The organism is Paraburkholderia sp. BR10872 (assembly GCF_040965835.1).
GTDB classification, from domain to species: Bacteria; Pseudomonadota; Gammaproteobacteria; order Burkholderiales; family Burkholderiaceae; genus Paraburkholderia; species Paraburkholderia nodosa_A.
Map to the genome: position 1 here is coordinate 55874 of NZ_JBFRCN010000008.1, position 110552 is coordinate 166425.

The 110552-nt window shown below is 64.0% G+C and carries 115 protein-coding genes and 7 pseudogenes (2 of these 122 running past the window's edge); 55 read left to right on the forward strand and 67 right to left on the reverse strand.

Annotated features, from left to right (window positions below; translation table 11 throughout):
* The 7 genes from potE to AB4Y43_RS08965 all read left to right on the forward strand — a co-directional run.
* Window positions 1-1256: the 3' portion of a putrescine-ornithine antiporter gene (potE, locus tag AB4Y43_RS08935; RefSeq protein ID WP_368727565.1), read on the forward strand. 790 nt of this gene lie to the left of the window's left edge; only the last 1256 of its 2046 coding nucleotides appear in the window; its start codon lies beyond the left edge, outside the window; it ends in the stop codon at window positions 1254-1256.
* Window positions 1257-1288: 32 nt separating this feature from the next.
* Window positions 1289-1456: a hypothetical protein gene (locus AB4Y43_RS08940; RefSeq protein ID WP_368727566.1), complete on the forward strand. Its 168-nt coding sequence runs from the start codon at window positions 1289-1291 to the stop codon at window positions 1454-1456.
* Window positions 1457-1478: 22 nt separating this feature from the next.
* Window positions 1479-2318 carry a universal stress protein gene (locus tag AB4Y43_RS08945; protein ID WP_368727567.1) on the forward strand — a complete coding sequence of 280 codons (840 nt, stop codon included), beginning with the start codon at window positions 1479-1481 and terminating at the stop codon, window positions 2316-2318.
* Window positions 2319-3056: 738 nt separating this feature from the next.
* Window positions 3057-3425 carry a Bax inhibitor-1 family protein gene (locus AB4Y43_RS08950; protein ID WP_368727568.1) on the forward strand — a complete coding sequence of 123 codons (369 nt, stop codon included), beginning with the start codon at window positions 3057-3059 and terminating at the stop codon, window positions 3423-3425.
* Window positions 3416-3775 carry a Bax inhibitor-1/YccA family protein gene (locus tag AB4Y43_RS08955; RefSeq protein ID WP_368727569.1) on the forward strand — a complete coding sequence of 120 codons (360 nt, stop codon included), beginning with the start codon at window positions 3416-3418 and terminating at the stop codon, window positions 3773-3775. The genes AB4Y43_RS08950 and AB4Y43_RS08955 overlap by 10 nt, the downstream gene beginning before the upstream one ends.
* 92 nt (window positions 3776-3867) lie before the next feature.
* Window positions 3868-5028, forward strand: coding sequence for an alkene reductase (locus AB4Y43_RS08960; RefSeq protein WP_368727570.1), 1161 nt, complete (start codon window positions 3868-3870; stop codon window positions 5026-5028).
* Window positions 5029-5398: 370 nt separating this feature from the next.
* A complete protein-coding gene (locus AB4Y43_RS08965) occupies window positions 5399-6073 on the forward strand; it encodes a lipocalin family protein (RefSeq protein ID WP_368727571.1) in 675 nt (224 codons plus the stop codon).
* 136 nt (window positions 6074-6209) lie between these two features.
* Here AB4Y43_RS08965 and AB4Y43_RS08970 read toward each other — a convergent pair whose 3' ends face one another.
* The gene (locus AB4Y43_RS08970; RefSeq protein WP_368727572.1) at window positions 6210-6452 is read right to left on the reverse strand and encodes a hypothetical protein; all 243 of its coding nucleotides are present in this window, start codon (window positions 6450-6452) and stop codon (window positions 6210-6212) included.
* A gap of 253 nt (window positions 6453-6705) precedes the next feature.
* Between AB4Y43_RS08970 and AB4Y43_RS08975 the strand changes: the two genes are divergently transcribed.
* The 4 genes and pseudogenes from AB4Y43_RS08975 (at window position 6706) to AB4Y43_RS08990 (ending at window position 10597) form a co-directional block, all read left to right on the forward strand.
* Window positions 6706-7308, forward strand: a complete 603-nt coding sequence (locus AB4Y43_RS08975) for a hypothetical protein (protein WP_368727573.1) — start codon at window positions 6706-6708, stop codon at window positions 7306-7308.
* A 39-nt stretch (window positions 7309-7347) separates the two neighbouring features.
* Complete coding sequence (gene groL / locus AB4Y43_RS08980) at window positions 7348-8943, forward strand: chaperonin GroEL (protein WP_368727574.1); 1596 nt, start codon at window positions 7348-7350, stop codon at window positions 8941-8943.
* 103 nt (window positions 8944-9046) lie between these two features.
* Window positions 9047-9987 (forward strand): annotated as a pseudogene (locus AB4Y43_RS08985) (erythromycin esterase family protein); the annotation flags it as partial.
* A 16-nt stretch (window positions 9988-10003) separates the two neighbouring features.
* On the forward strand, window positions 10004-10597 hold the full coding sequence (locus AB4Y43_RS08990) for a dienelactone hydrolase family protein (RefSeq protein WP_368727575.1): 594 nt from the start codon (window positions 10004-10006) through the stop codon (window positions 10595-10597).
* Window positions 10598-11270: 673 nt separating this feature from the next.
* On the opposite strand, the pseudogene AB4Y43_RS08995 reads toward AB4Y43_RS08990, so the two are convergent.
* The 3 genes and pseudogenes from AB4Y43_RS08995 to AB4Y43_RS09005 form a co-directional block, all read right to left on the reverse strand.
* Window positions 11271-11636 (reverse strand): annotated as a pseudogene (locus tag AB4Y43_RS08995) (erythromycin esterase family protein); the annotation flags it as partial.
* A 98-nt stretch (window positions 11637-11734) separates the two neighbouring features.
* A complete protein-coding gene (locus AB4Y43_RS09000; protein ID WP_368727576.1) occupies window positions 11735-12448 on the reverse strand; it encodes a phosphoribosyltransferase in 714 nt (237 codons plus the stop codon).
* Window positions 12449-12496: 48 nt separating this feature from the next.
* Window positions 12497-12727 (reverse strand): annotated as a pseudogene (locus tag AB4Y43_RS09005) (alpha/beta hydrolase); the annotation flags it as partial.
* A gap of 186 nt (window positions 12728-12913) precedes the next feature.
* Here AB4Y43_RS09005 and polX point away from each other — a divergent pair.
* The 4 genes and pseudogenes from polX (at window position 12914) to AB4Y43_RS09025 (ending at window position 17817) form a co-directional block, all read left to right on the forward strand.
* Window positions 12914-14671, forward strand: coding sequence for a DNA polymerase/3'-5' exonuclease PolX (polX, locus tag AB4Y43_RS09010; RefSeq protein WP_368727577.1), 1758 nt, complete (start codon window positions 12914-12916; stop codon window positions 14669-14671).
* A 144-nt stretch (window positions 14672-14815) separates the two neighbouring features.
* Window positions 14816-16117, forward strand: coding sequence for a polyhydroxyalkanoate depolymerase (gene phaZ / locus AB4Y43_RS09015; RefSeq protein ID WP_368727578.1), 1302 nt, complete (start codon window positions 14816-14818; stop codon window positions 16115-16117).
* A gap of 82 nt (window positions 16118-16199) precedes the next feature.
* Window positions 16200-17000, forward strand: a pseudogene (locus AB4Y43_RS09020) (ATP-binding cassette domain-containing protein).
* Window positions 16957-17817: an ABC transporter permease gene (locus AB4Y43_RS09025; protein ID WP_321924638.1), complete on the forward strand. Its 861-nt coding sequence runs from the start codon at window positions 16957-16959 to the stop codon at window positions 17815-17817. The pseudogene AB4Y43_RS09020 and the gene AB4Y43_RS09025 overlap by 44 nt, the downstream one beginning before the upstream one ends.
* A gap of 24 nt (window positions 17818-17841) precedes the next feature.
* Here AB4Y43_RS09025 and AB4Y43_RS09030 read toward each other — a convergent pair whose 3' ends face one another.
* The 19 genes from AB4Y43_RS09030 to AB4Y43_RS09120 all read right to left on the reverse strand — a co-directional run bounded on the left by AB4Y43_RS09030 (window position 17842) and on the right by AB4Y43_RS09120 (window position 32413).
* Window positions 17842-18804, reverse strand: coding sequence for an acetyltransferase (locus AB4Y43_RS09030; protein ID WP_368727579.1), 963 nt, complete (start codon window positions 18802-18804; stop codon window positions 17842-17844).
* A gap of 34 nt (window positions 18805-18838) precedes the next feature.
* Window positions 18839-21178 (reverse strand): FAD-dependent oxidoreductase, encoded by a 2340-nt coding sequence (locus AB4Y43_RS09035; RefSeq protein ID WP_368727580.1) that lies wholly within the window; start codon window positions 21176-21178, stop codon window positions 18839-18841.
* Complete coding sequence (locus AB4Y43_RS09040; RefSeq protein ID WP_368727581.1) at window positions 21175-21699, reverse strand: flavodoxin family protein; 525 nt, start codon at window positions 21697-21699, stop codon at window positions 21175-21177. Before AB4Y43_RS09040 ends, AB4Y43_RS09035 begins: the two co-directional genes overlap by 4 nt.
* Before the next feature lie 41 nt (window positions 21700-21740).
* Window positions 21741-22112 carry a CBS domain-containing protein gene (locus AB4Y43_RS09045; protein ID WP_368727582.1) on the reverse strand — a complete coding sequence of 124 codons (372 nt, stop codon included), beginning with the start codon at window positions 22110-22112 and terminating at the stop codon, window positions 21741-21743.
* 73 nt (window positions 22113-22185) lie between these two features.
* Window positions 22186-22437: a hypothetical protein gene (locus AB4Y43_RS09050; RefSeq protein ID WP_368727583.1), complete on the reverse strand. Its 252-nt coding sequence runs from the start codon at window positions 22435-22437 to the stop codon at window positions 22186-22188.
* Entirely contained in the window at window positions 22434-23084 is a 651-nt protein-coding gene (locus AB4Y43_RS09055) for a BON domain-containing protein (protein WP_368727584.1), read from the reverse strand. Before AB4Y43_RS09055 ends, AB4Y43_RS09050 begins: the two co-directional genes overlap by 4 nt.
* Window positions 23085-23134: 50 nt before the next feature.
* Complete coding sequence (locus AB4Y43_RS09060) at window positions 23135-23725, reverse strand: NAD(P)H-dependent oxidoreductase (RefSeq protein WP_368727585.1); 591 nt, start codon at window positions 23723-23725, stop codon at window positions 23135-23137.
* Window positions 23726-23860: 135 nt separating this feature from the next.
* Window positions 23861-24511, reverse strand: coding sequence for a BON domain-containing protein (locus AB4Y43_RS09065; protein ID WP_368727586.1), 651 nt, complete (start codon window positions 24509-24511; stop codon window positions 23861-23863).
* Window positions 24512-24590: 79 nt separating this feature from the next.
* The gene (locus AB4Y43_RS09070) at window positions 24591-25457 is read right to left on the reverse strand and encodes a F0F1 ATP synthase subunit gamma (RefSeq protein ID WP_368727587.1); all 867 of its coding nucleotides are present in this window, start codon (window positions 25455-25457) and stop codon (window positions 24591-24593) included.
* Complete coding sequence (locus AB4Y43_RS09075) at window positions 25454-27031, reverse strand: F0F1 ATP synthase subunit alpha (protein ID WP_368727588.1); 1578 nt, start codon at window positions 27029-27031, stop codon at window positions 25454-25456. The genes AB4Y43_RS09070 and AB4Y43_RS09075 overlap by 4 nt, the downstream gene beginning before the upstream one ends.
* The gene (locus AB4Y43_RS09080; protein ID WP_368727589.1) at window positions 26985-27734 is read right to left on the reverse strand and encodes a F0F1 ATP synthase subunit B; all 750 of its coding nucleotides are present in this window, start codon (window positions 27732-27734) and stop codon (window positions 26985-26987) included. The genes AB4Y43_RS09075 and AB4Y43_RS09080 overlap by 47 nt, the downstream gene beginning before the upstream one ends.
* A 12-nt stretch (window positions 27735-27746) precedes the next feature.
* Window positions 27747-27992 carry a F0F1 ATP synthase subunit C gene (locus AB4Y43_RS09085; RefSeq protein WP_321924618.1) on the reverse strand — a complete coding sequence of 82 codons (246 nt, stop codon included), beginning with the start codon at window positions 27990-27992 and terminating at the stop codon, window positions 27747-27749.
* On the reverse strand, window positions 27989-28687 hold the full coding sequence (locus tag AB4Y43_RS09090) for a F0F1 ATP synthase subunit A (RefSeq protein ID WP_368727590.1): 699 nt from the start codon (window positions 28685-28687) through the stop codon (window positions 27989-27991). Before AB4Y43_RS09090 ends, AB4Y43_RS09085 begins: the two co-directional genes overlap by 4 nt.
* Window positions 28684-28959, reverse strand: coding sequence for an ATP synthase subunit I (locus AB4Y43_RS09095; protein WP_368727591.1), 276 nt, complete (start codon window positions 28957-28959; stop codon window positions 28684-28686). Before AB4Y43_RS09095 ends, AB4Y43_RS09090 begins: the two co-directional genes overlap by 4 nt.
* Window positions 28952-29257 carry an AtpZ/AtpI family protein gene (locus tag AB4Y43_RS09100; protein ID WP_368727592.1) on the reverse strand — a complete coding sequence of 102 codons (306 nt, stop codon included), beginning with the start codon at window positions 29255-29257 and terminating at the stop codon, window positions 28952-28954. The genes AB4Y43_RS09095 and AB4Y43_RS09100 overlap by 8 nt, the downstream gene beginning before the upstream one ends.
* On the reverse strand, window positions 29254-29712 hold the full coding sequence (locus tag AB4Y43_RS09105) for a F0F1 ATP synthase subunit epsilon (protein WP_321924613.1): 459 nt from the start codon (window positions 29710-29712) through the stop codon (window positions 29254-29256). The genes AB4Y43_RS09100 and AB4Y43_RS09105 overlap by 4 nt, the downstream gene beginning before the upstream one ends.
* A complete protein-coding gene (atpD, locus tag AB4Y43_RS09110; RefSeq protein ID WP_368727593.1) occupies window positions 29709-31208 on the reverse strand; it encodes a F0F1 ATP synthase subunit beta in 1500 nt (499 codons plus the stop codon). The genes AB4Y43_RS09105 and atpD overlap by 4 nt, the downstream gene beginning before the upstream one ends.
* A 17-nt stretch (window positions 31209-31225) precedes the next feature.
* Complete coding sequence (locus AB4Y43_RS09115) at window positions 31226-31876, reverse strand: BON domain-containing protein (protein ID WP_368727594.1); 651 nt, start codon at window positions 31874-31876, stop codon at window positions 31226-31228.
* A gap of 51 nt (window positions 31877-31927) precedes the next feature.
* Window positions 31928-32413 carry a hypothetical protein gene (locus AB4Y43_RS09120; protein WP_368727595.1) on the reverse strand — a complete coding sequence of 162 codons (486 nt, stop codon included), beginning with the start codon at window positions 32411-32413 and terminating at the stop codon, window positions 31928-31930.
* 298 nt (window positions 32414-32711) lie between these two features.
* On the opposite strand from AB4Y43_RS09120, the gene AB4Y43_RS09125 reads away from it, so the two are divergent.
* The gene (locus AB4Y43_RS09125; RefSeq protein WP_368727596.1) at window positions 32712-32894 is read left to right on the forward strand and encodes a ChaB family protein; all 183 of its coding nucleotides are present in this window, start codon (window positions 32712-32714) and stop codon (window positions 32892-32894) included.
* Window positions 32895-32931: 37 nt separating this feature from the next.
* A complete protein-coding gene (locus tag AB4Y43_RS09130) occupies window positions 32932-35823 on the forward strand; it encodes an AMP-binding protein (RefSeq protein WP_368727597.1) in 2892 nt (963 codons plus the stop codon).
* A 109-nt stretch (window positions 35824-35932) separates the two neighbouring features.
* Here AB4Y43_RS09130 and ppsA read toward each other — a convergent pair whose 3' ends face one another.
* Window positions 35933-38368 (reverse strand): phosphoenolpyruvate synthase, encoded by a 2436-nt coding sequence (gene ppsA, locus AB4Y43_RS09135; RefSeq protein WP_368727598.1) that lies wholly within the window; start codon window positions 38366-38368, stop codon window positions 35933-35935.
* A 73-nt stretch (window positions 38369-38441) separates the two neighbouring features.
* Window positions 38442-38894, reverse strand: a complete 453-nt coding sequence (locus tag AB4Y43_RS09140) for a universal stress protein (RefSeq protein WP_368727599.1) — start codon at window positions 38892-38894, stop codon at window positions 38442-38444.
* Window positions 38895-39106: 212 nt separating this feature from the next.
* Here AB4Y43_RS09140 and AB4Y43_RS09145 point away from each other — a divergent pair, with 212 nt between their 5' ends.
* Together AB4Y43_RS09145 and AB4Y43_RS09150 are read left to right on the forward strand one after the other, a co-directional pair.
* Window positions 39107-39598, forward strand: a complete 492-nt coding sequence (locus tag AB4Y43_RS09145; RefSeq protein WP_368727600.1) for a carboxypeptidase regulatory-like domain-containing protein — start codon at window positions 39107-39109, stop codon at window positions 39596-39598.
* 106 nt (window positions 39599-39704) lie between these two features.
* Window positions 39705-39872, forward strand: coding sequence for a hypothetical protein (locus AB4Y43_RS09150; RefSeq protein ID WP_368727601.1), 168 nt, complete (start codon window positions 39705-39707; stop codon window positions 39870-39872).
* A gap of 77 nt (window positions 39873-39949) precedes the next feature.
* Here the strand turns inward: AB4Y43_RS09150 and AB4Y43_RS09155 are convergent, their stop codons facing one another.
* Window positions 39950-40600: a BON domain-containing protein gene (locus AB4Y43_RS09155; RefSeq protein WP_368727602.1), complete on the reverse strand. Its 651-nt coding sequence runs from the start codon at window positions 40598-40600 to the stop codon at window positions 39950-39952.
* A gap of 387 nt (window positions 40601-40987) precedes the next feature.
* On the opposite strand from AB4Y43_RS09155, the gene AB4Y43_RS09160 reads away from it, so the two are divergent.
* Window positions 40988-41122 carry a lecithin retinol acyltransferase family protein gene (locus AB4Y43_RS09160; protein ID WP_368727690.1) on the forward strand — a complete coding sequence of 45 codons (135 nt, stop codon included), beginning with the start codon at window positions 40988-40990 and terminating at the stop codon, window positions 41120-41122.
* 61 nt (window positions 41123-41183) lie between these two features.
* On the opposite strand, the gene AB4Y43_RS09165 is transcribed toward AB4Y43_RS09160, so the two are convergent.
* Both AB4Y43_RS09165 and AB4Y43_RS09170 read right to left on the reverse strand, forming a co-directional pair.
* Window positions 41184-41888, reverse strand: a complete 705-nt coding sequence (locus tag AB4Y43_RS09165) for a lysylphosphatidylglycerol synthase domain-containing protein (RefSeq protein ID WP_368727603.1) — start codon at window positions 41886-41888, stop codon at window positions 41184-41186.
* A 195-nt stretch (window positions 41889-42083) separates the two neighbouring features.
* Window positions 42084-42524: a lecithin retinol acyltransferase family protein gene (locus AB4Y43_RS09170; RefSeq protein WP_368727604.1), complete on the reverse strand. Its 441-nt coding sequence runs from the start codon at window positions 42522-42524 to the stop codon at window positions 42084-42086.
* On the opposite strand from AB4Y43_RS09170, the gene AB4Y43_RS09175 reads away from it, so the two are divergent.
* Window positions 42505-43188 (forward strand): CBS domain-containing protein, encoded by a 684-nt coding sequence (locus AB4Y43_RS09175; RefSeq protein WP_368727605.1) that lies wholly within the window; start codon window positions 42505-42507, stop codon window positions 43186-43188. The two genes, AB4Y43_RS09170 and AB4Y43_RS09175, sit on opposite strands and share 20 nt — an antisense overlap.
* A 929-nt stretch (window positions 43189-44117) precedes the next feature.
* Here the strand turns inward: AB4Y43_RS09175 and AB4Y43_RS09180 are convergent.
* Window positions 44118-44477 (reverse strand): response regulator, encoded by a 360-nt coding sequence (locus AB4Y43_RS09180; RefSeq protein WP_368727606.1) that lies wholly within the window; start codon window positions 44475-44477, stop codon window positions 44118-44120.
* 67 nt (window positions 44478-44544) lie between these two features.
* Entirely contained in the window at window positions 44545-44832 is a 288-nt protein-coding gene (locus AB4Y43_RS09185) for a transcriptional repressor (RefSeq protein ID WP_368727607.1), read from the reverse strand.
* A gap of 397 nt (window positions 44833-45229) precedes the next feature.
* Here AB4Y43_RS09185 and AB4Y43_RS09190 point away from each other — a divergent pair.
* From AB4Y43_RS09190 to AB4Y43_RS09200, 3 genes and pseudogenes are all read left to right on the forward strand, one after another.
* Window positions 45230-45527: pseudogene (locus tag AB4Y43_RS09190) on the forward strand (cupredoxin domain-containing protein).
* Between the two features lie 14 nt (window positions 45528-45541).
* Window positions 45542-46023 (forward strand): annotated as a pseudogene (locus AB4Y43_RS09195) (FTR1 family protein).
* 73 nt (window positions 46024-46096) lie between these two features.
* Window positions 46097-46444: a hypothetical protein gene (locus tag AB4Y43_RS09200; RefSeq protein WP_368727608.1), complete on the forward strand. Its 348-nt coding sequence runs from the start codon at window positions 46097-46099 to the stop codon at window positions 46442-46444.
* A 296-nt stretch (window positions 46445-46740) separates the two neighbouring features.
* Here AB4Y43_RS09200 and AB4Y43_RS09205 read toward each other — a convergent pair whose 3' ends face one another.
* The gene (locus AB4Y43_RS09205) at window positions 46741-47223 is read right to left on the reverse strand and encodes a DUF5676 family membrane protein (RefSeq protein WP_368727609.1); all 483 of its coding nucleotides are present in this window, start codon (window positions 47221-47223) and stop codon (window positions 46741-46743) included.
* Between the two features lie 181 nt (window positions 47224-47404).
* On the opposite strand from AB4Y43_RS09205, the pseudogene AB4Y43_RS09210 reads away from it, so the two are divergent.
* The 10 genes and pseudogenes from AB4Y43_RS09210 to AB4Y43_RS09255 form a co-directional block, all read left to right on the forward strand.
* Window positions 47405-47566: pseudogene (locus AB4Y43_RS09210) on the forward strand (LemA family protein); the annotation flags it as partial.
* Window positions 47563-48423, forward strand: coding sequence for a YgcG family protein (locus AB4Y43_RS09215; RefSeq protein WP_368727610.1), 861 nt, complete (start codon window positions 47563-47565; stop codon window positions 48421-48423). The pseudogene AB4Y43_RS09210 and the gene AB4Y43_RS09215, both read left to right, overlap by 4 nt.
* 2 nt (window positions 48424-48425) lie before the next feature.
* Entirely contained in the window at window positions 48426-48923 is a 498-nt protein-coding gene (locus tag AB4Y43_RS09220) for a TPM domain-containing protein (RefSeq protein ID WP_368727611.1), read from the forward strand.
* A gap of 66 nt (window positions 48924-48989) precedes the next feature.
* Complete coding sequence (locus AB4Y43_RS09225) at window positions 48990-49517, forward strand: hypothetical protein (RefSeq protein WP_368727612.1); 528 nt, start codon at window positions 48990-48992, stop codon at window positions 49515-49517.
* A gap of 86 nt (window positions 49518-49603) precedes the next feature.
* A complete protein-coding gene (locus tag AB4Y43_RS09230) occupies window positions 49604-49873 on the forward strand; it encodes a DUF2933 domain-containing protein (RefSeq protein WP_368727613.1) in 270 nt (89 codons plus the stop codon).
* A gap of 24 nt (window positions 49874-49897) precedes the next feature.
* Complete coding sequence (locus AB4Y43_RS09235) at window positions 49898-50572, forward strand: isoprenylcysteine carboxylmethyltransferase family protein (protein WP_368727614.1); 675 nt, start codon at window positions 49898-49900, stop codon at window positions 50570-50572.
* A gap of 409 nt (window positions 50573-50981) precedes the next feature.
* Window positions 50982-51383: a Cu(I)-responsive transcriptional regulator gene (cueR, locus tag AB4Y43_RS09240; RefSeq protein ID WP_368727615.1), complete on the forward strand. Its 402-nt coding sequence runs from the start codon at window positions 50982-50984 to the stop codon at window positions 51381-51383.
* A gap of 66 nt (window positions 51384-51449) precedes the next feature.
* On the forward strand, window positions 51450-51647 hold the full coding sequence (locus AB4Y43_RS09245) for a heavy-metal-associated domain-containing protein (RefSeq protein WP_368727616.1): 198 nt from the start codon (window positions 51450-51452) through the stop codon (window positions 51645-51647).
* Window positions 51648-51770: 123 nt separating this feature from the next.
* On the forward strand, window positions 51771-54218 hold the full coding sequence (locus AB4Y43_RS09250; RefSeq protein ID WP_368727617.1) for a heavy metal translocating P-type ATPase: 2448 nt from the start codon (window positions 51771-51773) through the stop codon (window positions 54216-54218).
* A gap of 852 nt (window positions 54219-55070) precedes the next feature.
* Complete coding sequence (locus AB4Y43_RS09255; protein WP_368727691.1) at window positions 55071-55205, forward strand: NAD(P)-binding protein; 135 nt, start codon at window positions 55071-55073, stop codon at window positions 55203-55205.
* Between the two features lie 799 nt (window positions 55206-56004).
* On the opposite strand, the gene AB4Y43_RS09260 is transcribed toward AB4Y43_RS09255, so the two are convergent.
* Together AB4Y43_RS09260 and AB4Y43_RS09265 are read right to left on the reverse strand one after the other, a co-directional pair.
* Window positions 56005-56325 carry a hypothetical protein gene (locus AB4Y43_RS09260; protein WP_368727618.1) on the reverse strand — a complete coding sequence of 107 codons (321 nt, stop codon included), beginning with the start codon at window positions 56323-56325 and terminating at the stop codon, window positions 56005-56007.
* Between the two features lie 569 nt (window positions 56326-56894).
* Complete coding sequence (locus AB4Y43_RS09265) at window positions 56895-57302, reverse strand: hypothetical protein (RefSeq protein WP_368727619.1); 408 nt, start codon at window positions 57300-57302, stop codon at window positions 56895-56897.
* Between the two features lie 429 nt (window positions 57303-57731).
* Here AB4Y43_RS09265 and AB4Y43_RS09270 point away from each other — a divergent pair, with 429 nt between their 5' ends.
* The gene (locus AB4Y43_RS09270) at window positions 57732-58160 is read left to right on the forward strand and encodes a hypothetical protein (RefSeq protein WP_368727620.1); all 429 of its coding nucleotides are present in this window, start codon (window positions 57732-57734) and stop codon (window positions 58158-58160) included.
* Between the two features lie 193 nt (window positions 58161-58353).
* Here AB4Y43_RS09270 and AB4Y43_RS09275 read toward each other — a convergent pair whose 3' ends face one another.
* The 28 genes from AB4Y43_RS09275 to urtB all read right to left on the reverse strand — a co-directional run bounded on the left by AB4Y43_RS09275 (window position 58354) and on the right by urtB (window position 86200).
* The gene (locus AB4Y43_RS09275) at window positions 58354-59403 is read right to left on the reverse strand and encodes a relaxase/mobilization nuclease domain-containing protein (RefSeq protein ID WP_368727621.1); all 1050 of its coding nucleotides are present in this window, start codon (window positions 59401-59403) and stop codon (window positions 58354-58356) included.
* A gap of 1 nt (window position 59404) precedes the next feature.
* Complete coding sequence (locus AB4Y43_RS09280; protein WP_368727622.1) at window positions 59405-59926, reverse strand: plasmid stabilization protein; 522 nt, start codon at window positions 59924-59926, stop codon at window positions 59405-59407.
* Between the two features lie 10 nt (window positions 59927-59936).
* Window positions 59937-61514 carry an LPD7 domain-containing protein gene (locus AB4Y43_RS09285; RefSeq protein WP_368727623.1) on the reverse strand — a complete coding sequence of 526 codons (1578 nt, stop codon included), beginning with the start codon at window positions 61512-61514 and terminating at the stop codon, window positions 59937-59939.
* 41 nt (window positions 61515-61555) lie between these two features.
* Window positions 61556-63430 carry a PriCT-2 domain-containing protein gene (locus AB4Y43_RS09290; RefSeq protein WP_368727624.1) on the reverse strand — a complete coding sequence of 625 codons (1875 nt, stop codon included), beginning with the start codon at window positions 63428-63430 and terminating at the stop codon, window positions 61556-61558.
* The gene (locus AB4Y43_RS09295) at window positions 63427-65208 is read right to left on the reverse strand and encodes a type IV secretory system conjugative DNA transfer family protein (RefSeq protein WP_368727625.1); all 1782 of its coding nucleotides are present in this window, start codon (window positions 65206-65208) and stop codon (window positions 63427-63429) included. The genes AB4Y43_RS09290 and AB4Y43_RS09295 overlap by 4 nt, the downstream gene beginning before the upstream one ends.
* Window positions 65205-65597, reverse strand: a complete 393-nt coding sequence (locus AB4Y43_RS09300) for a hypothetical protein (protein WP_368727626.1) — start codon at window positions 65595-65597, stop codon at window positions 65205-65207. The genes AB4Y43_RS09295 and AB4Y43_RS09300 overlap by 4 nt, the downstream gene beginning before the upstream one ends.
* Window positions 65598-65611: 14 nt before the next feature.
* Complete coding sequence (gene virB11, locus AB4Y43_RS09305) at window positions 65612-66736, reverse strand: P-type DNA transfer ATPase VirB11 (protein WP_368727627.1); 1125 nt, start codon at window positions 66734-66736, stop codon at window positions 65612-65614.
* Window positions 66733-67959: a type IV secretion system protein VirB10 gene (gene virB10, locus AB4Y43_RS09310; protein WP_368727628.1), complete on the reverse strand. Its 1227-nt coding sequence runs from the start codon at window positions 67957-67959 to the stop codon at window positions 66733-66735. The genes virB11 and virB10 overlap by 4 nt, the downstream gene beginning before the upstream one ends.
* A complete protein-coding gene (locus AB4Y43_RS09315) occupies window positions 67952-68770 on the reverse strand; it encodes a TrbG/VirB9 family P-type conjugative transfer protein (protein WP_368727629.1) in 819 nt (272 codons plus the stop codon). Before AB4Y43_RS09315 ends, virB10 begins: the two co-directional genes overlap by 8 nt.
* Before the next feature lie 14 nt (window positions 68771-68784).
* A complete protein-coding gene (locus AB4Y43_RS09320) occupies window positions 68785-69501 on the reverse strand; it encodes a virB8 family protein (protein WP_368727630.1) in 717 nt (238 codons plus the stop codon).
* A gap of 177 nt (window positions 69502-69678) precedes the next feature.
* Window positions 69679-70386 (reverse strand): P-type DNA transfer protein VirB5, encoded by a 708-nt coding sequence (gene virB5, locus AB4Y43_RS09325; protein ID WP_368727631.1) that lies wholly within the window; start codon window positions 70384-70386, stop codon window positions 69679-69681.
* Window positions 70383-71564, reverse strand: a complete 1182-nt coding sequence (locus tag AB4Y43_RS09330; RefSeq protein WP_368727632.1) for a type IV secretion system protein — start codon at window positions 71562-71564, stop codon at window positions 70383-70385. The genes virB5 and AB4Y43_RS09330 overlap by 4 nt, the downstream gene beginning before the upstream one ends.
* Complete coding sequence (locus AB4Y43_RS09335) at window positions 71561-74032, reverse strand: VirB4 family type IV secretion/conjugal transfer ATPase (RefSeq protein WP_368727633.1); 2472 nt, start codon at window positions 74030-74032, stop codon at window positions 71561-71563. Before AB4Y43_RS09335 ends, AB4Y43_RS09330 begins: the two co-directional genes overlap by 4 nt.
* 1 nt (window position 74033) lies before the next feature.
* On the reverse strand, window positions 74034-74354 hold the full coding sequence (locus tag AB4Y43_RS09340; protein WP_368727634.1) for a type IV secretion system protein VirB3: 321 nt from the start codon (window positions 74352-74354) through the stop codon (window positions 74034-74036).
* Between the two features lie 13 nt (window positions 74355-74367).
* The gene (locus tag AB4Y43_RS09345) at window positions 74368-74709 is read right to left on the reverse strand and encodes a TrbC/VirB2 family protein (RefSeq protein WP_368727635.1); all 342 of its coding nucleotides are present in this window, start codon (window positions 74707-74709) and stop codon (window positions 74368-74370) included.
* Window positions 74710-74745: 36 nt separating this feature from the next.
* Complete coding sequence (locus tag AB4Y43_RS09350) at window positions 74746-75393, reverse strand: lytic transglycosylase domain-containing protein (protein ID WP_368727636.1); 648 nt, start codon at window positions 75391-75393, stop codon at window positions 74746-74748.
* Window positions 75390-75968 (reverse strand): hypothetical protein, encoded by a 579-nt coding sequence (locus tag AB4Y43_RS09355; RefSeq protein ID WP_368727637.1) that lies wholly within the window; start codon window positions 75966-75968, stop codon window positions 75390-75392. The genes AB4Y43_RS09350 and AB4Y43_RS09355 overlap by 4 nt, the downstream gene beginning before the upstream one ends.
* Window positions 75961-76809: a ParA family protein gene (locus AB4Y43_RS09360; protein WP_368727638.1), complete on the reverse strand. Its 849-nt coding sequence runs from the start codon at window positions 76807-76809 to the stop codon at window positions 75961-75963. Before AB4Y43_RS09360 ends, AB4Y43_RS09355 begins: the two co-directional genes overlap by 8 nt.
* A gap of 474 nt (window positions 76810-77283) precedes the next feature.
* A complete protein-coding gene (locus tag AB4Y43_RS09365; protein ID WP_368727639.1) occupies window positions 77284-77598 on the reverse strand; it encodes a hypothetical protein in 315 nt (104 codons plus the stop codon).
* Window positions 77595-77843: a helix-turn-helix transcriptional regulator gene (locus AB4Y43_RS09370; protein ID WP_368727640.1), complete on the reverse strand. Its 249-nt coding sequence runs from the start codon at window positions 77841-77843 to the stop codon at window positions 77595-77597. Before AB4Y43_RS09370 ends, AB4Y43_RS09365 begins: the two co-directional genes overlap by 4 nt.
* A gap of 618 nt (window positions 77844-78461) precedes the next feature.
* Complete coding sequence (locus tag AB4Y43_RS09375; protein WP_368727641.1) at window positions 78462-79496, reverse strand: porin; 1035 nt, start codon at window positions 79494-79496, stop codon at window positions 78462-78464.
* Window positions 79497-79568: 72 nt separating this feature from the next.
* Complete coding sequence (locus AB4Y43_RS09380) at window positions 79569-80114, reverse strand: amino acid synthesis family protein (RefSeq protein WP_368727642.1); 546 nt, start codon at window positions 80112-80114, stop codon at window positions 79569-79571.
* On the reverse strand, window positions 80111-81526 hold the full coding sequence (locus AB4Y43_RS09385) for an amidase family protein (protein WP_368727643.1): 1416 nt from the start codon (window positions 81524-81526) through the stop codon (window positions 80111-80113). The genes AB4Y43_RS09380 and AB4Y43_RS09385 overlap by 4 nt, the downstream gene beginning before the upstream one ends.
* A 53-nt stretch (window positions 81527-81579) precedes the next feature.
* Window positions 81580-82758, reverse strand: coding sequence for an ABC transporter substrate-binding protein (locus tag AB4Y43_RS09390; protein WP_368727644.1), 1179 nt, complete (start codon window positions 82756-82758; stop codon window positions 81580-81582).
* 26 nt (window positions 82759-82784) lie between these two features.
* The gene (locus AB4Y43_RS09395; protein ID WP_368727645.1) at window positions 82785-83525 is read right to left on the reverse strand and encodes an ABC transporter ATP-binding protein; all 741 of its coding nucleotides are present in this window, start codon (window positions 83523-83525) and stop codon (window positions 82785-82787) included.
* On the reverse strand, window positions 83512-84246 hold the full coding sequence (locus tag AB4Y43_RS09400) for an ABC transporter ATP-binding protein (protein ID WP_368727646.1): 735 nt from the start codon (window positions 84244-84246) through the stop codon (window positions 83512-83514). Before AB4Y43_RS09400 ends, AB4Y43_RS09395 begins: the two co-directional genes overlap by 14 nt.
* Window positions 84246-85319 carry a branched-chain amino acid ABC transporter permease gene (locus AB4Y43_RS09405; protein WP_368727647.1) on the reverse strand — a complete coding sequence of 358 codons (1074 nt, stop codon included), beginning with the start codon at window positions 85317-85319 and terminating at the stop codon, window positions 84246-84248. Before AB4Y43_RS09405 ends, AB4Y43_RS09400 begins: the two co-directional genes overlap by 1 nt.
* A gap of 5 nt (window positions 85320-85324) precedes the next feature.
* On the reverse strand, window positions 85325-86200 hold the full coding sequence (urtB, locus tag AB4Y43_RS09410; RefSeq protein ID WP_368727648.1) for an urea ABC transporter permease subunit UrtB: 876 nt from the start codon (window positions 86198-86200) through the stop codon (window positions 85325-85327).
* Between the two features lie 166 nt (window positions 86201-86366).
* Between urtB and AB4Y43_RS09415 the strand changes: the two genes are divergently transcribed.
* The 3 genes from AB4Y43_RS09415 to AB4Y43_RS09425 all read left to right on the forward strand — a co-directional run bounded on the left by AB4Y43_RS09415 (window position 86367) and on the right by AB4Y43_RS09425 (window position 88883).
* Window positions 86367-86726 carry a helix-turn-helix transcriptional regulator gene (locus AB4Y43_RS09415; protein WP_368727649.1) on the forward strand — a complete coding sequence of 120 codons (360 nt, stop codon included), beginning with the start codon at window positions 86367-86369 and terminating at the stop codon, window positions 86724-86726.
* 57 nt (window positions 86727-86783) lie between these two features.
* Window positions 86784-87113: a helix-turn-helix domain-containing protein gene (locus tag AB4Y43_RS09420; protein WP_368727650.1), complete on the forward strand. Its 330-nt coding sequence runs from the start codon at window positions 86784-86786 to the stop codon at window positions 87111-87113.
* A 345-nt stretch (window positions 87114-87458) separates the two neighbouring features.
* Window positions 87459-88883 carry an amidase family protein gene (locus AB4Y43_RS09425; protein ID WP_368727651.1) on the forward strand — a complete coding sequence of 475 codons (1425 nt, stop codon included), beginning with the start codon at window positions 87459-87461 and terminating at the stop codon, window positions 88881-88883.
* Between the two features lie 55 nt (window positions 88884-88938).
* Here the strand turns inward: AB4Y43_RS09425 and AB4Y43_RS09430 are convergent, their stop codons facing one another.
* Complete coding sequence (locus AB4Y43_RS09430) at window positions 88939-89775, reverse strand: FadR/GntR family transcriptional regulator (protein WP_368727652.1); 837 nt, start codon at window positions 89773-89775, stop codon at window positions 88939-88941.
* A 242-nt stretch (window positions 89776-90017) separates the two neighbouring features.
* Between AB4Y43_RS09430 and AB4Y43_RS09435 the strand changes: the two genes are divergently transcribed.
* The 12 genes from AB4Y43_RS09435 (at window position 90018) to AB4Y43_RS09490 (ending at window position 102303) form a co-directional block, all read left to right on the forward strand.
* Window positions 90018-91355 (forward strand): acyl-CoA dehydrogenase family protein, encoded by a 1338-nt coding sequence (locus tag AB4Y43_RS09435; RefSeq protein WP_368727653.1) that lies wholly within the window; start codon window positions 90018-90020, stop codon window positions 91353-91355.
* Window positions 91342-91623, forward strand: a complete 282-nt coding sequence (locus tag AB4Y43_RS09440; RefSeq protein ID WP_368727654.1) for an acyl carrier protein — start codon at window positions 91342-91344, stop codon at window positions 91621-91623. The genes AB4Y43_RS09435 and AB4Y43_RS09440 overlap by 14 nt, the downstream gene beginning before the upstream one ends.
* A 118-nt stretch (window positions 91624-91741) precedes the next feature.
* Complete coding sequence (locus AB4Y43_RS09445) at window positions 91742-92638, forward strand: 3-oxoacyl-[acyl-carrier-protein] synthase III C-terminal domain-containing protein (RefSeq protein ID WP_368727655.1); 897 nt, start codon at window positions 91742-91744, stop codon at window positions 92636-92638.
* Window positions 92635-93582 carry a 3-oxoacyl-[acyl-carrier-protein] synthase III C-terminal domain-containing protein gene (locus AB4Y43_RS09450; protein ID WP_368727656.1) on the forward strand — a complete coding sequence of 316 codons (948 nt, stop codon included), beginning with the start codon at window positions 92635-92637 and terminating at the stop codon, window positions 93580-93582. The genes AB4Y43_RS09445 and AB4Y43_RS09450 overlap by 4 nt, the downstream gene beginning before the upstream one ends.
* 25 nt (window positions 93583-93607) lie before the next feature.
* Window positions 93608-95221, forward strand: coding sequence for an acyl-CoA ligase (AMP-forming), exosortase A system-associated (locus AB4Y43_RS09455; protein WP_368727657.1), 1614 nt, complete (start codon window positions 93608-93610; stop codon window positions 95219-95221).
* Window positions 95218-96435: a pyridoxal-dependent decarboxylase, exosortase A system-associated gene (locus AB4Y43_RS09460; protein ID WP_368727658.1), complete on the forward strand. Its 1218-nt coding sequence runs from the start codon at window positions 95218-95220 to the stop codon at window positions 96433-96435. Before AB4Y43_RS09455 ends, AB4Y43_RS09460 begins: the two co-directional genes overlap by 4 nt.
* A gap of 24 nt (window positions 96436-96459) precedes the next feature.
* Window positions 96460-97572, forward strand: coding sequence for an acyl-CoA dehydrogenase family protein (locus AB4Y43_RS09465; protein ID WP_368727659.1), 1113 nt, complete (start codon window positions 96460-96462; stop codon window positions 97570-97572).
* Complete coding sequence (locus tag AB4Y43_RS09470) at window positions 97569-98177, forward strand: GNAT family N-acetyltransferase (RefSeq protein WP_368727660.1); 609 nt, start codon at window positions 97569-97571, stop codon at window positions 98175-98177. The genes AB4Y43_RS09465 and AB4Y43_RS09470 overlap by 4 nt, the downstream gene beginning before the upstream one ends.
* Window positions 98174-99235, forward strand: coding sequence for a 3-oxoacyl-ACP synthase (locus AB4Y43_RS09475; RefSeq protein WP_368727661.1), 1062 nt, complete (start codon window positions 98174-98176; stop codon window positions 99233-99235). Before AB4Y43_RS09470 ends, AB4Y43_RS09475 begins: the two co-directional genes overlap by 4 nt.
* The gene (locus tag AB4Y43_RS09480) at window positions 99232-100158 is read left to right on the forward strand and encodes a 3-oxoacyl-ACP synthase (RefSeq protein WP_368727662.1); all 927 of its coding nucleotides are present in this window, start codon (window positions 99232-99234) and stop codon (window positions 100156-100158) included. The genes AB4Y43_RS09475 and AB4Y43_RS09480 overlap by 4 nt, the downstream gene beginning before the upstream one ends.
* A 357-nt stretch (window positions 100159-100515) precedes the next feature.
* Window positions 100516-101304: a LuxR family transcriptional regulator gene (locus tag AB4Y43_RS09485; RefSeq protein WP_368727663.1), complete on the forward strand. Its 789-nt coding sequence runs from the start codon at window positions 100516-100518 to the stop codon at window positions 101302-101304.
* Window positions 101305-101505: 201 nt separating this feature from the next.
* Window positions 101506-102303: an acyl-homoserine-lactone synthase gene (locus AB4Y43_RS09490; RefSeq protein WP_368727664.1), complete on the forward strand. Its 798-nt coding sequence runs from the start codon at window positions 101506-101508 to the stop codon at window positions 102301-102303.
* Here the strand turns inward: AB4Y43_RS09490 and AB4Y43_RS09495 are convergent.
* A complete protein-coding gene (locus tag AB4Y43_RS09495; RefSeq protein WP_368727665.1) occupies window positions 102276-102845 on the reverse strand; it encodes a hypothetical protein in 570 nt (189 codons plus the stop codon). The genes AB4Y43_RS09490 and AB4Y43_RS09495 overlap by 28 nt on opposite strands.
* 773 nt (window positions 102846-103618) lie before the next feature.
* Here AB4Y43_RS09495 and AB4Y43_RS09500 point away from each other — a divergent pair.
* The gene (locus AB4Y43_RS09500; RefSeq protein ID WP_368727666.1) at window positions 103619-103786 is read left to right on the forward strand and encodes a hypothetical protein; all 168 of its coding nucleotides are present in this window, start codon (window positions 103619-103621) and stop codon (window positions 103784-103786) included.
* Between the two features lie 129 nt (window positions 103787-103915).
* On the opposite strand, the gene AB4Y43_RS09505 is transcribed toward AB4Y43_RS09500, so the two are convergent.
* The gene (locus AB4Y43_RS09505; protein WP_368727667.1) at window positions 103916-104251 is read right to left on the reverse strand and encodes a DUF4148 domain-containing protein; all 336 of its coding nucleotides are present in this window, start codon (window positions 104249-104251) and stop codon (window positions 103916-103918) included.
* 250 nt (window positions 104252-104501) lie between these two features.
* On the opposite strand from AB4Y43_RS09505, the gene AB4Y43_RS09510 reads away from it, so the two are divergent.
* Both AB4Y43_RS09510 and AB4Y43_RS09515 read left to right on the forward strand, forming a co-directional pair.
* Window positions 104502-105896 carry a selenium-binding family protein gene (locus tag AB4Y43_RS09510; protein WP_368727668.1) on the forward strand — a complete coding sequence of 465 codons (1395 nt, stop codon included), beginning with the start codon at window positions 104502-104504 and terminating at the stop codon, window positions 105894-105896.
* A 14-nt stretch (window positions 105897-105910) separates the two neighbouring features.
* Complete coding sequence (locus tag AB4Y43_RS09515; RefSeq protein WP_368727669.1) at window positions 105911-106552, forward strand: hypothetical protein; 642 nt, start codon at window positions 105911-105913, stop codon at window positions 106550-106552.
* Window positions 106553-106561: 9 nt separating this feature from the next.
* Here the strand turns inward: AB4Y43_RS09515 and AB4Y43_RS09520 are convergent, their stop codons facing one another.
* The gene (locus tag AB4Y43_RS09520) at window positions 106562-107422 is read right to left on the reverse strand and encodes an oxidoreductase (RefSeq protein WP_368727670.1); all 861 of its coding nucleotides are present in this window, start codon (window positions 107420-107422) and stop codon (window positions 106562-106564) included.
* A 271-nt stretch (window positions 107423-107693) separates the two neighbouring features.
* Here AB4Y43_RS09520 and AB4Y43_RS09525 point away from each other — a divergent pair, with 271 nt between their 5' ends.
* Together AB4Y43_RS09525 and AB4Y43_RS09530 are read left to right on the forward strand one after the other, a co-directional pair.
* Window positions 107694-108551, forward strand: a complete 858-nt coding sequence (locus AB4Y43_RS09525; RefSeq protein WP_368727671.1) for an NADPH-dependent oxidoreductase — start codon at window positions 107694-107696, stop codon at window positions 108549-108551.
* 61 nt (window positions 108552-108612) lie between these two features.
* A complete protein-coding gene (locus AB4Y43_RS09530; protein ID WP_368727672.1) occupies window positions 108613-109524 on the forward strand; it encodes a ketopantoate reductase family protein in 912 nt (303 codons plus the stop codon).
* Window positions 109525-109544: 20 nt separating this feature from the next.
* Here AB4Y43_RS09530 and AB4Y43_RS09535 read toward each other — a convergent pair whose 3' ends face one another.
* Window positions 109545-109994, reverse strand: a complete 450-nt coding sequence (locus AB4Y43_RS09535) for a PaaI family thioesterase (protein ID WP_368727673.1) — start codon at window positions 109992-109994, stop codon at window positions 109545-109547.
* 151 nt (window positions 109995-110145) lie between these two features.
* Window positions 110146-110552 carry the 3' end of a benzoyl-CoA 2,3-epoxidase subunit BoxA gene (gene boxA, locus AB4Y43_RS09540; RefSeq protein WP_368727674.1) on the reverse strand. It continues 853 nt past the right edge of the window, so only the last 407 of its 1260 coding nucleotides appear in the window; its start codon lies beyond the right edge, outside the window — the gene reads right to left on this strand; it ends in the stop codon at window positions 110146-110148.

A 110552-nucleotide genomic window follows, 5' to 3' on the forward strand; every position in this document is an offset into this window, starting at 1 on the left:
CCTTTGCGCAGATGTTCAGCCCCGCCGTTGGTTCCATCGTCATGGGCCTCGCCGCAATGGCGTGCGTCGGTTCCTTGCTGGGATGGCAGTTCACCCTGGCGCAAACGGCCAGCGACGCCTCCGCGAGCCAGATGTTCCCCGCTGTATTCGGCAAGACGAACCGCCTGGGTGCGCCAATTGCCGGCATGGTGATCATGGGCATCGTCCAGTCGCTGATGGCCTTGTCCACGATCTCTCCGAATCTGAGCGCGCAGTTCGCAGCCCTCGTCAATCTTGCAGTCGTCACCAACGTGATTCCGTACGTCATTTCGCTCTCGGCGCTCTTTGTGATGATGCGCAACGGGGGCACGCAGGAAGCAAAGTACCGGGTCAATGCTGCGGTTGCCATCGTGGCGCTCGCGCACTCCGTCTATGCGATCTACGCCTCGGGCAAGGATGCGGTAATGGGCGGCATGCTGGTCATGGCGATCGGTTACGCGATTTATGGCTTTGCGCTCAATCGCACCGGCTCGCCGGCTTCCGCGCGGCGCGCCGCTGCGGACTCGGCGGCCACGGCAATGATGATCGGCATACTCGCGCTTTCGACGCTGATGCCGCACCCGGTGCGCGCGCAGGAACAGACGACGAGCGAGACGCTCCAGCGAATCAATCGGTCCGGCAACATTCGCATGGGCTATCTCAGCGAGGCGCGTCCTTATGCGTATAAGGACGCTGCCGGGCAAGTGACCGGTTACACAGTGGCGTTGTGCCAGAAGATCGCGGAACAGATCAAAAGCGACTCGGGACTGGCCGCGCTAAATATCCAGTGGGTTCCGCTCTCAGCCGGCGACGACGCCCGCGCGCTGCGCGAACGGCGGGTCGATCTCGTATGCGGAGCGCTCGATACGCTCGCGAACAGGCAGGGCATGGCGCTCTCCATCCCCGTGTATCCGGCGGGCATCGGAGCGCTGCTCCGCACGGATGCAGCCCCCGGACTCCGCGAGATATTGTCTGGCGAGCGTGCGTCTCACCCGATCTGGCGCGCGTCGCCTGCGGAACTGCTGTCCCGGCAGACGGTTTCGGTCATCGCCGATTCGCCTGCGCAGCGTTGGCTTGCCGGCAAGCTCGACGAATTCGCGATCTCGGCGACGGTGGTACCCGTCACGTCGATACAGGCCGGTGTGCAGAAAGTCGTTGGCCGCCAGTCGAACGTCTTCTTCGCCGACCGCGCGCTGCTCGTGCCATGGCGCGCGAGAGTCCCGCCGCGAGCGATCTGATCGTTCTTGACCGCCGTTTCACGAGAGTTTCGGTGGCGATTGGCATGGCGCGCGGCGACGATGACCTGCGCCTGCTGGTAGACCGCGCGCTCAGCCGTTTGTACAGATCGCCGGAGTTCGCCGCCGTCTACGGAAAATGGTTTGGGAACCTCGATGCGGATTCCAGTGCGTTCTTCCGCTGGGCAGCGTTACCGGAATGAATCTTCCGCATGGAGATCCACAATGACCTACAAGACCGTCATGGTCCATCTCGACACGAGCACAGGCGCGCATGCACGCCTGTCGCTCGCGCTGAAGCTCGCCAGTAAATTCGACGCGCACCTGGACGGCGTGTTCGCAATGAGTGACCCGCATCCGGTCGGGTTCTATGCGATGACAGGCGCCCCGGACATTTACGACGCCCATCGCAGATTCCTTGCGGAAAAGCGTGAGGCAGTCGAACGGCTGTTCCGTGCGGAACTGTCCCGCACACAGGTGCCTGGCGCGTGGGCAGCGCCGGATGGATATCCCGTCGCTACGGTCATGCAATGCGGCCGGTCCGCCGACCTCGTGATCCTCGGGCAATCGAGGCCGAAGGACCCGCAGTCGTACGTGGCTGACGATTTTCTGGAGACCGTTGTACTGGGCGCCGGTAGCCCCGTGTTGCTGGTGCCGGAAACAGGCGATTCAGGAACCGTTGGCGAACGCGTACTGGTCGCATGGAACGGCAGCCGCGAGGCCGCTCGTGCCATTCATGACGCGCTTCCCTTTATCGCACGCGCGGCGCATGTCACCATCGCGGCCGTTTCTACAGCGCTTGCGCCTCGCCCGGCAGACGCATCGTGCGCCGACGTCGTGGCGATGCTCAAGCGTCACGTGACAATCCCGGTGGACATTTCCCGCCTCGACCATCCGGCGAGCGTGTCGACGGGCGACACGCTTCTCAAACATGCGGCCGACGGCAACTATGACCTGCTCGTCGCGGGTGCTTACGGCCACGCCAGGTTCCACGAGTTCGTGCTGGGCGGAGTTACGCGCAAGATTCTCTCTTCGATGACACTGCCCGTCTTGATGTCGCATTGAGCGGCGGGGCGCGACGCCACAGAAGAAACAGCTGCAAAGCCTTTGATGCAGGTCAAGCGCGCCAACACTGCCGGGAGGTCGAATGAGACCAGCCGATGCAAAGAACCGACGCCTCGGCAAGCCTGCACTCACCGGAGCCACCATCGTGCGAGAGCGTTCCACCATGCCGAAGACCGTCGCAGCCAACCGCCGTGACGAGCCCGCAAAGTTCTGCTTTCGCTACCGCGGCGTCCGAGGCCATCGGCGGCTCTATGACGTGCTCATGACGCTGAACGAACCAGGCGGCGGCTGCCATATAGAGGTTTGGCACGCAATGCCGAAGGGCGCCGATCTCCCGCTCTTCGCGTCTGGACGTCTCAATGCCGCACACCTGACTCGCGCGAGTGAACTGATCGGACTCTTGAAGCAGGTCACTTCGCGCGACCACACGAGGTTGAGCCCGGGTCATCTCGTGTTCGACGCCCACATGCAGTTGCCCTGGCGGCCCGTAACCATCCCGGCAACCACGCGAACGCAGCGAACCGCACGCTCAAGCGCTGGACGTCATGCACTCTCGGCTTTCGGCGGCCTGCAAGTGCCCGTACCGTCTACGGTAGGGCCTCCTGCGCAGCCGCTTGCGCATCTTCGGATTCGCTACCCGCTGCATGGGTTGGGGCGCGGCGGCCGATTGAAGCGACTTGCCAGGGCCGGCTGACGCCAACTGAATTCGTCTTGCGATCACGATCGAGAGGATTGAACATGGGAATCGATTTCACCGGGCACGGCCGCTCTGGAGACTTGCAGCGCGGATGGGAAGAAGGCGACTCCGGCCTCAGGCGCCATATGCTGCGCGTCTATAACTATATGGCCGGGGGCCTCTTGCTGACCGGCGTCATTAGCTATGGCGGGGCAGCGAGCGGCATCTATGCGTCGATAGCCACGACGCCCCTCTTCTGGGTCGTCCTGCTGGCTCCATTCGCGTTGGTCGTATTGCTGACCTGGCACATCGAGCGCATGAGCCCAGCCGCGGCGCAGTTGTGTTTCTGGGCCTATGCCGCTCTGGTTGGGCTTTCGCTTTCCGGCATCTTTCTCGTCTACACCGGCGAGAGCATCGCGCCGTGTTCGTGATCAGCGCCGGCACCTACGGGGCAACGAGCGTCTACGGTTACACAACGCGGGCCGACCTCTCGCGCTTGGGCTCCTTTCTGTTCATGGGGCTCGCCGGCATCGTGATAGCGGGGCTCGTGAATCTCTTCGTGGATTCCAGTACCTTGCAGCTCGCCGTTTCTGTGATTGGCGCATTGGTATTCACGGGTCTCACCGCATACGACACGCAGCGAATCAGGAACCTCTATATCGCGGATGAAGACGATGTCGTTGCCGGCAAGAAAGCCATCGTCGGCGCACTCGCGCTCTATCTCGACTTTCTCAACATCTTCGTGATGCTGCTGCGTCTATTGGGACATCGGCGCCGCTGAACTGACCGGGTACCGCTTCGCTCCACTGCCGGCACATCGCGCGCCAATGATCATCAAATTACGGATTGCCAAACAATCAGGAGAGCAGTTCAATGTCAACCGCAACCCCAACTCCCTCCTCGCCAGCCACCCGTGAGCGTGGCAGCCTCTTCGAACCCATACAGTTGGGCCCCGTCGTCCTCGCGAACCGCATTGTGATGGCGCCCCTCACACGTTGCCGCGCGCTTGCCGATGGCGTCCCTGGTCCGCTGACGGTCGAACACTATGCGCAACGCGCGAGCGCCGGGCTCATCATCACCGAGGGCGTGAACATCTCGCCGTCCGCGCGCGGTTACGACCTCACGCCGGGCCTCTACACGGACGAGCAAGTCGAAGGCTGGCGCCGCGTCACACAGGCCGTGCATGCGCGCGGAGGCCGCATCTTCCCGCAACTCTGGCATGTTGGCCGCATCTCGCACCAGGAGTTGCAGCCCGGCGGCGCGCTGCCGGTTGCGCCATCGGCCGTCCGCGCCGAAGGCACGACGTCCTATACGCCCTCCGGCTTCAAGCCGTGCCCGACGCCGCGCGCGCTGGACACAGACGAGATTCGCGCCATCGTCACGGACTACGCGCGTGCCGCGCAGTGCGCGCTCGACGCCGGATTCGACGGGGTCGAGATTCACGCGGCCAACGGCTATCTGCTCGAACAATTCCTGCGCGAGCAAACCAACCGGCGCACGGACTGCTACGGCGGCAGCCTCGAAGACCGCGCGCGGCTCGTGCTCGAAGTGGCCGTGGCGGTGGCGTCGGTGTGCGGCCCTGGTCGCACCGGCATTCGGCTTTCGCCGGTCAGTACGGTCAATGACTCCGTGCCCGATCGCAACCCGATGAGAACGTATCGCCATGTCGTCGAGCGGCTCGATGCGGTCGGCCTCGCGTATATCCATATCATCGAAGGCATCACGCAAGGTCCGCGCGAGGTGCCGGGTGGCTTCGATTACGCTACACTGCGCAAGGCGTTCCGCGGCCGCTATATCGCGAACAATGGCTATGACCGGCGCCTCGCCATCGAAGCCTGTGGAGAGGGCCGCGCCGACCTGGTCGCCTTTGGGCGGCTCTACATCGCGAACCCCGATCTGGTCGAACGGCTGCGGATCGACGCGCCGTTGAACGAACCCGATCCCGCCACGTATTTCGGCGGCGAAGCGGCGGGCTACAACGACTATCCCCTTCTGGCCGTGCACCACGCGCTCGAACGAGTCTGGGCGAAATGATTGACATAGGTCAGCCAGCGCGGCGCGCCGTGATCCATCCTGTTATCAAGCGCCACGTTTCTGCGCTTCAAGCGGTCCCGGCAGCGGCACGTTACGGGAGCGCACGTTGGCTGGCCGCACGAGGCCGGTTACGCCTGGGCATCAGAGGATGCACCCGTCACACCCGTGCTCGAAGCGCGGTTGTGAGGTGGCCCTCCCGTCCCGGCGGGCGGCCCGGCCATGCGACGCGCGTACCGATCGGGCCTGCAACCGTGTCGCGGAGACCTACCTGACGGTAGTCCGATCGTGAAACGTGGCGCCCCCCCTTCTTTCCGGAGCAAGCCGAGTGTGTGTCCGGCGCAGCCGCTCGTGACGAAAAAACCTGAATACGATGCAACCGCACAGCGAATCGCTTATCCACCGGGAACTGGAACGCGCCGCAACTGGGGCCAAGCCAGCCGCCACAAAGCGCCTGCGCCCTGCGGTCGTGGCCGTCATCTTTTTCCTCCTCGTGGCTTGCGCAACCCGCACATCGAACACCCCCTCCGATGCGGTCTCCAGTGAAGCGTCTCTGCCCGCATTGCAGCCGGTGCCAGTCGATCTGACGCGCTACATGGGCCGTTGGTACACGATCGCCACCGTGCCCTACCTGAACGAACGCGAATACGTTGGCAGCTACGCGGACTGGGAGCTGCGCGAGGACGGCAGGATCGATGACAACTACTTCGGAAGACGCTACGGTTTCGATCAGCCGGTAACGGGAGGTACGCTGGTTGCGGCCATCGTGCCTGGCAGCGGCGGTGGAAGATGGCGAGTCACGATTTTGTGGCCGTTCAACGTGGTGGTCCTCACAGTCTACGTGGACCCCGATTACCGCTACACCGTGCGCTGCGAGGAGGACGGCAGCCCCATCTGGATTTTGTCCCGTACGCCGGCCATTGATGACAACGTGTACGCCGGCTTGGTACGCCGGCTCGCGGCAATGGGTATCCACACCGAAGGGCTCCGGCGGGTTCCTCAACACCCCGAACAGATCGGCCAGCCGGGTTACATGGCACCCCGTTGAGGGCGCGCCTTAAAGCGCCCGTCCCCTCCACTGGTTGACCAAAGTCCATTGACGAGCCGATGAGCCACCCTCCGCATCGAGAGTGGCCATCGAAGCACGAGCGAATAACGAGCGGTTTCCTGCCTTTGCTTTCATCTCATGCGAGATCATATTCGCGCATCATTTCGGCAATCACTGCCTTCAAAGGCGCCTTGCACTCCTGCGCAACCCCTCGAAAGTCGTCGACTGCCCAATTGCAGCCGCCGTTGTCCGCGGGATCAACCTTGCGCGGAATCGTGATGTCGCAATCGCGATATCTGTCGCCAAGGTCAGCGCTCTCTTGCACCCGGCGCAGAATTTCCGCCCTGATCTTCTCAGCACTCCCAACGTTCTTGATCATGTCTGTCTCCATCTCTTTGCCTGGATATTTTCCTGGCTCATTGCTTCCCTGACCAGGACAACGCTGCAGGCCCCGGGTCCATCGGGACGGTCGAAGTTCAGCGCCCTTAGAAACAATCATTTGGCGAAGGGGCGGTGCAGCAGTTGATGCAGGTCAAGCGTTTCGAGGCTTACTGACGGTCGAATGAGATCAATCGCCGAAGCGCCGGAAACCCCGACGACTTCGCGCTTGCCGTACAAACGGAGAATTCACCATGAGAAGCAGATGGCGATGCGGCGTCCTTCTCGCCGCGGCGGCCCTCGCAGTTGGCGCTGCGCCGACACGTGCGACACCCTCCGACGAATCCGTTGAGAGCGCTGTGCCCGCGGGCCAGTTTTCTGGCACCAGCATCAAGCATGCGAATGCGGTCGTTATCGCCATCGATACAGGCCGCAACAGCATCACGCTGCTCGGAGACAATGGCGAACCGTTCGACGTGCTGGTCGACCGAAATGTCGGCGATGTCAGCAAACTGCAGCTCGGCGACACCGTCGCCGCAACGTTCAGCCGGGCGCTCCTGCTGCGCGCCGACAAGTCCGCTTCGAGCGGCATTCGCGAACGCGTCGAAAAAGGCTTCGCGACGGGGCCGTCCTTGCGTTCGTCACTGTCGATGTACCGCGTCGAAGCGGTGACGACGGTCGTCGAGATCGACCGCGACAAGCGCCTGATCACCTTGCGCGGCCCAACGCGCACGGTGGTATTGCAGGCGTCATCGGACAGTCAGCTCGACGGACTCCAGGCAGGCGACAGCGTGCGTGTCGACTACGTCGAGGCAACCGCCGTGCAGATCCTGCGCGACGGCGAGCCGTTGCACTGATTCCGTACTTACAGCAACTCCCGACCAGCGAGATCCATCGTGACCGGTAAAACTCTCGTATTCCACCATGCGGCGCGACAGCGCCTTCTCGACGGTGTCAACGCGCTTGCCGAGGCTGTGAAGGTGACGCTCGGCCCAGGCGGGCGCAACGTGATCGTCGAACGCAGCGGCGACACGCCGCTCATCGCGAACTCGGGCGTCGTCGTGGCCGGCTCGGTGGCCGTGCCCGATTCTTTCGAGGAGATGGGTGTACGTCTTCCGCGTGAAGTCGCCACGCGCACGAGCGAACTCGCGGGCGACGGCACGACCACCGCGACCACGCTCGCGCAGGCCATCATGGTGGAGGGCAACAAGTATGTCGCGGCGGGCTTCGACCCGATGGCGCTGCGCCGCGCGATCGAGTCCGCCGGCCAGCGTGTCGTCGCGCGCTTGCGCGAGCTGGCGCGCCCCTGCGCCGGCACAGACGAGGTGCGCCACATCGCCACGATTTCGGCAAGCGGCGACGCGAGTATCGGCGGCATCGTCGCGCAGGCCGTCGAGCGCGTAGGCCGGGATGGCGCGATCAGCATCGAGGACGGCTCGAAGCTCGAAGACGAGCTGGAGACCGTGGAAGGTTCATTGATCGAGCACGGTTACGCTTCGCCCCTTTTTGTCGGCGACGACGCACGCGAAGTCGTGCTCGAAGAGCCGCGCATCCTGCTGTGCGACGCGGCCATCAGCTCGATCGCGCAGATGCTGCCTTTGCTCGAAGCGCTCAGCGCCACGGGCAAGCCGCTGCTCGTCGTAGCGAACGAGATCGAGGGCGAAGCGCTGGCGACGCTCGTCGTCAACCATCTGCGCGGTGCGCTCAAGTCGTGCGCGGTTCGCTCCCCCGAATTCGGCGAACGGCGCAGCGAAACGCTGACCGATCTCGCCACGCTGACTGGCGCCACCGTCATCTCGCCACAAACCGGCCGCACGTTGGAGCATGCAACGCTGGACGACCTGGGAAGCGCGCGGCGCGTCGAGATCGCCCGCGACACCACGACGATCGTCGAAGCGCGCGGCGACCGGCACCGCATCGAGGAGCGCGTTGGCGCGCTGCGCGCGCGCATCGAACAGGTCGGCCCCGGCAACGAACGCGACGCGCTCACGCGCCGCCTCACACGCCTCGCGGGCGGCGTGGCTGTCATTCCCGTCGGCGCCGCCACGGAAACGGCGCTGCACGAGCGCAAGAACCGCTTCGAAGATGCACTCCATGCCACACGCGCGGCGGTCGAGGAAGGCATCGTGCCGGGCGGCGGGGTCGCGCTGCTACGCGCGAGGTCGGCTCTAGAAGGCGTGGGCGCCGACCAAACCGAGCGGGCCGGTGCGAAGATTGTCTACGACGCGCTGGCCGCGCCGCTCGGTCAAATTGCCGAGAACGCGGGCGCCGACGCCCAGGTGGTCGTGCATGCCGTGAGTGCCGCGCAGGACGCATGGGGTTATGACGCCGCGCGCGGCACGTATGGCGACATGATGACGGCTGGCATCGTGGACCCGCTGAAGGTCACCCGCACGGCGCTGCAGAACGCCGTGTCCATTGCTTCCCTGCTGCTCACCACGGACTGCATGATCGCCCGTCAACCCGCTTCGAGCTACGAACAAACTGAGTGAGCCGGGGTATCCGAGATCCGGTCTGCGCAACGCAACTCATGGACACAACCCGCCCTGACCGGGCGGATCACGAGATACCGACATGAAAGACGCCAATACGGCCCGGCCGCGGCGCCAGCGGGTAGGCGTTTATGGTCTCGACCTCTACAGCCTCCACCGGTCCGCCGACGCGGTGATCCGCTATCTCGAGGGCGTGGACCCGGCCGAAGCCGCCATGGCGCGCGAGCGCTACGCGGCGCTGGACCATGTGCGCGAACCACAGGTGTATGGCTATGCGGTAGCGCTTGGTGCGCGGCCCGGGGCCCAGGCCGGTGCGGTGCGACAGCTTTTGCAGCTGCGCGCCGACGAGTTCGACTACCTTTCGCGCGACGGCACCGAGGCGCTCGACGCGCAGTTCTTCGCCGAGCAGAACGCGCAGGTTGTGGTCAACGCCGAAGCGTACTACCGTGGCATGTTCACGAGCCGGCTGAACACGTGGGATCTGCGCGATGCGCACATGGCCAACACGCTGTTTGCCCTCGCTCGCTACCGCGTGCGCCGCGGCAGCAGCGGCAAGGTGGTCGTCTGGGCGCACAACTCGCATCTTGGCGACGCCCACGCAACGGAGTCGCGGCGGCGCGGCGAGTGGAACCTCGGCCAGATCGTGCGCGAGAGCGCGCAACACAGGGCGTTGCTGGTCGGATTCACGACGTACACCGGACACGTGTCCGCAGCATCGCAATGGGATGGCGAGGTCGAGCAAAATGGGTGCGACCCGCGCTTCACGGAAGCTGGGAGCACTTGTTCCACACCACGGGCTACGACCGATTCTTCTTGCCGATGCGGGACGAGACCGCTCGCACACTAGATGAACCCCTGCTCGAGCGTGCGATCGGGGTGTTGTATCTTCCCCAGACGGAACGGCAGAGTCATTATTTCGAAGCCAAGCCGGCCTTGCAGTTCGACGCGCTTTTTCACCTCGACGAAACCACCGCGATCGAGCCGATAGAACCGGCGGCCGGCTGGCACAGGCGCGAGGGGAGTGCCGAGGAGCCTCTGGTATAGGCGGGGCGGGACAGGAGTGCGACCATCCCAGAAAATCCGGATTCCTGTTGATGGGCAACTGCTCGACGGTGAGCTGACGTCGTCGGGCGGTGCGACAGGACTTGTCGTGTGTGCGTATGGCAGTGGGACCGGCCGCCTGCACCTTCGCGACGCGCACGTCACGGATCGACTTCAGGCGGTAGGGTTAGACATCCTGACGATCGATCTCCTTGGCGAAGCGGAGCGCTGGCATGACCTGGGCACGGCGGCATACCGGTTCGATGTTCCGCTGCTCACGCGGCGTCTGTTGCAGGTCCTCGGTTGGCTCGCGGCGCGTCGAGAGACGCGGGCGCTGCCCGTTGGCCTCATCGGCGCGGGCACTTGCGACGCGGCCGCGCTGGTTGCTGCGTCCCGGTCGCCATACGTGCGCGCGGTCGTGTCGCTTGGAGGCAGACCCGATCTAGCCGGTGAAGCACTCCTGCGCGTGAGCGCGCCAACCCTGTTCATCGCCGGAGAGCATGACGAGGACCTGATCGAACTAAGCCAGCGTGCGAGCGCGGAGCTCAGCTGCGAGCGACGGCTTGTGATTCTGCCTGGCGATACGCATTTGTCCGAGAACCAGGCCAACTGAAATTTGAGGCACGGCTAGCAGCTGACTGGTTCGCATCACACCTGTCCGTTGTCCGCTGCCAGCCTTGTTGAACTGATCCCGGTCCTTACTCGAATTCGGGAAGGGACTGCTCGTTTGTGCGCTCGGCACCGTTGGATGGCGAGAGTCCCTCGACACTCTCCGAAGTCCGTTCCGTCTTGTCTTTGTCACGCTCGATGTCCCGAGGCGCTGTAGCGTCGGCTTGCGGGCCGGATACATCGGTGCGGCGTCGCGTGGGCGTTGTTGTCCGCGCGGCTTCGCGACGCCGCACGCCTCGCCGCCCGGCCGGTTCCAGGCCAAAGCAGGCGACCTCAGCGCGCAGGCCGGTGGTACAGCTATGCCAGCCGGGCAGGTTCATACCGAACAAGGCGTCGCGTACCGATACGGCCAATGCGTCGTGGTCGAGCTTCTCGTCGAGCAATGCCTGCGGCCATGCGCAGAAAGCCCGCAGTGTGCGTGCGATGAAGTCTTCGACGTTCAGGAAAGCCGAAACATGTCCGAGCAGGACGCCATCCTCGAGTATCGGATTCAGCTCGATAAGCTCCCCGATGGTGGTGGCGCTCGTGGTATCCGGGCGCACTTCGAGAATGCGGGCCAGCAATTGCAGCGTACGCCCAAGATGAAGCAGCAGGGCGCGCCGTTCGAGGGTGATTTCTCGCAGCGCCGCGATGAAATCGCGCACTTCCCGATTGCGCCACATCCATTCGGGAAAGCGCTCGAAGTCATCGAGAGCGGATGTCGCATTGTCGGTCCCCTCGCCCTGCACGAAACGGTTGATGCGCCACGCGCCGGGCCAGTCGCCTTCAATGGCGACGGTGTCGAAGCCGCATTCGGCGATGAGGCGCAGCGTGATTTCCGCGCGCATACGGTAGAACTCGGCGGTGCCATGGGTCGCTTCGCCAAGCAGGACCAGATCGCGGCCGTGCACCATTTCCAGAAGTTCGTCGTAATCCGTAGTATCGCCGTCCAGACGCTGACCAAGCGCGCGAACGGCAAGGAATGGGGTCATCGATGGCTGCATGACGAATTCTCCTCCATGCGAGATCCAAAATTAGTGCTGCCAGGAAGTTTCCGTGCGCACGGGCTCAGTCTGGCGCAACGCGTTGGCAGGTTTACCTGTCAAGCCGGCCCGCCCTCGGCCGGAGCCGAGCGCAAGGTGTCGCCAACGTCACGTGTGGCGTGCGGTTGCCAGCCCTGCGCGGCGTTGAGACAGGTTCGTACTTCTTCGTCGCTCGTCTGCGTGAAGTCGGCGTAGAACTGCCCGATGCCCATGAACCAGTCAGGCTGCATCACGTAGACAAAATCGTCCGCTACTGGGTCGAAGCGGGCTTCGACGCCTTCCGGGCACACTGGCAGGGCGACGACGATCTGCTTCGGGCGCCGCGTGCGCAGCGCATTGATGGCAGCGTGCATCGTCGAACCCGTCGCCATGCCGTCGTCCACGACGATGACGGTTTTGCCCTCTATGCCGAGAGGTGGCTGCTGACCCCGGTAGGCCAGCTCGCGACGCCGAAGCTCGACGCGCTCTCGCCCAATGGCATCCATGACATCCTCCTCGCTCACGCGGAGCGCGCGCAGCACCGACTCGTTGAGGTAGATCGCGTCGCCGGTTGCGATGGCTCCCATCGCAAGCTCAGGGTTGTGCGGCGCGCCGAGCTTGCGCACAAGCAGCACGTCCAGGGGGCAATGCAACGCCTTCGCGACCTCGTACCCAACGGGCACGCCGCCGCGAGGCAGCGCCAGCACGACGACGTCGGTGCGCCCGGCGTAACGATCCAGGGCCGCCGCGAGCTGTTGGCCGGCGTCAACGCGATTGCGAAAAACGTTACTCATGGTCGATGTCCTGTATGCGATGTGTCGCCTGTGACGAAGCTGCCGGGGTCAGGATGTCACGGTGACCAGCCAGCGCTCGAACCAGTCGGCGGCGAGGCGCGTGACTTCGTCGAGCGCGCCGTTCTCCTCGAAGAGATGGGTCGCGCCGGGCACGATCTCGATGTGATGCTCGCAAACGAGTTGCCCGGCAGCCTTGCGGTTCAGGCGAATGACTTCCGTGTCGAGTTCGCCGACGATCAGCAGCGTCGGAGCGCGGACCGCGGCGAGCGCTGTCCCTGCATGGATCATCGTGTTCGTCGCGCGCCGCCCATTGACCTCGATCAATTGCCTGCTCTCCTTCTCGAAAACAAAGACGCTGACCTGGATCAACGCTCAAGCCACGCTGCCGTCCATGCTTTGACCAAACAGGGGCTGTGCGCTCACGCACTCAGCCACACCATGCTTCGCGCGCAGCGAGTTGAACCCATGCCCATTCACAACGCCGACGTCGCCGAGGTTTTTGGCGAAATCGCCGATCTGCTCGAAATTCAGGGTGGCAATCCATTTCGGGTACGCGCGTACCGCAACGCGGCGCGGTCGGTTGGCGAGTATGCGCAAAACCTGCGGACGATGGTGGCCCAAGGCGCCGACCTGAAGGCGATCCCGGCGATCGGCAACGACCTTGCGCTCAAGATCCGGGAGATCGTCAGTACCGGCTCATGCTCGCTGCTTGAGAGTTTGCACGGCCAGGTGCCTTCGGCGGTCACGGCGCTGCTGCACGTGCCCGGTCTCGGGCCAAAGCGTGTGCGCAAGCTATACGAGCAATTGCACGTGCAGTCGCTGGAAGATCTGACACAGGCAGCCACCGAGGGCCGGATCCACGAATTGCCCGGCTTCGGCACGCTGACTGAGGCGCATATTCTCGCGAACATCCAGACGCGTCTCGACAAGTCGCGGCGCTTTCTGTTTGCGCAGGCCAGCCAGCGCGCGGAACCGCTGCTGGCCTGGCTCGCCGCATCGCCCGACGTGGAGCGCACCGAAGCGGCGGGCAGCCTGCGGCGCCTGCGCGACACTGCCGGCGACATCGACATCCTCGCCACCGCGCGCGACCCGGCCGCGGTGACGCGCCTGTTCGTCGGTTACGAAGATGTCACCGAGGTGCTGTCGCACGGCCCGACCCGCGCAAGTGTCGTGCTTCGCGGCGGCCTGCAGGTCGACCTCCGCGTGGTCGAACCCGATAGCTTCGGCGCTGCGCTCATCTACTTGACCGGCTCGAAAGCGCACAACGTGGCATTGCGCCGCCTTGGCCAGGAGCGCGGTCTCAAGATCAACGAGTACGGCGTTTTTTGCGGACAGACGCGCATTGCGGGCGAGACCGAAGAATCCGTGTATGCGAGTGTCGGCCTTCCATGGATTCCACCGGAATTGCGCGAAGACCGGGGCGAGATAGAAGCCGCACGTGACGCCGCGCTGCCTGCGCTTATCGCACGCAACGACCTGCGCGGAGATTTGCACGCCCACTCCAGCGCGAGCGACGGTCATGCAACGCTTCGCGAAATGGCGCTCGCCGCCCGAGAGCGTGGCCTGTCGTACCTCGCCATCACGGACCATTCGAAGCACGTCGCAATGGCGCATGGACTGGACGCGGCCAGGCTCGCCGCGCAGATCGAAGAGATCGAGCGGCTAAACGCGAAGTTGACGGGCATCACGCTGCTCAAAGGCATCGAGGTCGACATACTCGAAGACGGCCGGCTCGATCTCGACGATTGCATTCTTGCGCGTCTCGATCTCGTGGTCGGTGCGATTCACAGCCATTTCGACCTGCCACGAGAGCGCCAGACCGAACGCCTCCTGCGCGCGATGGAACACCCCTGCTTCACCGTGCTCGCGCATCCGACCGGCCGACTGATTGGCAATCGGGAACCTTGCGATATCGATATGCTGCGCGTAATGCGCAAGGCAAAAGAGCGCGGCTGCTTTCTCGAGCTCAATGCCCAACCCGAGCGTCTCGATCTGATCGATACGGCCTGCCGCATGGCAAAAGATCATGGCGTACTCGTTTCGATCAATTCCGACGCGCACAGGACGGCCGAATTCGACAATTTGCATTACGGCGTTAATCAGGCTCGCCGCGGGTGGCTCGAAAAAGCGGACGTACTGAACACTCGCACGCTCGCGAAGTTGCGCACGCTGCTTGCACGCACGATGCGTGCGCCCGCTCGCGAAACGTCGGAAAGCCAATAGAGCGGTACCGCGGCGTTCGGCGCACCTCGGTCCAATTGATATGCGTCAAACCCATGCCGCCGTTCGCATCCACGATGGGAGTCGACGCGTATGCATGGGTGTCGCGCGAGGCCCGAACGTTCGCGCGAACCATCGAGGTCAACGATGTGGTATTCCATTGTCGAACAACAGCGTGAATGGCTACGCGCGTGGCGCGCGGCGACACAGTACGCGCGCCGCACATACGATACATGGCCCACCACCTTCGCGCTGGCCCGTGTCGCCTCGTCCTGCTATGCGGATCTGTTTGAGCCCCTTCTCGGCCTTGCGGCTGGTCCGCCGCCATTTGCAATCCGCTCCGTCCCGCTCGATGGCGGCCCTTGCGAAGTTGACGAGCGTATCGTCGCGCGCACGCCGTTCTGCGAGCTACGCCGCTTTACGCGCGCCGGGGCGGCGCGAGCCGTGCTGCTGTGCGCGCCACTGGCCGGACACGCGGCCGTCATGATGCGGGAGACCGTCGAGACGCTGCTCGGCGACGGCGACGTCTTCATCACCAACTGGGTCAATGCACGCGATGTGGCGCTCGCCGCGGGTCGCTTCGGACTCTGCGAATACGTGGCGATGCTCGACGGTTTCATCGACAGCCTCGCGCGGGACAAGCGGCCATTGCACGTCGTCGCCGTCTGCCAGTCCACATTTCCCCTGCTAGGTGCGCTGGCGCTGCGCGCGCAGCGCGGCTGCGCACCGCCCGCGAGTATTACGCTGATCGGCGGCCCACTCGACGCGCGCGTCAATCCGAGCACGCTCGGCCTCGCGGCGGCATCGCATTCGCTGGACTGGTGCCGGCGCCACCTGATCGATGTCGTGCCAGCCGGGTTCGCCGGTCACGGCCGGCATGTGTTCCCGACTTACCTCCAGCAGGCCGAGATCGCGATTGTCTACCCGCATCGGTACATGTCGCTGATCGACCACTATGCGCAAGCCACCTCGCGCGGCGAGCCCGGCGCGCTCGCCGATGCACGCCGCGCGTTGATCGAGTACACCGCGTTGCTCGACATGCCGGCAGAATATTTTCTCGATACCGTGGATATCGTGTTCCAGCGCGCCATGTTGGCAAACCGTGCATGGCGTGTGAACGGCACGCTCGTCGAGCCCGCTGCACTGCGAGACGTCGAAGTGCTGACCGTTGAGGGTACGCGCGATGCCGTGACCGGCGCCGGACAGACGCACGCGGCACTGAACATGTGCAGCGGCATCGCGATGGCCGCCCGGCGGCGCCTCGATGTCGAGGGCTGCGACCACTACGGGCTATTTACAGGCGATCGTTGGCGTGACGACGTGCACCCGGCGCTACAGGCGGTGTTTGCTCGAGCGGATTCGGCCTGGCTGCGGCAGCGCACCGTGCCGCAAGACGCGCGTTGTCCCGGGGTGAAACCATGCGCATGCGTCCTGCCAAGCGGCTCGTAGTTGAGCCAGATCAACCGACACTGGCTGACGGCTGCCACCATGCGAGCACCGTACCCATCACCGCCCGGCGCGCCAACCAGCCATGTCCACTCCCGTCATCGAAACGCATGCGCTTTGCCGACGCTTCGGCGAGGTGACGGCGGTCGATGCGCTGACGCTTTCAGTCGACGCCGGCGAAACGTTCGGGCTGCTCGGCCGCAATGGCGCCGGCAAATCGACCGTCATCAAGATGCTCACAACCTTGCTGCCGCCAACCTCTGGTTCGGCCACGGTGTGCGGTTTTGACGTCGTGCGCGAGTCCGCCCGGGTGCGGCAGATGATTGGATACGTTCCGCAAGCCCTTTCGGCGGACGGCGACCTCACCGGCTATTAAAACCTGCTTGTGTTCGCCCAACTCTACGACATTCCGCGCGCCGAACGTGCCGAGCGCATTGGCCGCGCGCTCGCGTTCATGGGATTGAAGGAAGCCACGCACCGGCTCGTCAAGACCTACTCGGGCGGCATGATCCGCCGGCTTGAAATCGCGCAGTCCACACTGCACCGCCCGCGCGTGCTCTTTCTCGACGAACCCACGGTCGGGCTCGACCCTGTTGCGCGGCAGTCGGTCTGGGAACAGGTCGAGCGGCTGCAATCGCGCTTTGGCGCCGCGATCCTCCTCACCACGCATTACCTGGAGGAAGCCGAGCACTTGTGCCGGCGCGTCGCCATCATGAGCCGCGGGCGTGTGGCGGCCATCGGCACCCCTGCCGCGCTGCGCGCAGCACTCGGTCCGGACGCGAGTTTCGAGGACGTGTTCGAGCACTACACAAGCGACGAGACGGCACTCGCCGGAGCCTACGATGAAGTCTCCCAGACCCGCAGAACCAGTCAACGCCTCGGCTAACGCCGCGCCGGTCAACGCGTCCGGTTCGCGCCGCTCACCGCTTGTCTCGTTCGTGGCCAAAACCCTGGCGATCGGCGCGATGGAAGTGCGCAAGCTGCGTCACGATCCGACCGAACTCGCGACGCGCGCCGTGCAGCCCGTCCTGTGGCTTCTCGTGTTCGGGCAGGTCATGAGCCGGGGCCGCGTGATCGACACGGGCGGCGCGCCTTATCTCGACTTCCTCACACCCGGCATCCTCGCGCAAAGCGTACTGTTCATCGCGATCTTCAACGGCATATCGGTGATCTGGGAGCGTGATCTCGGCATCGTTCACAAGCTGCTCGCCAGCCCCACACCGCGCTCGGCACTCGTGCTCGGCAAGTCGCTCGGCGGCGGCGTTCGCGCGCTCGTGCAGGCCGCGGTCGTCATGCTGCTCGCGCTCGCGATCGGCGTGCATCTGCGCATCGACCCGCTTTCGATCGCAGGAGTGGGGTTCTTCGTCGTGCTGGGGGCTGCCGTCTTTTCGAGCTTCTCGCTCATCATTGCCTGCATCGTGAAGACGCGCGAGCGCTTCATGGGCGTCGGGCAGGTCCTCACGATGCCGCTCTTTTTCGCGAGCAACGCGATCTATCCCACTTCGCTGATGCCGCGTGCGCTGCAGGTCGTCTCCGAGGCCAATCCGTTGACCTATCAGGTCGACGCGTTGCGGCGGCTACTGTTGCCGGGCTTCGCGAGCGTTGCCGGCCCGGGCCTCGTGCTGGATGCCGGTGTGCTCGCGGCGACGCTCGTCGTGCTCGTCACCGTGTGCGCGCGGCTCTATCCCGATCTCGCGCGCTGAACGCGCAGGCCGTCGCCGCCTGATTCATGCGGAAATTTCGTATGCCTCACGAAACGCAGCAACGAATGCATCGAAAGCCTCGCACGGCAAGCGGCCGATGCCTGCGGCCCCGGCCCGCCCCGCTCCGCTGAAACGGCGGCAAACACTGTCCGCGCCAAATGGTGACGCAAGCGGCGCACGCACGCTCACGGTCCAGAAGCCATCGGCTGCAGGTGTCAGCACCGCATGCGCGCGGTCGGGCGCCGTCAGCGCAAGGCGGTTAGCGAAAGCGCCACGCACCCGCCGCGCCCAGCGTTCGCCCGGCAGCGTGTAGACCTCGGTACCTGCCGAAGCCGCCGCTGGGTGCTGCGCACACGCGAGTTCAAGGTCCTCGTGACGCGCCCGCCCGATTATCGCGAGCACCGGGCAAGCGCCGGCAAAGTCGAGCGGGTCCGTACAGGGTTCGAGCAGCGCGTAGATCGCCGCAGGATCGATCAGCAGATCGGCGGCCGAGTCTCCATAGGCCGCGTAGTTCACGTTTTCGCCGAGTTCGCGCAGCGTCGCCTCGTCGTCGGAATCGATACCTTCGAGTTGGGCGAGCCGGTGAGCCGCGCCTGGCAGGTTGTCGCCGAACGCCGCAGCGACCGCCCACGCGCGATAGCAGCCGCCTAGCCGCCGGTCGACCAGAATGCTCGTGCAAACGTCGGGCGCCGTATCGATATCCGCATGCAGCAGCGGGTGCCGCGGCAACGCGCCGGCTACGTGATGGTCGATATAGTCGATCGTCACGCCATGCTCGAGCAATGCGAGTACGGCGGCGCGATTCACGTCGAAGGAGAGGTCGAGCGCAGTCACGTGGTCGCCGCGGCTCGCGGCGACACGCGCAAGCAGCGCGTTGTCGCGCTTCGCTCCTGTGATCAGCGTTGCGTCGCGCGGCGTCGCGAGGCGCAGTTGGTGCAGCGCGAACAGGCCGTCCGCGTCGCCGTTGCACACGTCGAAGTATTGCATCGAGGCGTCCCGTAGCGTCGCGCGCGTAAGCGCGCTATTTGCACACCTCGTCCTCGTAGTCCGAGGCCGTCTCGGCGCCGCGCAGTTTCGCTTCGCCCGGTTCGAGCACCGCCAGCGCGGCCGCCCGGCCTAGCTCCTGCATCGCCGCGATCGACTCTGCCGAAAAATCGAAGTCGCGCGCAAACGGCACCCTGCTCAGGCTTGCGCCATCGAGCGCAATGCGGTGAATCTGCACGGGCGCATGGTTGCCCATCAGGCGGATGTACTCCGGCGACTGCCGTACGCGCGCAGCCGCATCGGCGTCGAGCTGAGAGGTGATGCGCTCGACGAGATCGCGGAAATCATTGGCGTTCTCCTCGAAGCGCAGATCGTTGCGCACCCGGTCCGCGTAGACGATCTCGTCCCGCCGCAGCATGACCTCGATCAGATTCGACGGCAACGGCCGAAGCCCGGAAAAGAGGTCGACGACGAATACGCGTCCTGCCACCTGGCCGCAGCGCTCGATCACGAGGTCGAGCGGCGAGTTACTGACGATACCGCCGTCCCAGTATGCGCGGCCCTCCACCGTCGTCCACGGCATCGCGGGCGGCAGGCTGCCGCTTGCGAGCAGATGCTCGGGCGTCAGACGGTCGACGTAACTGTCGAAAATGCGCCGTTCGCCGCTTGCCACATCCACCGCGCCGAGCAGCAGGCGCGTCGGGCTTGCAGTCAGCGCGTCGAAATCGACGTAGCGGCGCAAGAGCGCGAGCATGGCCTGCGTGTCGTAGTAGCTCGTCCACCATGGCGCAAAGCTGCCGGTTCCCGGTGCGCCCATCCACCAGCGCGGGCGCATGAAATTCGGCACGCCAAAGAGCGCGAGATGCCAGGCCAGCTCGGTCTGCCGCATATGCGCATATGCCTGCGGCGCAGCAAGCCCCTCGATCGACAGTTCGCGCCAGAAAGCACGAAGCGCCTCAATCGCGTGACCGGGATGGCTCGCAGCGATCGCTCCGTTGAACGCGCCGATCGACACGGCCGAGACGATGTCGGGACGCACGCCATGCGACTCCAGCGCGGCGATCGCTCCGCTCTCGAACGCCCCGAGCGCGCCGCCCCCTTGCAGGATGAGCACAGTCTGCGAAGGCAGCGCGCCCAGGCGAGAACCCGCTAGCGCAAGCGCCGCGCAACTGTTCGCGAGATTGCGCCGGTGGCGTATCATTTCTTCCGCTGCCACCGCTTCGTCGGCAGGTGCGCCGATCGAGAACATCGCCCGTAGCACATCGTGCTTCAGGAAGAGCAGCGAGTACGGTCGCTGCGGAAACTCGCCGCGCTCGACGACGTCCTGCGCATCCGATGGATCGCCCTGGAAGTTGTAGGGCACGTCGAAGACGTCCCCATAGAAGATCGAGACGTCGCGGTACGGCATGCGTGCGCCACGCATGTTGCGAGCGGCGAGGCGTCCCTGGCGCACCGCGTTGTCCCAGTGCTCGACACGCCGCCTCGCGCCCAGCACAGGGTCATGGAAATTCGCCACGTCACCTGCCGCGTAGATGTCCGGGTCCGACGATTGCAAGCACTCGTCTACAAGCACGCCATCAGCCAACGTCACGCCGCTGCCGGCAAGCCATGTGCAGTTCGGCTCCACGCCGGCCGCGACGACGGCAAGCTCGCACGCGAGCGCGCGGCCATCGCTGAGCACCGCGCCTGCGAGCGCGTCGTGCCCCGTGAAACGTTCAACCGTGGCTCCGGTCAACACCTCGACGCCGCGCGCCGCTACAAGGCGCCTGAAATGCTCCGAGAGCAACGCGGAATGCAACTGCGGCAGCAATTTCGCACTGCGTTCGACGAGCGTGACTTCGAGGCCCAGTTCGCGCAACGCCGCTGCGGTCTCGACACCGACGAAGCCTGCACCGATCACCAGCGCCCGTTGCTTGCTCGCCGTATCCGCTCGCAACGTGACCGCATCGCCGATATCGTGGAGAAGGTGCACGCCCGCAAGCGCGGCGCCGGGAATATCGAGCATGCGCGGGGCCGCACCCGTTGCGATCAGCAGCTTGCCGTAGTGAACCGCGCTACCGTCGTCGAGCCGCACGAAATGCGCGGCGCGATCGAGCGCTACGGCTCTCGCATGCAGGAGCAACGCAATGTTCTGCTTCGCGTAGAAGTCCGCCGGATGGATCGTGACTCGCGCCGCGCCGACCTTACCCGTGAGGAATCCCTTCGTGAGCGGTGGCCGCCGGTATGGCAGAACGGGTTCGCCGCAGAGAATCGCGATGCTCGCACACGGCTCTTCGTGGCGCAGCGAGCGCGCAGCCGACACGCTCGCAATCCCGCCGCCTGCCAGTACATAGTCGAAGCGCCGCTCGCATATGCCCCGCTCCGGCGCCGGTTTCATCTCGTTGCCGCCTCGTGCTCGCGCACGGCAAGCGCGTCCTTGATCGTCAGCACGAAGCGCGAAACCTTTTCGACGGCCGCATCTGCCCGCATGTCTTGCGCGGAGATCGCGCAGGTGGCGATCGGCACACGCTGGGCGAGCCGCTGCATCTGCTCGAACGCGTCTTCGCTACCGCGGACGCCCATCGTGCAGAAAAACGCCACCGTGCTCATCTGGTGCCAGTGCAGCGAAAGCCAGGTCGAAACCGGCGTCGAGGCGCGCGCCGCCCACACCGGCGTACCGATCAGGACGACGTCGTAATCGGCAAGTCTGTGCGTCATGGGCTGCAAGTGCGCGGGGCGCTTGCGGACCACGTCGAGAATCGACAGCAGGAATCCCAAGGGGCCCCTGCGCCGCCGGGGTTCGACCTCTTGCAGCCGTTCGTAATCGCCTTCGAGTTCGGCGGCGAGTCGCCCGGCAAACTCCGCCGTCGTCTCGCTGCGTGAATAAAAGACCACGAGAATTCGTAATGGTGCGTTCAAGGCCACCTCCATCATGTTCGGCCGAAGCAAACCTCGCGACGCTACGCTCGGCGCTTGCCCTCTGTATGCGCCTGGCGTGCCGCGATGAGGCGCAACTCGTCGAGCAGGTTCGCGGCCGCATGCAGCAGATCGTCGAGCGATACGATGCCGATCAGTCCGCCGTCTTCCCCGACCACCGGCATGCGGCGCACACCGTGCAGACGCATTCGCTTTGCGAGCAGCCAGATATCGTCGGCCCCGTTTGCGATCACCGCTGGCGTCGACATCACGTCGCCGGCGTACAGCTTGTTTGCCGCCGCGTCCGGGCTCACCACGGCCAGCACGATGTCCCGATCGGTCAGCACGCCAAGTGGCACGCGTACACCGCCATCGTCACGCACCACCACCAGATCTCCGGCATGCAGCGCGCGCATCCTCTTCGCGGCTTCCACGATGGACGTTTGCGCGTCGCAGGTGGCTCCTCGCGTGTACAAAGCGCAGCAGCGTTCATATCGCCCCCTTCCAGCCGGCGAGCAACGCTTCGCACGAGCCAGTCTCACTCGCTTCCTTGCAAATCTGTGCGAACGGCACGCCGGCATCGACGGCATGCCCGGAGACAAAATCGGGCACCAGCGCGTCACCGAACCGGTGGACGACGAGAACGCCCGTGCACAGGATGGCCGACGCCGTCACGATTCCGAACGCCAGGCGTTCGAATCGGCGAAAGAAGCGATACATGGCTGTGCCCTCCTGTTTCATTCGACGTTCAGCAGATTCACGATCGTGTGCACGCCCGGCGTCGCTTTGGCCGCTCCGTAGACGAGTTGCCGCTCGGCGTGCGAAGCCACCTTGCCGGTCAATGTGACCGTGCCGCCTTCGATCTTGATCTCGACGTGTTTCGCTTCCCGCTCGCCGTGCCGCCCAATCGCGGCGCGAATGCCGCGTGCGATGTCTTCTGCCGAGGTCGTGCCGCGTATGCGGATCTTGTTGTCCACGCCCGTCACGCCGCGCAGATGCGCGATCGCGTTCTGCGCGGCATGGCTCTGGTAGCCCCAGTCGCACTCGCCGAGCAGCCTGACGCAGCCTTTCTCGACTTCTACCTGGACATCCTCATGATTGATTCCCACGGTCCATTCGAGGATCGAGCGCGCCGTATTTGCGATCTCTTCGTCGCTGCGCTCATCGTGCCGCGGCACGCGCACCTCCATCTGCACGACGATGCCGCGCACGCCGGCAACCCGTGCCGTCGCCCTCTGCGCGGCGAGCTTGGCCGCGTAGCTCGCCGGATGGCCTGACAGCGTCACCACGCCGCTCGACACCTCGACGCCGACACTCGCAGGCTGGATCGACCGGTCGCACGCCAATTCAGCCTCTACGTCATGCTTCAATTCCAGATCCGATTTCATTGCGGTCCACTCCTGATTTCGCCAGGCCGAAGGTTGGTTTCAGCCAGGATTCACGCCGCCGGCACAGAGGCGAAATGCCCGCGCACAAATTCACGCACTTGAGCGAGGTCGTCGGAAGCCGTGGCGGGAGACATTCCCGGGCCGACTTCGTCGAAATGCAGGTGCCCGATCAGGTCGAAACCGGACGCGCGAAAAACGTGGGTGTCCTGCAAAAGCTGCATCGCCTGCCACCGGCCGTCTTTCATGAACGAGGCGCGCGGTGCGGCCGAGATGGTCACCACGACGGCGCGGCGACCCGCCAGCAAGCCGTGCACGCCGTCCGGTTGCGTCGCGTACGCGAAGCCGCGACTGAACACGCGGTCGATATAGCCTTTCATCATCGCGGGCATCGCCATCCACCAGAGCGGATAGATGACTGTCACGACGTCGGCCGCAAGCACATCCTTTTGCGCGATCACGACGTCGGCCATGCGAACGTGCACGTCGCTTCCCTCGGTCAATTCCTCTGCGGACAGCACGGGATCGAACCCCATGCGGTAGAGGTCATGAACACGCACGTCATGGCCCATGCGGACCAACTCGCCGAGGTAGGCACGCGTCACGCTCATGGTGAAGCTGTCTTCCACCGGATGCGCGACCACGATCAGGTGTTTCTGCATGGCGGTGGCTCCTTTCAAAAATAGCGCTGCACACGGACAAATCCATCGTGCGCGTCCTCGCGGCCATTCAATTGACACACGTCAATCATGCGAAGACTTCGACGTCTTGACTCCGGGTCACTCCACGACCAGTTCGTCCACCACGCGCCGCACGCCGCGCGTCGCCCACGCGGCGCCACATGCAGCGCGCCGGTCGCGCAGCGACGACACCTTGCCGCTCAGCGTCGCCACGCCATCCTCGACCTTGATCTGGATGCCCGCGAACTCACGCTGGGCGCGGCGCGCAAGCGCCGCCGAAATATGCTCGGCGACATGAGTGACGGCGTCGCTGTTGCGCACGGCGATCCGGTTGGCCACGCCCATCACGCCACGCATGCGGCTCACCACCTTCTCGGCCAGATTGCGCTGATAGCCCCAGTCCACCTCGCCGCTGAGCGTCACACAGCCGCGCTCCACTTCGACGTGAACCTGGTTCCCGGCAAGACCCGCCTGCCAGCGCAACGCGAGCACGATGGCTTCGGCGAGATCGAAATCCGGATGCTGGAGCACCGGCGGCGCGTCGATCTTGAGCTCGATGACGATTGCCCGGCAGCCGGCCACACGCTCGACCGCTCGCTGGGCGGCCACTTTTTGCGCGTAGCCCGGTACCGAGCCCAACAGCGTCACGATGCCGTCCTGCACACCGATCTCGAGGCGCGAGACATCCACCTCGGGGTCCCACGCGAGTTCGCAAGCCACCTGTTCGCTCAACGTCTCGTCGGATTTCATTGCCGCCTCCTTGCCGGGCTTTTGCCCGAGTGCGCCGGTTCAAGCATCGCGCAGGGCGACGCTGCCCGGCTGATGTCGATCAAATCATTGCGCGCTGCGTCGCCTCGCGCCCCGTGGACAACTCGACGATTTCCGAGGTGATCTCGTCCTGGCGCATCGCCCGGTACTGTTGCGAAAGACCTGCCAGCCGCTCTCGCACGTTCGAGCGCGCGGCCAGCATGGCGCGCACGCGCGCTTCGTTCTCGGCGGCGAACGAGAGCATCAGCGCCTCGCACAGTTCCAGCGAAACATATAGCTCGACGAGCCCGCCGAGGAGGCGCGCGGGCGCCACGTTGACGAGCGGCGGCAGCGCACGCGGCGTTACGTGAAAACGTGCGAAATCGAATGGAATGAGCGTGCGCTGAACGATACGCATCCGCGACTCGCCTGGCAGCGCGTGGGTGACCGTGACGCGTGTGGCGCGCTCGCCATCGGCAAGACGCGCGTAGAGCGCATCGGACACGCGGGCCGCCAGATGCGGAACCCCTGCCGGATGCGCGGCCATCGGCGCCGACCACGTCCCGGTCAGCCCACGCTCGGCGCACGCGTTCACGAGCCGCGTGCCGACCAGCAGCCAATGGCGGACGCGCTCTCGAGCACCGCCCAACACTTCCTCCGCGATCCGGTCGTTGAGGCCGCCGACGAAGCCCTGCTCCGCGCCGATGACAACGCACGCCTCGGGGCCGTCGTCGGCGTTCGCCGCGCGTGCCGGCACGCCCGAAGGGTCAAACGCAAGGACGTCCCCGATCGCGGCCCCGGCCGCCGCCGCACAAGCGCGGATACCGGCGAGCTTTGCATGCGCGTCGTGCGAACGCGCCGCGGCAATCCCGCGCATAGCCCCGACCACGGCTTCGAGTTGATGGGTGGCTGCGATCCTCGCTTCGATCTCGCCGAGCTTGCCGCTCATTGCGCCCCCTCGCCAGGCTTTGCAGCGGCCGCCTCGTCCGAGCCGCCGGCAAAGGCCGCGATGCATTCGCGCACGCGCTCGCGCAAGGCCTGTGCGTTCGATGATGATTCGTCATGCGAAGCGTAGGTCTTCGCCTGGGCGCTTCCCTGTGCGAGTCGCTCGCGAATCTGCGCCACAGCGTGCGCGGGCAACGCATCGAACTCGCCGTCGGCGAGCGCACCGAGCAGCGCCACCTGACCGGCAGCGCCAAGGGGGCTGAAGCGCGGCTGCGCGAGCAACGCGCGAATCCGCTCGCCGCGCGTGATCTGCGCACTCACGCGCGTATCCGTGAGGCCGCCAAAGCGCGCGAACATCTCCAGCTCGAGGAACTGTGCGTAGTCGATTCTCAGCCGCCCCGCCACCTGCCGCAGCTCGGGCAGTTGCGCCTTGCCGCCCACACGGCTCACGCTCAGCCCCACGTTGACCGCGGGCCGCTGGTTCGCCGCGAAGAGCGCGGCGTCCATCACGAGTTGGCCATCGGTAATCGAAATCAGATTGGTCGGAATGTAAGCGGAGAGATTGCCCGCGTCGGTCTCGGCGATCGGCAGCGCGGTGAGTGAGCCGCCGCCGAGTTCCGCACTCAGCTTCGCTGCGCGCTCCAGCAGCCGTGCGTGCAGGTAAAAGATGTCGCCAGGGTACGCCTCGCGGCCTGGCGGCTCGCCGGTGAGCAGCGCCAGCTCGCGGTGCGTGGCCGCGTGCTTCGAGAGATCGTCGATCACGACGAGCGCATGCTGGCCGCGGTCGCGGAAATACTCGGCGACGGAGAAGCCCGCGAACGGCGCAATCCACTGCATGCCAGGCGTTGCCGACGACGGCGCCACCACGAATACGCAGCGTTGCGGCGCGCCGCGCGCGCGCACTGCGTCGATCACGCGCTGTATCGCCGTGGCGCGCTGACCCACAGCGATGTACACGCAGATCACGTCGCTCGCGCGCTGGTTGACGATGGCGTCGACCGCGAGCGAGGTCTTGCCGGTCGCCCGGTCGCCGATGATGAGCTCGCGCTGTCCGCGCCCGATCACAAACAGCGCGTCGACGATCAGCAAACCGGTTTCGAGCGGCTCGCTCACGGCGGCCCGTTCGACGATGGCGGGCGCGGGGCGCTCCACGGGCAGCCATGTCCCGGCCGCAGGCAAATCGCCGCCGTCGAGAGGCCGGCCAAGCGGATCGATCACGCGCCCGAGCAGTTGCTCGCCCACCGGCACCTGAAGCACGGTGCCGGTACGCTCAACGCGCTCGCCGGCCTCCACGCCCGCTGCGCCGTCAAGCAGCACGACATTCGCGAGGTTGGCGTCTAGCGTGCGCACGTAGCCGGTCGCACCGCTTGCGAAGCGCACGGTTTCGTCGAGCGCGACATCAGCCAGGCCCGAGATGCGGGCGACGCCGTCGGCCACCTGCTCCACGCTGCCATTGGTCTGTGCCTCGGCGGCAAAGCGCACGCGAGCGAGCGCGTCTTGCGCCCGCGCGAGCCAGGAATGCGCGTTGGATTCAGCCGCGCACACCGCCCTGCTCCCGCAGCGTCTCGCGGATGGCATCGAGATCGCGACGCAAATGGTTGCGCACAGCCGCATGCGCGCCGGTGAGTTCGATCCCGGCGATCAGCTCGGGATCAGCACGCACGCGCAGCGTGATGTCGTGCCCGAGCACCGCGCCGAACGCATCCTCGCAAGCCTTTCGTTCGGAGGCGCTCAGTTCGCGTGGCGCGGCAAGCTCAAGCGGCTCGCCATGCGCGCCGAACCCCGCGCGCGTCTCGGGTGGCAGGCTCGCCAGCGCCTCGGCCGTACCGTTGATAAAGCCCTGCACACGCGCCTCCGGCGGCATGCGGTCGAGCAACCGGCCGGCGATCTCCACCGCCAGCCGCACCGCATCGCCCTCGATGGCGCGCGCCTGCGCGGCGCGCTCGCGGTCGATCTCGTTTTCGGCCTGCACGCGCACCTGCGCTGCTTCGGCCCGCGCCAGTGCGAGCAGTCTGGCCTTGTGGGCTTCGGCGTCCGCCTCCGCTGCCCGCAGCGCCGCCTCACGCGAAGCCGCGAGCCGCGCGTTTTCCTCGCGTGCTGCGTCCTGCCCGGCCTGCGCCGCGCGGCGGCTCGCCTCGGCGTCCGCAAGCAGCGCCTGCGCCGCCTTTTGGCGCGCGGCGACGATATCCGCCACGGGGCGGAACAGGAAACGCGCGAGCAGCCAGACCAGCACCAGGGCGTTGACTGTCTGCAGCGCGAGCGTCGACCAGTCGATATGCATGGAGCGGTCTTCCTACTTGACGAATGGATTGGCGAACAGCAGCAGGAGTGCGATCACGAGGCAGTAGATCGCCATCGTTTCGATCATCGCGAGGCCGACGAATAGCGTGCGCGAGATCGTGCCTGAGGAATCCGGCTGGCGCGCAATGGCGTCCATCGCGGCGGCGACGGCGCGGCCTTCGGCCAGCGCAGGGCCGATCGCGCCGAATGACACTGCAAGCGCTGCGGCCGCGATGCTGACGATTTCGATCATGTTCATGGCTGTCCCTGTGCGCGATGGCCGGCGCCCGAGGGCGCGCCGCCCGCCGCGGCGCCCACGAACACCATCGCCAGCACCGCGAAAATGTAGGCCTGTACGGCGCCGGTGAGCAGATCGAGCGCCATCAGCGGAATGGGCACGAGCAGCCCCGCGAGCGAGAGCACGATGCCGACCACGAAGACGCCGCTCATCACGTTGCCGAAAAGGCGCACGACGAGCGAGAAGGTGCGCGTGAGTTGCTCGACGACATTCAGCGGGATCATCACCCAGGTCGGCTCGGCGAAAGTGGCGAGATAGCCGCGCAGCCCGCGCGTGCGCAAGCCGTGAAAGACGGTTGCGGCAAGCACGATCAGCGCGAGCGCCGCGTCGGTCTCGAGATGGGCGGTCGGCGGTTCCACGCCTGGCAGCAGCGACGACCAGTTCGCCGCCAGCACGAACAGGAAGAGCGTACCGATCAGCGCACGATAGGGGGCGGGGTCGCTCTCTATGGTGTCGCGTATCTGCGTGTCGAGCGTCGTAACGAGCAACTCCAGCACGACTTGCGTCTTCGAAGGCTTCAGCGCTAGCCGCCGTGTCAGCAGTACCGCGGCGGCAGCCATGCAGGCCATGGTGACCCACGTGATCACGACGGGCGCAGTAATCGCCAGCGGGCCGACATGCCAGAGCGGCGAGGTGACGAGAGGCGATGCTTTCATCGTGTCCGCACCATCATGCGAAGCGCGGTATGGCATGCAAGCAGCAGCCCGGCCATGCCCGCGAGCAGCGCCGGGACGCCGGCGCGCGCGAGCGCGAACAGGAGCAACGCGGTCAGCACGCAGCGTAGCGCCTGTGCACCGAGCGCGAAGCCGATTCGGCCCGACGCAAACAGGCGCGCATTCCAGCGCAGCGCGGCGAAGTGCACGGCGCCCACCGCCACACCGGCAATCAGTCCCGCCGCGCCTGCCCAGATCGTCCAGTGATCAGTCATCCTGATGACTCCGTTCCTGCCGATGCATCCACTTCCACGCGAACCAGAGGCCCGCCGCCGCGCCCAGCATGAGCATCGGCGCCGAAAAGAACACGCGCGTGCCGAACCACCTGTCGAGCACGTGGCCGATCGCGAGCCCGGCCAGCGTGGGCAGCACGATGGTCCAGCCGAGAATGCCGATCTGTCCGAGCCGGCTGCCGAGCGAAGGCTCCGGTTGCGCGCGTCCGCGCGCTTCCCGTTGCGCGGCGTCGCGCGCCGCCCGTGCCATGTGGTTGGACTCTCGTGACGGATCGCTCATTGCCCGCGCTCCCGTGCCGCCGGAATCTCTTGCCCGTCCGGCACGACCGGGCCGCGCAGATAGCGCAGAATCTGCCGCACCGCCTGGGCGTGCAAGCGCACGGTCTCCACACGCACGCGCCGCTCGGCATCGAGTTGCGCCGCGCGCACGCGGGCGACTTCACGCTCCAGCCGTTCGAGCGAATCGCCGACGATCGCCTCGCGGCACGCAACGGACACCGTCTGGCCGCCGGAAACCGTCAGGACGCCGCCGTCCACGGCGCAATAGCGTCGCTTGCCGTCCGGCGCGACCCAGCGCACCACTGAAGGCGCAAGCATCGTGATGAAGTCGGCGTGACCTGGCCGAATGCCGAACGCACCGCTTTCGTCCTCGGCGCGCAGCGAACCGGCGGCCTCGTGGTTCACCGCCATGTCGAGCGGCGTGGCGATCGTCAGATCGAGCAGCGTGGTGGTCATTCGTCCCCCTGGACGGGTGCGGGTGCGGCCGCGGCGCCCATTCGCGTTGCCGATGCGCGTTCCTTCTCGCGCGCCTCATCGAGTGTGCCGACCATGAAGAGCGATCGCTCCTGCCAGTCGTCGCACTCGCCGGCGATTATCGCCTTGCAGCCTGCGAGCGTTTCCGCAATGGTGACCGAGCGGCCCGGCTGCCCCGAGAACGCCTCAGTCACCGCGAAGGGCTGCGTAAGAAAGCGCTGCAGGCGGCGCGCGCGCTGTACGAGCAGCCGGTCCTCGGCGCCCAGTTCCTCGACGCCAAGCAGCGCGATCACGTCCTGCAGTTCGCGATGGTGTTCGATGAGCCTGCGCACCTCGACCGCGACCGCTGCGTGTTCCGCGCCCACGACCAGCGGATCGAGCAGCACCGACGACGAGGCGATCGGATCGATGGCCGGATACATGCCCTCGGCGGCCATGGCGCGTGAGAGCACGACCATACTGTCTACATGCGCCGCGATGGTCGTCACGGCGGGATCGGTGAAATCGTCGGCGGGCACATACACAGCCTCGACGGCCGTCACCGCAGCATCGCCCACCGAGACGATGCGCTCCTGCAGCGCGGCCACTTCGCTCGCCAGCGTGGGCTGATAGCCGACCCGCGAAGGCATGCGCCCGAGCGACGCCGACACCTCGGCGCCCGCCTGCACGAAGCGAAACACGTTGTCGATCATCAGCAACACGTTTTGGTGCTTCTCGTCGCGAAAATGCTCCGCGATCGTGAGCGCCGTGAGCGGCACGCGCCAGCGCGCCCCCGGCGGCTCGTTCATCTGGCCGTACACCAGCACCGTGCGCGCGAGGACGTCCGAGCCACGCATGTCCGAGAGCATCTCGTGCCCCTCGCGCGAGCGCTCGCCCACGCCCGCAAACACCGAGATGCCCTGATAGCGCTCGACCATCGCGTGAATCAGCTCCATCAGAAGCACGGTCTTGCCCGCGCCCGCGCCACCGAACATCGCGGCCTTGCCGCCCTGTGCGAGCGGCGCGAGCAGGTCGATCACCTTGATGCCGGTGGTGAAGATCTCGTTTGACCCGCGCAGGGCCGCAAGCGGGGGCGCCGCGCGGTGGATCGGACGGCGCGGCGCGCCGGCGTCGAGCGGCGCTCCGCCGTCGCGCGCCGTGCCGCTCACGTCGAGCAGCCGTCCGAGCACCGCGTCGCCCACGGGCACCACGAGCGGGCTGCCCTGCGCCTCGACGCGGGCGCCGCGACGCAATCCCGCCGTGGATTGCAAGGCGAGCGCGCGCAGCATCGTGCTGCCGAGATGCGCCTCGACTTCCGCGACGAGCCGCGAGCCGTCGTCGCAGACGATAGTCAGCGCGTCTTCGACGGGAGGCAGCGGCCCGTCTTCAAACACAATGTCCAGAACCGCGCCGCGCAAGGCGCTCACGCGCCCCACGGCGCGCGGCACGGTTGCAGCGGCCGAGGTCGAAGGATGGTTCGGGGCGAGGCTCACTGGCATGGCGGGACTCCGCGGCGTCAAACCAGCACGAGTTCGTCGATAACCGCGTGCACGCCGGGATGCGCCCACGCCGCGCCGCGCGCTACGGTGCGTTCGGCGTCCGATGCTACCGTCCCTCTCAGCGTCACCATGCCCTCGCTTGCTTCGACGTGAATGCGGCTCGCCTCGTCGTCCGCATAGCGCTGAAACGCCTTGCCGATGCGCTCGCCGATTTTCCGCGGGTCCATGCGCCGACGCGCCTCCACGCGGCTCGTGATTCCCGTCACGCCTCGCAAGCGCACGAGCGCGCGAATCGCAAGCTCGCGCTGCCATTCCCATTCGACCGCTCCCCGCAAGAAAAGATGGCCGTTCTCAGCCTCGACCTCCACGGCCCGCTGCGGCACGCCGGCCGTCCAGTGCAGGACAGCGCGCGCCATATCCGCAATCTCGTCGTCGCCTGGCGGGTCGATAACCGGCCGTTCGACCCGCATCCGCGTAACGACCGAACACACGCCGCTCACGCGCTGCGCAGCGTGTTCGGCGGCATGCGTGTGGGCAAACACCGGCACCGCGCCCGCCAGCGTCACGACTCCGTTTGCCACTTCGACACGAATACGCGACGCGTCCAACGCTGAGTCGAACGCCAGTTCGTCCAGCACGTCCTGCTTCAGTTGCGTATCGGCTTTCATGGCGTGCTCCGTACGCGCGGGCGTCATTGGCGGAATCTGGACTCCTGACTATCAGGCACCGGTGGCTGCGGGACGACTTTCGAACTTCGCCTCACCATTCGGGCGCACGCCCGCGAATTGGCCCAGGTACGTCAACCAGTCGGCCGCCTGCGGCACGGCGCCAGTCTGGCGGGTCGCCTGAGCCTGCGCACGGATACAGGCTTTTTCGAAGTCGATCGCGCCGGCTCGCAGCAACGCCCCAAACGCCGTCTGGCTTCGCATAGCCAGTTCCTGACTTTGCTCGAACAAGGCCACGCTCGCCGCGCAGTACTCCCGGAACAAGTTTTGACACGTCTGCACGAGCGCCCCCTTATCGTACGTGCGGACATCCGTCAGGGCTTCACACGCATGTTGGGCCGCCACGCGGTCACGCTCGACGCACTTCGCCTGCAGTCCGAGCAGGGCCTGAAAATCGTCCAGGCCAAGCTGCACCATGCGCGCGCTCATGCTCAGCATGGAAACGGGTGAAAACGGTAGATTCTGGGGGCTCTCTCTCATTTGCAATCTCCAGATCGATCGACCACCACCGCCTGATCCGCAACGCGCGGCTTCGCCCGGCAGGTCGCATTCCTCGTTCAATCTATCGGAGGGGCTTCCCGCGCAATTGACCTGCATCAGTACTTTTTGGGGGACGGGTAGCCGGCCGGCGGAACGCGCGTGCGTGCAGACAAGATCTGGCGTCTCTTGATTTGAATCAGATGCAGGTCGACTGAGGCGCGCGAGCCTCTCACTTGTTCCGCTTGACTTCGTGTGCAACCCGCACCTCACAGCCATGCCTTACCCGACGAATAGCGACTTGCCTCTGGGCGTACGCAATCATTTGCCGCCTCATGCGCAGGACATCTTCCGGGCCGCGTTCAATCGCGCCTACGCCGACCACGCCCTGGACCCGCGCCGCGAGGAAGCGGCTCGCCGGATTGCCTGGGCGGCCGTAAAGCGCCTGTATGTTCGCGACGGGATGTACTGGGTCCCGCTCTAGACGATCGCTCCCCGCTGGAACCGCGCCACTGCACGCCATGACTCCACAATCCGACGACACTCGCGCGGTATGTCTGCTGCGTCTCGTCGATACCCTCGCCACGGAGTTGCACGGCGAGGCGCAGCATCGCGACCGCGTTTCGATGACGACGCAACTCGAGCGCGATCTCGGCTTCGACAGCCTCGCGCGCGCCGAACTGGCCGAACGCATCGAACAGGCGTTCGGCGTCCGTTTGCCGCCCGACGCGTTTGCGGCGGTCACGCCCGCTGACCTGCTCAAGGCAATCGAGCTGGGCGCCGAAGCCATGCCGGTCGAGGCAGCGGCACGTCTCGTCCCGCTGCCCGAAATGTGCAGCGAACCTGCGCTGGCGGTGCCCGAACAGGCCCAAACGCTCGCCGAGGTACTCCAATGGCACGCGCTCAGGCATCCGGATCGGCTCCATCTCACGCTCATCGACAACGGCACCACGACGGAGCTCACTTACGCTGCGCTCTTCCATCGCGCCTCGCATGCCGCCAATGTGCTGCGTTCGCTCGGCGTGGATCCTGGCGCGCGGGTCGCACTCATGCTGCCAACCGGCATCGATTATTTCGTCGCCTTCGCGGCGTTGATGCTGTGCGGAGCCGTTCCCGTGCCGATCTATCCGCCCACGAGCCTCGCGCAGGTCGAGGAGCACGTCGCGCGTCATGCTTCGATCCTTGCGAATGCCGGAGTCTCCACGCTGATCGCTTCGGCGTCGCTGGGCCCGGTAGCGCATCTGCTCAGGCTGAAGGTTCCGACGCTGCGTCAGCTCGTTATCAGCGCGGCGCTCGCCCCGGTGCAAATCGACGATAGCGGGCAGGCGCCGCTCGTCAGGACCGGAACACGCGACCTCGCCTTGCTCCAGTACACCTCGGGCAGCACCGGCGAGCCCAAGGGCGTCATGCTGAGCCACGCGAACCTGCTTTCGAACATCCGCGCGATGGGCGAGCGCATGATCGTGCAGCCCGGCGACAGGCTTGTGAGCTGGCTGCCGCTCTATCACGACATGGGGCTGATCGGCGCATGGCTCGCGCCGCTCTATTTCGGCTTTCCACTTGTCGCGATGTCGCCGCTCGCCTTTCTGGCGCGCCCCGCCGTCTGGCTGGAAACGATCTCGCAACACCGCGCGACGATCACCGCGGCACCCAACTTCGCCTACGAGTGGTGCGCGCGGCGTGTGCCGGAGCGCCAGCTCGCCGGGCTCGATCTCCGGTCGTTGCGGTTCGCGTTCTGCGGCTCCGAGCCGGTGAATCCAGCTACGCTGCGGGCCTTCGCAAGCCGCTTCGCGGCGTTCGGGTTCGACGCGCACGCCATCACGCCGGTCTATGGACTCGCCGAGAACACGCTCGCTGTCACGTTCCCTACCCCGTCGCGCGGCCTGCGCGTGGACTTGGTGGAGCGTGAGGCGCTCAGTACGCTCGGCGAAGCCGTAAAGACGACGCGCATGGACGACGACCCGCTTGTCTTCGTTGCCTGCGGCTATCCGCTCGCGGATACCCAACTGCGCATCGTGGACGAGCGGCGCCAGCCGCTTGCCGAACGCCGGATTGGACATATCGAGTTTCGCGGCGCGAGCGCAACGGCGGGCTATTACCGCAATCCCGAGCAAACGGCGCGTCTCGCGCACGACGGCTGGCTCGACAGCGGGGACCTCGGCTATCTCGCAGACGGGGAGCTTTTCGTGACAGGGCGCACGAAGGATCTCATCATCCGGGCTGGCCGCCACATTTTTCCCGATGAGCTGGAGCACGCGCTCGCACAGTTGAACGGCGTCGAACCGGGCGGCGTGGCGGCCTGCGGCGAGCCTGATCCCCTGGCCGGTACCGAGCGGCTCGTCCTGATCGTCGAAACTTCGATGCGCGATGCCGCAGATCGCGCCGATCTCCAGGCGCGCGTCAATGCCGTCGCGCGGCGGCTGTGCGGTGCGCCCGCCGAGCGCGTCATGCTCGTCGCTCCGCATGGCATCTTCAGAACGCCTGGCGGAAAAATCCGTCGGGCTGCGACGATCGAGCGACTACGCCGCGGCGATGCGCCTGAAGCGCCGATGAGCGCGTTCGCACCCTGGCGTCAGGCATTCGCTCTCGTTGTGGCAAACGTGGTTCCGCTCACGCGGGCTGGCGTCGCGCGGCTGCGGCGCAGCACCCGCGGCGCCTGGTGCTGGTGCCTCGTCGGACTGGCGTTTTCGGCAGTCTCGGTGTGGGTCGCACTCGAACGCGAGCCTGCCCGCCGCTGGCACGCGGCCGCTCGCGCGTGCCGCTTCGTGCTGCGCGCCGTCGGACTGCGTACGACGCTGCGCGGCGCGGAGCACCTTGACGCACCAACGCATCCCGTACTGGCCGCCAATCATACGAGCTACCTCGACGTGGTCGCGCTACTGGCCACGCTGCCTGTGCCGGTGCACTTCGTCGCGAAGCGGGAGCTCTCGCGGCGCCCGTTCGTGGGCGGGCTGCTGCGCGCGCTAGGCACCCGCTTCGTGGCGCGCGACGACTATGGTCAGAGCCTGGCCGACGAAGCGCAACTGGTCGAATGCGCGCGCGCAGGCGAGACGCTGCTGTTCTTCCCCGAAGGGACATTCGTATCCGCCGCCGGCCTGCGGGCATTCAGGCTGGGCGCGTTTCGCGCGGCCGTGCTGGCTGCGAGGCCCGTGCTGCCCGTCGCCGTGCGCGGCGCGCGCACGGCGCTGCGCGACGGACACTGGATACCGGAGAGCGGGGACATCGAGATCGAAGTGCTCGCCCCGATCTATGCGCAGGGAGCCGATTTCCGCGCGATGGTGAGTCTGCGCGAGCATACGCGCGCGGCGCTGCTCGCGAAATGCGGGGAGCCCGATGCGGACGATCAGGCAACGCGCCTCGAACAGCTCGACGCACACGCCACAACGAAGGATGCAACCATCGCGCCGGAGTGAATGAGAGGACCATCAGGCAATGGACATCGCCGTCCTGCGTCGCGATGATCCTTGCCTTTCTGGTCCACGATGGCGTGCGCTGGTGGCGGCGCGATTGACGCCGCCCCGCTCAGAGCGGCAAACGCTCGGTCAGGCTCACGGGCATGCCGGCCTGCGCATCGAGCGCCGGCTCGCTGTCCGCGACGCGCCACTTGACCGCGACGAAACTGTCGGGGCTCACCGAGATCGAGTCGATGCCGCATTCCACGAGGAAAGCGGCAAAGTCGGGGTGGTGCGCCGGTGCCTCGCCGCACAGGCCGATCTTGGCCCCGGCATGATGGGCCTCGGCGATCACTCTGCGCACCATCCACTTGACCGCTTCGTTTTGCTCGTCGAAGAGCCCGAAAAGCTGCGCCGAATCGCGATCCACGCCCAGCGTGAGCTGCGTGAGATCATTGCTGCCGATCGAGAATCCATCGAAGCGTTGCGCGAACTGACGCGCGAGCACGACATTGGACGGAATCTCGCACATCACATAGATCTCCAGACCATGGCCCCCGCGTTCGAGGCCGTTTTCCTTCATGACAGCCAGCACGCGGTCGGCTTCCTCGGGCGTGCGGCAGAACGGAATCATCACGACGACGTTGGTGAACCCCATCGTTTCACGCAGGCGGCGGATCGCTCGGGATTCCAGCGCGAACCCTTCGCGGTACAACGGCGAGTAGTAGCGCGAGGCCCCGCGAAAGCCGAGCATCGGGTTGGCTTCCTTCGGCTCGAACTGCGCGCCGCCCACCAGGTTCGCGTATTCGTTGGTCTTGAAGTCGCTCATGCGCACAATGACGGGACGCGGATACTGTGCGGCCGCGATACGCCCAAGCGCACGAGCGAGATGCTCGACGAAATACTCGGTGCGGTCTTCATAGCCGGCGGTCAGATCGCGAATGGTCCGTTTCGCCTGTTCGTCCTTCAGGTCGTCGAAATGGACGAGCGCCATTGGGTGAACCCGGATCTGGTTGCTGATCACGAACTCCATTCTTGCGAGCCCCACCCCGTCGGACGGGATGCGCCACCAGCGAAACGCCGCAGCCGGATTCGCGAGGTTGAGCATGATCCCGGTGCGCGTAGGCGGCATGTTCGAGAAGTCGATCTCGTCGGCGTGAAATTCGGCGATGCCCTCATAAACCATGCCTTCCTCGCCCTGCGCACAACTCACTGTGACTTGCTGACGGTTGCGCAGCACGCGCGTGGCGTTGCCGGTTCCAACGATCGCCGGCAGGCCGAGTTCGCGGCTGACAATCGCCGCGTGCGAAGTGCGGCCGCCATGATCCGTGACGATCGCCGAAGCGCGGCGCATGATCGGCACCCAGTCGGGATCGGTGGTCTGGGCGACCAGCACCGCGCCGTCCACGAAGCGAGCCATGTCGCGCGGCTGATCGATCACGCAGACCTGCCCCGCGCCGATGGCCTCCCCGACACTCACGCCCGACAGCAGCTTCGGTCCCGTCTTGCCGAGTCGCCAGGTCTTGAGCGCGCCCGCGTCGCGGCGCGACTGAACCGTTTCTGGACGCGCCTGGACGATGAAGATTTCTCCAGTGGCGCCGTCCTTGGCCCACTCCATGTCCATCGGGCAGCCATAATGTGCTTCGATCAGGCAGGCCCAGCGCGATAGATGCAGGATTTCGTCATCGCTCAGTACCCAGGCCGTGCGCTCCGCGCGCGAAGTCCGCGCGTTCTTCGTCGGCTGGGTGCGGCTGCGCGTGCAGACCATTTTGACCGCCTTTGCGCCACGCGTCTTGCCGACAATAGGCGTGATCGACGGCGCGTCCAGCAGCGGCTTGAAGACCTCGTACTCGTCGGGGTCGACCGCGCCCTGCACGACGTTTTCGCCCAGCCCCCAGGCCGCGTTGATCAGCACGATGCGATCGAAGCCGGTTTCGGTATCGATCGAAAACATGACGCCCGCGCCACCGAGATCGGCGCGCACCATCTGCTGCACGCCTACCGAGACTGCGACCTGCAGCGCGTCGAATCCCTTGGCCTGGCGGTAGCTGATCGCGCGGTCGGTATAGAGCGACGCGTAGCAGCGCCGGCATGCGTCGAGCACCGCCGTACTGCCGGATATGTTCAGGAACGTTTCGAACTGCCCGGCGAAGCTTGCTTCGGGCAGATCCTCGGCCGTCGCGCTCGAACGCACAGCGACACCGAGCTTTTCATTGCCGGTCTGGCGGCAGAGGTCCTCGTAGGCAGTCCGGATGCCTTGCGCGATGGCGGCAGGCCATTCGCCGCGCAGGATGGCGGAACGGATCAGTGCGCCCGTTTCGGCGAGCGTGCTGCGCTGGGCAGCAAGGCCGTCGAGCGCGGATGCGATCACTTCGTCGAGACGGTTCGCTTCGATGAAGTCGCGGTATGCCTGCGCCGTGGTTGCGAAACCAGGCGGCACCTTCACGCCGTGGGGCGCGAGGTCGGCGATCAGCTCGCCGAGCGAGGCGTTCTTGCCGCCCACGCGTGCAAGGTCGGCGCGCGTGACCTGTGCAAGCGAAACAATGGGAGAAGTTGCGTTTTCCATGGGTTGCTCCATGTATTGACCGGAAGGCATCAGGTTCGTGCATTGGGTTCGCAATGCATCGGGCCGCTACGCCTCACGCGGCCTCGCCGCGCACGAGCAGCACAGGGCACTCCGCCTTGCGGACGAATTCCTCCGCCACGCTGCCGAGGAAGGCGCGCCTGACGCCGCGCCGACCATGTGTGCCAAGCACCACGAGTTGAGCGTCAATGCGCGATGCACAGGCTTGCAGGCAGTCCGCCACGCTTTGCGTGACGCCGCCCACTTCGAGCAGTTCCGTCTCGCACTTCACGCCCGCCGCCTTCGCTTCGGCGTGCGCAGCTTCCAGCAGCTTCCTGGCCTCCTCCCGATACGACGCGAGCAGTTCCACCGGAACGTAGGTGAGTCCCATGCCGGGCGGCGCCACAACGTCGATCACGTGTGCCACATAAAGTTGGCCGCCCGTCAGTTGCGCCGTGCGCAGTGCCTCGGCGAGTGCCAGATTCGAGGTTTCGCTACCGTCGAACGCCGCCAGAATCCTCTCGTACATGTTCTGCCTCCTGTCCCGCGGGATATCCCGCACCACATCGCGTTGCCTGACGCCCATCATCGGTTTGCGTCGCGTCACACCATTGATTTGCATCAAGAGAGCTACGACGTCGAGGCAGCGCGGGGCGGTTTGATTTGCATCAGACGCAGCGCCGCTGGAAGGCGGGATGCTCCCATCGTGGCAATACCGGCCACTTACGCGAGGAGCAAACCATGAAACCTGCCCTTGGCTTCACGCTGAGCGCTGCCCTGGTTGCCGCAATGACCCTCGGCGCCGGCGTTTGCTCGGCGCAAACCGTCGCCGCTGGAACGGACGCCGCCGCGACGCGGACCGTCCAGAACGGCGTCGCCTACATTACTGGCGGCGTGGGCAGTGACGAAGCCGCCGCGATACGCAGCGTCGCCGGCCAGTACAGCCTGCGGCTGACGTTCGTCACGCAAGGTGGACAATTCCTTTCGGACGTGGACGTCGAGATCGTCGGTCCTTCCGGGGCGTCGTTGCTCAAGACACGCACGCTCGGCCCGTTCCTTTACGTGTCGCTTCCGACCGGAAGATACCAGGTCGCCGCATACGCGGCAGGGGCGAAGCAGACCCGCGTGGTGCTCGTGAATGTGCGTCAGGCCACGAATGTCGAGTTCGATTTCCCCGTTCTTGTGCACCGTGCCGCCGCACCGTGTTGTCAGACGCCGCCCGTCGCGCAATGAGCGCAAGCGCATGGCCCGGCGCAAGTTCCCCTGATGCAGGTCAAGTGTGCGAGTCAGCCCCAATCTAAGCTTTATCCATCTTCGTTGAAGCCTTGCGGGACCCATCATGTACAAGCGATTGATCTTTCTCGCCGTCCTCGCCCTGCCCGGCTCGTTCTTCGTTCTCGCAGCCGTCGGCCTGCATCCGCGCGGCCGCGCGCTTCTTGTGCAAGCTGCTGGATTCGGCGTCTTGCGCGCGAAATCGGCCATCGCTCGCAACGTCGCTGCGCGCTGATCGCCAAACCAGCCGCGCGATCTCCCGCAAAGCCTCAGCACACGTACGTCAGCGCGCCCCCGCCCGCAATCGCCGCGTCACTCCACTGTCAGATCGTCCACCACGGCGCGCACACCAGGCGCCGCCCACGCCGCGCCTCGAGCCACGGAGCGTTCGGCAAACGAATGAACCTTGCCGGACAACCTGACCGTGCCCTCCTGCACGGTGACCTGAATATGCCGTGCCTCGCGGTCCGCATGTCGGCGCATGGCGTCGAGGATGTCCTTGCTGATCTGGTCCGGCCCTACCTTATGATGGATTTCGATGTGGTCCATCACGTCCGCGACGCCTCGAAGTTGGGCAATGGCACGCACTGCGGTCTGACTCTGCCATGGCCAGTCAACCGCGCCCCTGAGCACAACGTGGCCACGCTCGACCTGCACCTGCACCGCGTCCTCGGTCAGTCCTGCGGTCCAGCGCAAAACGGAACGCGCGATGTGCGCGATGTCCTCGTCGGTGCGAACGTCTTCGCCCGGCAGATGCACATCCAGTTCGATCACGAGCGCGCGCACGCCGCCCACACGTCGTGTCGCCTGCTCGGCTGCGATCTTCTCGCCAAGGCTCGATAGGTGCCCGGCAAGGGTCACGACACCGTCCTTCACCTCCACCCCTATGTTCGAGGCGGTCACCGCGGGCTCCCACTCCAGTTCGGCTTCCACGTCATGCTTGAGCTGCAAATCGGTCTTCATCCTCACCTCCTTCGAATCGGGTCCCAATGCGGACCATCAAAACAAGCGTGGCACGGGCCGCCCTCCTTCAGCTGATCTGCATCAAGCAGACGGCGGTCGCGCGGCGTGCAGTCCGCCAGCACATGCCTGGCAATTCGGGATCAGCGTTCCGATCACGTGGTGTCAGTCATTTCTGACACGCACGGCGCAGATCGGACACCAATCTCAGCCGGGGCTGATTGTTGCTACCGGCGCCAAATCCAATACTTGAAGCGTGGCGAAAGCAGCAGTGTGATCACGCGGTGCGCAAATCTAGCATCAGGGGCGTAGTCCCGACAGCACAGACGCCGCCGCAATGGCCGGGAGCGAGTCATGAGCCAGCCTGAAGAATCCGGTTGCACAGAGGTCATGTCCACGCGTTTTCTGTCGGTGGGCACCCACCTCGCCACGAAGCGCGCGAGTTATCGGCATCACGGCATCTATATCGGAAATGGCCGGGTCATTCACTACGCCGGCCTTTCGCGGTGCTTGCGTGTCACGTAGATACGCCGCAGGCCCCGCCATATGCCCTTTAAAGACGCGCGCTCGCTATCGCTGTGACGAATCATGCGGCGCCTCCGCTTTGCGCCGGCTCGCGCGCAATTCGACGCGGGCAAGCCAGAAGCCGGGCAGCATGGGCAGCCAGAAGGTGAATCAGGATGGCAGGAACGAGCAATAGCACCAGCAGGAATACGGCAACGCCGGCGAAGAGCGTGGTGCCCGCAGCGTGATGGAGCCAGAGAATCGCGGCGCTCATGAACACGACGATCAGAAAGGCGATATCGCGCGAGAGCAGACTCGACAGCAGTGCGGTCAGCGCGATCGAGCGCGGCACGCCCCGGCGCAGCAGCCCGCGAATGGCCATGAGGCTGCCGCCGAGGCCGGCGCTCGGAAGCGCTTGATCGGTAAAGACCTTGATGATGCCGAGCCGTACCAGTACGCGCATCGGCAGTTCGTAGCCCGAATCGTGCAGAGGCTGGCGCCAGACAAGCGCGGCGCTCAAGTAGGTCGAAATCTGGGCTGCGACCGCGATCAGCAGCCAGCCTGGGCGCGCCGCGCGTGCGAGCGCGAGACTGCGCTCGAGTGAACCGGCGCGCACGACCGCGACCACCAGCACGAGCAGGCAAAGGAGGCCGACCGCCCAGGCTGCCTGGGCGCGTGGTCGCGCGTTCGGTGCAGAGAGCGTTCGGACGATGTTCAGTGCGTCGGCTCGCGGCGCGGACGGCTCGCCATCGGGGCGACACTCTGGTGGAGATGGGCCGGCATTCATCGAGACCTGTCTCTGGGAAGGGTACCGGCGCACTGCGTAGTGATCGGGCGTCAGCAGGTGGATTTTCGGCGCGTGCCTGCTGTCAGGCTTGATACATGTCAATCTTCGGCGCCCGGTTTGCTTTCGCGCGGCAGGCATGGCGCTGCGAATGTCGGGGCGCGCAAACGGTGGTGCAGGCGTCTGCTGTTGGTTGGATCAGTAGTTCAGCGCCGGTACAACGGCTTCGAACGTCTTGCCGAAAGCAGCAGGCTTGCAATCACGAACGAGCTTGCAGAAGAACAGCGTGAAGAGGACCCGCACAGCGCGAGCGGGATTGCGGATGCACGCATCGACCTGATCGCTTTTTCCGTGGCCTGCCACGCACCACATGCAGAGATGTTCGCAATTGTTCGTCAGCAAACGATAGTCTTGCTCGCCCAGCCGCGATGCCGCACGTCGGGCGACTTCGACGCCCGTGTACAGCGCGTGGGGGTGTTGAACGATCTCGAAGCCGAATCCCGCCGAAAAGAGCTGGAGCGAGATCACCTCGACCGGGCCGCGGCCGAACCCTTGATATAGGTCAACTGAGCGTCCTCGCGGCAGCAAAGAATGACCATCGGTTTTGAAGGAGAAACTTATGCGCGCTATTGACGTCATGACTTCGCACGTGGTGGTTGCCTCGCCCGATATGAACGTGCAGACAGCGGCCAAGCTGCTTGACGACAACCGCATTAGCGGCATGCCTGTTGTCAACTCCACCGGACAGGTGGTAGGCATGCTCAGCGAGGGCGATCTGGTGCGGCGAACGGAAATCGGCACTGGCGAGAGGCGGCGTTCGTGGTGGCTGGAGTTGTTTACTTCGAACCGCAAACTTGCGAGCGAGTATGTCAAGGAGCACGCGCACACGGTGATGGACATCATGAGCCAGCCCGTCGTGTCAGTGAGCGAAGATACGCCGCTGCACCTGCTCGAACGGCACCGCGTCAAGCGCGTTCCCGTACTACGCGACGATAAGCTCGTCGGAATCGTAAGCCGCTCGAATCTGATCCGTGCGCTTGCAACCGTCACGCCCGTCAAGCTGGCGACCTCGTCCAGCGATCGGGAGATCCGCGAAGCGGTTCTGCGCGAACTCAGCAAACGCCGCTGGGCGTTGCCCCGCCACGGCGTCCTGGTCCAGGACGGCGTCGTGCACTTTTGGGGCGTCGTTCAGTCAGAAGACGAACGGACTGCGATCCGCGCAGCGGTAGAAGGGGTGCCTGGCATCAAGGGTATCGGCGACCATCTCTATCTTCCTATCGGTGAAGTGCCGATCTCGATCTAATGGGGTATGCCTGCTGATTTCCGCCGACGGAGAAACATTGATGCGCCGTCAAACTCCGAACTACGTGACCATGAGCCTAAACGATGGCTCCTGCTGCTTTGTGCTGGCGACGTGGCAAGATGGCTTTCAAACCCAGGTGCATGGCTTTACCTGCGAAGCGGATGCCCGTGCGTGGATTAGCAAGAATGGTCCGAAATGGCGGGAATGGGCACCGCAACGTGTTCAGCGCGAGCGATACCTGGATCGGACGTTGTGGTCCTGAAAGCAGCGATTGCCGCGGCGATGCGCAATGGCCGCGTTGTGTCCATGCGACCCGTTCGTATTCTCCCAAGGGCGACGCTCGTATGAACCGAGCATCGTCTCCTCCATGCATATGTGTTCAGTCCGCCGCTGCGGGCTTTTTCTTCGATTGCTGACTCTCTGTCGCAGAGCTCGGTGCTATAGTGCTTCGCTCGTCCAGTGACACTCTGCCAGCCATGTCCTGCGAAGCGTGCGAACGAATGCAACTGGGAAACACCGTCCAGCCACATGTGGGACTGCGGAGAGTCGGCGCCCAGACTCGGCTGCGGCCGCTCGGCCGACGCCCAGTGCTTCTGCGACATTACGTTTGCTGCAACTGCAACACGAACTGGTTGCTCGAACTCGATCCGCGGCAGCCGGAGCAGCCGGAATGGGTTTGTCTGTATCAGGCCTCGAGCATTCTCGACCCTGTATCCGCAGTTCATCAGGGCACCCGTTCATCGGCTCCCCCTTCTGCCAATGGACGGGCTGACGTTGCACGCGGCGGAACGACCAAGCGGCTCCTGCACAGCCTCCCCTGACCTGACGCTCCCGCAACCGGCTGACGGCGTCCGTGGCTTGGCGCGCCGTGAGTTCTGCTAGAGGGAGTCTGCCGCCGCCAGGCAGGAAACGGCATGCCAGCCCTGCGGCTAGCCGTGTGGCGGGGCGACAGTCTTGTTGATCAGGTCGAGGAACTGGGACGCGGCGAACGGTTTGCGCAGGAAGGCAAAAAAGGCACTCGGGTCAGGCGGCTCCGCGATGGCCGAGGTGAGTACGACCGGCACCATCGAAAGCCGGGGGTCGTCAGCGAATGCTCTGGCCAGTTCGAGTCCATTCATAAGTGGCATCATGTAATCGGTGACGACTAATTCTGGCGGTTGCGAACGCGCGAGCGCCAGCGCTTCTGCGCCATTGCGTGCCTGAGCCACCTGATGACCTTCGGACTCGATCAGCCAGACCAGGGCGTCGAGCATGCGCGGATCGTCCTCCACCAGCAATATCTTGGCCACGTACCGCTCCTGCTTTTGCGTTTCAGGACGATCCTGAGCCACCGGTGCAAGAGTCAACTCGCGCGTCCTACGTGGATGCCATCAGCTTCCACTGTGGCGCTCCGCGATTGAGCTCGTAGACCACCCGCGTTTCACCCACCCATGCATTCGAGATGAGTCCAGCTTCCAGAAGGCTGGACAGTGCGCGATAGACACTCGCCTGACTGCATCGGTCGGCCCCTGCCGATGGCCGGCGAAACACTTGTTCCGCAGTCGTGTGCTCACGAGGACATTCATAAAACGCAGTGAGCACGGCGACGCGACCGGACCCCGCACTCAGGCGGGCCCTTGCCAGTTCGTAAGAGACCGCTCTCATTGCCTTGACTACCTAACCCGCCGTTGCGAAATTTGGGAGGAATGTTTCATGTTACCTCATGCTTGGCGCATGACTCGGGTTGCGGGTTGACGCAATCAAAAGCTCGTCGAAGTTCACGCGGACGGGGAGAAGGGCCACCAGGGCAGCGCAACCCGCTGCATTACCAGGGAGAATAACTGCAAGCCCGGACGCGGAGCGCGCTATCGACAGGCAGATGTCGCGGCTTTCCGCTGGTGTTGCCCTGTGGCAGTGAAGCACAATCCCCTACTGAATTTATGGGTCATGCGGCCGAAGATGATAACCACTCTTATTATCACCTCTACTACCACCTGTTACAAACCGGCAGACATCTGATGAAAACAACGCGCGCGTCTCAGTTGTCTTTGCGAAGACCTCGTTGGTTCTGTCCGCAGCAAACGCAGTTGCTGCACAGGAGGCTCACAACCTGATGCTCAAGGACCACAAGTTCTCACCGCCCGAGCTGACCATCCCTGCTGGTAAAAGAGTGAAGGTTACGGTCAAGAATCTTGATTCGACGCCAGCCGAATTCGAGAGTGATGATTTCAAGGCCGTGAAGGTGGATCCCCGCCGGCAAGCAGGGCGATATTCTCATCGGACCGCTGAAAGCTGGAACGTACGAGTTTCACGACGAATATCACGAAGTAGAGTCGAAGACCCATCTGATCGTTAAGTAGCCGTTTGCAACACCATGCTCTCCACCGCCCTCATCGTCTTCCGGTGAAGTTCTTGAAGCCGCGCTCGTCGTGTCGATCGTAATGGCAGCAACCAAAGGGGTGCTTAACCGTGGACGGTGGGTGAGCGTCGGCCTGGTCTGCGGGATCATAGGGGCTGCGCTCATTGCCATATTTGCTGACGTCATTGCTTCATGGGCGTCGGGTATGGGCCAGGAAGTGTTCAATGCCTGTGTGATGTTCGTCGCAGTCGTCATGCTCGGATGTTGGTCACCTGGTGTCTGCGGCCCTCTTGCCGTCGCGGGGTGATACCGTCTGGGACACATCGTGGTTGCTCAACGAGACTACCATTCCCGGCAAGATGCTTCACACCCTCATTGGCTACACAGCCCGTCCGGCGGGGATTCAGATCGTGACCTATGTCACAATACTTGCGCTCATCGTTCTTCTCGCTCGCACAATTGGCCGCTCCCAAAGTAACGCGCGACAAGCAGCGTAGGCCGCCGTGCCGTACTTTCCAGTGAGGCCCGGGCTAACTATTCCTGCGTTGCTGGCAATCGAAAGAAAATCAGATGAAGACACCCAGGCTGGAGCACAGCGCGGCGATGCTTGTCGCGCTGAGGATAGTGGCGTGCCGATATGACGTTATTGCGGAGCGCAAGTTTTTTGGCTGCCCGGCCTTCTTTGTTAGACGAAGGATGGCAGCTTGCGTGTACGGCGAGATGATCGCACTGAGGCTTCCGCAGCTTTCCGTGGCTGCGCTGATGAAAACACCAGGCTGTTCGTCCTTCCAGCCACACGGGCGTGGTCCCATGCGACGCTGGCTCGCATTCGAAGCGAGGAGCCCAGCCTTTACCTCACTTGAAGATCTTTTTGAGGAGGCCGTGTCGTTCGCGAATGAGCTGGCAGCCCGCGATTAGTGTCTTGTCAGGACGCTCAGAGTCTTGCGCTATCGGTGCTCTTGCAGATTCCCCCGAGCGGCGACGGTACTGCGATTCTCCTTCCCTTGCGGCCTCCGCACTACGAGCCGCGGGTGATGGTTGCCGGCGGGACGAGCAACGGCGCAAGCTGGTCGCCGTCTGAAGCGAACCCTTTGCAGACCGCAGAGTGGATCGATCTGTCGGTCGCGGCGCCGGTGTGGCAAGCGTTACCGAACATGAACGTCCCACGGGACTCCGAGCGTGACTCCTCGGACTCAAAGTAGTACGTGCGCCCATCAAATATCGAGGTAAGCGCGTGAGTCGGGTCGACCGAATATCCGTTGACCGGATCGCGCGGAGGGCCGGCGTCTTGGGGTTGATGTTCGCGAGGTTCTCGACGGTATCCGCCCATGCCGCAACTCATCCCGCCGCGTCGCATCAGAACGAAAACAGCGAGCGCAAGCAAGATCCACAACCAGTCTTGTGATAGCCATTCCATCATGCTTCTCCACGATACAAGATTTCGCGAACCCAGGCGAAAAGCGTCTTCCTACAGCAAAACCCCAGACGACGAACACGACAAACGGGTAGACGAACATACCCAGCGTGAAAGTGACGCCGGTATCGTGCTTGCGGAAGTCCAGGCCGTGAAACAGTGCATTCAGGAAGTCAATGCCGAGCGCGGGCCACGCCGCATATAGTGCGGCGCATACCGTGTAGCTGGTCGCGAGCGTCAATGCAATGGCGACCCCGAATTTCCAGTACGGCTTCATGTTCATGACCAGCTCCCGCAACGACTCAGGCGCATTGATTCCGCGCGCAGATCGCCTTCACTACGCGGACATCGTAGCGACGCGGAGTGGGCGTGAATTGATCGATATCAAGCGGCCATGCAAAGGAAATCGCCCGCCCCCCGGACACTTCCTTGAGCTTGCTGGTGCCGCGACCTGCAGCATCAAGAGCGTGCGCTCGTTTCCGTCCGACCTCACCGCCATGGCGTTTGAGTATAAGGAGAAACCGAATTTCTCCGTCAGCAACGAAGCGGATATTGCCAGACCGCCCCGCGTCGAGTTCGACACGACGCAAGGGGGCCGCCCGGCGGCTGCTGGGGCCACCAATTGAATGTGCTGGAGAAAGTCTCGCTGGCGCTGATTGCCGCGTTCGCGCTGTGTCTGACGCCGCAGGTAGGCGCTGAGGTCGCGGTTCCGCCCTTGACGGCACGTGTGACGGACCAGACCGGTACGCTCACCCCGGAGCAGGTGGGCGAACTGGAGCAGACGCTGCAGGCATTTGAGAAGAGAAAAGGCACTCAGATCGCCGTGCTGATTGTTCCGACGACCGGCGAAGAGACGATTGAGCAGTATTCGCTGAGGGTCGTCGAGCAATGGAAACTCGGACGCAGGCAGGTGGATGACGGAGCGCTTCTCATCGTGGCGAAGGACGACCGTGCGTTACGCATCGAGGTTGGCTACGGCCTTGAGGGCGCTCTCAACGATGCCATCAGCAGCCGCATCATCCGCGAAATCATTGTGCCGCGATTCAAGGAAGGCAACTTCTACGACGGTATCGCAGCGGGTGTCAATCAGATGATCCGGGTGGCGGACGGTGAGCCATTGCCTCCTCCGCAGCCCCACGCAGGCCCGGGTTCGCCGGATGTCTGGAAACTCGCGCCCGTCATCTTCATGCTCGCAGCCGTATTCGGCGGCATGCTGCGTTCTGCACTCGGCCGATTGCCCGGCGCTGTGGTCGCTGGAGGGGGCGCGGCGCTCATTGCATGGCTGCTGACCGCCGGCATACTGGTAACGGTGGCTGCTGGCGTGATTGCCTTCCTCTTTACGCTGACAGGTGCGGGCATGGGCGCCTACGTCGGAACATACGGCATCGGACGCCACAACGGCGGGTTCAACAGAGGCGGACGTGGTGGATTTGGCGGTGGCGGTGGTGGATTCGGCGGCGGTGGTGCGTCGGGCAGGTGGTAAGCATGGAACTCAGCCGAATCGTCAGGCACCTCCTCACGACTCACTGGAAGGTCAGGCGCGCTTTTCCACCCGCCACACTGATGGCAATCGGGCAAGCCATCAGGGCTTGCAATGCCGCACATGTCGGGGAAGTCTGCTTTGCGGTTGAAGGTGCGCTCCACAGTGCGCACCTCTTCCGCGGGCAATCGCCACGTGAGCGCGCGATCGAGGTGTTCTCGCAATTGCGGGTCTGGGACACCGAGCACAACAATGGCGTGCTGATCTACGTGTTACTCGCGGACCGCGCGGTTGAAATCGTCGCGGACCGGGGAGTTCATGCGCGAGTCGGCGCAACGGGGTGGCAGGAGATCTGCGAATCCATGGAGGCGGAATTTCGCAGTGGAGCGTACCGGGACGGCGCGGTCCACGGAATTCAGGCGGTAGCCAATCACCTTACAAGACACTACCCGGCCGCTGGCCCTGACCGTGACGAGCTGCCCGATGCGCCTGTGGTGCTGTGATGCGGTACCGGTTGGCATCCCCGTTCCTTCGGCGTGGCGTCGAGCCACCACCAGGGGAGCCGTAACGTGTGCGACCGGGAGTCAAGCAAACACTCCAGCGCGACGGACGCGGGCGGCGCGAGGAAGAGCACGTCAGCCAACAGGGCCGGCCGGCGAATCCGCAGCCTGGTGGATCTGCACGCATGGCTGCTTGCTGCCGTGGGAGTAGCGATGGTGCTGGTCGGCGCATATTTCATTTTCCTTCGACCGCCCCTGCTGCCCTCGGACATGCGCTACCTGGCGGTGTCGACCGCACAGATCCAGGCTGACGCGCCGCGGCTCATGTTGTGGCTCCGATGGGTCTTCACGGTTCTCGGAGGCTACATTGCCTCTACGGGCGTTCTCTTCGTACACCTCGCTGTGGGCGCATTCGCCGAACGAAAACGATACGCCATTGTTGTGGCCCTGGTGGCGGGCGGCTTTTCAATTGGCATGATGAGCGTCGTCAAGCTCATCATTGATTCGGATTTCAAGCAGGTTCTCCTGGTCCTCGCGGCAATGTGGGGCGCCGCGCTTGTCTTCGCGTGCCGCGGGAAGGGTGCTCACGTCAGTTGATTTGGGTCAAGCATCTCGTCCCGCGCGAGCGTAGGTTGCAACAAACGCCGTCAGTCTGACTGACGGCGGCGACTGCGGAGTCCTGTATGGAACATGGTGGCCAGGAGCGGAAACCGGGCGGATTCGGGCGTTCGCGCACAAACATCGTGCTGATCGGATTCATCGCGATTGGTGCGTTTTACCTGGTGACAGAGCACCGGGCGCATCTGCTGGGCTGGTTGCCGTACCTGCTCTTTCTCGCATGTCCATTGATGCATCTGTTCATGCACCATGGACATGGCGGAGGTGGTCATGGCGAGAGGGCGGGCAGAAATGAACCCGATCGCGACGGGAATACCAGTTCCCATCATCACTGACAGGACCATCGACAGGAGCCAGTCATGCACGACAATCCTCCCGCCTACGGCCTGTGGTTGCTGGTCATCCTGAACTCGGCCTTTTTCATCTTCTTTGCCTTCACGTTCTTCAAGCCGAAGACGAAGCGCGACTGGCGTTCGCTGGGGGCGTTTTCGGCCTTCATCGTGGCGCTCTTCACGGAGATGTACGGCTTTCCGCTGACCATTTACCTGCTCTCAGGCTGGCTGCAGACTCACTATCCGCAGACAGACTGGTTTTCGCACGACGCGGGGCACCTGCCGGAAATGCTGTTTGGCTGGAAGGCAAACCCGCACTTCGGGGCATTCCATCTGCTGAGCTTCGTATTCATCGGCGGCGGCTTCTGGCTCATCTCAGCCGGCTGGCAGGTGCTTTATCGTGCCCAGCGCAGCCATACCATGGCAAGGACTGGGGTCTACGCATCGATACGTCATCCCCAGTATGTCGGCTTCGTGCTGATCATGTTCGGCTTCCTGCTGCAATGGCCGACGTTGTTGACGCTTGGCATGTTTCCGGTGCTCGTGTACATGTACACACGACTGGCGCGTTCGGAAGAACGGGAATCGCTCGCTGAATTTGGCGAGACATACCGTCAGTACATGAACGAAGTCCCTCCCTTTATTCCGCGCCTCGGTGCGCGTCATGGTGGCCCGACGCGCGGCCGCGCCGGTCGGAGCTGATCGGGGCGCATCAGGGAATCCAAACACGAGCACCAGATCAAGCGGCTTGATATCACCCGGCGACTGCTCGCGACACTGCGCATTCCAAAGCTGTTGTTCGCATTGAAAGATCCTTCTGCAGCTGCGCCTGCGGCGTCACTGCGCCATTTCGGCACGGTGCTCCCAATCGAGCTCTCGCGCAGGCCGTGCTGATGGCGGCCGCCGCGATGGTCCCGAGTCCACTGCCAGACACGACGTAAGCCAACCGGCTTTTTGCGTTCACTCCGGGCTTGTAAGCTGGACGGCGCCTCGCAGTTGCGGCTGGAACGTGCCCTTCGTCCCTGGACGCACCTCCGGAACTTGACCTTCCCACTGTGGGAAGGCCAATAATGTTTTTGAGAGCGGCGGGTGTCCCGCCTGGGAGAAAGTGATGAACATCGGCGTGGTGGCGAAATCTTCGGGTGTCTCGGCCAAGATGATTCGCCACTACGAGGAATCCGGGCTGATCCGCCCGGCGACACGAACCGGCTCGAACTATCGGACGTACACGGCGAGAGACGTCGAGATCCTGCGATTCGTACGCAGGGCACGGCATCTCGGACTTTCGATCACGCAAATTTCCGCGTTGCTGGCACTTTGGGAAGACCGCGAACGACCCAGCAGCGAGGTCAAGCAGATGGTCACGCAGCACATCGATGACCTGAACGAGCGCATCCGCGAACTCGTGGAGATGCGCGATACGCTCCAGTATCTGGCGGCGCACTGCAAGGGAGACTCGCGCCCGGACTGCCCGATATTGGCGGAGCTGGCAGGCCAACCGCGTTGCAGTTGATCCAGGACAGAGCCCAGGACGCCCAAACTGTGTACGAATGAATCGAACCCTGAATGGAGTTAAGGAATGGAACTCGAGATCAAGGATATGACCTGCGGTCACTGTGCAGACGTCGTGACGAAGGCCATCGAGGTTGTCGATGCAAACGCGCAAGTCGATATCGATCTGAACACCAAGCTCGTTCGCGTTTTATCGGAGCATGCGCCGGGCGAATTCGTCGCGGCCATCCAGCAAGCCGGATATAGCCCTACCGAACTTCGCTGATTTGCCGGATCTCAGCAGCCCGGTTACGGCAACGCATATGCGTGCGTCTTCAGTGCAAACGAGCTCGGTCCGAGCCATGCGCGAACCCGATCGAGTCTGTGCGGGTATCAAGGGAGCGTCGAGATGAGCAGTCAAGGCAGCAAAGACCGGTCTTGTCACCAACAGAATTCCGGGCACTCGTTGTCGGGCGCGCATCACTCGCACGGCGCGAATGAGCACGATGCGAGTGCCGAACCCGAGCACGGCGCGCGTGCCCATCACGGTGAAAGCAACCACGCGCATGCGGGTGCCGGAGAACCGCTTCGGGACCCGGTCTGCGGAATGAACGTAACAAACAACTCGAGCTTTCATACCGGGCACGGCGGCAAGGAATACTACTTCTGCAGCGACGCATGTTTGGCGAAGTTTCAGTCTGCCCCGGAGAAGTACGTCGAAGCCCCGTCAGCTGAGCCTGCACCACCAGCACCGGTGGGCACAATCTACACGTGCCCGATGCATCCGGAGATACGCCAGGACCACCCAGGCCAGTGCCCCAAGTGCGGCATGACCCTGGAGCCGATTCTGCCCAGCCTCGACGAGGGCGAGAATCCGGAGTTGGTCGATTTTCGGAGTCGCTTCTGGTGGACGCTGCCGCTGACCGCAGTCGTCTTTGTGCTGGCGATGTTCGGCCATCGACTCGGGCTGATGGCCGCGTCGACCGAGAGCTGGGTTGAGTTCCTCTTGTCCACCCCTGTTGTCCTGTGGGCTGGTTTCCCGTTTTTTGAGCGGTGTGCGCGCTCGTTCCTTAACCGCAGCCCGAACATGTGGACGCTCATCGGACTCGGGACAGGCGCTGCCTACATATACAGCGTCGTCGCCACCGTCTTCCCGGGGTTGTTTCCTGAGACATACAGCGCCCACGGCCGGGTCAGTGTCTACTTTGAAGCCGCGGCAGTCATCATTTCACTCACGCTGCTCGGACAACTCCTCGAGCTGACGGCTCGCTCGCAAACGTCTGCCGCCATCAAGGCGCTTCTTGGGCTCGCGCCCAAGACCGCCCGACGCATCAACCCGGACGGTTCCGAGGCAGATGTCCCGTTGTCCAACGTGCACGTTGGAGACCTGCTTCGCGTCCGGCCGGGCGAGAAGGTCCCGGTGGATGGCGTCGTGACGGAGGGTGCAAGTTCACTCGACGAATCGATGATTACCGGGGAACCCATTCCCGTGACGAAGCGCGTTGGCGACCATGTCATTGGCGCGACGACGAATGCGACAGGCAGTCTAATCATCCGGTCCGAAAAGGTAGGCTCGCAAACCGTGCTGTCGCAAATCGTGCAGATGGTCGCTCAGGCACAACGGTCCAGGGCGCCAATGCAGCGGATGGCTGACAAGGTTGCCGGCGTGTTCGTCCTTGTCGTCGTCGGCATCGCGCTTCTGACGTTCCTGCTGGGGGGCCTGTTTGGGCCCGAGCCCAGCTGGATATTTGGTCTCATCAACGCGGTCGCGGTGCTGATTATCGCGTGCCCTTGCGCGCTGGGACTTGCAACACCGATGTCCATCATGGTCGCCAGTGGCAAAGGCGCATCGAGCGGGGTTCTCTTTCGCGACGCGGCCGCGATTGAGAATTTGCGCAAGGTCGACGTGCTGATTGTCGACAAGACAGGAACATTGACTGAAGGTCGTCCAGCCTTCGAACGGGCTGCGGGCACGAATGGCTACACGGCTGAAAAGGTACTTCGACTGGCGGCGAGTGTTGACCAGGGCAGCGAGCATCCACTTGCCGCAGCGATTGTCGCGGCTGCCCGCGCGAAGAACCTGGCCCTGGAGCGCGCCGAGGACTTCGAATCTGCGACAGGCATAGGTGTGCGAGCGCTCGTTGCCGGCAGGAAGTTGGCATTGGGCAACACCGCGCTGATGCAGGCGGATTCCATATCGGTCGAGCCGCTAGCCAGGGAGGCGGACAGCATGCGAGCACAGGGGGCAAGCGTCATGTACCTGGCTGTTGATGGTTGCCTGGCCGGGTTGCTGGCCGTCGCCGACCCGATCAAGGCGACGACGCCGGAAGCACTCGCGAGGTTGAAGGAAAACAGCGTTCGTGTCGTGATGGCGACCGGCGACGGTGTAGTGACGGCAAAGGCGGTTGCCGGGAAACTTGGTATCGACGAATTCCATGGCGAGGTCAAACCTGCCGACAAACTCGATCTGGTGACGAAGCTTCAGCAAGCCGGGCATGTTGTGGCAATGGCTGGAGACGGGATCAACGACGCGCCGGCACTTGCGAAGGCTGATGTCGGCGTTGCCATGGGGACCGGCACAGACGTGGCGATGAGCAGTGCGCAGGTCACCCTTGTCAAAGGTGACTTGCGCGGCATCGTCCGTGCGCGGGAGCTGTCCGAGGCAACCGTCGCAAACATGAAGCAGAACCTTGGCTTCGCGTTCGTCTATAACGCGCTTGGCGTTCCTCTGGCTGCCGGGGTGCTTTTCCCGTTCACTGGATTGCTGCTCTCGCCGATGATCGCGGCGCTTGCCATGAGCTTGAGTTCCGCTTCGGTCATCTCGAACGCACTCAGGTTGCGTAATGCCCGAATCTAGCTTTGATGTTGCGGGAGACCGGATGCATCAACTCCTCTTGCGCCGTGCGTTCGAGCGCATTACGGCTGGCCGTTTCCGGGAACTTTGAGAAAGCGGAATATAGATGAAGGCGTTTAACCGGCACCCCGCTCAGGCGTACATTCGAAACCGGGATTGGACATTCCTCCCATGTGAATGTTTAGGATGTGCCAATTCTTTAAAGTCAAGGCCTCGATGTCTCACTGGCGTGCGTTCCCTTTCGCAATGCTGCTAATCCTGGCGGTCCAGCGGCTCGTCGGTCCTGAGAAGCTCGCATATAGGGTGCCGGTCCATTGTCGGGCGCGTCACTTGTATAACGGTTTCGATGAAGAATGCAAATTGCGGAAGAGCGTGGTCAGATGTTTCTTCGGTCGCGGGAAAGCAGGCGTATGGCGGCCCGTCATCTGGTCGGCGATGGCCCCCCGACGTCCACGGATGCGATCGAAGCTATGCTCGCTATAGCCGAGTCCAACCATGGCAAATACAGATACCGCGAACGTTATAATCCGGCCGCCAATCGCCTGGGCGGTCGCGGTGATTGCCGGGCTCGCACTCGACCGACTCGCGCCCTTGCCGTTCGTTCCGGCCGTGGTACCTTGGGTAATCGTCCTTTTCGTGCATGTATGGTGGCGACGGCGGTACAAAATCCACAGCAGATCAGTTCTATTCGCTGGTCATGTAAGCATTCGTATTCATTCGAAAATTCTATCGCCTCGTTTGTGTTATCGCGACACAACCCACCAGAGTGTCGCCCCGATGGCGAGCCGACGCAAAGCAGCCAACTCCGTATGAACCTTCAATCCACGAGCGCAAATGACGTTGACGGAGGTGAACATGTCATCAGACCGGAATCACTTTGATGCGATCGTCATTGGATCAGGGATCGGCGGCCTCGCATTCGCGACGGCCCTGGCTAGATACGGCAAAGCCGCGCTGGTCCTCGAGCGCATTGTTTCCGCTGGGACGTAGGCCTGCACTATCTGGGCGAGATGGGCCCGGTCGGCGAGGCGCACGCGATCATTGACTGGCTCTCTGGCAATGCCATTACGTTTGCATCGCTAAGCAAGACATACGACATCGTCCACTTCCCCACTTCCCCATTTCCCCGACAATTTCACGGCTTCATTCACGCGTCCGAAGGCCGCGTTCGCGAACGATTTGAAATCCCGATTTCCCGATTCCGCAGCGACAATCGACCCGTTCTTCGACGCGCTCGACGCGGCCGTTCACGCTGGGAAAGCGCTCTTCACGTCCCGGGCGCTCTCAGGCTTCCTCGGTGAGATCTACAGCCTCTGGCACAAGCGCGATGTTCTCAAGTGGTGGGGGCGAACTGGTTCGTTGGGATACCCGTATCAACGACCAGCTCCTCGCGGACGGTGGCCATGTCGGCGCTGAAATGAGTTTGCGTGTGCTGGCCTACAACCTCAAACGCGTCATCAGGATTCTCGGGTTCGCAAAGACAATGCGTGCAATGAAGCTGGCAGGCGCTTGAACTCGCGCGCCGACGCTATTCGTCGGTAAATGCAATTACGCTATCTGTCCGTGTGCCGCCTCAGCGCAATTGCGCTCCCAACCGGGCGTCGCCGGTAGGGTGTTCTGCGTGTTCTTACACGGTCTCGGCCAACTGCAGCCTTTGGCCAGGAAGACATTGAACGATCCACGTCCGCAATGCCGCCGAATGCGGCCAATTTCACATACGTTTTACTGGCCGTTGCCTGGCTAACGTGCGGGTATCTTCGCTGGAAGCCCGGTTGCGCTAATGACACTACTAGCTGTACTGGCGCGCAAAAGCGGGGCGAGTAGAAAGAGGCTGGAGCGTCTGCTGTGCGACGCAACTGACGAGCAATGCATCGATCTGGTCCAATGCGCAGAGAGGAAGATCCTGTGCAAGCAGTATGCGAGCCTCGTAGGTACGGTTTCGACATGCAGGCTTGTCTGAAATAGCGCGTTCCAACAAATCGATAAATCGGGTGATTTCGGCGAGCAGAGCCTTCCGATCGATAGATCCGGTGTCGACGGCCACATTCCGAAGGGCGGCGGCCAGTACGAGAAAATCGCTGATCTCTGAAGTCATTCCGAAGCCGTCCATTGCAGCTCTCCCTGTGAATGATCACAGCTTGCGCGCTTGCTGCCTGAGTCACTGTACTGCATTTCGGACGAAGGTGGGGCGTCCGAAAGGCATGCATTTTGGCAAGCGATGATGCACGGGGTCTCGGGTGTCTGAGAATTGCCTGCTACGGTCCTTGAACGCTGCCGCGCCCTCCGTACCGTCGAATATCGGCGGCGCGATCTTAGCTCTCTTCGGCTTTGCTCGATTGATAGCTGCCCCCGAAGGGAAGCGTATCCAGTCGTCGATCGTGCTTTCGGAATCTTGAAAATGCCGATGCGTACGCGTCTCTAAGGATAAGTGTTCTTCTTATAATGGTACGGGTCGGTCACCCTGCTCCCGTAGTATTTGCATATTCTGGTGGCATCCCACAGACTGTCCGGCCGTCACCACGCCAAAAGTCATCCGAGCCTCGGCACTGCAAAGTTCCATCTGAGCGCTCGAATACAAACAGAAGTTCAGGAGAGCCGGCAGGCAAGAGATAGCGAGATTTTTTGAGTCCCCCCTGGAACCGATCGAATAGCATGCGCTCCGGGAACGGGTCATGAGTCTCATGTGCCGCGCGCTCCTGCTGTGTGTCGGCCGCGACTACTTCTCACTCTGACCACGTAAACAGCGGAACAGCGTCGACAGGTGGTGAACATAAGCAGCATTTCTCCCAGTTCAGCAAGTAGCCGGCCTAACCCTGCCGCCTGAGTTCCACCGACGGCACCGTCTGTGATCTGCTGCGTCGTGCCGGCCTGAGGTAACCCGATTGACGAAAACCCACCGCGCATAATCTGAAGTGCAGCCTCGGCCGCCTCGGCAAGTTTCATCAGCAATTCAGCGCTGGACTTCGCGTCGTCGGGCTCGCCGGACGCGGCAATGGGCACAGACGGCAACCGTCGCGGGAAGTCACGCCGCGGTCGGCAGATCAGGTCCTTGCAGGCCACGGCATGCGATACGGGAAAGGCTTCCATCAGCATTCCTCTGGAAAAAATAAACGTCGTCACCTGCGATCGGCTTCGGTGATGACTCGCGCGCAACAGTTCGCCCTTGCGTCCTCAGCCGGCACCACGCCCCAGTCACCGCACACGTGGCGCTTGATATGCGGGTCGGCGGCTATGTTGGACCAAAGTCTCTCACTGATCCCTCGCTTGGGCGATCTATCGCAATCCTCTCTAAATAATGAAAAGCCAGCCCCTCAAATCGCTACGTTGAAACAGGAAACAAAGTTGTCGGCCGGCAACCGCTACCAGAAAACGCAGGTGACTATTTCAGTTTGAACCGGAATATTGCATTCGTCAGTCAAGCGTCTATATTCGACAGACGGAATGTGACTCCTGTTCGCCACTCATGTCCTGATGGGAGTGAGTTGACGTCGCACTCCATGGTCAAAGGAGCAAATCATGGGTTGGCTGAAACTTGCGCTGATCGCAGGGACTGTAATCGCCATAGCGAAGGGTATCCAGCTATTCAACAGGTATTGCCGGCGTCGCTTCGGCCATTCGTTTTTCACGATTCGAAGTTTCTGGATAACGGCGATCGCAATCAATCTGATCTGGTGGGGGCTTTACTTTTGGGCTAGCGCAACGCTCCACCACACGCCCCGGTCCGATGGGCTCATTCTCATTGCCCTTGGACTCGTGGCAACAGGATGGTTACTCTACGAGAACATCCGCAATACCGATCCGCTTTACGGCATCGGAGGGTCAGCTCTTCAGCTTTCCGTGTTCTTTCCGTTGGCGGTCTGCAGCTTTCCGCTCCTTGCAGTCGCGATGGTGGTCACGGTCATCGCATCGTACAAGGCTGGACCTGCGTGGTTCATCGATTCCTGAAACCGACTGACGCGTGTTCCCGTTCTCGTTCTATCGCTCTCGTCTGCAGTTCGAAGTTAGAACAGTCCCACAGGATCTTTCGTGTTTCACACAGCAGGTATGAGGAGGAAACCGCGGAACGAACACGTCCGCGCGCCGCCGCTTACCACCTGCCCACGGAATGGATCGGCATCGCCATTCATATCTGCTCTGCTCACCGCTCCACGCGGGCATCCGGATCGTCTGGAAACAGTTCCCGTTGGGGATCACTGCGTTCAGTGCGATGGAACCCACGCTCACGCATCGAGCTACGATGACGCCCCCCTTCCGTCCAGTCAGTAAGCCCGGGGCCGGGCGAGTCTTGCTGTACCGGCATCGTCTGCACGAAGTCGGTGACCACTTCCGCCAGGCTCCGATCATCAGAGCTTTGTGAGCCGGCCATCGCGTGAGCAACACCTCGCCATAATTGGAGCGTCCCGGCGTGGGCATGCCACAAGGCAAGGCGGGTCGGCTCGTCCAGCTCCCGTCGCCAGTGACGCGGTGTTTCTCCGCGCGCCGTCATTTGCACGACCGCCTGCTTTGGATAGCGTCGCGTTTCACCGCGGGCGCTGCGCAGCGTGGCATTAGCCTCAACCCCGAGCTCGCGCAGCTGTCCCGCAAACCGTTCGCGCCAGCGTTGCAGGTCCTGTTTGCGTGGGTTGAGCCGCCTGCCGTCCGGCCCGCGTACCTGTACGCTCAAATGCACGTGCGGGTGCGCTTCGTCGTCGTGCGCAGCAAAGACGTACCGTCTGCCGTCGCCGAATTCCGCAGCCGCGAATGCGCGCGCGGCATTGCGCACGGCCTGCCGGTCGGTGCCTGGTGGCATAGACAGCAACACGTTGAACACCTCGCGCCTGCGGCTTTCCTCCGGAATACCCCAGCCACCCAGGTGCCATGCGTCTGTCAGGTCGTGCAGCGCCTCACGACCCAATACGGTCAACCCGTCCTGGTCCTCGAGTTCCACCTTCCCGTTGCGCGAGATGTAGCGCAGATGACGGCGCACCGCGCCCATGCCCTGTGCGCCCGACGCCTTGTTCGTGATCTTTACCATCACCTCAGGGGTCCGCCTGAGCGTGCGTGCAATCTGCTCGCGCACGCGTCGCACTTCCCGCCCGAGCTCACCGCGCGACATACGCGGCGCTCGCACATGCCGTAGCGGATCATGAAAGAGCCGATCGCCCCAGTTCAGCAGCATCTGGTCGACGTAGGTCTTTGGGAACGACATGTTATCGGCTCCAGCGATCGAGATTGGCGCGTAGCACCTGCGTGACTGAACGCAGGTGCGTATCAATCACGGTACGGGCTCCCTCGAACACGCGCACCGCGTCATGTGCATCACCGTGCGCCTGCAACCGGCCGAGCAGCGTCACGAGGGTGGCCAGTTGCTGGTTCGAATCCGCAAGCAGCAGCATCTCGCGCTCGCCCAGTTGCGGCTCATGCACGAGCTGCGCGCGGACCATGGCAACCACCCAGCGATTGACGTTCAGCCCAGCCGACAACGCACGCTGACTGGCCGCTTCGAGTTCCTCCTGCGTGAGCCGGATTTCGATGCGTTCGCGATGCCCGCTGACCACAGGATGGTGTTGTTCATGACTGGTCGCCCTGCCTTGCGACTCGTCCTGGCTCAGCAGATCGTGGACCAGTAGCCGGACGCCATCGGCCGCCGTGACGCCATGAAGAGCGCACCACGCCTCCCAGCGTGGCTTCGCCGGCCCCAGATCCACACACAGTCGCGCCCGCGTGGTCATATACGCACTCCTAAAGGGACGGAGGCGCGGGTTCTTCCCGGCCACGTTCAACCTCGCGGGCCGCAACGCGCTCCGCCACCGCACGGGGGCGACGGTTTCGTGTGGAAGGCGCCTGCGGTTCGAACACGCGCGGCGGTGGCACGGTGACGCCCTCGGCCACGAAGGCCTCCAGTAGCCGTTGCGCATGCTGCTGCACCCGCGCGATGGATCGCTCGCTTAGGCCATGCTGCCGCATCGCGGCAGTCAGCACCGCCATCTGCACGGCGCGCTCATCAGGGGAAGCGCGCGGAGGCTCACGCCTGCGCGCGGCGTGTACGGGTTCCGATGCTGCCGGCTCCGCAGCCTTAGCCCCTCCGGGCTCACCCTTTTCCCCGACCGCCCCGGGGCGAGAGTGCGTGCGCTCCTGCCCCACTACGTCGACCTGCCAGGTATTGCGATAGACCTCCTTCTCCGCTTCACCCGTCACGTTTCCCCTCTCATCGATAACGGGCACCGCCACCGACACAAGGTGCCGGCGAAGATTTTGGAGCGTGACCTGCTGTCCGGCAAGCGCGCCGGACTCCGCAACAGCCCTTGCGAGATCCACACCCCACACGACGTGATCCGCACCGCCCGCATCACGATAGACGACGTAATACGAGTCACTGCGTGCGGGATTGTGCTGGTACGGTGCGCCGCCGTGCTCAACCAGCTTGCCGGCGTAGCGCTGCCGCTCCTCGTTCTCGGACTCTGCAACGCGTGGCGCCGGTTCAGAGGCGGGAGCTGGTGGCAGCGGCGGCGCAGACAGCGGCGGCGCCGAAGCCATCTCCGGCTGCCGGGAAGCGTCGGGCTTCCCTGTTTGCACCGTCAAAGATTGCGCAGAGCGACGCGCCGTCGCGGATGCCTTCGTGACGTCCGCAGGAGCCCGCGCCGCTGCAGTCGTTTCCGTCACTTCGACGCGGTTCGTCATCCGGCCGCGACGGCCTTCGGCCAGGCGGGCCAGGTCGACGGCCTTCGGCTCGTACCCCGTCACTTCGATGCCCAGCAGCATTGCCTGGACCCACACTTCCCGCCGGAACTGCTGATGGCCCGACACCCGCACGCGCCTCCAAGACTTGGCGCGAACCATTTCCACCATCGACTCGACGACATCGGGGCGGTTATGTTCCGTCACCAGGTACGGGCCGATATCCTCGAACGCAAGCTGATGCGGCGTATCCTTCAGGAAATACTGGTTACCGGCCCGCAGGTACCGCGTTCGCACTATCTCCGGCGGATTGCCAAGAGGCAGCCACCGCATGGTGGCAGCCTCGTCGCTGCCCTTGGGCGTCGCCTGCTGCCATGCGGGTTGCTGTGCCGCAGCCTGCTGCGACGCTTGCGCCTGGGTGGCCTGAATGGCCTCGTCGCGCAGCCGTGCCCGCACTGCATCGAATTCGCGACGGCGGCGAGCGGCCAGTGTGTCGGCCGCCGTCTGGTCGAAACGATCTGCGCCTGCGGAGCCGCCCGGCGGATCCGGTAGAGGCGGCGGGACCGGCTCGATCACGTTGATAACCGGATCGTCCGCTGACGTGCCGGCAGGAGTAGTAGGGGTTGCGGTTTCATCCATCATGGACTCCTTCTGGTCGCTGGCTGACACAGCATCGGTCGCGATCAGCGTTGCGGCCCTTCGCCCTCCTCACGGCCGGTGCGCTCCTTCGACTGCGCGAGAGCGGCCGCCCGGGCTTCCCTGACACGCGTCCACGACGCGCCCCGCAACTGGTCGAGTGTCGCGTCGAGTTCGTTGCCGAAACCCACCTCGCGTGCCGACTTCTTGAGCGACGCAACCGTGCGCTCGAGCTGATCGCGCACACGGTCCCACGGATACACCTTCCCGCGATTGCCGTCGTAACCGATCTGGACCTCAGCGCCGTTGAGCCGCTGGTTCTCGTCCATCCACCGCAGCCGGTCCGAGACGAACTCCATGTTCGCCTTCTCGTGGAACACCACGCTGCGCGTGGACACCTCCTGGATCAGGAAGTGCTCGGTGTTGAACACCTCGCCACGATACGGACCGCCGTTCTCGCGAGGCGTCGCCATGCGGATCTGCGCGCCGAAGCGATGCTGGGCCAGGGCCTTGATCTCGCCCGGCACCTCGTCAAGTCCGTACAGCGGCTCGCCAGCCTGACGGCGCGCCGGTACCTCTGCTTCACGCGTCGGTGGTATGTCGGCCTTCTGCGATTCGTCCTCACGCCGATCCTGCTCCGGCGGCTGTGGCTGCTCCTGACGGACTGCTGGTGCCGGGCTTCCCTGCGGTGCCGGCTCCGATGCGTCCAGACTGCAGGAACTCCGGTGCGAGATACGACGCCGGCCCGGTGCCTCCGCGTCACCCACGAGTTTCTCCTTCACGTTGCCCATTTCACCCTCCTTCTGTGCATCGACCGATGCGTCCATAGCTACTATCTTTCCGTCGCCTTCCGCATCCACGACATCCCGCCTCATCGCCCCGTAGATCGACTCCCGTAAAAGCTCACCAACGGCTCGGGATCCCGACAGCACTGCCATGTCATCGAAGTCAGTCGGGATCCCGTTATCAATGCGGCCCCCCGGCGCAAAGCGCGGCTCCGCCAGCAGCGACGATGTACCAGCCGCAGCCTGCCTCGCGTGCTCATACCCGGCACCAAGATCGGCCAGCACAGCAATCTCCGCTTCCGGGTGCAGACCGCGCCACATCGCCGCCACTGGCCGCAGGTTGCCGCTTGACAGGGCAGCCACGCTGAACCAGCCGGTCGCCTGCCACACCGCCAATGCCGTTGCCACCCCTTCAGCGATCAGGATGGGCGTGAGCGCACCGTCGCGAAACTGACCCGGTTCTGCCACCCAGTAGCCGCCTGACTTCGCACCGCCCGCCAGCGCGGACTTGCGTCCTTCGGCATCGATCAGTTCCAGTGTCGATAGCGTCTCGCCGATGCGGACCGGTACCACCAGCACACGCCCCGAGAGCGCGACTTCGGCACAACGCGGTTCATAACCGAGCAACGCGTGCAACTCCTCGGCTTCGAGTTCGCGCAGCGTGGGGATCGCCCTGACCTGCTTGCGTTCAAGATAGGGATGGCCGGGAGCCACCGGCCTCGCCCAATTCCAGATGGCGAGCGCTTCCCGCGCGACCGCCGCCTGTCGCGTGCGCACACGGGCATCGAGTCGTGACGGGTCAACTGGCGGGTGGGCTGCAGACACGCGCGGTCGGTCCGCCGGGTCCATCGCGGCACGCGACGCCCTGACATCGAAGCCATGCTGCTGCGCGAGCCAGAAGAGCGACGCGAGCGTCTTGCCGCCCGTTTCGCCAGCCGAGCGCCACGTCACCCGCGCCGCGCGCTCACTATAGTTGTGGGCGGTACGGCTCCACGCGTCCCAGATGTCGAAGCCCGCCTCGCCGAATCCCTGCTTGAGCGCGAACGCCATGTCCACCCAAGTGCTGTAGTCTTCGGCAGGAATCGTCGCCAGCGCCGCGCGCGCACGCTCCTCCTCACTCACGTACCGGGCGTTCATCGGGGTTCTCCGTGAAGCGGGCCGACATTCGATCCGTCGCCAGCGCGCGATGCCGTTCGCCCGCGCTGGGTGCGAGGTGCGCCCTCGGTACGCGCAGACCTGCGCCTGGGCGCCCCATCATTGGGGCGCAATTCGGCCACGTCGAGATCAGACGGCGATAGCCGGCGCGCTGCCACGGCAACACGCGCAGCCGGTACCCCGAGTAGCATGAAGTGTCGCTCGGCATAGGCGGCCGCCTCGTCGTCGCTCACATCGTTGAGATGGCATGGCAAATCGCGCGGATCCCAGGCCTGGAGCACTTCCAGATACTCCGGTGGCAGGCGCATCACGCCGGCTTCATCCAGGTCGTCCGGCTGCACGTCCCTTACGCGGCGTTCGACCTGGGCCACGAAACGCACGAGGTCCATGGCCGGAATCGCCAGCGCCGCGCGCAGTCGGGAGGTAAAGACCGGGTCCCGCCAGTAACAGATCCGCTCAGCCAGGATTGGCTTCGTGTTTTCGAGCAGGATGATTTCCTTCTCGCGCCCGAGTTCCTTCAGTTCCTGCGGCAGCAGCAGCGGACGGCGTTGTTCGGAGAAGCTCTCGCTCGAGCCGCCCCGAGCGGCGAAAATCGCGTTCGAGCGGCTCACACTGCGCGAGCGGTCCGTGAAGGTGCCGAGCATCTCCGAGTATTCGTTCGCATCCTTCTGCTCACGTGGCGCGTAGATGATCTGCATCGCGTGATTCGTAATGAAGGTCCTCGCGTCCGCCCGACCATAGACCGACTCGAGCTGCGACACCGACTGCACGATCGAGAGCAGCCGCAGGTTGTATCCCGCCATGTAGGCGACTGCGCGGGCAATGATATGAATCTTGCCCACTGACGTGAATTCATCCATCAGCAGCAGGCACTGCACCTTCAGCTCGGGGTTGTCCTGGGGCAACTGCCGCGTGTTCAGGTTGACGAGTTGCGAGAACACGAGGTTGACGAGCAATGCAGCCTCGGTCAGGTGGTCCGGCGTGATGCCGATATAGACCGACATGCGCTGCCTGCGCACGTCGCGCAGGTCGAAGTCATTCGTGCTCGTCGCGGCATCGACGATCGGATTGGCCCAGATGGTCAGCGGCGCATTGAACGTCGCGAGGATGCTCGCAACAACCTTGTCGTCGTTCGCGAGAAAGCGGTTCAGCGCGTCAACACATGCGCCACTGAGCAGCCGTCGGTTCTGCAGCAGCGCCTGCTGCAGGTATGCTTTGACGGGCATGCCGTTGCCCGACGACTGCCGAAGCACTTCTCCCATCGTCACCGGATAATCAGGCACATCGGTGTTGCCGACACGGCGCGCATCGTGCCACTCGCACAACAGCAATACGATGCCGAGAAAGAGGTTGCGCGCCTGGTCCTTCCAGAAGTCATCGTGACCGCCGACCGGATACAGCGCGTATCCGATTGCGAGAATATCGCCGACACGCAATACGCCGTCCGAGATCGCCGACAGTGGGTTATACCGGTGCGTACGCCCGTTCTCGGCAAACGGATTGAACAGATAGACCTTGTGGCCATGCGCGCGCCGGAAGCCCGCCGTGAGGTTGAAGTTTTCCTGTTTGATGTCGAGCACGACCACCGAATCCGGATAGCTCAGCAGGTTGGGCACCACGATACCGACGCCCTTGCCCGAACGTGCCGGTGCCGCGAGCAGCACGAACTGCTGGCCCGTGAACCGCAGGTAGCGGCCGCGCCACACACCCACGACCAGCGGCGGGCCGTTATACGCGCCTGAAATCGCTGTCGTGCTCATAGCAGCCCTGCGCGGCGGATGTCCGCCTCGTTGGCGAACCGCGCGCTGCCGTAGAGACGCCGACGGCCGGAACGATCCAGCAGCGTGTACACGCCAAGCGCCGGCGCGCCAAACGCGAGCACGAGGCCAAACAGCGCCGCACCGGCGAGTCGCCGCCCTTCCTTTGGCAAACGTCCGTCGTACCATGCCAGCGCTGCATCGACCCAGACATGAAACCCGGCATGAAGCGGATTGAGATGCTGGCTCGCGACGAAGAAAAACGATGCGAGCCATTGGGCGAGGACCAGACCACCCGCAGAGGCGGCCACAATCGCCAGCGTCAACAGCGCGCACACTGTGTTATACACGCTGGCTGACTGTGCCGTTCCGGTTGCCTTTCCGATGTCCATGGCTTGCCCTCCTTTCACCGGGAATCCGCCTCATGGCGACGCAGCGGGTCGAACCAGACTTCCGTCATCGACCAGCGCCGGCCGGTCTGCACGCCTGACCCATCGAAAAGCGCCGTGGCTTCCATGTGCGCCACGCCATCGATGGTCATGAAGAGCAGCCGGCGCAGTGCCGCGTCATTCCAGGTCGCAGCTTCCGGATGTTCCTTCGCCATCAGCGCGAACCGGTCGATGGCCACCGCTGCACACGACGCGTGATAGCTCGTGATGGAACCCGAGTGACCCGTGGTCAGTAACTTCAGGAAGTCGTACGCCTCGCTGCCCCGAAGTTCTGCGAGCAGAACGCGATCGGGCCGCATACGCATCGTGCTGGCGATCAGGTCCGCAGGCATCACGCGCGCCTGAGCGTGACCACCCTTGCTGTAGATCAGGTGAACGCAGTTCTCGATGTGACGGATGAAGAGCTCGCGCACATCCTCGATCGTCACGATGCGCTCGGTATCCGGGATGTACCGGCACAGCGCCTTCATGAAACTCGTCTTGCCCGAACCCGTGTTGCCCACGATTGCGAGGTTCAGCCGGCCGCGCACCGCCAACTGGAAGAACGCCGGAAAGTCGCGTGCTTCGAGGTACCTGACGAGTTCGCGATCGAGGTGACGCAACGCAGGCATTGCCTCGTCGAGTCCGGCCGCACGGCGCCACGTTGTCTGGGCGAACAGGCCCTCGCTTTCGTACGCATCGAGCGTCTTCTCGCGCGAGGACGGGCGGCGGATCGTCACCGACACGGTACGTGGAGGCACCACCGGCGGGATCACGATCTGGATGCGCGCATCACCCGGCAGCAGCGCGGAGAGCACCGGATGCAGCGCCGAGACTTCCTGGTTCGTGAGGGTGGCAATCGCGACCGCGAACGACATCAGGCGCTCGAAGTCGAGCTCCGCGCAGTCATGCGCGTGCCATCCGAGATGCGTCTCCGTCAGCGCGCGTTGCGGACGGTTGATCACCAGTTCCGTGACCGCGGGATCATCGAGAAGTCCTTCGAACGGCCGCATCAGCTCGCGCACCGACGCGTCCTCTGCCAGCCTCGGCAGTGGAGTATCTGCCGTGACCGGGGCGCCGAGAGCATGAGCCGGGGTGCTCATCGTGCGCCCTCCGGCTCGAGTGCATAGACCGGACTGAAGTCCAGATCCCGCGCGACGACAATCGTGAACTCGGCTCCCTGGTTCTGCGACAGCGTGGGCGGGATGTTGATCGTGCTGTCCAGCACGCGCGTGGCCATGTCATTGCCCTGCTGCTGCGTGTTCTCGAACACCACCGAACCGTTGGTGTTGCCGCCGCGTGTGGCGAGATAACCGATCGCATCCTGCGTCACGCCGAGCAGCATGGCGGCACCGATGCGCTCGCCCCAGTGGTTGTTCACGTACCCGCCCACGCCCATGCGTCCGAGTGCATCCGCGGCCGGCGAATCGATCTCGACCGTCACGCCTTTGGGCGTCTTGATGCGCGCCGACAGGATGAACACCCGCTTCTGGCCGGGCGCGAGGTTCGAGCGGTATTCGCTGTTGATCTGCGAACCGCGTTCGATCAGCACGACATGGCCGTCATCCGAATAGACGTTCTTCGTCACCGTGCAGGTCGAGATACCTGCCTGGGTCGAATCAAAGGCTGTATCTCCAACGCAGTCGATCTTGGCGCCTTCTGCGAGTGTCAGGCTGCGGTTGCCCAGAAACCCCGCGCGCACCTTTGGCGTCACAGTCGGCGTGAGCACCTGGGCAAGCGGGCTGCTACCCTGTGACTGGCTGCCGGGTGCAACCGACACGTTCGGCTGCTTGCCGGAAGAAGCTGCGGATATTGATGCAGCCGTATCTGGCTCGCTATTCGCAGTGCCGTTACCGACTGTCGCGAGCAGCGGCGCATCGTAGTAGCTGCGTACCGCTACCGTATGCGCCGGCATCGGGCGTGTGGCCACCGCCACGGGCGCCGATGCTGCCGTGCCTGCGGCGACCGGTCCGCTTGCCACGGCAGTCGCCGATGACGCCGCGGTGGGCCTATCGCCGAACACACGCCCCTGGAGCGGCTGGTCCTGCACGGCATCGCGTCTCGCCTTGCCGGCCGCATCGCGCCGCTCGATAAATCCGTGGATCGTCCAGACCACTCCACCGATCACGACAGCGACCACCAGCAGCGGCGCGAACCACCAGGCCCGGCGACGGCCACCCTGCTGCCCGAGTTCGGGCATGCCGCGATCGTCGGGCTGTCTCCCAGGGTCACCGTTTACGGGTTCTGATACTCTTGCAGGGTCGCCCTCGTACACACCCCCGGGCGCCCCGGGCGCAATCACATTGCGCGGCGTTTCCTCAATCATGGCCGTCGCTCCGCAGGATGCGCTTCACACCTGTTACCGTCGTGCCATCCGCAGGCGGTACGCCGTCGACGTCGAACCCGTCGTTCCACAGGCCAACCACCTCGTCACCGAGGCGCAGCACGAACCGCCGGGCCACCTCATGCACGACGATGACATCGTCCTCCATATGCCGGTCAACGACGCTCTCGCTGTCGTTGTCGGCCACGCGAAAGATCGCGGGAATACGCCGGTTATTGGGAATGCGGATATAGGTGAAGCGCCCGTCATCCCACGCTGCGGTCGGCGCAATATCCTCCGAATGCGGCATCACCTCCATCGAGTAAGCGGTGTTGCGCACCACTGGCGGCCGATCCAGGCGCGCACGCACGAGAGCAGCGCCATCAGCGGCCTTCGTCTTTGCTGCCTCCGCGTCGGGATAAACGAACGTGATGCGGTACATCTCCTCGCCGTTGCCGAACCGGGCCTTAAGCGGAAGCACGACGAGGTCGAAGCTATAGCTGCGCCTGTCGGTGCGGATTTCGAGGTTTGTGTTGTGCGCGGCAGACTGCGGCTTGAGGTAAACATCGTGGTCGCCGCGATTGGCGACCACCTGCCATCCATCCCGGTCGCCGGGGGCCACGACGAGAATATGCTCGACCGGATCGAGCGCGATGTGCGTGGCAAAGCCGCGCTGCGCGATGACCCGCACCACCTCGTCCTGCCGGTACACGACCTGCCGCACCCGCGAGTCGCCCGACCAGCCGGGCACGTCGTAGGAGCGCGCTCCTCCGCTGACCGCCGCCAGTGCTGTCGCCAGCGCTATGGTTCTCATGACGTTGCTCCGTCTCATCGCGCACCTCCCTCGACCGACTGTGAAGCGGGCGACGACGCCGCAGGGGTGAGTTCAGGGTCCCGGCTGTATGCCGTCACCTTGAAGCCAAACGGGTTTTCGATCGCCGTGCGCTCCCGCGTGAAGACCGAGGGCCGATAGGTAAAGGCCAGCGTGATGACGAAGCGCTGATGCGGCTCCGCGTTTTCGATGCCGTTCTTCCACGTCGTCTGCTCGATATGCACGACGGCGTGCCCCGGTTCATCCGGCACGAGCGTGGTCGAGAGGATGCGGACTCGGCGCTGTGTGTTTGCTCCGAGCCGCCGGTCCAGAGCGTCCGGTCCGCCGTAGATCGCGCGGTAGTCCCGCGCAACCCGGTCGTCGCTCATGTCGAGCACGCGGTCATAATCCATCTGCAGCAGACCCCAGTCGTAACGCTCGCGCGAGCGCACATACACTTCAACCCAGTGCTTGTCCTCGACCTCGCGCATATGCACCTGCTTTGCGTCGAGCACGTCGATCACCTGTGCCTCACCGGTCAGACGGTCGACCTCGATCGGCAACGGCACGACACGGTAGAACGGGACCATCACGGCCAGCGCGGCCGCACACAGTATTGCCACCACCACGCAAGCCGCGGCCACGTACCATGCGTGGCGCTCCGAGCGCTCCTGCAGGTGCGTGAGCGACACCTCGAAATCGAGCGCCCGCCGATAATCGTGGTCACTGCTCATGACCGCCTCCATCCGATGGTGAGACGGGTGCAACACGGTTCACCGGAACACGGTAAGAGCCATCCGGCATGACAGGTTTGGGTGGACTGTCCGAACACCCATTAATCAGTATAGCTAACTGAACAAAAGCGATCACCGCGACGGCCCGGATCATGTCTATCCCCTCACTTGCCGAACTCAGTTGCCAAAGCTCGCAGGCACCATCTGGTCCTGCAGCCGTGCGGTATTGCCGGCGCGCTTAAGCACGAGCTCCTGCTGCTGTTCCGCGGTCAGCCGGTCCTCCGAATCGGCCAGCATTCGGAAGAGCTGCAGTTTCGTCATCTCGTTGCCGACCGCCGTGCTCTCGATCTGGATACGCGCCTGCAGCTCCGAGATACCCTTCTGGTCCTGCGTCACATCGATCTGCTGCATCAGGCCCTGGATCTGGTCGAGTTCCCGGAGCTCGGTCTGGTATGCGTGGGTGCCGAATGCCTTGTCCTGGAACGGCTTGTTCAGCGCACGCTGGCAGACCTGCTGGTCAATGCCGCTCTGGTCCTCGCAGTTGTAGATTTCGCTTGCCGAACGCAGCGTCTGTGCACTGCCCGTGAGGCCCGCATATCCGCCGTTCTGGATCGCCGCATAGACGGTCTGCCAGTTCGACGGCAGAGAATTGGACAGGACCGGATTGCTCATGAGCGCCCCAAATCCACGCGTGCCACTGAGCGACTGATACAGTTGAAGCTCCTGCTGTACCTCCTCCTTCAGTTGCCCGACGGTGGCAATGGCCTGCACGACGTTTTGCGCGTCGTAGACGGGGATGCCCTGGGCGTGAGCCGGCGGCATCGAAAGGACGACCGACGCCACCGCGGCAAGAGCAATACAGGTATCGATGATTGACCTGATCATGACGATGATCCTCCAGTGTTATCCTGGTCGCCCACGTGCTCGCGCGCCGCGCGCTGGTACGCAGGAATCTGGCCGGCACCGCTGTCCGCCTTCCCGCTGCCGGCATCCCCTGCGTTGTCAATCCGGCCGCCGGGCCGACGCGGACCGTGCCCGAGCCTCGCGAGTGCCCCCAGACCGCTGACGGCGCCGCGCGACGCAAATCCCGCAACGAAGGCACCGAATCCAGACAGCGTGGCGCCCCCGGCGAGCCCCGAGGCGACGGCTGGCAACTGCCAGCCGATCATGGCCAGGAACAGTGACGTGATGAGCAGACCGAAGGCAGCACCCCACGGCGCAACGGCGGTGAGCACCGCCTGACCCGCCGCCGAAAGGGCCGATGCGTTCGCGTCCGGCGATGAAGTGGTGACGTTGAACGGCGCGAGGTCGGCCGAAAACGCCGTCAGTGCCATGCCAAGAAAGGCCGCAATGAGGATTTGCAGCAGCGCATAGTTCGTTACCTTGGCGGTCCACGCCTCGAAAAAGCGTGCCGTTGGCCCGAACGCGCCACAGGCGATGAAGACGGGCCCCAATCCGAGCACCAGGTCCAGCAGCATTCTCGCCATCGTGACCTCGAACGCGAGGACCAGCAGGAAAATGGCCCCGCCCAGCCCCACGATGACGCCACCAACCAGATCACCGATGCCTGCAACGAAGCCGCTGACACTCAAGCCTTCGTGTGTCGCCTTGTCGAAGTACGCATCCATCACGATGTCGATCTGCCGGTCATAGCAGTCGAGGGTCTGGTAAATGGCGGACGCGCTCGTAGCTGCCACCGCGCTGACGCTCACCGTCCCGCAGCCGGCGTTGCCTGCTCCCGCATTCGCAGCCGCGGTCTGGATCGTCTGCGCGAGGCCCGTCGTGGCGCCCTCGACGGCGGTCACCACCTGTGACTGGTAGATGCCCGCTCCGAGTGCGAAGGAAAGCATGATGGCCACCTTCATCGCGCGCCACGCAAAGGCAGGTACCGACTCGTGGGCCTCGCCACGCACCACCGCAAACCCGTACGCGATGATCCAGACCGTGAGCGCCGTCGTGACAACGGGCACCAGAGCACTGGAGAGCGTCGAGGACACGCTCGTGACATACATCGACATGCCGTTCTCCAGCGTGCCGCCGACCGCAGTGAAAAGGCCGCTCATCGCGCACCTCTTCCTGATACACGCGAGGTCAGTGGGTTACGCGCGACGCCGGTCGCACGCCGCTTTCTCAGCCGCTCGTGGAACACTGGAAGCCAGTCAGCCGGTTCGTCGCCGACCTCGGCACGGATACTGTCGAGCAACTCGACGTTGTCGGTCGTCCCGGACAGTACGTCGAGTACGTCGCCGAGCCCTGCAAGATCCAGCCGGCCGATAGCGGAGCGGTGTCCCTGCTTGACGAGAAACAGGCGGCTGTTTTCTCCGAGGGAGCGCACGATATTGAACTCCGCCTCAGTCAGCTTGAAGCCATGCACATAGTCGTCGTAGTCCGCGCGCGGATTCGGCAGGAAGAAGAACGTCGCGGTCTGCTCGATGAGGGCCCGTGCGATAGGGCTGCGCAGGACGTCCGCCGGCGACTGCGTGTCAAAGATGCCCAGACCGTTCTGCTTGCGGATCGTTTTCTGCTTGTTGTTCGCAAAGTCAGTGAATACCGGATCGCCCAGGCGCTTCCAGAACTCGGTCATCACATAGATGAAACGCCGCCCATCGATCAGGCCTTCGGTCAGGTGCAGCAGGTACATCGTCACCGGTGTGGACACCTCAGGATCATCCAGCAGCTCGGTATCGTCGAAACCGAACAACTGGTGATGGCTGAAATCCAGCAGGTCCGACGGATTGTCCAGCACCCAGCCGAGCCGCCCGCCCGCACACCATTTGGTGAGTCGTGCGTGCAGGCTGTTCTCGCCCACGACGGGCATCAGCTGCCGTATCATCGACAGACGCCGCAGAGGCCGCGCCATGCGGGCCACCTCGCGCACGGCACGCGAAATGTCGAGCTCGTCCCTGGCCGAAAGCGGCGCACCACTATCGACGAGCCGACGCACGAGCCGTTCCCAGAAGTCCAGCACCGCCTCGTCCGGATCGAGCTGGAATGGATTGAGTCCCGTCGGGACGCCCCGGCGAAACACCGTGTACCGTCCACCCATCGCCCGGACGCCAATCTCGGTACCGCGGTCCTTGTCGTAGACGATGCCCGTGACGCCATACTTCATCGCCATGGCGAGCAGGAACAGCTCGAGGACCGTCTTGCCCGCGCCGGCCTGTCCGATAATCTGGGTGTTGGCGAGCGCCTTTTCGTCTCCAGAATCCTTCTTTTCCGGCGTCGCGTGGAAGTTCAGATAGAGCGGCTGTCCGCTCGGCGTCTTGACGATCGTGATCGCCTCGCCCCACGGATTGCCATCGCGCTTGCCCGTCGCGAAGTTATGCAGACTCGCGAGTCCGCAGAAATTGCGCGACGTGAGCTTCGCCTCACGGGGCCGGTAGCGCCAGTTGCCCGGCTGCTGCGCAAACCACGCAGCATCTGCCACCAGATCGACGAGTGCGCTCTGAAAACCCGCGTCAGCGAGCTGCGTGCGCGCCTTTGCCACATGCCGCGCCACCTCGTCCGGCCGGTCGCCGAGCACGGCCAGCGAATAGTGATATTCACCGAGCACGAAGTCGCCATTGATCAGGTCATCCAGTGCGCAGTCCATCGCCTGGACCTGCGACACCGCCACATCCTCGCCCGCAATCAGCTGGTTGCGCTGGCGCTCGAGCGCTTCCTTCGCCGTGGGACGATCGAGGATCGTGAAGCTCTGGGTCTCGATGTACTCGAAGTCGCCATACAGCAGCCCATCGAGCATCCCTGGCTCCGTTTCCTCCGGGTAGTCCTTCAGATCGAGCAGCGCCGCATAACGGGTCGCGCCCGGCATGCGGATCTCCACCTTCTCGGTGCGAAAGAAAAGCCGCGACGTCGCCAGTGCCTCCGCAATGCGGCCCGCGGGGATCGGCACCGGCTCCCAGGCGGCATTGACGAGGTAACCCAGAAACTCCAGCGCCGCCGAAAAGCGCATGGGGCGCTGCGTGTAGCGGACCTGCATCCTGTAGATGCCAAGTGCCACCGGATCCCAAGGCTTGAGGCCCGATTCGACCTGCGCGGCGATCCCGGCCATCACCTTCAGCGCCTCGTGCTCGTCGCGCCAGATATCGTCGGGCGTGCGCCGCACCGCCTGGCTGAAAAAACGCCCCAGGCGCGTGCGATGCGGCCGGTACACGACAGTCAGGTACAGCGCGTTGGCCATCATCCGGTAGCCAGCAAAGCTCGCGTAATAGCGCGTGGCGAGTTCCTGACAGAACTGGTTGCCGTACGGCGTGGCGAAGTGGTCAGTCACGCGCCGGCGAATCCGGTGCGACCAGAGCCCCACGTGGCCCCCCGGCAGGCTGCGCACGAGCTGGTTGAACCCTTCGTGACGGACCAGGATGTCGCGCGGATCGGCTGCCTCGAAGGCAATGCCGGCGATCTTCCACACGCGCAGATAGTCGCCCTCGCGCGTGCGGACCACATGCTCGTCGACGTGTGATGAAAACGGCACGAAATCCGCGAGCACGACCTCGCGCCCGGCCACATCGATGAGTTGAGGCTGGGCTACCATGTCAGCCCCTCCTCTTGATGCGAACCGGCACGTAGGCGTGCGCGCCCCAGAAGCGACGGTTACGCTGGCGAAACCTCATGCGAACGCACAGCACGCACTGCGCAAGCCGCTGATCGTCGTGCCGCGTAACCGAACGCATCGTCACGAAGACCGGAACGAGGAGCAGCACAATGCCGACGCCGACCGGCGGGCTTGCGAGCAGCGCCCAGATGGCAGGAATCAGGATGCTGCCACCTGCCATCAGGATCGGCACGAGCGGCACGCCCCAGAGCATCGCGGGTCGCGTGCAGCCCTTGAAGACGGGATCCCTGAACTGGTCCATGTGTGCCTCCGGATCAGCTCGACGGGATCAGCATCGCCGCGATCACCGTGGCACAGCCCACGAACAGGCCACCGATGAACACGCTGGCGACATCGCCAAAGCGGGCGTGCTGGAACATCATCTTGAAGCCTGCCCAGATGATCGAGATCGAACACACCACCGCGCCCACGCCAAGCAACGTCGTCTGGATCGTCGTCAGGAGTGTGTTGACCTGCGAGAGCTGGGCGTATGCTGGCGTCACGGTCAGTGAGAGCAGGGGCACGACTGCAAGCCCGCGCAGCAACGCTCGCGCCGACCGGGACGCTCCCGCGCCCGACGGATTCGATTTCCATTCAGTTCGCTGTCCTGATTTCATGAATTACTCCTCTCACACATGCCGGTCTGGCCCGGGTCAGAAAACGACCGCGCTATCCTGCGTCATGCCGCCTGGCTCATCGGTCTGGCGATTGCGTCCGTGTTCCGTCGGCAAAGGCATTGCATCGGGGACGCGCGATGGGCTGTAACGTGGGCCCTGTGGACTGGTCGGAATGGCACGAATGGGTGGGACGTCGGCGGCGATTGCTGGAACCACCGGCTCCCGGCGCCCGACCTGGGCGACGACCCGCTGCACATAGCCCGTACGAAAACCCGTGAAAAAGTCGCCGCTCGCGTAGCACGACAATCCGGCGCGCAATGCGTCCTGCGCCCGTTCGCGTGACTGTCGCGCCCGCTCGAAGCAGCCCAGGAGGATGGCCGCGCCGGCGGCAAGGTTGCGGCACGGATCAAAGACCGTATCGGGCGTCAAGCCGAACCGGACCCAGTTCGTGCGGTTTACCTGTGCGAGGCCTGCACTGTAATTCCACCCGCCGGCCTCCAGTGCGCGTGTCGTCGCAACAGCCTCATCGAGGTTCGCGGGTTGCCGTTCGAGGCGCCCGTGTACCACCCCGATCGCGTACGGGTTGAAGCCCGACTCGACCCGCACAATGGCTGCCATCGTGGCGGGCGCCACGGCCGGCGTGCACTGTTGCGTCAGGACCAGGAATGCCGCGAGCTGAATCATTCGCCACCTCCCTGACCGCCCGCGCTTTCATACTCGCGCTCGAGGAACCGGCGCGCTGCCTGGGTCGGGTCGTATGACAGCTGTGTGCTGCCAGCTCCGTAAAACTCGGTGATCGTGCGATCTGCGCCTCTCGCGTCCCACCACACCCGCGTGTACAGCGCGCCGTCGATCTCGACATTGATCGCGCCGCGCGCATTGCACAGCAGCTCGCTCTGCTCAGGGCCGCCCCAGTACAGCAGGTCCTCACGGCAGTAACCGGCGCTTGCAATGACGTTTACCGCCGACGTTCCCCGGGACCCACCCGCTCCGAAGTCGCAGGTCGGAAACGGATCGCCGTCGCGCAGGGCTGCCCACAGTCTCTCGATCGGCGGGACGCATTTCCCATACTGCTCGGGACCACCTGGATTGGAGAGGCACAGGATGACCTGGCAACCCCAGTCGTCAGCACGGGCCGGGCCGGGCGCAAGGATTGAGGCATTGACGAACGCGGTGAGTACAATTGACCAGCGGTACAACGCCCGCAGTAGTCCGCGACGTGCGATGGCACAATCCATTCCGACGGCAGCGTCATGCATCGCAAACCTGCGCGTGGCGAAGGGTCAGCACCGCATCGTTACCAACTTTATCGAGACGGCGAGTGAGCACATCCAGACAGGCGCCTACCGTCTGCGACGCTGCGGCTACCGGAACATCGTGAGCGGCTGCCCGGGCGCGCGGTACCAAGCGTTGTCCAATGTGCCCGACAGCTGTCAGGCGAGGCAGCCAGGCGTATCCGCATGAAAACGCGCTGTCCGCGATCAACCATTCACGCAGCGTCGTTTCCATCACCTTCGCCCACGCTTCTCCCATCGACACAGGGGCGTCGACAATTGGCAGCAGCCCTAGAAAGTGAAGCGCGGGGTTCAGCCGAGCCCGGACGTTACGGATCCCGTAGGTGCCGTTGATGAGCTCGAAGGCGCAGTCGATACATTCGGGCGACACCGGGATCGGGCTCAGCACCGCATCTACCAGTGCCTCTGCGCAGACCGCACGCAAATCGGGCAGTGCGGGTGCGTCGATCAGGCAGACATCGAACCGCGGGGCCGCCCTGGACAGCAGGTGACGAAGGTTGGCGTAATAGCGCGTGCGGCCGGGGTCATTGCTCGACAGCAGACCTTCGACGGCGTCCGCATTGAGCACGCAAACGCGGCCACCGGCCGCATGCCAGGCACGTCCACTCAGGTCCCGCACCCGGTTGCGGGACTCAATCGCATCGTGCTGCGTGCTGGCGAGCATCTGTGCGCAGCGCGGCGGCCCGGCAAGGTCCAGTATCAGCAACCGCCGGTGGGTGACGCGAAGCAGGTGACGGGCAAGCAGGCAGGTCAGCATCGTCCTGTCCGAATTGCCATTTGCCGAAATGATCAGAAGCGATTTCATGGTTCATCGTCCTCAGCCGCACCCACGGTCGATGAGCCTGCGAAAAAAAAGATCCCGCGGCGCCGGGGAGGCTGACCGCGGGATCAACGGGGGATCATTGCTTCAGCGCCAGAAAGCAGAAAAGCCTGCAGATGCAGGCTTTTTGCGAACGCGTCTCGGCACACCACGTCGTCACACAGACATCGAACTGCGGGGCCGCTAACGCGTACTCGGTCGTGCAGGGCACGTTGACCGGATCAGATTGTTGGCTTCAATTTAGGCGGGTGCGCAGCGCAATGCAAGGGGCTTAACGCGCCGTGCCGCCCTTCCCTTTACCCACGTGTTCCCAGGTGTTCCCACGTGTTCCCAAAAAAGTTTTGTGGTGCCGCCCCCGCCGAGCCGGTACTCACCGAGGGGCAGCGTCGGTGGGGGCTGAGCCTCGGACGCCGCGCGCCGGGACGGATCGAACTGTCGGCTCCGGCACACCGTCCTGCACTATCCCGGCGGGTGCCAGCCGGCACGGTCCTGGTCCCCTGTCGCCAGAGCGCGCGCGAGTGCCGCGCGTGCGGCCGCCAGTTCCAGTTCGAACCGTTGTGCGGGGCGACGAGGAATGCGCAGTCGACGGCAGACAATCTCGCGGTTGGCATGCCAGACATACACCATGCGTAGCATGTCGCGATGCCGCGGATGCAGTCCCTGCCATGCCTTCGCGATCCTCGCCGCATCGACCGGATCGTGGGTCCCACGCGATGCATTGCCCCAATTCTCCAGCCGCTGGTGTAGTGGTGCGCACGCGAAGTCTCGACTCATGGCGCCTCTCCCACGCCGTCGTCACGCGCTGGCGCAGGCGCAGGTGCCCGGTAACGCGCAGGATTCTCCAGAAACTGTTGAATATCGGCCGCGCGCCATCCCACCAGCCGACCGCCCAGTGGTATGGCGAGTGGAAATGTTCCCGCCTGCATGCGACGGTAAATCGTTGAGCGCGACAGCCCTGTTCTCTCTTCGACCTGCCGGCGGCGCAGGACCCTGCGCGTGTCGCTGTTCCCAGATGACATGACGTTCCCCCAGAAAAGATGCCGGCCTGGTGTTGCCGGCACATGGGGACATTCAAGCAGCGCCTGGATCCGATCGCCAAGCCCGTCTTATCGACGGGAAGGTCCCGTCGGACAGGTCGAACGACGTTTGCACGAAGCAAAGCGTATAAGCTATCGATGGCGGAGATGGTCGCGGTCAACCTCGCGACGCGGAGCCTAGAATGGTCAACACCAGACGTACTGTCTGGTGCGCCAGGGAAATACCCGTTGCGTCAAGGAGGAGAGACAGTCATGCTGTCTTCAGCCGAATGGCGAAAGCGTAGCGTGAGTGCAGCGTCGTGCCCTGCCCGTGCTGCGACCCGTTGAACGTGACGATGGGGCCTTGCGCTGTAGGCGCATACACGATCCAAACAGGCTTGAAGCATTGGGCACATCGGTCGTGGAACCCGCCTGTTGCCGTTGAAGCGAGTTCGTCTGAGTTGACTCAGTGGTCATCGAAGGAAGTTGCCAGTGACGTCCCGCGGCCTTGCACCCTGGCTTCCGACGTGCTTGCTGCACGACGTGGGTCCGATGTCGTCACCGGTGCCTCACCCTCCAGCAGGCTGGTTCCTCCGCCCCTCCCCCGCTGGTTCAGGCCGGTTAGAACCTCGTCCGGATACCCACGCCCAGGCTGTTGCCTGACGACACGCTGGTCATGGTGTCGTACCGCCACGCCGCATAGACGTCCGTGCGTTTCGAAAGCGGATAGTCGTATCCCAACACCACGGTCGACCAGCGGACATCGTTGCCAGGCTGAGGCCGTCGCAGCGTACCGGTCCAGGAGGCCAGCACACTACCTGTGCCAACCTGTGCGCTCGCCCCCACCTGGACAGTATCGTCGGTGAGCTCATTGTTGTTCGTCACCCGTTCGTACTGGAAATAGAGCTTCACTGCCAGCAGGCGATACGCGGCTCCGACGAGCCACGCCGTCTGTTCTGTCGCACCGTTCAGGAAAAGCGACGCCGTGTGAAGACTCTGAACTGCCGCTGTCGCGGAAAATGGCCCCGCGAAGTAGAGCACGTTCGCGCTGTAGTTCGCCTGCCCTGTGTGGCCCGCGATACCCGCATTGCTGTATTGCAGACTTCCCGTCAGACCGCCAACCTCTGGCGTCTCGTAGACGATCGAGTCGTCGATCGCCGTATCGCTTTGCACCGACGCAGCACCCATTGCGGACCCCAGAAACGTGTGGACCACCATGGGTGAGAAGACGAACGAGTTGCCGAACGGGTTGAACAGCAGCGTGGAAACAAACAGCAGGGAATCATTGCGCCCGAGCGTCAACTGGCCGAATTGCCCGCTCAAACCAACAAACGCCCTGCGCCCGAAAAATGACTGCCCGTTGAACGCGCCGGACTGGCCACTGTTGATCCGGTAAAAACTCTCGAGCGTGAAAATCGCCTTCATGCCACCACCCAGATCCTCGCTCCCCGACATGCCCCAATACGAGGTCGACAGTCCGCCGGAACCTACCTCCCACGCATTGCCCGCCGAGCCAGGTGTACGCACCACCCCGGCAAAGGCATCGGCCAGCCCGTAGAGCGACACTGACGACTGGGCGTGCGCCATGCCAACAGCCAGGCACAACGAGAGCACCGCGACACCCCTGCTACATCTTCCCCGCACCACCCTGCACATGATTTCTCCTTCGTCGTTTGTGAATGTTCTTCTCGTACTCACGTGCCTGATGGCACGTTGTCTCGTCGCGCGTCACCCCGGCCTGACACGCGCGAGCGGCCTTCCGCGCTCGGCCAGCGCAACGGCGACCAGCAGTTCATCCGGCGCTGGCGAGTCGGGTACACAGAGCGATATCGTGTCGAAGTGGTCGAAGCTCCACATGTCTGTGACGCTGTGCAGGGGAACGTCGATGCACGCACCCGCCGGCCCGCGTTTCGTGACGGACGGCATGATCGAGGACGCACCGGGCAGGCAGTCGCGCACCGCCCTGCCGAGTCGCGGGTGCAGGAGCGCTGCCCCCCACTCGAGCGGCACGCCTGTGCCCGCGAGCGCAGCCTTCCCGTAACCCTGGATATCTTCCCCCGCACAACCGAGCGCAAGCAGCGCGCGCCCGGTAAGCATCTGGCCGAGTTCAGCGCCTGTCGCATACAAAGCCTTGAGCTCACCAGCGACCTCCAGGTCGGCCGGCTTCAGCACGGCAGCGGCGATGATCTGACGATGCGGTGGGGTCACAGCTGTGCCGAGCTCCGCGCACCGCTCAAGAAGATGAATCACGATCCGCGTAATCTGGACGTTCATGCCGCGATCCCCATGTCACCAGGAAGCTGCAGCTCCCCTGCTGGTGCCGGAAAATTGCCCCTTGCCAGCTCGTAAGCGCGCGCTGCCCGCAGCACCAGCGCATCGCTTCCCCGGGGTCCGATGATCTGCAGGCCGACAGGCAGATCTCCGGCGAATCCGCAAGGTACGGATATCGCGGGCAGTCCGGCCTGGTTGCACCACGCCGTCAGGACGGGTGCCTGACGCAGATTGGCCTGCAGCCCGGTAACCGGTGGTGGTCCGCAATGAAACGTCGGTGTGAGCAGCAGGTCGTAATGCTCGAAGAACGCCGCCATGGCCGTCGTGAGCGCGTGACGGGCAAACAGCGCGTCGGCGAGCGTCGCGGTGTCCACCTGTGCGCCTGCTTCCGCCAATGCCCTCAGGTCGGGATCCAGCAGTGGCCGGTCTGCCTCTTCCATGTGCCGCACACGCTGTGCGAAAAACACGGACCACTGGATCGAATGCATGCGGCCGTCCTGGTAGAAGTCCGCTAGCGGTGCGACTTCAGTCTCGACCAGCCTCGCACCGAGTGTCGGAAATATCCTGGCTTCCCTCTCGACACAATCCGCAATGTCTGACACCACCGACGTGCCGGCGGGGGCAGCGCAGTAGGCAATGCTTAGCCCCGCGATGCTGTCGTCGAGTGTGCCGGCGTATCCGCGCCAGGCTCCCCTCACGGAACTTCCGCCCATACGCTCATGCGTCATCGCATCGAGCATCAGCGCTGCGTCGCGTACGCTCCGTGCCATCGGCCCCAACGTGGAGAGAGCCGTCCATGACGTTGCCGAACCAGCGGGAACGAGCCCGAACGTGGGCTTGAATCCGACCACACCGCTCCAGCAGGCCGGAATCCGGATGGACCCGCCGCCATCGGTCGCGAGCGAGAGCGGCCCCATGCCCAACGCAACCGCGACCGCCGATCCGCCGCTGCTGCCTCCCGGCGAGCGCCGTGTATCCCAGGGATTGCGCGTTGCACCTGTCAACGGACAATCGGTGACGATCTTGTTGCCGAACTCGGACGTCGTTGTCTTGCCATACGGTATGGCGCCCGCACGCCGCAGCCGTGCCACGGCCGGCGCATCGGCGTTTTCGCGCTCCGGCGAAGCCGTCCATGATCCATGTCGTGTCGGAAGACCTGCTACGGCAACAAGATCCTTGACCGATACCGGTACGCCATCAAGCGGACCACACGGCTCGCCACGCATCCATCGGCGTTCCGCCTCGCCGGCGGCCGACATCGCCCCGTCCTCGTCGAGGGCGCAGATCGCGTTGACAACCGGATCGAGCTTCGTGACCCGGTCGAGCACCGCGCACATGACCTCAACGGGCGAGAGCGCGCGCTGCCGAAACCCGGCAGTCAGCTGACTCGCGCTCAACATGAAAATTTCATTCATTACGCAGTCCTTATCTATTGATACGTGCCTTATCTCAGGTTCTGGAGCCATGCCTATCCTTCACACACCGGCGTTACCGGGCCGGTGGATTGCAGGATGGAAAAGTCGTTATCGGCAAGCGCCTGGCCAATCCTTGTCTGGCAGAGCACGTGACCTCCGTCGTGGCTCACGCCGGTCTGGCCACGCGGCAGGGCAACGGAGACGGCAGGCAACGCGGCCCTGACGCGATCGGCAACCACACTTCCCGCTGACCTGACGGCCTCGGCGAACAGACGAATACCCGCATACGTGTTCTCGCCATGCGGCAGCACCGCGGCATAGCGGCCCAGCCGCGGATCGCGCGCATCAGCGTAGCGCGCCGTATAGCGCGTGAGGAACGCCTGGTTTTCCGGATTACCGATGCTCATGAAGTACGACGACACGCCGATCGTTCCGGTCGATGCACCGGTTGTTGCAATCGAGAGGGATTCGTGCGCGATATCCGTGACCAGTTGCGGTTTCATCGCAAACGACCGGTACTGCTTCACAAACGTCACGGGGTCATCCCCGATGCTGTGCCATACGATCTGCGGATTGGCGCTGGCGACCCGTTGCAGGATCGCACCGTAGTCACGCGTACCGAAGGGCAGCCAGTAGACGTCGATGAACTTCCCGCCATGACGGGCCACTGCCGCCTGCAGCTGCGGAATCAGCACCTTGCGGTTGCTGCCGATGTCCGAGACGACAGCGCAGACGGACTGTCCACCAGCACGCATGAGCCAGGCTATAAGCGGCTCGATCCGCTGGTCCGCTGCCAGGCCGGTCGTGAGCAGTTGCGGGTCACACCGGCCTTCGTCGAAGTTCGGATAGACGATAAGCTTACGCGCTGCCCTTGCCGCCTGCAGCGCCGCTTCGCGCTCGGATGGCAGCACCATGCCGGTGATCATCGCGACGTTGTCACGCATGAAAAGCTGCCGCGCCTTCTCGAGCGTGACCGCCGTGGACATCTGCGTGTCTTCGACGCTCAGCTGTAGCGGCTGGCCAAGCAGTCCACCCGCTGCATTGATCTCGTCCACCGCCAGCGCGGCACAGTTGCGGTTGGTCTGTCCCACGCGCGTCAGGGGACCGCTGAGCGGCGCGAGCAGCCCGATCTTCAGCGGGACGGCGGCACGTGCGAACTGAGAGACGGCTGATGCAGCAAGGGATGCGGCCGCACCAAGCAGCACGCTTCGGGAAAAGTCACGACGGTTCATGCTTATTCTCACTAGAGGTCACTGGTTCACTGGATGTCTTGAGGGAAATCCGCGGCGGGCTCTGCGGCCGGAGAGAGATAGCGCGCGAGCGGGTGTTCGCCCCTGTCACCCGGCTGCGGTTCGACGGCACCGGCATGCACGAGGCGACCGTTACTGAGCACGATGCAGCGCCGCGCGCTCTGAAGGACGAGATCGAGGTTCTGTTCGACAAGGAGCACCGAGAGCTTCGAGCGGTGGCACAGTTGCGGGATGACTTCGCCGATACGTTCGACCAGGTTGGGCTGCACGCCATCGGACGGCTCGTCGAGTAGCAGCAGTTTTGGACGGCCGCACAGGGCGCGTGCGATGGCGAGAACCTGCTGCTCGCCGCCCGAGAGCGTGCCGCCCTGCTGCGACAGACGCGACTTCAGCACCGGAAAGTAATCGAACACCTCGTCGAGGATGTCCGCCCCACCGGCAGCCAGCGTACCCATCAGCAGGTTCTCGCGCACGCTCAGTTTCGGAAAGATCCAGCGCCCCTGAGGCACGAGACCGATGCCGTGCCGCGCGATCTCGTGTGTGCACAGGCCCGTCACCGGCTGCCCCAGGAAAGTGACATCTCCGCTCACACGTGGCAGCAACCCCATGACCGCTTTCACCAGGGTCGTCTTGCCCGCACCGTTGCAGCCGAGCACACCGACCACCTCGTTCGGCAAAACGTCCAGCGTGAGGTTGTGGACCACATCCACATCGCCGTATCCGGCGCACAGGTTTTCAATGCGCAGCATGTGTCGCCCCCCGCCCCAGATAGATACGGCGAATCTCCTCGTCGTCCGCAATCTCCGCATACGATCCGCGTCGAACCACCTCTCCCCGGTGCATCACCCATGTCTCACACGCCAGGGACTGCACAAAGCCCAGGTCGTGTTCGATGGCGAGCACTGCGCAACGCTCCCGTAGCCGGTGGATCAGGCGCACCAGCCGCTGCGCGTCATTCGCGGACAGACCGGCAGCGGGTTCGTCGAGGAGCAGCAATGCAGGCTGGCACATGATCGCCATGCCGATTTCGAGCCACTGCCGCTCGCCGTGCGGCAGATGCGACGCGAGCACGCCCGCCTGGCCCGACAGACCGACTTCCTCCAGTACCGCGTCGGGATCCGGCATCGCCGACTTCCGGTACGCCGCCACGCCCAGACCGGCCACCATCAGGTTGTCCCGCACGGTCATGGTCAGAAAGGTGTTGGTGCCCTGGAACTTGCGCACGACACCGCGGCGGCAGAACGCGTGCATCGGACGGCCAGTCATCCGCTCGCCATTGAGATACAGTTCGCCGGCACCCGGGGCAATCGCGCCTGAAAGCAGGCCAACAAGCGTGCTCTTGCCCGCACCGTTCGGGCCGATCACGCACAGCAGACCATGTGGCGCAATCGCGATGTCCACACCTGCCACGGCGCTTATCCCACCGAACGCGCGCGCGAGGCCCGTACCCTGGAGAAACTGGCCGCCCATTACCGTTCCTCCTGTGCGTGGCCCGCACGATGAACCAGTGGCCGGCTCCAGGGCATTCGCGCCACGCGGCGCGCGACATCCACCCATCCATGAAGACGCAGTCCGTTCGGCATAAAGAGGATACAGCCGAGAAACAGGCCACCCAGGATCAGGGGCCAACCGTCGGTGCTGTAGCTGGAAACGGTTTGCCTGAGAAGCGTCAGAACGACAGCGGCGACGACGGGACCACCGGTTCTTCCCCGGCCGCCGATCGCCACCCAGAGAATGACTTCCGTGGCTAGTAGCGTCGAGAACACGTCCGGAGCCACGACACCCGAGCAGGCCGCCATCAGCACACCCGCGATGGCCGCAAGTACCGCCGACACGACGAAGACGAGCAGCAGGTGAAACGACGTGTGATAGCCGCAGGCCTTTGCCCGCCATTCATTGGTTGCGATCGCATCGAGCACCTTGCCGTAGCGACTGCGACACACGAGCCAGATCAGACCGGTTGCGGCGAGCAGAACGGTCGCCACGGCGTACCAGGATGCGCGCGGGCCGCCAAGTTCGAATGTGTGGCTGCCCACGCCAAACGACAGCCCGGGAATACCCAGGATGCCCGTATCTCCTCCTGTGACCGACTGCCAGCTGACGGCGAGTTGCTGTGCGACGATCAGCACGGCCAGGCTGATGATGGCGAAGAAGTGAAGCCTTACCCCCGCAAAGAGCAGGAAATAGCCGACCACGGCAGCAACAGCCGCAGCGCAGAACACACCGGTAGCAAGCCCTGTCACGGGCGCGTGCCCGAACTGTGCGGTCGCGATGGCGAATCCATAAGCACCGAGACCCAGGAACGTCGTGTGCCCGAGCGTCAGTATCCCCGCCCGCCCCCAGAGCAGGTCATAGCTCAGTGCGAGGAGCCCCATCACCAGCGCATCGCGTACCGTCGAGAGCAGCCAGGGACTGGCAACAAAAGGAACGATCACCGCGGCTGCCAACGCTGCGCCCCACATCAGCAGCGGCGCGACGTCCTTGCGGCCGAAAGGCGGCTGTGAGAACCATGGCCGCAGGGAACCTGGATGTTTTTCAGACATACGCTTTATCCTTTACCGAGAAGCTGATGCGCCGCACTAAATCCCGGAATCAGCCCTTGCGGCCTGAACCGGATCACCACAATCGAGAGAACCAGCACTATTGCCGACGCCAGGGAAGGATCGACGCGATAGCCGAGCAGCGTTTCGGCGGTACCAATGACCACACTGCCCAGGATGCTTCCCGCGATCGAGCCGATGCCCCCGAGCACGATCACGAAGAACGCCTTCGCGAGATAGGCGACGCCCAGATGCGACTCCACCGAAACCATCGGCGCGACGAGCACGCCGGCAAGCGAGGCGAGCGCCGCACCACCACAGAATGCGATGCGGTTCAGGCGGCGGGTGTCGATACCTGTGGCTTCGGCCATAGACGGGTGCTGGATGACGGCACGCAGTTGCATGCCGAAGCGCGTACGGGCGAAGAGCAGCCAGCACCCTGCCGTGACCGTCAACGCAACGGCAATCACGAAGATCCGGTAGGCGGGATAGCTACCGCCGGGGACCGGTATCGCTCCGTCGAACGGTGCGTACACGAGCATTGGCTGGGTGCCGAAGATGAGTTCCAGGGCCTTCTGCACGATCAGACTGACCGCATAGGTCGCTAGTAGCGTGTCCAGCGGCCGGTCGTAAAGCAGCCGGATGATGAAGCGCTCGAGACACCATCCAAGGAGCGCCCCGACAGCCGGAGCCACCAGCAACGCAAGCCAGAATGCATCCCGCCCGCCTACCGTCTGCGCGACAGCCAGCGCGTATGCGCCGATCGTGACCCACTCGGCATGTGCAAGGTTCACGATGTCCATCATGCCGAACACGATCGCAAGCCCAAGCGCCACGAGCATCAAGACGCTCACGCTACTCAGAATGTTGAGAATCGTCGTCATACGAGCAACTCCCCGGCTTCATGTCTGCGGAGCTCTCGCCCCCGTCCGTTCAATCTGCAAACGAGCCACATTTCAGTTCCCCCACTCCTCAAAGTGAAGAGTTTCTTAGAAAGAAGACTAAGAAACTCTTAGTAAAAATGGCAAGCAATTCCAAGAGACTCAACGGATGCCGGACAAGCACACGACATCCTCTGTTTTTGCCAAACGCCTGAAAGAGGCACGGGTACGCTCAGGCCTGACCCAAGAGCAGCTCGGCATTTGTGCAGGCATCGACGAGTTCACGGCCAGTGCCCGCATCAACCAGTACGAAAGAGGCAAGCACCTGCCCCACCTCCTGATGGGACAACGTCTGGCGAAAGCACTACACGTCCCGACTTCGTTCCTCTACGAGGAGGACGATCTGCTTGCCACCCTTCTCGCAACTGCGGCCCGGCTGACGCGGGCAAAGAAAAAGATTCTCCTCGCCAACGCCGAGACCCTGACTCAACCAGCATTCTCCAAGGGCAAGAAACCAAGTAATATTTAGTCTTTCGACTAAGAATTACTTAGTAAAATCCCTGAGCGAATCCGGGACACTTCCCGGATGTCGCGCGACACACCCACGTCTGATGCCGTATTCCCCCGACGCCTGAAACAGGCACGACTGCGCTCGGGCTTAACTCAGGAACAGCTCGGCATCCAGGCGGGTATTGACGAATTCTCAGCCAGCGCCCGCGTCAACCAGTACGAAAAGGGCAAACACACTCCCGCGATACAGACCAGCCAGCGTCTGGCGCGGGCGCTCCTCGTCCCCACGGGCTTCCTCTACGAGGACGACGACCTACTCGCGAACCTGCTGGCTATTGCTGGCAGGCTCAGCAAGGAAAAGAAGAAATCCCTCCTCGCCAGCGCAGAGAAACTCGCCCAGGAATAGACTAAGATTTCCTGAGTCTCAGAGCCAACTGCAGACAGCGCCACAACTGGCGCGCTGCACGCACCGCAACCTGCGGGCAGACCGAACGACACCACATACGGAAAGCATCGTGCCGACACGCCACGATGTCCGTCAAACTCGCGTCACGTGCTGAGCTGAGACTAATGCTTCGTCGCAGCGTGTTCGCATTCGCATTAATCATCATAAACTTACGTCGACAGTATCAGCATGTCAACGTCAACAGGTCGCTCGTTTACCCTAATCCCCAAAAATTCTCCGTCGATTCTTGACACTCGCAAGAGTCACATCTATGGTTTTATTTATGATGATTAATATGGAGACAAGATGAGCAGCGATATCTGCGATCTGACTGCACAGGAGCTTTACGCTCTTTACAAGACGAGGAGCACCTCCCCCGTGGAAGTCATGCAGGCCGTGCTCCTGCGCATAGAACAGCTCGACCCCACCGTGAATGCATTCCGCCAGATAGCAGCGGACGCACTCTACATGGCACGCGCATCCGAAACACGATGGCAACACGGGAAACCGCTCGGGCCTCTGGACGGCGTACCAATCAGCGTCAAGGACAACATCGCGGTCTACGGACTTGCCACACGATACGGCTCACGTGCCACCGACGAAAACCCGGCGCCCCTCGACAGTCCGTGCGTCGCGAGGCTTCGCGAGTCAGGCGCCATCTGCTTTGGCAAGACCACGCTTCCCGATTTCGCTCACAAGATCGTGACTGACAGCCCCCTGACCGGCGTCACGCGCAACCCTTGGGACACGCAACGGACCCCGGGCGGTAGCAGCGGCGGCGCCGCAGCGGCGGTCTGCCTCGGCATGGCGCCGGCGGCAATTGGCACTGACGGCGGCGGGTCAATCCGGATTCCAGCAGCCTTCACCGGCACGTTCGGCTTCAAGCCGAGCTTCGGTCGTGTCCCGCATGCACCCCGCGGGCCGTTCGGGTTACTCAGTCATGTTGGTCCGATAACCCGCTGCGTGGCAGATGCGGCCCGCATCCTGACCGTCATCAGTCGCCCCGACTGTCGCGACTGGTACGCGTTACCCTTCGACGCCAGTGACTATGAACTCGGTCTGAAATGCAAGCCAGCACCAGAAGGTGTTCGCATAGCGTGCAGCCCATCCCTAGGGCTCGCTGTCACTCCCGAAACCGCCGTCAGCAACGCAGTCATGCGCGCCGCCGACGCCTTCCGTGGCCTTGGTGCCAGGGTCCATCCGGAAGATCCGCCGGGTATCGCTCGCTGTAACGCGATCCACGCCACCCTCTGGCAGGCATGCTGCCGGCAACTCACCGGAGGCATGCCTAACGACGTCGCAACGCTCGATCCGTCATTGCAGGCATACTCTGATGCCGGTGCCGCAATATCACGCGAGGCATTGCTGGGGGCACTGATCGAGAGAGGCGAACTGGGCGCCACCATCAACACGTTCTTCGAGCGGTACGACCTTGTTATCTGCCCGGTGTATCCACGCGTGGCCATGCCTCTCGCGGAGGTCACAGCGAGCAAGGAACTCTTTCCCCACTTCACCGCATGGTGCAATCAGCTAGGGCTTCCCGCAGCAAGCGTCTATGCCGGTGAGACTGTGGAAGGACTACCAGTCAGCATCCAGATCATTGGCGGCCGTCATGCGGATGCGCTTGTGCTCTGGGCCAGCCACATCCTCGAACACGCCCTGGGGCGCGCTCCATTAGCTGAGCTGGCTCGCGCGCTTTCCTCGTCCATTGCTGGCCGCGAAACGCAGTGACGCTACCCGTCACGACCGACATCCAGCCCCGCAGAACCCGGGACAGGACACTAAGTCACGAACCGCGCTTCTTGCCGGCGTGCAGACCAAGATCTGAGTCCAAGACCAGCTTTTGCCGCAAAGCGGCATGCACTTTCCGAAGCTGCGCTTCCGCCTCTTCCATGTGCGCCGTCATGAGCTGCTCCACGGCCCCTGCATCGCGTCGCCTTGCTGCATCCAGGATCGCACGGTGAGCAGCGACAGTCTGCCGGCCAAACGCCTGGTAATCATCCTGCGTCACGTTGCCCGCCACGATCACCAGGCTATGCAGCATCTGGTTGATGATCTGACACATGCACCGAAGGAACGCGTTGGGATTGGCGGCAGCCAGGACGTCATGAAAGCGGATGTCCTCATGGCGCTGATCAAGCGCGCGTTCATGGCTCGCGGCGAACGGCTCACACACTTCCACACTGCGCTCGAGTGCGTCCAGATCCGCCTCCGTCAGGTGCTCCACCGCTCCTGCTGCCAACAGCGGCTCAAGGACGCGCCGCACGGCGTAGATGTCCTCCAGACTGATGCTCTCGAAAAACAGATAGTTCTGCAGCGACTGGAAAGCGCGAGCAAGGGGTATGCGGGTGATCGTGGCTCCCCCGTCCGGCCCCGTGCTCAGCCGCACGAGGCCCTGCACCTCCAGGGCCTTGAGCGCGTCGCGTATCGAGCCGCGGCTGACATTGAATATTTCCTGCAGCTCGGCCTCCTTGTTCAATCGCATCCCGGGTCGCAGCCTTCCATCGGTAATCCGGCTCTTGATGAGCTCCGCCACCTGATCCCCACGCTTGGTCGTGCGCGGTCCCTTGTTGTCTGGCTGAAGCAATGGTTTTCTTTCTGTCGTCTGTTTTCGCGCTGCCATACGTCCCACCCGTAGTTGGCCTTCATCGTTCGGTCTGGACGTCATTATCGGCCATTCGCGTCGCGTCATCGCGACGACAACCCCGTGAACCCACCCCGATACAACACCCTCCGAATGTTCTGAGGTGACGACGCCCAATCCAATTGCCTACGCTCATTGCCAGACGACACGCGAAAGTCACCGATGGGTTGGCGTGAATGTCGATCCCGGGCGCAAATGCGCCCGTCTGGGGAGAATGCATGATGACGCGGCTCGAGCAGACTTCGCAGCAGACTTACACCGTCGACGATATCGGCGCAGCGCTCGCAGATCGCGGACTCGACCTCGAAGGGCTCGCCAGGCGTATGCGCACCGTCAGCCTCGAATCGGATGCGACCGGCCAGATCGTCGGTCCGCCCTGGCGTGCAGACGACGTCAAAGCCCTGAACATGAATCTCGTGCCGACCCGGCATGGCGGCTGCCCGGCCCTGCAGTCCCTCCTGGCGCGCGCAACGCTGATGGCCTACCTCGGGGAAGCCGATGCAAGCCTCGCCCTTGCGCTGCCGGGCCCGGGGCTCGCCATGCCACCTGTTGTTGCGCTCGCCTCGACGCAACAGCAGGCCCGGTTCTTCCAGCGATTCCAGTCGGGCGCACCGCGCTGGGGCGCCTTCGCCATCACCGAACCGGACTGTGGTTCCGACGCGACCGCCATGCGTACCAGTGCACGCAAGGCAGGCCGCGGCTGGGTCCTGAACGGCACAAAATGCTTCATCACGAACGGCGCGCGCGCCGAGTGCGTGATCACGTTTGCGACGATCAAGCGGCAGATGGGCCGCTACGGTATCCGCGCGTTCATAGTGGACTGCAATACGCCGGGATTCGCCGTATCGCGCATCGAGCGGATGGCAGGCTTGCGCGCCACGCAGCTTGCCGTGCTGTCCTACACGGACTGCGAGGTAGCCGACGACGCACTGCTTGCCCGTGGCGACGAAAAGCCGCTCGACGACGCATTCGCGGGCGCACAACGCTCCTGGGACTACTTCAGGCCACTGCTTTCCGCAGTCATGGTCGGCACCTGCCGGCGGGTGCGCGCGGACCTCGCCGCCTGGCTCGATGCAGGCGGCACGCCCCCGAACAGGCATCACGACGTGGCGAGCGTGGAAATGTCCCTGCTCGACATCGACCGCCAGATCGCGGCCGCATGGCTGCTCTGTCACTGCACGGCGTGGAAAGCGGATCGTGGCATTGCAACCTCGCTGGATTCATCCATGACCAAGGCGTTTGCCTCGCGCGTCGCCGCGCGGGTGACGCGCGCTGCAATGGATCTCGCCGGCATCGACGGCATCGCAGCCTGTCCGTCACTTGAGCAGGGTTACCGGGACGCCAGGGCGTTCGACATCATGGAAGGTACCGGCGATCTGCAGCGGCTCATGATCACGCGGGCAGCGCAGCGGTCAACGGCTCGTCCCTGGGACATCACGGACGTGCCTTGCGACTGCCCCGCCGCGCCTGATTTATCGCCTGAATCACAAACTGGCTTATCGCCTGACATGGCCACCGCCCACCGATCCGGGCAGGAGACTCCCCATGACGACGCATAACACGCACGGTCCCGGGCGCGAGGAAATCGCAGCCACCATCCGGTCATGCCTGCTGTCGGCTATCGGCAGCACCATGGCTGCGGACCTGATCGCGGACGACACGAACCTCTTCGATGTTGGTGTCGATTCCATGAACATGACAGACCTGCTTCTACAGCTCGAGCAGCGTTTCTCCTTCACGCTCGCGCCGGAGGACCTCTCTGCCGACCTCTTCCTGCGTTTCGGCAACCTCGTCTCCTTCGTGGAATCCCATGTCCGCCGCAACTGACCGCGTCCGCGCGCAGGCATGCATCGTGGCCACGGCACGGTACGTCCCACACACGCGCGTGCGGCCCGACTTAGCATTGCAGCAGCCGGCCACACATTCCTCCGCGCGGGAAACCGTCATGCGATCGGTGTATGCCGATACGCTGCGCTGGAGCCGCGAGGTGACAGATCCAGGGCCCGTCGCACACTTGTCGGAGACGGCGCGCACCGCCATGCCGCTGCATGTCGCGAGCGAGCCGCACCTGCTCCTCTCGGAAATGGCATCCATCGTCGCCAGCGAAGCTGTCGGACAGTGTCCAGACAGGCACAACGTCGCGCCGGACCAGGTCATCGTCTGTGCGACAAGTTTCGAGCAGGACCTCGCGCTCTCGTGTGCGGGTCGGTTGCATGGCGAACTGGGTTCGACGGGCGCGCCGTTCGCGGTTGGACAGCTGCAGGGCGTTTCCTTCTTTCTTGCGCTGCGGATGGTGTCCGACATGATGGACAGCGACGATCACTTGCGCTGTGCACTGATCGTTGGCGCCGAACGCTGGTTGCCGCCCTTTTCCCGCCTGGCCGGATCGCTAACCGGATTGGCTGACGGTGCGGCTGCCGTACTGGTCAGGCGTCGCGTCCGTCCCGCTTGGGATGTGCTCGCGGTCAACGTCCGGACGCCTTCGGCTCCCGTGGCACCCCACAATGCCTGTGTCGATGAAACGCTTGTGGTCGAGCTCATCGGGCAGACGTGTATGCAGGCAGGCGTGACACCCGGGGTAATCGACTGGACCGTGCCCCCGCGCATCGACGTGACGCTGGCACGCAGGATCAGCGCGCAGGCCCGGCTCTCAGCCAGGCCGATGTGGTACCCGGACCATGATGAGACCGGATATCTGTGTGCCGCCGACACGCCAGCACAGCTTGACGCACTGCTGCGGTCGGCCGCTCCGTCAGATGGACAGCACATCCTGCTGTGGTCGGCCGGCATTCAGGGACAGGCCGGCTGCGCGATCCTCCAATACCGCGCGAGCCAGTCATGATCGAGCCGGCAACCCCTTCCGTGCTCTCGCTGTCCGGCATCGCGTTCAGCCTGCCCGCGCGGACGATCGATGCACATACCTGGGCCTGCCGCTGCGGATTTCCCGAGGCACGCGCGAGCGCGCTGCTGCGCAACGGTGTGCAGCAGTTTCACGACGCTGCGTCGGCATCGCCCGTCACTTTCGCGTGTGAGGCGGTTTCTGCCCTGCTCGAGGACACCAGTACAACGCCGGCAAGCATCGATGCGCTCGTCTACACCCATACCGTCCAGAGCAGCGTCCTGGCACCGCCCGCGGGTACTGCGGCATTCATCCAGTCCCGCATGGGACTGGACCATGCGCTCGCGTTCTCGGTGATGCAGCAGAACTGTGTCTCGCCGATGGCAGCGATCCGCGTACTTCGCGTGCTCACCGTCTCAGGTCGACCCATCCATCGGGCAATCGTCGTCTGCGCGGACGTGATGGGCTCCGGCTGTGACCCTTTACGCGCTATCGAGGACCTCGCGCTGCATAGCGACGGAGCATGCGCAATCCTGCTCGAGCGCGGCGCCGGCTGCAACGCCATCGTGGGGCTACACCTCCATACGGACGGCCGTTACTTTCGCGGCACAGACGACGACTTGCAGCCCGTGCCGGATGACCGCTACTACTGGTCGGCATTCACGACGATGCGTGCAGCACTGCGGCAGGCAGGCGTCACGGCCAATGAACTCGCCCATGTGCTGCCTCACCACGTGAACCTCTCCGGTTGGCAACGTCTCATGACCATGCTGTCCGTGCCGCAGGAGCGACTTTTCACGGCAAATTTCGCGCGCCTCGGCCACGTGTTCGGCGCCGATCCGTTCATCAACTTCCACACTGCGCCGCGCGCGCAACCCGGCTCACACTCCCTGCTGTTTTCCAGCGGACTTGCCGGCTGCTTTGGCGCGATGGTGATCCGCCATTGACCCTCAACCTCGTCGCAATCCGCCCATGAGAAACCTCCTTGACCTTGTGCAGTCCGCAGCGCGCCGCACACCTGATGCGCAGGCGCTCGTATGCGGTGACAGCCGTCTGTCCTATCTCGAATTGCTGCAACGCAGCCGTGCGTTCGGGTGGGCCTTGTCCTCACTCGGCGTCGCTCCGGGCGAACGCGTTGCGATCTTTCTCGACAAGCGAATCGAGACCGTCGTCTCGATGCTCGGTGCCTGCGCAGCGGGCTGCGTGTTCGTCCCGGTCAATCCGCTACTGAAACCGAACCAGGTGGCACACGTGCTACGCGACAGCGGCGCGCGGTGTCTCGTGACCTCCGCATTGCGCGCCCGCTCGCAGGCTGCGGAAGGCCTTGCGCCAGTCTCCGAGCTGATCGTGACAGACGAGCCGGAACCAGCCTTCTGCGGCACAGGAACGCTCAAGCTGCATCACTGGCCGGATCACAACATCGCGCCCGGCAACGCCTCGATTCCGGCATCGTCCACGCCGTGCATTGACACTGACCTTGCCGCCCTTCTCTATACCTCCGGCTCGACAGGGCTGCCCAAGGGCGTGATGCTCAGTCACCGGAACCTGCTTGAGGGTGCCTGGAGCGTCGCGGAGTATCTGCGTCACACGCCATCCGACCGCATCCTTGCACTTCTCCCACTCAGCTTCGATGCGGGCCTGAGCCAGCTCACCTCGGCCTGGTCCGCTGGCGCGACCGCGGTCCTGCTGAACTACCTCACTGCGCAGGACGCCGTTCTCGCATGCGAGCGCGAAAGCATCACAGCAATCACCGGTGTACCACCACTGTGGATGCAACTCGCGGGCGCGACGTGGCCCGACGGGCCGCGCAATATAGTGCGCTACTTCGCGAACACTGGCGGTCACCTCCCGTTGCCCGTGCTGCAGAAGCTCAGGACACTGTTCCCCCGTGCCATGCCGTACCTGATGTACGGGCTGACCGAGGCATTCCGCTCCACCTGGCTCGATCCCGCACAGGTCGACCAGCGGCCTGACTCGATCGGCAAGGCTGTGCCCAATGCGCGGATCCTGGTAGTCCGTGAGGATGGTACGCCTTGCACGCCCGACGAACCCGGTGAGCTGGTACACGTCGGCGCATCCGTCACACTCGGCTACTGGAATGACGCCACACGGACTGCGCAACGCTATCGCCCTTCGCCCGAAGTGAAGCCGGGCGGCGCGCCGCGTGATACGGCGGTCTGGTCTGGCGACCTCGTGCGACGCGATAGCGAAGGTTTTCTCTACTTCATCGCCCGCAACGACGCCCAGATCAAGAGTTCCGGCTACCGGATCAGTCCGGAGGAAATCGAGGAAACGGCTCACGCAAGCGGCATGGTCGTCGAAGCACTCGCGCTGGGTATCCCCGATGATGCGCTTGGCGAAGCGGTTGCGCTGCTCGTCGTGCTGGCCGGTGACTCCGATATCGATGACCTGCGCAACTGGTGCGTGCAGCGCCTGCCACGTTACATGGTTCCGCGAGAAATCATCAGTTGTCCAGAGATTCCACGCAATCCCAACGGCAAATTTGACCGGGTGGCGCTGCGCAACAGGGTTGCCGTGTCTGGATTTGCCTCGCTCGCACGCCGTTCAGGGGAGAAAGCATCGTGAGCCTGACTTTCATTCGACGGCCTCCCGGGTTGCAGTTCGGTGGCGTGGACGTGAGACAGCTGGCTGATCGCGCCGGGTGCACACCTTTTTTTGCGTACGAGCGCTCCGCGATCGCTGCGCGCATCCGGGAACTGCGCAACCTGCTGCCCTCCGGCATATGCCTGCACTATTCGATCAAGGCAAATCCGATGCCCGCCGTGGTTCAGTACCTCGCCGCGCGGGTCGACGGTTTCGATGTCGCCTCGGCACAGGAGATGGCCCTCGCGCTCGATGCCGACGCCAACCCGGCTGCAATCGGCTTTGCCGGGCCAGGCAAGTCTCACGACGACCTGCGGCGCGCCGTCGCCTGCGGAGTGAACGTGCACGTGGAATCGGAAACCCAGTTGCGGCTCGTCACCGCACTCGGCTGGGAGCTCGGCGTGCAGCCTAGCGTCGCCATCCGCGTCAACCCCGACTTCCAGGTCGGACAGAGCGGCATGCGCATGGGCGGCGGTGCTGCGCCATTCGGCGTCGATGTGGACCAGGTGCCGGCGCTGCTGCATGAACTCGAAGCGCGGGAAGTCGCACTCGCCGGCTTTCACATCTTCTGGGGCTCGCAGTGTCTGCATGCAGCAACGGTCATCGAGGCCCAGCGACACAGCGTTGAGCTCGTCCTGCGGCTGGCGGGCGGGTTGACGAAACCACTGCGGTTCGTCAACCTTGGTGGCGGCTTTGGCATCCCTTACTTCCCAGGCGAAACACCGCTCGATATCAAGGCAGTCTGCGAGGCGATGCACGACTGGCTGCCACGGCTGTACGACCGTCTGCCGGGAATCACGCCTGTCCTGGAACTCGGGCGCTACCTGGTCGGGGAGGCGGGCATCTACGTGTGCCGCGTGATCGATCGCAAGATCTCGCGCGGCAAAACATTCGTCATCACGGATGGCGGGCTGCACCATCACCTCGCCGCCTCCGGCAACTTCGGCCAGATCCTTCGCCGTAACTTTCCGGTCGTCATCGGAAATCGACCCGACGGTGCCGATGGTGCCACACACGAACGCTGCCACGTAGTGGGCTGCCTTTGCACACCGCTCGACCGTCTGGCGGACGACATTGAACTTCCCGAAGCCCACATCGGCGATTTCGTCGTGGTGAAACAATCGGGCGCGTATGGGCGCTCAGCGAGTCCGCTGCATTTCCTGAGTCATCCCGAGCCCGTCGAAATGCTCGTATGACGCTACGACATCCGGAGAAACATCATGCCATCCCGTGAATCCATCGCAGCGGGTCTCACGCCCACGTCGTGGGCACTCGGCGACGATCAGTCCGGGTTACGTGCGGCCGCACGACAGTTTGCGCACGAACGCCTCGAACCCCTGCTCAACCAACAGCCAAACCCTGCCCTGTGGAACGAAACGCTCAGGTTCGCTGCGACGCTCGACCTCGCGACCATGATCCTGCCGCAGGAGATGGGCGGCATGGGAGTCAGCCAGCACGACCTGTCGCTCGTCATTGAACAGTTCGCAGCCGGTCCGCTGGAGCGCGCCGCCGAGCTCACCCTTAGCAGCCCCGCGCTGATGACGCTGCGCGACGCCAATGCGTTGGATCGGCTACCTCATCGGGATATCCAGCATTACCTTGACGGCACGATATCGATCGCACTGGGTATCCCTGACGTCGATGCGTCGAGCCTCTGGGTACTGCGTCAGCATCCCGTCTCGCCGGTCATGACGATCCGTATGGACGACAAAGGTCCGCGGCTCGTCCTCGCAACGGTGCCTGCAGGGCAGGATAGCCATGGGGTTGCGCCTGTTGCCGTACTTGGCGCGCTATCCATCGAGCGATACACAGCCCCGCCTGGACGTGATACCCCGATCCTGGTGGCGCCTCCGGGCGTGAACCAGGGCGGTGATCTGGCAGGACAGTGGCTCATCAACACCGCAATCTACCTCTCTACGCTGCTTTCCGGCGCCGTGCAGCAGAGTGTGAACTTCGCCCTTACTTACAGCGTGACCCGACAAACGTTTCGCAAGCCGATCGTCGCCCATCAGCTTGTCGCTGCCAGGCTCGCCGACATGCTCGTGTCTGCGCACACCATCCACCTCTTTCTGCGGTCCGTGACAATGCAGGATACACACGCGCAGATCGCGTTGGTGTCGCAGATGGCCCGTCACGTGTGCGCTGAAGCAATGGATGTTGTACGAGAGCTTGTGCAGCTTTGCGGCGGCCACGGTTTCATCGAGGGTCTGCCACCGGCAGCACGGTTCCAGACGATGCACTGGTTTGCGGTGCTGTTGATGAAGGTCGAGGCCGCGCTACGCACGTTCACTGCATCTGGCTCAGGCCATTTGCCAGCAGGAGTTTCCAGGTGAGCCACGACGTGCAGGCGCAAGCACCCGCGCAGGGAACCCAATGCTCCGACCCGAGCGATGGAAACTTCAGTGCATGCTGGCTTCGTGAACCTGACAGCAACGATGTGGATGACGTCGCAACCTGGCTCGCCGAACCGGAAATCAACCAGTGGTTCGATTTTGGGCAGGGCCGTCAGACGCTTCCCGTGCTGGCCGTGCGGCTCATGATGCAAAGTGACCGGCACCGCCTGCGAGTGTTCGGGCCGGCCGGCCATGAAGTGGCAAGTGGCCTTGTGGCAGTCAGCGATCTGGCACATGCCTTTGGCACAGCGTCGTTCTGGGTACTCCGGGACAGCCGGCGGGCCGCCTGCCGCGACATGACGTTTCTCGCCTCGATCGGGCTGCTGCGCGAGACGTTCGACACGCACCGGTTGCACTGCATCACGGCGTGGGCCGTGGAGTGCAACGTGCGCTCGCGGCGCCTGCTCGAGCGGATCGGCTTTCGCGCGATCGGGCTGCAGCGGAATTGCCACATCGTGCGTGGTTCACGGTTTGGGCGCGTCCTCTATGATCTGCTGCCTGCCGATCTCGCCAATGGCCCCATCCCAGCCGGAGGTGATGCATGAACGCGCCAGTCATCACCGCCATTGCGGCGTGGGTGCCAGACGCGATACCGCTTTCGCAGTGGATGGCGATGGAGTCAGCACTGCGTGCAAGCGGGCATGCCGGCTGGGATGCCTGGGTGAGGTCCTGGCATTCCGGGTACGGGCACTGGCTGGAGGCATGCCCGAGTGAGAAAGCCGGTGGTTCACGCCTCGCCGGTTCCGGTCTGGCAGCACCGAACATGTCCTGTATGGTACCGGTCGAAACCGGCACCGACCTTTCCGGGCTCGCAGCAAAAGTGGCGAAGGCGATCTGTGCCACACGTGCGCAGGACGCACGCCCGGTCGACGTCGTGATGTTCTGCCACAGCAGTCTGGATCAACACGTTTCGACCACGATTGCCGGACGGCTGCGCGCGGAAATCGGCACACCGTGCTTTCCATTTTCGGTCTCCCAGCAGCACGGCGTGACAGCCCTGACGGCGTTGCGCCTTGCGGCCGACCTCCTCGTCGCTGAGCCGGACGTGCACACGATACTGATCGTCGCGGCGGAAAAGTGGTGCCCACCGTTTTCCAGAATATGCGGACCTGACATCGTGCACGGAGATGCTGCCGGTGCGCTCCTCGTTGAGAGAACCCACCACGGAACAGGCGGCTTGCAGCTGCTCGACGCCGCAGCCCGACACGTTCCCGCTGGCATCAGGCGTCCTGCAGCAGGAGCCGCCGATGCGCGAACATTCACCTTGCGATCGATGATCGATTGCCTCCTCGCGCGACACGGCCTTCACCGCGATGCAATCGGCGCGGTTGTGGGGCACCCGGGAAGTTCATCGCTCACCGCTGCAGTATGCGAGCTGCTCGACAGGCCGTGCACCGAAGCACCACATCAGGATTGCGTTCATCTTGGCGCCGCCGAATCTATCGTACGCCTTGCACAGGAGTTGGGCCGCGCCGACTATTGCCGGACACATCGCGTATTGCTGTGGGGCTACGGAATGGGCGGCTTTGTCGGCACTGCGCTGCTGGAGGCGCACGGCACACCCTCCCTCTATCAGCACGACGACATCCGGACCGCTTCATGATCCCCGATCTCGGCATACCGCACGTCGCCTATCATCTTCCCGATCGCCTCGACGACATCCGGAGCTGGGCCAGGCGGACCCGGCAGAAGACCACTACCGTGCTGAACCTGGAGCAGGCTGGGATGCGCTACTTCCGCAACGCGGATGGGCAGACCGCAATCGGGCTCGCTGCCAGTGCGATCGAGCGGCTCCTGCTCGCCTCCGGTGCCCCGCCACACACCGTGGACGGCCTCGTCTACGTGCACACGTTTCAGGGCAGCATTGCGCCGCCACCACAATCCCTGCCCGGCCTGCTCTGTGACCGGTTCGGTTTCGCGAACGCCGAAGCCTTCTCGTTCGCGCAACAGCACTGTGCATCCGCCCTCGGCGCACTGCGCATCATCCGCGCGATGTTCATCGCCCGGCCGCATATGAAGCGGGTCCTGCTTGCTGGCGCCGATGCGATGCCAATCGAATCAGAAAGGTTAATGCAGGCCGAGGGGATTCTGGGTGATGGCGCCTTTGCTGCATTCGTCGAGCGCGGCGTCGCCGTGAACCGCCTGCTCGCGATCGCGACACACGCCAGTGGCCAGGGATGGCGAGGCACTCTGGCAAATAACGATCCTCGCCTGGCCGCGCAGTCCTTCTTTTCCGCACGCAACCTGATCAGGCATGCAACCCGGCAAGCGCACGGGTCACTGGACGATGTCCAGCGCATCCTGCCCCACCATCTGGATCTGCCTGCGTGGCACCGACTGCTCGATTCGCTTCAGATCCCGCGGAACCGGTTGTTCGCGGAGAATTTTTCCCGGATCGGCCACGTCACCGTCAGCGATGCGTTCATCAATCTCGCGCAGTGCGGTGGGTTGATTCCCGGCAGGCCGTTCCTGCTCTTTGCACGGGGAATCGGCGGGTTTTGTGCAGCAGCACTGCTGTGCCGCTAAGGTCACTGTGAGTGCGACTGTGAGGGCGACGGCGAACCTAGCACGTAACTGCTGGCCCCGACGCAACGCGGCACGATCACCATGAACCGAAGCGCCGTTCACGATCGGCATCACTACCCATGGAACTTTTCACCGGCCATCTATAATATGTACGAAACGGTTAACGGCAACATTTGCAGATACCACACGGTTAGCCGTGCCGGATGCCGCATCCCGGCAATCGTATGCGGACCTCTGACTGGCCCCTCCCTCCCGGAAATGCGTGTCGCATGAACCGCGCTATCGTTGCGCGCGGGTTCCCTTCTCAAGGGGCACCTGGCGTTCCGGACTTTGTGGGGCGGCGCCGAGGTAGCAAACATGAAACGTCTGTCTCGACGTCGTTCGAACGGGGTTGCGCGCCATTCAGTCGTAACGCCTGATCGCGTGCAGGGTGGCACGCCGGCACCATTGATGCACTTTGCATATGCCGCCGACGTACCCACCCTCGTCCATTCTTTCGGCAATACGGTCGATACGCTCGGATTCCCTTACTACGTAATCAGCCGCATTGCCCGAAGCCGTTCAGCCTGTCACCAGCGAACCGCATTCGAGATGGTCTGCGCTCACTACCCCGACGAATGGGTCCGTCACTACCAGCGCCTCGACTACGCATCCACTGATCCCGTTCACCGGGCCGCCTTTACCCACTCGGCGCCCTACCGCTGGCACGACATCATTGGCCTGAGCAAGGCTGAGCGCCGTGTGCTCGACGAAGCACGAGAGGCTGGACTGGGCGGCGGACTCAGCATTCCCGTCCACCAGCCCGGCGGCAGCATTCTGCTGTTCAATCTCTCGGGTCCTCTGCATTGCGTCAACGACGCGGCTAACTCACGGCTGGCTTACCTTGCCAGCACGCAGTTTCACTTCGAACTGCATCGACTCACGCGAAAACCTTCAAGAAAGGCATCGCACTTCCTGACACCGCGTCAGCGCGAATGTCTGACCTGGGTTGCGCGCGGAAAGACCTCGTCTGAAATCGCGTCCATTCTTGGCATTTCTCACTACACCGTGAACTATCACATCGAAGAGGCGATGAAGGCCCTCAACTGCAACTGCAGGACGGCCGCTGCCGTCAACGCGGCCGTGCAGGGCCTCGTGGAACCCTGAATTCTCCTTTTCCCCTGGCACAACCACGCTTACCGCGCCTCACCGCGCACACGCGGCGAGGACAACTGCGCATGCCCGCCCGGGTGGCTGCCCGCATGCCAGCCCCTGCACCCTCCCAATGTTCCGGGTTTGCGGATCGCTGACTCGCTGATAGCTTCGCGTCAACGCTCAACGTCCACAGCCCTACGCAAGGAGGAAACCATGCCATATATCGTTGCGGGCAGACTCGACGACCTGCCACCACATATCAGTCGCCGCCTCGGAACCTTCCGCTACCGTGTCTTCGTCCAGCGACTGCACTGGGAAATACCTGGCGTGGCCCACGACGCCACGAGCGAGTGGGATAAATTCGACGGAAACGCTACGGTCCATCTGGTCGCATTGTCGCCACACGGCGAGGTCTGTGGATGTGCCCGACTGATGCCCACAACAGGACCCTATCTGCTCCGTGACGTCTTCCCGGAACTTGCACACCCGGGCGATACCCTGCCATCGTCAACTTCGATATGGGAGATGTCGCGATTTGCCGGATCCGGGCTGCCGGACCACCGCACCGGCTCGACCTCAGGCATGTCGTTGTTCCCCTTCGCGATCTCGCTCGCCCACTCCTTCGGCGCAACGCGGGTGATCGGCGTCGTCTCGCACGCCGTTGCGCGCCTGTACCGCCGCTACGGCCTCGAACTGCACAATATCGGCACAGGAGCGTCGCCTGGCCATGCCGGCATCGTTGCGTGTGCAATCGATCTGGATTCTGCTACCTTTGAGAAACTCCAGTGCAATCCTGGCACGCTGCAGAACTCAATCACCCGCTTCGGACAGTTCCCGCTCCCTGAGGCTGGCGTCCCGGGTCATCCAGATGGCCCTGAAGCGCGCGCGGGCTCTGTACACGTCACGGACGAAGCGCTTATCGCAGTTTGCGACAACCGTACAGCGCGCACGCAAGCTTCAATCCAGATGACTGGATCCTTGCATCAACGCGGCGCTGCTGGCCGACAATGATGCCGGTTGTCGGTCTCCTTCATCCAGTCCGGTCGGATCGCCGACGCATATGCCTGAGCACTGCGTGACGCCTCTCCATTCGGTTGTGAACTCAATCCCAGGCGCTCATCGATCGCGTGCGCGACAGTCGCTGACTTCGGCGGATGATCGTGATCGCAGTCTGCCCAGAACATGCACATTGCATCGAAGAGGACTGACAGTGTTGACGTCACATACGGCAGTCGCACTGCGATGCCATGGTCTGATCGCTCGCTACCGGACTCGCCAGACGGCATCCGGAACACTTCAGCCGGCATCATGATCCGCAGGCAATCCAGTTCGCGCTGCAGGCGATCCTCAACCGAATAGTGCACGGTCGCCGAATGCGCAAGTGCCTTGCGTAGCTCGCCGAGCTGCCGGTCCTTTGTCTCCATACATCGGGTCAGCCGACGGACTTCGGTTTCGGCACGCTGCAATCGCAGATCGGGAGCAGCCAGGTGAGATGGCGTCACGGCAGCGCTCTTCACGCTGGCCAGCGTCGATGGATCGGGTTCTTTCATCATGTTCCCTGCCTCAATTGGTGTATCAATCCGGCTCCATGTCTTCCGGCGATGCCGCGCGACGAGGAAGCCACCGGGTGATTCTCCCCCGCAGCTCAATCGTGACCGCTAGCCGCGGCAAAATTTCTCGGAGTTGAACCACGTCTCTTTTTTCGTTTTTCCCAGACGAAATATCAACTGCGAAATGAAGCAGGGTGTGTCATGTCGGGACACGCATGGGTTGCGCGAGGAATGCTCGCGGGAAAATTCATCCGCGGCTCACAGAACACAAGCGACGTAGGCAGCCATGTTGTCATGGCAATACGTCAATGAGATCGATGCGAGGGATGACTGGAATCGCCGCGATTGATGCGTCTGCCCACAAACTGCAGATGACCCACAGGAAGCTGCGGCTCTTACGCTGCCTATTGCAGCCCTGCTTGATCGCGGGGACGTTGAGTGGGCGGCGACATGCCGTCACCGTGAGCTAACGTCACACTGCCGCCCATATCCGTTTCCACCCAATCGTTTTATCTTTGAAAATCCAAGGCATTTTGGCGAGAACCATCGGGGGCTTCCACTGGGTCGTGAGGCCGGTCCGATGTGTTTTGAGATCACCGGTCGATTGACCCTCTGCACCGGGCGTCGCGAATTCACGCTGCAACAGTCATCAGGAGCCGATATCGTGTCACATTCGAAGCCGCTGCCCGCCCCACCGGGCTTGATTGAAATCTCACATGCGTTTGGCGTCGAGGTCACCTTTTGACGCTCTGCAGATCGAGCGCTTCAGTGCGGGGATGAACTCAAACGATGCGGCAGCCGCGCGTCAGGCGGCCATTGGCGGCTGGGCCGCGATGGTGGGCGCGGTCGTGCTTGCGCGGCTGTGCGACGATCCCGTGCTATCGAATGAGATCCTCGAGTCGACACGCAAGTGGATTGGCGAGCGTGGGGCGCCGCACGACTAAAACGAAAAGCGGCCGATATGTGCGCCGTGTAAGCAGGCAGCAAATGAATCAGCCCGCGACGGCGCTTTCGTGCCGTCGCGGGCTGATTATCTTCATGCGGTATGAATCGGCTTCCTGCCGCCCTAAAACTCAGTGCGCGTTATATACCGGCGGCGAATAGCTGCTAACCGCGCCGTCGGTACGTGCACCGCTTTCCGAAGAGCCGCTGGTGGCCGGGCCATAGCCGGTTGCGTGCGCAACGGCCCCACCGTTTTGTGCGTTCACTCGCGCCTGGGCTTGTTGCAGATCCGCGGGGTAATACAGGTCGTTCACCGAGGGACGATAACCCGCGGCTTCGAGCTGCTTCAGCTCACTACGCACCTGCGCACGCGTCACAGGACCATTGGTGCCTTGCGACTGTGCAAATGAAATGGCCGGCACTGCAAGCACCGCAGCGATCGCAACGGCCTTGATAAGCGTTCTCATGACTAACCTCCAGTAACTTGAAATCGGCGCAGCGGCTTGTCTGCATCCGTTGAGTACAAGTCTAGGAACGTTGGCGTCGCGAATAAATGCTGCAAAAGCGAATTTACTATTCCCGCAGCGCACCTAATCGGTTTTCACTGCTCCAATGCATAAGCTTCTATCCGGATGGAATATGGAACACGTATGCAACGCACTGTGCCACTCTGATGCATGATAGGGGCTCTTCCGAATCTTCGATGAGGGGGCAGCAATGGCGACGTGGCAACCGGACCCGACCTTCTACCCGTCTGCGCGCATGGCAGGCGAAGCCCCAGCGGAGACACTGGCATACGTCGCCAGCTTCGACCCCACGCGCAGCGTGCCCGATTCGCTCGACGTGGTCGATCTGGACCCCCGCTCGCCGGATTTCGGGCGCATCGTGCATCGGCTGGCAATGCCCAACGTCGGCGACGAGCTCCACCATTTCGGCTGGAATGCCTGCAGTTCGTGCCTGTGCCCCAACGCCCCCCACGCGCATACCGAGCGCCGCTATCTCATCGTGCCCGGTCTGCGCTCCTCGCGCATTCATATTGTCGACACCAAGCCTGACGCGCGCCGCCCGCATATCGCGCGCGTGCACGAGCCCGAGAGCGTCGCGCAGCGCGCGGGCTACACGCGCCCGCACACCGTGCATTGCGGGCCGGATGGCATTTATGTGACGTCGCTTTCGAACGCGCAAGGCGAGGCGCCCGGCGGCGTCTTCCTGATGGACCACGAGAGCTTCGATATTCTCGGCCAGTGGGAGATCGACCGCGGCCCGCAGCAGCTCGCCTACGACGGCTGGTGGCACCTCGGCTACGACACGCTCGTGACGAGCGAGTGGGGACTGCCCGCGACTTTCGAAAACGGCCTCGTGCCCGAGGTCCTGCTCGGCGGCCAGTATGGCCATCGCCTGCACTTCTGGGATCTGCATACGCGCCAGCACAAGCAGGTGCTCGACTTCGGCGCGGAAAACCAGCTCGTGTTCGAGCTGCGCCCCGCGCACAATCCCACGCGCCCCTACGGTTTCGTGAACTCCGTGATCAGTCTGAAGGACCTCTCGGCCTCGATCTGGCAGTGGTATCTCGACGGCGACCAGTGGGCCGCACGCAAGATCATCGAAATTCCGGCCGAGCCGGCCGATCCCGAGCATCTGCCGCCCATGCTCAAGGGATTTGCAGCGGTGCCGCCGCTCGTCACCGATATCGCGCTCTCGCTCGACGACCGCTTCCTCTACGCGGCGTGCTGGGGAACGGGCGATTTGCGCCAATACGATGTGTCGGACCCTGAGAACGCGCGCCTGACGGGTTGCGTGCGTATCGGCGGCATCGCCGCGCGCGCGGCGCATCCGTTTGCGCCCGAGCGCGCGCTGAACGGCGGCCCGCAAATGGTCGAAGTGAGCCGCGACGGCCGGCGCGTCTATTTCAGCAACTCGCTTTATGGCGCGATCGACGCGCAGTTCTATCCCGAAGGCATCGACGGCTGGATGGTGAAGCTGGACGCCGCACCCGAAGGCGGCCTCGAATTCGACGAGCGCTTCTTCGTCGAATGGCCGAAGTCGCACCGGCCGCACCAGATCCGGCTCGAAGGCGGCGACTGCTCATCCGATTCGTACTGCTACCCATAAGCGCGGAGCACGATATGGAGGAGGTCTTCGGCGCGCACTGGGGCGCCTGGGCAGCCGTGGTGGGCAGCGGCGTCTTTCACGGCGTGAATCCGGCGATGGGCTGGCTCTTCGCGACCGCGCTCGGGCTGCAGCGCGGGAGCCGAACGGCGCTGCTGCTCGCCTTGCCGCCCATCGCGCTCGGTCACGCCGCGTCCATTCTGCAGTTCACGAGTTCCACCGCGGCGCTCGGCGCGCATCTGCCCGGCGCGGCGCTGCACGCGTGCCTGGGCGCGCTGCTGGTCGCGTGGGCCGCGTGGCAGTACGCGTACGGGCACCGGCACCGCGTGCGCGTGGGGATGACCGTGGGCTTTGCCGGGCTCGCGGCGTGGTCTGCGTTGATGGCCACGTTGCACGGCGCGGGGCTCATGCTGATGCCCGCCATGCTGCCGCTGTGCGGTGGAGCGGCCGGCGCAGCGGGCCTTGCGAACCCGCTTGCGCTGTCGTTCGCGTTCACCGCGCTGCATACCGCCACGACGCTCGCCACCACGGCCGTCATCGCGCTGCTCGCCTACGAGTATCTCGGTCTCGGCGTGCTGCGGCGAGGCTGGATCAACTTCGACTGGCTCTGGCGCGGCGCGCTCGTGGCAACGGGCACATTGCTGATCGCAACGGCGTGAGCCGCCGGCTCAACTCCCCGCCGGATAGTCCGTGCCGAGGCTCACCTCGCGCCATGCCTCGATATCGGCCAGCGCCGCGCGCAAGCGGTTCGCCACCGCATCCACGCCGAATGCGCCCAGCACGAGATGCCGCGGCGGCTTTTCGGTTTCCGTGATGCGGATCATCGCCTGCGCCGCGCGCACCGGATCGCCCGGCTGATGCCCGCTGCCTTGCGCCGTGCGCTGCATACGCGCGCCCGCCGTTTCGGCGTAGTCGTCGATACGGCTCGCCGTTTGCACGAGCGAGCGGCCTGCCCAGTCCGTGCGAAACGGCCCCGGCTCCACGCAGGTCACCTTGATGCCGAGCGGGGCAACTTCGGACAGCAGCGAATCGGAGAATCCCTCCACGGCGTGTTTCGAGGCAGCATAGTAGCCAGAACCCGGAAAGCCCGCGAGCCCCGCCACCGACGTAATGTTGATGACGTGGCCCTTGCGGCGCGCACGCATGCCAGGCAGCGCCGCGCGCGTGAGCGCGAACAGGCCGAATGCGTTGGCATCGAACTGTGCGCGGATCTCGCGTTCCTCGCCCTCCTCGATCGAACTCTGATAGCCGTAGCCCGCGTTGTTGACGAGCACGTCGATCGCGCCGAACTGCTGTTGCGCGGCCGCGACGGCGGCGTCGATTTGCGCGGCGTCGGTCACATCGAGCGAGACGGGCAGCAGGCGATCGCCGGCCTCGGGCGCGAGATCGTCGAGCGACGCCTTGTTGCGCGCGGTTGCCACGCAACGCCAGCCGCGCGCGAGCACGGCGCGGGCGAGCTCGCGGCCAAAGCCGGTCGAACAGCCGGTCACGAACCAGACCGGCGACGCATTCGGGGAATCAACGGACATGGGAAGGCCTCCCGGAAGAAGGGGCAGACAGGGCTGCCGAAGACAGGGGGAAGCGGAAGATGGCGCCGCCGCACGAAGCAGGTCGCTTTCGAACGCATGCGCAGCCTCTGATGATACCGGTCACGCACGAACTCTGCTGGCGCACCCGTGGGTCCGTGGGCCCGCGCCGGTGAACGCCTGCGCGGATCGGGCGGGCCATGTACCATACGGCGCCTGGTGCCCCGAATTTCAGCGCCACGAATCCACTGTCATTTGCCGGAGAAGAAACCCGATGTCCACCGTCACCACGCCCGCACGACCCGCTGCCGATTTCGCCGATGCTGTACGCGCCCTCGAAGCGCGCTATGGCACGCCGTGGTCCGCGCCGCTGCCGGCCTGGAACGATACGCTCGACACGCTGCTCACGCACCGCTCGGTGCGCAACTACGCGGACCGTCCGCTGCCCGACGGCACGCTCGAAACGCTGATCGCCGCGGCGCAATCGGCATCGACCTCGTCGAACCTGCAAACGTGGAGCGTGGTTGCCATCGAAAACCCCGAACGCCGTGCGCGCCTCGCCGACTTGGCGGGCGGCCAGTCGCACGTTCGCGCAGCACCGCTCTTTCTCGTGTGGCTCGCGGACCTCTCGCGTCTCGAAGCGGCCGGCGCGCGCAGCGGGGCGAGCGTCGAAGGTCTGCACTACATGGAGACGCTGGTCGTCGGCATGATCGACGCGGCGCTCGCCGCGCAAAACGCCGTGGTCGCGCTCGAATCGCTCGGCATGAGCGCCGTATATATCGGCGGCATCCGCAATCAGCCTGAGCAGGTTGCCGCGGAACTGGGTCTGCCGCCGCGCGTGCTCCCGGTATTCGGCATGTGCGTGGGCTATCCCGACGAAACGCGCCCTGCGGATGTGAAGCCGCGCTTGCCGCAGGAGGTCGTGCTCCATCGCGAGCAATACGACGCGCCGTCGCAAGCGGCCGCGATTGCGCAGTACGACGAAGTCATGGGCGGCTTCCAGACCGCCCAGGGATTGAGCGCGGCAGGCTGGGCCGTGCGATCGCTCGCGCGCTGGCGCAGCCGCGAGTCGCTGCACGGCCGCGACCGCCTGCGCGACGCGCTCAACGCGCTCGGCTTCGAGCTGCGCTGAGCGCACCGGCACGCCGCGGGACATTTCAGGCAACGAAGCACGCCACACAGGAGAGACGCAAATGAAAGTCGCCGTCATGGGCGCAGGCGCAGTAGGCTGCTTTTACGGCGGCATGCTCGCTCGCGCGGGACACGATGTGGTCTTGATCGGCCGGCCCCAGCATGTCGAGGCCATTACGCGCGACGGACTGCGCCTCGAAGCGCAGCAGTTCGACGAGCGCATCGGCGCGCCGCATCTCACTGCTAGCACCGAAGCCGCCGCCGTGGCGGGCGCGGACCTCGTGCTGTTCTGCGTGAAGTCGACCGATACCGAAAGCGCGGGCGCCGCGATCAAACCGCATCTTGGCGCCGGCACGCTCGTGCTCACGCTGCAGAACGGCGCGGATAACGCAGAGCGCCTGCGCACGGTGATCTCGCAGGACGTGGCGGCCGCCGTGGTCTATGTCGCCACGGAGATGGTGGGGCCCGGCCACGTACGCCATCACGGCCGCGGCGAGCTGGTGATCGAGCCTTCGCGCGCGAGCGACGCCGTTGCGCGCACGCTCATCGACGCAGGCGTGCCCACGGAAATCTCACCGAATGTGCGCGGTGCGCTCTGGGCGAAGCTGATCGTGAACTGCGCGTACAACGCGCTCTCGGCGATCACGCAATTGCCTTATGGGCGTCTCGTGAAGGGTGCGGGCGTGAGCGAGACGATGCGCGACATCGTGGGCGAATGCATGGCCGTCGCGCACGCAGACGGCGTGACGCTGCCGCCGGACATGGACAGCGCCGTGACGCGCATCGCGCAGACCATGCCGGGCCAATACTCGTCCACGGCGCAGGATCTGGCGCGCGGCAAGCTCAGCGAGATCGATCACCTCAACGGCTATGTCGTGCAGCGCGGCACGGCGCTGGGCGTGCCCACGCCTGCGAACCGGATGCTGCAAACGCTCGTGCGGCTCATCGAGGACAAGGCGCGCGCGGCGATCTAGTTCGCTCCGGTCTCGTTGAGTCAGCGGTCGAACACGAGCACGGTGGAGGTGGCGGACGCGTAAAGCTTGCCCTGTGCATCCGTGATGCTGGCCTCCGTGAAGGCCGCGCGGCGGCCGATGCTGAGCACGCGCCCTTCCGCGCGCACGGTACCGGTGTCGGCAGTCATGGGGCGGTGGTACGCGACCTTTAGCTCTAGCGTGGTGTAGCCCTGACTCGCGTTGAGCCGCGAATGCGCCGCGCACCCGCACGCGGAATCGAGCAGCGTGGCCGCATAACCGCCGTGCACCGTGCCGATGGGGTTGTACAGGTGCAGACCGGGCGTGCCCTCGAACACGACGCGGCCCTCTTCGACTTCGACAAGCCTGAAGCCAAGCGTTTCGCCAATGGCCGGGCCGCGGCTTCCATGCAGCAAGTGCTGCAACTGTTCGACGCCGGTCAGGCCGGCGGGCATTTCAGCAACGAGGTTCATCGAGGCAGTCTCCGTCTATGGCGCGCGTCGGTTTGCGGCTGTGCGCGCCTGTGCGATGCGCCATCGTAACGCCTTTAGAACGATCGTGCTTAAATTTTCGCGAGCTTCTCGCGTGTTTCGATTCAGGCCTCGATTCATTGCAGCGGACGTTTCAATACGTCTCGAGATGCAGCCGCCCTTCCCGCTTGAGACGATCCCACAATGCCTCCCAGCCCATGCCGTGTTTTTCGGCGATTTCCTGGAGCGCCTGCAGCACGCCATCTTCCATGCCCTTCAATCCGCAAACATAGACATGTGTGTTGCCGTCCTTGAGCAGTTGCGCGACGTCCACGGCGCGCTCGCGCATGACGTCCTGCACATAGCGCCGCGGCTGGCCCGGCGTACGTGAGAAGGCGAGGTTCGTGTCGATGAAATCCTTCGGCAGGTTCATCAGCGGTCCGAAGTAAGGCAATTCCTGCTGCGTGCGTGCGCCGAAAAAAAGCATGAGCTTGCCGGTCGCGCCCTTGAGCCTGCGGCGGCGGCGATATTCGGTCATCGCGCGCATGGGCGCGGAGCCGG

Excerpts from the sequence above, each read along its gene's own strand:
- AB4Y43_RS08950 (WP_368727568.1), top strand. The coding sequence starts at position 3,057 with ATGGGAATCGATTTCACCGGGCACGGCCGCTCTGGAGACTTGCAGCGC.
- AB4Y43_RS09220 (WP_368727611.1), top strand. The coding sequence starts at position 48,426 with ATGGAACTCAGCCGAATCGTCAGGCACCTCCTCACGACTCACTGGAAG.
- AB4Y43_RS09145 (WP_368727600.1), top strand. The coding sequence starts at position 39,107 with ATGAAACCTGCCCTTGGCTTCACGCTGAGCGCTGCCCTGGTTGCCGCA.
- AB4Y43_RS09535 (WP_368727673.1), bottom strand. The coding sequence starts at position 109,994 with ATGAACCTCGTTGCTGAAATGCCCGCCGGCCTGACCGGCGTCGAACAG.
- AB4Y43_RS08945 (WP_368727567.1), top strand. The coding sequence starts at position 1,479 with ATGACCTACAAGACCGTCATGGTCCATCTCGACACGAGCACAGGCGCG.
- AB4Y43_RS09350 (WP_368727636.1), bottom strand. The coding sequence starts at position 75,393 with ATGATTCAGCTCGCGGCATTCCTGGTCCTGACGCAACAGTGCACGCCG.
- AB4Y43_RS09530 (WP_368727672.1), top strand. The coding sequence starts at position 108,613 with ATGAAAGTCGCCGTCATGGGCGCAGGCGCAGTAGGCTGCTTTTACGGC.
- virB10 (WP_368727628.1), bottom strand. The coding sequence starts at position 67,959 with ATGATTGAGGAAACGCCGCGCAATGTGATTGCGCCCGGGGCGCCCGGG.
- AB4Y43_RS09475 (WP_368727661.1), top strand. The coding sequence starts at position 98,174 with ATGAACGCGCCAGTCATCACCGCCATTGCGGCGTGGGTGCCAGACGCG.
- AB4Y43_RS09355 (WP_368727637.1), bottom strand. The coding sequence starts at position 75,968 with ATGCATGACGCTGCCGTCGGAATGGATTGTGCCATCGCACGTCGCGGA.
- AB4Y43_RS09360 (WP_368727638.1), bottom strand. The coding sequence starts at position 76,809 with ATGAAATCGCTTCTGATCATTTCGGCAAATGGCAATTCGGACAGGACG.
- AB4Y43_RS09370 (WP_368727640.1), bottom strand. The coding sequence starts at position 77,843 with ATGTCATCTGGGAACAGCGACACGCGCAGGGTCCTGCGCCGCCGGCAG.
- AB4Y43_RS09345 (WP_368727635.1), bottom strand. The coding sequence starts at position 74,709 with ATGAAATCAGGACAGCGAACTGAATGGAAATCGAATCCGTCGGGCGCG.
- AB4Y43_RS09330 (WP_368727632.1), bottom strand. The coding sequence starts at position 71,564 with ATGAGCGGCCTTTTCACTGCGGTCGGCGGCACGCTGGAGAACGGCATG.
- AB4Y43_RS09515 (WP_368727669.1), top strand. The coding sequence starts at position 105,911 with ATGGAGGAGGTCTTCGGCGCGCACTGGGGCGCCTGGGCAGCCGTGGTG.
- AB4Y43_RS09300 (WP_368727626.1), bottom strand. The coding sequence starts at position 65,597 with ATGGACATCGGAAAGGCAACCGGAACGGCACAGTCAGCCAGCGTGTAT.
- AB4Y43_RS09520 (WP_368727670.1), bottom strand. The coding sequence starts at position 107,422 with ATGTCCGTTGATTCCCCGAATGCGTCGCCGGTCTGGTTCGTGACCGGC.
- AB4Y43_RS09035 (WP_368727580.1), bottom strand. The coding sequence starts at position 21,178 with ATGAAACCGGCGCCGGAGCGGGGCATATGCGAGCGGCGCTTCGACTAT.
- AB4Y43_RS09500 (WP_368727666.1), top strand. The coding sequence starts at position 103,619 with ATGAACTCAAACGATGCGGCAGCCGCGCGTCAGGCGGCCATTGGCGGC.
- AB4Y43_RS09430 (WP_368727652.1), bottom strand. The coding sequence starts at position 89,775 with ATGGCAGCGCGAAAACAGACGACAGAAAGAAAACCATTGCTTCAGCCA.
- AB4Y43_RS09295 (WP_368727625.1), bottom strand. The coding sequence starts at position 65,208 with ATGAGCACGACAGCGATTTCAGGCGCGTATAACGGCCCGCCGCTGGTC.
- phaZ (WP_368727578.1), top strand. The coding sequence starts at position 14,816 with ATGTGGTATTCCATTGTCGAACAACAGCGTGAATGGCTACGCGCGTGG.
- AB4Y43_RS08965 (WP_368727571.1), top strand. The coding sequence starts at position 5,399 with ATGCAACCGCACAGCGAATCGCTTATCCACCGGGAACTGGAACGCGCC.
- AB4Y43_RS09395 (WP_368727645.1), bottom strand. The coding sequence starts at position 83,525 with ATGCTGCGCATTGAAAACCTGTGCGCCGGATACGGCGATGTGGATGTG.
- AB4Y43_RS09250 (WP_368727617.1), top strand. The coding sequence starts at position 51,771 with ATGAGCAGTCAAGGCAGCAAAGACCGGTCTTGTCACCAACAGAATTCC.
- AB4Y43_RS09200 (WP_368727608.1), top strand. The coding sequence starts at position 46,097 with ATGAAGACACCCAGGCTGGAGCACAGCGCGGCGATGCTTGTCGCGCTG.
- AB4Y43_RS09130 (WP_368727597.1), top strand. The coding sequence starts at position 32,932 with ATGACTCCACAATCCGACGACACTCGCGCGGTATGTCTGCTGCGTCTC.
- AB4Y43_RS08960 (WP_368727570.1), top strand. The coding sequence starts at position 3,868 with ATGTCAACCGCAACCCCAACTCCCTCCTCGCCAGCCACCCGTGAGCGT.
- ppsA (WP_368727598.1), bottom strand. The coding sequence starts at position 38,368 with ATGGAAAACGCAACTTCTCCCATTGTTTCGCTTGCACAGGTCACGCGC.
- AB4Y43_RS09450 (WP_368727656.1), top strand. The coding sequence starts at position 92,635 with ATGATCGAGCCGGCAACCCCTTCCGTGCTCTCGCTGTCCGGCATCGCG.
- AB4Y43_RS09025 (WP_321924638.1), top strand. The coding sequence starts at position 16,957 with ATGAAGTCTCCCAGACCCGCAGAACCAGTCAACGCCTCGGCTAACGCC.
- AB4Y43_RS09495 (WP_368727665.1), bottom strand. The coding sequence starts at position 102,845 with ATGATGAAAGAACCCGATCCATCGACGCTGGCCAGCGTGAAGAGCGCT.
- AB4Y43_RS09075 (WP_368727588.1), bottom strand. The coding sequence starts at position 27,031 with ATGCCATCCGCGAGACGCTGCGGGAGCAGGGCGGTGTGCGCGGCTGAA.
- atpD (WP_368727593.1), bottom strand. The coding sequence starts at position 31,208 with ATGCCAGTGAGCCTCGCCCCGAACCATCCTTCGACCTCGGCCGCTGCA.
- virB11 (WP_368727627.1), bottom strand. The coding sequence starts at position 66,736 with ATGAGCACCCCGGCTCATGCTCTCGGCGCCCCGGTCACGGCAGATACT.
- AB4Y43_RS09245 (WP_368727616.1), top strand. The coding sequence starts at position 51,450 with ATGGAACTCGAGATCAAGGATATGACCTGCGGTCACTGTGCAGACGTC.
- AB4Y43_RS09170 (WP_368727604.1), bottom strand. The coding sequence starts at position 42,524 with ATGACGTCAATAGCGCGCATAAGTTTCTCCTTCAAAACCGATGGTCAT.
- AB4Y43_RS09275 (WP_368727621.1), bottom strand. The coding sequence starts at position 59,403 with ATGTCGTTCCCAAAGACCTACGTCGACCAGATGCTGCTGAACTGGGGC.
- AB4Y43_RS09105 (WP_321924613.1), bottom strand. The coding sequence starts at position 29,712 with ATGACCACCACGCTGCTCGATCTGACGATCGCCACGCCGCTCGACATG.
- AB4Y43_RS09100 (WP_368727592.1), bottom strand. The coding sequence starts at position 29,257 with ATGAGCGATCCGTCACGAGAGTCCAACCACATGGCACGGGCGGCGCGC.
- AB4Y43_RS09390 (WP_368727644.1), bottom strand. The coding sequence starts at position 82,758 with ATGAACCGTCGTGACTTTTCCCGAAGCGTGCTGCTTGGTGCGGCCGCA.
- AB4Y43_RS09425 (WP_368727651.1), top strand. The coding sequence starts at position 87,459 with ATGAGCAGCGATATCTGCGATCTGACTGCACAGGAGCTTTACGCTCTT.
- AB4Y43_RS09420 (WP_368727650.1), top strand. The coding sequence starts at position 86,784 with ATGTCGCGCGACACACCCACGTCTGATGCCGTATTCCCCCGACGCCTG.
- urtB (WP_368727648.1), bottom strand. The coding sequence starts at position 86,200 with ATGACGACGATTCTCAACATTCTGAGTAGCGTGAGCGTCTTGATGCTC.
- AB4Y43_RS09050 (WP_368727583.1), bottom strand. The coding sequence starts at position 22,437 with ATGAAACAGGAGGGCACAGCCATGTATCGCTTCTTTCGCCGATTCGAA.
- virB5 (WP_368727631.1), bottom strand. The coding sequence starts at position 70,386 with ATGATCAGGTCAATCATCGATACCTGTATTGCTCTTGCCGCGGTGGCG.
- AB4Y43_RS09400 (WP_368727646.1), bottom strand. The coding sequence starts at position 84,246 with ATGGGCGGCCAGTTTCTCCAGGGTACGGGCCTCGCGCGCGCGTTCGGT.
- AB4Y43_RS09340 (WP_368727634.1), bottom strand. The coding sequence starts at position 74,354 with ATGGACCAGTTCAGGGATCCCGTCTTCAAGGGCTGCACGCGACCCGCG.
- AB4Y43_RS09160 (WP_368727690.1), top strand. The coding sequence starts at position 40,988 with ATGTCCACGCGTTTTCTGTCGGTGGGCACCCACCTCGCCACGAAGCGC.
- AB4Y43_RS09080 (WP_368727589.1), bottom strand. The coding sequence starts at position 27,734 with ATGCATATCGACTGGTCGACGCTCGCGCTGCAGACAGTCAACGCCCTG.
- AB4Y43_RS09320 (WP_368727630.1), bottom strand. The coding sequence starts at position 69,501 with ATGAGCAGTGACCACGATTATCGGCGGGCGCTCGATTTCGAGGTGTCG.
- AB4Y43_RS09230 (WP_368727613.1), top strand. The coding sequence starts at position 49,604 with ATGGAACATGGTGGCCAGGAGCGGAAACCGGGCGGATTCGGGCGTTCG.
- AB4Y43_RS09090 (WP_368727590.1), bottom strand. The coding sequence starts at position 28,687 with ATGAAAGCATCGCCTCTCGTCACCTCGCCGCTCTGGCATGTCGGCCCG.
- AB4Y43_RS09280 (WP_368727622.1), bottom strand. The coding sequence starts at position 59,926 with ATGACCACGCGGGCGCGACTGTGTGTGGATCTGGGGCCGGCGAAGCCA.
- AB4Y43_RS09175 (WP_368727605.1), top strand. The coding sequence starts at position 42,505 with ATGCGCGCTATTGACGTCATGACTTCGCACGTGGTGGTTGCCTCGCCC.
- AB4Y43_RS09335 (WP_368727633.1), bottom strand. The coding sequence starts at position 74,032 with ATGGTAGCCCAGCCTCAACTCATCGATGTGGCCGGGCGCGAGGTCGTG.
- AB4Y43_RS09095 (WP_368727591.1), bottom strand. The coding sequence starts at position 28,959 with ATGACTGATCACTGGACGATCTGGGCAGGCGCGGCGGGACTGATTGCC.
- AB4Y43_RS09285 (WP_368727623.1), bottom strand. The coding sequence starts at position 61,514 with ATGATGGATGAAACCGCAACCCCTACTACTCCTGCCGGCACGTCAGCG.
- AB4Y43_RS09065 (WP_368727586.1), bottom strand. The coding sequence starts at position 24,511 with ATGAAATCCGACGAGACGTTGAGCGAACAGGTGGCTTGCGAACTCGCG.
- AB4Y43_RS09115 (WP_368727594.1), bottom strand. The coding sequence starts at position 31,876 with ATGAAAGCCGATACGCAACTGAAGCAGGACGTGCTGGACGAACTGGCG.
- AB4Y43_RS09480 (WP_368727662.1), top strand. The coding sequence starts at position 99,232 with ATGATCCCCGATCTCGGCATACCGCACGTCGCCTATCATCTTCCCGAT.
- AB4Y43_RS09440 (WP_368727654.1), top strand. The coding sequence starts at position 91,342 with ATGACGACGCATAACACGCACGGTCCCGGGCGCGAGGAAATCGCAGCC.
- AB4Y43_RS09505 (WP_368727667.1), bottom strand. The coding sequence starts at position 104,251 with ATGAGAACGCTTATCAAGGCCGTTGCGATCGCTGCGGTGCTTGCAGTG.
- AB4Y43_RS09155 (WP_368727602.1), bottom strand. The coding sequence starts at position 40,600 with ATGAAGACCGATTTGCAGCTCAAGCATGACGTGGAAGCCGAACTGGAG.
- AB4Y43_RS09415 (WP_368727649.1), top strand. The coding sequence starts at position 86,367 with ATGCCGGACAAGCACACGACATCCTCTGTTTTTGCCAAACGCCTGAAA.
- polX (WP_368727577.1), top strand. The coding sequence starts at position 12,914 with ATGCCCATTCACAACGCCGACGTCGCCGAGGTTTTTGGCGAAATCGCC.
- AB4Y43_RS09270 (WP_368727620.1), top strand. The coding sequence starts at position 57,732 with ATGGGTTGGCTGAAACTTGCGCTGATCGCAGGGACTGTAATCGCCATA.
- AB4Y43_RS09140 (WP_368727599.1), bottom strand. The coding sequence starts at position 38,894 with ATGTACGAGAGGATTCTGGCGGCGTTCGACGGTAGCGAAACCTCGAAT.
- AB4Y43_RS09385 (WP_368727643.1), bottom strand. The coding sequence starts at position 81,526 with ATGAATGAAATTTTCATGTTGAGCGCGAGTCAGCTGACTGCCGGGTTT.
- AB4Y43_RS09445 (WP_368727655.1), top strand. The coding sequence starts at position 91,742 with ATGCGATCGGTGTATGCCGATACGCTGCGCTGGAGCCGCGAGGTGACA.
- AB4Y43_RS09380 (WP_368727642.1), bottom strand. The coding sequence starts at position 80,114 with ATGAACGTCCAGATTACGCGGATCGTGATTCATCTTCTTGAGCGGTGC.
- AB4Y43_RS09045 (WP_368727582.1), bottom strand. The coding sequence starts at position 22,112 with ATGCGCGCGCTGCATGCCGGAGATCTGGTGGTGGTGCGTGACGATGGC.
- AB4Y43_RS09030 (WP_368727579.1), bottom strand. The coding sequence starts at position 18,804 with ATGCAATACTTCGACGTGTGCAACGGCGACGCGGACGGCCTGTTCGCG.
- AB4Y43_RS09490 (WP_368727664.1), top strand. The coding sequence starts at position 101,506 with ATGCCATATATCGTTGCGGGCAGACTCGACGACCTGCCACCACATATC.
- AB4Y43_RS09260 (WP_368727618.1), bottom strand. The coding sequence starts at position 56,325 with ATGGACGGCTTCGGAATGACTTCAGAGATCAGCGATTTTCTCGTACTG.
- AB4Y43_RS09435 (WP_368727653.1), top strand. The coding sequence starts at position 90,018 with ATGACGCGGCTCGAGCAGACTTCGCAGCAGACTTACACCGTCGACGAT.
- AB4Y43_RS09185 (WP_368727607.1), bottom strand. The coding sequence starts at position 44,832 with ATGAGAGCGGTCTCTTACGAACTGGCAAGGGCCCGCCTGAGTGCGGGG.
- AB4Y43_RS08970 (WP_368727572.1), bottom strand. The coding sequence starts at position 6,452 with ATGATCAAGAACGTTGGGAGTGCTGAGAAGATCAGGGCGGAAATTCTG.
- AB4Y43_RS09055 (WP_368727584.1), bottom strand. The coding sequence starts at position 23,084 with ATGAAATCGGATCTGGAATTGAAGCATGACGTAGAGGCTGAATTGGCG.
- AB4Y43_RS09165 (WP_368727603.1), bottom strand. The coding sequence starts at position 41,888 with ATGAATGCCGGCCCATCTCCACCAGAGTGTCGCCCCGATGGCGAGCCG.
- AB4Y43_RS08975 (WP_368727573.1), top strand. The coding sequence starts at position 6,706 with ATGAGAAGCAGATGGCGATGCGGCGTCCTTCTCGCCGCGGCGGCCCTC.
- AB4Y43_RS09290 (WP_368727624.1), bottom strand. The coding sequence starts at position 63,430 with ATGAACGCCCGGTACGTGAGTGAGGAGGAGCGTGCGCGCGCGGCGCTG.
- AB4Y43_RS09150 (WP_368727601.1), top strand. The coding sequence starts at position 39,705 with ATGTACAAGCGATTGATCTTTCTCGCCGTCCTCGCCCTGCCCGGCTCG.
- AB4Y43_RS09525 (WP_368727671.1), top strand. The coding sequence starts at position 107,694 with ATGTCCACCGTCACCACGCCCGCACGACCCGCTGCCGATTTCGCCGAT.
- AB4Y43_RS09465 (WP_368727659.1), top strand. The coding sequence starts at position 96,460 with ATGCCATCCCGTGAATCCATCGCAGCGGGTCTCACGCCCACGTCGTGG.
- AB4Y43_RS09205 (WP_368727609.1), bottom strand. The coding sequence starts at position 47,223 with ATGAACATGAAGCCGTACTGGAAATTCGGGGTCGCCATTGCATTGACG.
- AB4Y43_RS09315 (WP_368727629.1), bottom strand. The coding sequence starts at position 68,770 with ATGAGAACCATAGCGCTGGCGACAGCACTGGCGGCGGTCAGCGGAGGA.
- AB4Y43_RS09510 (WP_368727668.1), top strand. The coding sequence starts at position 104,502 with ATGGCGACGTGGCAACCGGACCCGACCTTCTACCCGTCTGCGCGCATG.
- AB4Y43_RS09235 (WP_368727614.1), top strand. The coding sequence starts at position 49,898 with ATGCACGACAATCCTCCCGCCTACGGCCTGTGGTTGCTGGTCATCCTG.
- AB4Y43_RS09485 (WP_368727663.1), top strand. The coding sequence starts at position 100,516 with ATGAAACGTCTGTCTCGACGTCGTTCGAACGGGGTTGCGCGCCATTCA.
- AB4Y43_RS09455 (WP_368727657.1), top strand. The coding sequence starts at position 93,608 with ATGAGAAACCTCCTTGACCTTGTGCAGTCCGCAGCGCGCCGCACACCT.
- cueR (WP_368727615.1), top strand. The coding sequence starts at position 50,982 with ATGAACATCGGCGTGGTGGCGAAATCTTCGGGTGTCTCGGCCAAGATG.
- AB4Y43_RS09000 (WP_368727576.1), bottom strand. The coding sequence starts at position 12,448 with ATGAGTAACGTTTTTCGCAATCGCGTTGACGCCGGCCAACAGCTCGCG.
- AB4Y43_RS09085 (WP_321924618.1), bottom strand. The coding sequence starts at position 27,992 with ATGAACATGATCGAAATCGTCAGCATCGCGGCCGCAGCGCTTGCAGTG.
- AB4Y43_RS09405 (WP_368727647.1), bottom strand. The coding sequence starts at position 85,319 with ATGTCTGAAAAACATCCAGGTTCCCTGCGGCCATGGTTCTCACAGCCG.
- AB4Y43_RS09365 (WP_368727639.1), bottom strand. The coding sequence starts at position 77,598 with ATGAGTCGAGACTTCGCGTGCGCACCACTACACCAGCGGCTGGAGAAT.
- AB4Y43_RS09255 (WP_368727691.1), top strand. The coding sequence starts at position 55,071 with ATGTCATCAGACCGGAATCACTTTGATGCGATCGTCATTGGATCAGGG.
- AB4Y43_RS09120 (WP_368727595.1), bottom strand. The coding sequence starts at position 32,413 with ATGAGAGAGAGCCCCCAGAATCTACCGTTTTCACCCGTTTCCATGCTG.
- AB4Y43_RS09070 (WP_368727587.1), bottom strand. The coding sequence starts at position 25,457 with ATGAGCGGCAAGCTCGGCGAGATCGAAGCGAGGATCGCAGCCACCCAT.
- AB4Y43_RS09265 (WP_368727619.1), bottom strand. The coding sequence starts at position 57,302 with ATGGAAGCCTTTCCCGTATCGCATGCCGTGGCCTGCAAGGACCTGATC.
- AB4Y43_RS09375 (WP_368727641.1), bottom strand. The coding sequence starts at position 79,496 with ATGTGCAGGGTGGTGCGGGGAAGATGTAGCAGGGGTGTCGCGGTGCTC.